At 46.5% G+C, this 113,084-nt stretch carries 124 protein-coding genes and 2 pseudogenes (2 of these 126 running past the window's edge); 94 read left to right on the top strand and 32 right to left on the bottom strand.

Translation table 11 applies throughout. The features are described from left to right. The 3 genes in view from ABDB98_RS17860 to ABDB98_RS17850 are tightly spaced (each overlapping or abutting the next) and all read left to right on the top strand, a layout consistent with a single transcriptional unit that may run on beyond the window. Positions 1-758: the 3' portion of a DUF6895 family protein gene (locus ABDB98_RS17860; RefSeq protein WP_438420859.1), read on the top strand. The gene continues 166 nt to the left of window position 1, outside the view; only the last 758 of its 924 coding nucleotides appear in the window; its start codon lies beyond the left edge, outside the window; its stop codon occupies positions 756-758. After that, positions 727-1,524 carry a hypothetical protein gene (locus tag ABDB98_RS17855; protein ID WP_438420858.1) on the top strand — a complete coding sequence of 266 codons (798 nt, stop codon included), beginning with the start codon at positions 727-729 and terminating at the stop codon, positions 1,522-1,524. The genes ABDB98_RS17860 and ABDB98_RS17855 overlap by 32 nt, the downstream gene beginning before the upstream one ends. Beyond that, entirely contained in the window at positions 1,515-2,351 is an 837-nt protein-coding gene (locus ABDB98_RS17850; protein ID WP_438420857.1) for a hypothetical protein, read from the top strand. Before ABDB98_RS17855 ends, ABDB98_RS17850 begins: the two co-directional genes overlap by 10 nt. Here the strand turns inward: ABDB98_RS17850 and ABDB98_RS17845 are convergent. From ABDB98_RS17845 to ABDB98_RS17825, 5 genes are all read right to left on the bottom strand, one after another. Beyond that, positions 2,341-3,294 carry an ABC transporter permease subunit gene (locus ABDB98_RS17845; RefSeq protein ID WP_438420856.1) on the bottom strand — a complete coding sequence of 318 codons (954 nt, stop codon included), beginning with the start codon at positions 3,292-3,294 and terminating at the stop codon, positions 2,341-2,343. The two genes, ABDB98_RS17850 and ABDB98_RS17845, sit on opposite strands and share 11 nt — an antisense overlap. Next, positions 3,291-4,211: an ATP-binding cassette domain-containing protein gene (locus ABDB98_RS17840; RefSeq protein WP_438420855.1), complete on the bottom strand. Its 921-nt coding sequence runs from the start codon at positions 4,209-4,211 to the stop codon at positions 3,291-3,293. The genes ABDB98_RS17845 and ABDB98_RS17840 overlap by 4 nt, the downstream gene beginning before the upstream one ends. A gap of 97 nt (positions 4,212-4,308) precedes the next feature. Then, on the bottom strand, positions 4,309-4,863 hold the full coding sequence (locus ABDB98_RS17835; protein ID WP_438420854.1) for an HAAS signaling domain-containing protein: 555 nt from the start codon (positions 4,861-4,863) through the stop codon (positions 4,309-4,311). After that, entirely contained in the window at positions 4,864-5,178 is a 315-nt protein-coding gene (locus ABDB98_RS17830) for a PadR family transcriptional regulator (protein WP_012118696.1), read from the bottom strand. 259 nt (positions 5,179-5,437) lie between these two features. Beyond that, positions 5,438-6,211 (bottom strand): RsfA family transcriptional regulator, encoded by a 774-nt coding sequence (locus tag ABDB98_RS17825; protein ID WP_438420852.1) that lies wholly within the window; start codon positions 6,209-6,211, stop codon positions 5,438-5,440. Positions 6,212-6,413: 202 nt separating this feature from the next. Here ABDB98_RS17825 and ABDB98_RS17820 point away from each other — a divergent pair, with 202 nt between their 5' ends. From ABDB98_RS17820 to ABDB98_RS17810, 3 genes are all read left to right on the top strand, one after another. Next, the gene (locus ABDB98_RS17820) at positions 6,414-6,638 is read left to right on the top strand and encodes a DUF1450 domain-containing protein (protein WP_003151034.1); all 225 of its coding nucleotides are present in this window, start codon (positions 6,414-6,416) and stop codon (positions 6,636-6,638) included. Between the two features lie 160 nt (positions 6,639-6,798). Continuing rightward, entirely contained in the window at positions 6,799-8,100 is a 1,302-nt protein-coding gene (locus ABDB98_RS17815; RefSeq protein WP_438420851.1) for an HD domain-containing protein, read from the top strand. 39 nt (positions 8,101-8,139) lie between these two features. Further along, complete coding sequence (locus ABDB98_RS17810) at positions 8,140-8,640, top strand: YwgA family protein (protein WP_007407653.1); 501 nt, start codon at positions 8,140-8,142, stop codon at positions 8,638-8,640. A gap of 63 nt (positions 8,641-8,703) precedes the next feature. Here ABDB98_RS17810 and ABDB98_RS17805 read toward each other — a convergent pair whose 3' ends face one another. Next, a complete protein-coding gene (locus ABDB98_RS17805; protein ID WP_049627592.1) occupies positions 8,704-10,083 on the bottom strand; it encodes an amino acid permease in 1,380 nt (459 codons plus the stop codon). A 371-nt stretch (positions 10,084-10,454) separates the two neighbouring features. Here ABDB98_RS17805 and ABDB98_RS17800 point away from each other — a divergent pair, with 371 nt between their 5' ends. Next, on the top strand, positions 10,455-10,874 hold the full coding sequence (locus ABDB98_RS17800) for a MarR family transcriptional regulator (protein WP_003151040.1): 420 nt from the start codon (positions 10,455-10,457) through the stop codon (positions 10,872-10,874). A gap of 38 nt (positions 10,875-10,912) precedes the next feature. Here the strand turns inward: ABDB98_RS17800 and ABDB98_RS17795 are convergent, their stop codons facing one another. Next, on the bottom strand, positions 10,913-11,101 hold the full coding sequence (locus ABDB98_RS17795) for a 2-hydroxymuconate tautomerase (RefSeq protein ID WP_003151042.1): 189 nt from the start codon (positions 11,099-11,101) through the stop codon (positions 10,913-10,915). A gap of 105 nt (positions 11,102-11,206) precedes the next feature. On the opposite strand from ABDB98_RS17795, the gene ABDB98_RS17790 reads away from it, so the two are divergent. From ABDB98_RS17790 to ABDB98_RS17780, 3 genes are all read left to right on the top strand, one after another. After that, entirely contained in the window at positions 11,207-11,866 is a 660-nt protein-coding gene (locus ABDB98_RS17790; RefSeq protein WP_438420850.1) for a site-2 protease family protein, read from the top strand. A gap of 12 nt (positions 11,867-11,878) precedes the next feature. Then, on the top strand, positions 11,879-12,397 hold the full coding sequence (locus tag ABDB98_RS17785; protein WP_438420849.1) for a YwhD family protein: 519 nt from the start codon (positions 11,879-11,881) through the stop codon (positions 12,395-12,397). Positions 12,398-12,539: 142 nt separating this feature from the next. Next, positions 12,540-12,971, top strand: a complete 432-nt coding sequence (locus tag ABDB98_RS17780; RefSeq protein ID WP_438420848.1) for a hypothetical protein — start codon at positions 12,540-12,542, stop codon at positions 12,969-12,971. 24 nt (positions 12,972-12,995) lie between these two features. Here the strand turns inward: ABDB98_RS17780 and ABDB98_RS17775 are convergent, their stop codons facing one another. After that, entirely contained in the window at positions 12,996-15,068 is a 2,073-nt protein-coding gene (locus ABDB98_RS17775; protein WP_438420847.1) for a transglycosylase domain-containing protein, read from the bottom strand. Between the two features lie 199 nt (positions 15,069-15,267). Between ABDB98_RS17775 and speE the strand changes: the two genes are divergently transcribed. Both speE and speB read left to right on the top strand, forming a co-directional pair. Further along, on the top strand, positions 15,268-16,098 hold the full coding sequence (speE, locus tag ABDB98_RS17770) for a spermidine synthase (protein WP_003151052.1): 831 nt from the start codon (positions 15,268-15,270) through the stop codon (positions 16,096-16,098). A gap of 58 nt (positions 16,099-16,156) precedes the next feature. Beyond that, positions 16,157-17,029: an agmatinase gene (gene speB / locus ABDB98_RS17765; protein ID WP_099743984.1), complete on the top strand. Its 873-nt coding sequence runs from the start codon at positions 16,157-16,159 to the stop codon at positions 17,027-17,029. Between the two features lie 186 nt (positions 17,030-17,215). Here speB and ABDB98_RS17760 read toward each other — a convergent pair whose 3' ends face one another. Both ABDB98_RS17760 and ABDB98_RS17755 read right to left on the bottom strand, forming a co-directional pair. Beyond that, positions 17,216-17,335 (bottom strand): PhrC/PhrF family phosphatase-inhibitory pheromone, encoded by a 120-nt coding sequence (locus ABDB98_RS17760; protein ID WP_076982772.1) that lies wholly within the window; start codon positions 17,333-17,335, stop codon positions 17,216-17,218. Next, positions 17,319-18,464 carry a tetratricopeptide repeat protein gene (locus ABDB98_RS17755; protein ID WP_438420846.1) on the bottom strand — a complete coding sequence of 382 codons (1,146 nt, stop codon included), beginning with the start codon at positions 18,462-18,464 and terminating at the stop codon, positions 17,319-17,321. Before ABDB98_RS17755 ends, ABDB98_RS17760 begins: the two co-directional genes overlap by 17 nt. 231 nt (positions 18,465-18,695) lie before the next feature. Here ABDB98_RS17755 and ABDB98_RS17750 point away from each other — a divergent pair, with 231 nt between their 5' ends. Beyond that, the gene (locus tag ABDB98_RS17750; RefSeq protein ID WP_438420845.1) at positions 18,696-20,090 is read left to right on the top strand and encodes a YncE family protein; all 1,395 of its coding nucleotides are present in this window, start codon (positions 18,696-18,698) and stop codon (positions 20,088-20,090) included. A gap of 9 nt (positions 20,091-20,099) precedes the next feature. On the opposite strand, the pseudogene ABDB98_RS17745 reads toward ABDB98_RS17750, so the two are convergent. After that, positions 20,100-20,485, bottom strand: a pseudogene (locus tag ABDB98_RS17745) (bacteriocin biosynthesis protein AlbG); the annotation flags it as partial. Positions 20,486-20,638: 153 nt separating this feature from the next. Between ABDB98_RS17745 and ABDB98_RS17740 the strand changes: the two are divergent. The 4 genes from ABDB98_RS17740 (at position 20,639) to fnr (ending at position 24,873) form a co-directional block, all read left to right on the top strand. Continuing rightward, on the top strand, positions 20,639-21,067 hold the full coding sequence (locus tag ABDB98_RS17740; protein WP_016937596.1) for a DUF1934 domain-containing protein: 429 nt from the start codon (positions 20,639-20,641) through the stop codon (positions 21,065-21,067). Beyond that, positions 21,064-22,734, top strand: a complete 1,671-nt coding sequence (gene argS / locus ABDB98_RS17735; RefSeq protein WP_438420844.1) for an arginine--tRNA ligase — start codon at positions 21,064-21,066, stop codon at positions 22,732-22,734. Before ABDB98_RS17740 ends, argS begins: the two co-directional genes overlap by 4 nt. Before the next feature lie 134 nt (positions 22,735-22,868). Continuing rightward, positions 22,869-24,059: a nitrate transporter NarK gene (gene narK, locus ABDB98_RS17730; RefSeq protein ID WP_438420843.1), complete on the top strand. Its 1,191-nt coding sequence runs from the start codon at positions 22,869-22,871 to the stop codon at positions 24,057-24,059. A 97-nt stretch (positions 24,060-24,156) separates the two neighbouring features. Beyond that, entirely contained in the window at positions 24,157-24,873 is a 717-nt protein-coding gene (gene fnr, locus ABDB98_RS17725; RefSeq protein ID WP_016937599.1) for a fumarate/nitrate reduction transcriptional regulator Fnr, read from the top strand. A 31-nt stretch (positions 24,874-24,904) separates the two neighbouring features. Here the strand turns inward: fnr and ABDB98_RS17720 are convergent, their stop codons facing one another. Next, positions 24,905-25,624 carry a YwiC-like family protein gene (locus ABDB98_RS17720; protein WP_438420842.1) on the bottom strand — a complete coding sequence of 240 codons (720 nt, stop codon included), beginning with the start codon at positions 25,622-25,624 and terminating at the stop codon, positions 24,905-24,907. 143 nt (positions 25,625-25,767) lie between these two features. On the opposite strand from ABDB98_RS17720, the gene ABDB98_RS17715 reads away from it, so the two are divergent. The 8 genes from ABDB98_RS17715 (at position 25,768) to ABDB98_RS17680 (ending at position 36,985) form a co-directional block, all read left to right on the top strand. Beyond that, positions 25,768-26,244 (top strand): Crp/Fnr family transcriptional regulator, encoded by a 477-nt coding sequence (locus tag ABDB98_RS17715; RefSeq protein ID WP_438420841.1) that lies wholly within the window; start codon positions 25,768-25,770, stop codon positions 26,242-26,244. A 179-nt stretch (positions 26,245-26,423) separates the two neighbouring features. After that, the gene (locus ABDB98_RS17710; RefSeq protein WP_438420839.1) at positions 26,424-30,110 is read left to right on the top strand and encodes a nitrate reductase subunit alpha; all 3,687 of its coding nucleotides are present in this window, start codon (positions 26,424-26,426) and stop codon (positions 30,108-30,110) included. After that, positions 30,100-31,563, top strand: a complete 1,464-nt coding sequence (narH, locus tag ABDB98_RS17705; RefSeq protein WP_438420838.1) for a nitrate reductase subunit beta — start codon at positions 30,100-30,102, stop codon at positions 31,561-31,563. Before ABDB98_RS17710 ends, narH begins: the two co-directional genes overlap by 11 nt. Positions 31,564-31,588: 25 nt before the next feature. Continuing rightward, positions 31,589-32,146 carry a nitrate reductase molybdenum cofactor assembly chaperone gene (gene narJ, locus ABDB98_RS17700; RefSeq protein WP_438420837.1) on the top strand — a complete coding sequence of 186 codons (558 nt, stop codon included), beginning with the start codon at positions 31,589-31,591 and terminating at the stop codon, positions 32,144-32,146. After that, positions 32,143-32,814: a respiratory nitrate reductase subunit gamma gene (narI, locus tag ABDB98_RS17695; protein WP_438420836.1), complete on the top strand. Its 672-nt coding sequence runs from the start codon at positions 32,143-32,145 to the stop codon at positions 32,812-32,814. The genes narJ and narI overlap by 4 nt, the downstream gene beginning before the upstream one ends. Before the next feature lie 138 nt (positions 32,815-32,952). Next, on the top strand, positions 32,953-33,582 hold the full coding sequence (locus ABDB98_RS17690; protein ID WP_438420835.1) for a YitT family protein: 630 nt from the start codon (positions 32,953-32,955) through the stop codon (positions 33,580-33,582). A 95-nt stretch (positions 33,583-33,677) separates the two neighbouring features. Then, positions 33,678-35,180, top strand: a complete 1,503-nt coding sequence (gene cls / locus ABDB98_RS17685; protein ID WP_438420834.1) for a cardiolipin synthase — start codon at positions 33,678-33,680, stop codon at positions 35,178-35,180. An 80-nt stretch (positions 35,181-35,260) separates the two neighbouring features. Continuing rightward, positions 35,261-36,985, top strand: a complete 1,725-nt coding sequence (locus tag ABDB98_RS17680; protein WP_438420833.1) for an ABC transporter ATP-binding protein — start codon at positions 35,261-35,263, stop codon at positions 36,983-36,985. A gap of 57 nt (positions 36,986-37,042) precedes the next feature. Here the strand turns inward: ABDB98_RS17680 and ABDB98_RS17675 are convergent, their stop codons facing one another. The 3 genes from ABDB98_RS17675 to cls (ABDB98_RS17665) form a co-directional block, all read right to left on the bottom strand. Then, positions 37,043-37,315, bottom strand: a complete 273-nt coding sequence (locus ABDB98_RS17675) for a hypothetical protein (protein ID WP_007407620.1) — start codon at positions 37,313-37,315, stop codon at positions 37,043-37,045. Between the two features lie 68 nt (positions 37,316-37,383). Next, positions 37,384-38,346 carry a UV DNA damage repair endonuclease UvsE gene (gene uvsE, locus ABDB98_RS17670; RefSeq protein WP_438420832.1) on the bottom strand — a complete coding sequence of 321 codons (963 nt, stop codon included), beginning with the start codon at positions 38,344-38,346 and terminating at the stop codon, positions 37,384-37,386. A gap of 12 nt (positions 38,347-38,358) precedes the next feature. Next, positions 38,359-39,558, bottom strand: a complete 1,200-nt coding sequence (gene cls, locus ABDB98_RS17665; RefSeq protein ID WP_438420831.1) for a cardiolipin synthase — start codon at positions 39,556-39,558, stop codon at positions 38,359-38,361. A 138-nt stretch (positions 39,559-39,696) separates the two neighbouring features. On the opposite strand from cls (ABDB98_RS17665), the gene ABDB98_RS17660 reads away from it, so the two are divergent. From ABDB98_RS17660 to pyrG, 3 genes are all read left to right on the top strand, one after another. Next, complete coding sequence (locus ABDB98_RS17660) at positions 39,697-41,805, top strand: heterodisulfide reductase-related iron-sulfur binding cluster (protein ID WP_438420830.1); 2,109 nt, start codon at positions 39,697-39,699, stop codon at positions 41,803-41,805. 227 nt (positions 41,806-42,032) lie between these two features. Continuing rightward, entirely contained in the window at positions 42,033-42,563 is a 531-nt protein-coding gene (gene rpoE / locus ABDB98_RS17655; RefSeq protein WP_438420829.1) for a DNA-directed RNA polymerase subunit delta, read from the top strand. Positions 42,564-42,803: 240 nt separating this feature from the next. After that, positions 42,804-44,411 (top strand): glutamine hydrolyzing CTP synthase, encoded by a 1,608-nt coding sequence (gene pyrG, locus ABDB98_RS17650; RefSeq protein WP_016937615.1) that lies wholly within the window; start codon positions 42,804-42,806, stop codon positions 44,409-44,411. A gap of 47 nt (positions 44,412-44,458) precedes the next feature. On the opposite strand, the gene ABDB98_RS17645 is transcribed toward pyrG, so the two are convergent. Then, positions 44,459-44,980, bottom strand: a complete 522-nt coding sequence (locus ABDB98_RS17645; protein ID WP_438420828.1) for a DUF2529 domain-containing protein — start codon at positions 44,978-44,980, stop codon at positions 44,459-44,461. Positions 44,981-45,144: 164 nt separating this feature from the next. On the opposite strand from ABDB98_RS17645, the gene spo0F reads away from it, so the two are divergent. The 11 genes and pseudogenes from spo0F to ABDB98_RS17590 all read left to right on the top strand — a co-directional run bounded on the left by spo0F (position 45,145) and on the right by ABDB98_RS17590 (position 55,597). Then, positions 45,145-45,519, top strand: a complete 375-nt coding sequence (gene spo0F / locus ABDB98_RS17640) for a sporulation initiation phosphotransferase Spo0F (RefSeq protein ID WP_101605357.1) — start codon at positions 45,145-45,147, stop codon at positions 45,517-45,519. Positions 45,520-45,693: 174 nt separating this feature from the next. Next, positions 45,694-46,551: a class II fructose-bisphosphate aldolase gene (locus ABDB98_RS17635; RefSeq protein WP_003151102.1), complete on the top strand. Its 858-nt coding sequence runs from the start codon at positions 45,694-45,696 to the stop codon at positions 46,549-46,551. Between the two features lie 118 nt (positions 46,552-46,669). Continuing rightward, positions 46,670-47,308 (top strand): fructose-6-phosphate aldolase, encoded by a 639-nt coding sequence (gene fsa / locus ABDB98_RS17630; RefSeq protein WP_016937619.1) that lies wholly within the window; start codon positions 46,670-46,672, stop codon positions 47,306-47,308. 292 nt (positions 47,309-47,600) lie between these two features. After that, entirely contained in the window at positions 47,601-48,890 is a 1,290-nt protein-coding gene (locus ABDB98_RS17625; RefSeq protein ID WP_438420827.1) for a UDP-N-acetylglucosamine 1-carboxyvinyltransferase, read from the top strand. 33 nt (positions 48,891-48,923) lie between these two features. Next, complete coding sequence (glpX, locus tag ABDB98_RS17620; protein ID WP_016937621.1) at positions 48,924-49,889, top strand: class II fructose-bisphosphatase; 966 nt, start codon at positions 48,924-48,926, stop codon at positions 49,887-49,889. A 203-nt stretch (positions 49,890-50,092) separates the two neighbouring features. Continuing rightward, positions 50,093-50,302, top strand: a pseudogene (locus ABDB98_RS17615) (hypothetical protein). Further along, complete coding sequence (gene rho, locus ABDB98_RS17610) at positions 50,299-51,585, top strand: transcription termination factor Rho (RefSeq protein WP_003151107.1); 1,287 nt, start codon at positions 50,299-50,301, stop codon at positions 51,583-51,585. The pseudogene ABDB98_RS17615 and the gene rho overlap by 4 nt, the downstream one beginning before the upstream one ends. A 122-nt stretch (positions 51,586-51,707) precedes the next feature. Next, a complete protein-coding gene (gene rpmE / locus ABDB98_RS17605; RefSeq protein ID WP_003151132.1) occupies positions 51,708-51,908 on the top strand; it encodes a 50S ribosomal protein L31 in 201 nt (66 codons plus the stop codon). Positions 51,909-51,991: 83 nt separating this feature from the next. After that, entirely contained in the window at positions 51,992-52,582 is a 591-nt protein-coding gene (locus tag ABDB98_RS17600) for a thymidine kinase (protein WP_047475873.1), read from the top strand. A 275-nt stretch (positions 52,583-52,857) separates the two neighbouring features. Next, entirely contained in the window at positions 52,858-54,555 is a 1,698-nt protein-coding gene (gene malS / locus ABDB98_RS17595; protein ID WP_438420826.1) for an oxaloacetate-decarboxylating malate dehydrogenase, read from the top strand. 85 nt (positions 54,556-54,640) lie between these two features. Further along, on the top strand, positions 54,641-55,597 hold the full coding sequence (locus tag ABDB98_RS17590) for an AEC family transporter (protein WP_016937625.1): 957 nt from the start codon (positions 54,641-54,643) through the stop codon (positions 55,595-55,597). A 33-nt stretch (positions 55,598-55,630) separates the two neighbouring features. On the opposite strand, the gene racA is transcribed toward ABDB98_RS17590, so the two are convergent. Beyond that, a complete protein-coding gene (racA, locus tag ABDB98_RS17585) occupies positions 55,631-56,194 on the bottom strand; it encodes a chromosome-anchoring protein RacA (protein ID WP_316099672.1) in 564 nt (187 codons plus the stop codon). 111 nt (positions 56,195-56,305) lie between these two features. Then, positions 56,306-56,689 carry an SMU1112c/YaeR family gloxylase I-like metalloprotein gene (gene gloA2 / locus ABDB98_RS17580; RefSeq protein ID WP_438420825.1) on the bottom strand — a complete coding sequence of 128 codons (384 nt, stop codon included), beginning with the start codon at positions 56,687-56,689 and terminating at the stop codon, positions 56,306-56,308. A gap of 111 nt (positions 56,690-56,800) precedes the next feature. On the opposite strand from gloA2, the gene prfA reads away from it, so the two are divergent. The 3 genes from prfA (at position 56,801) to ABDB98_RS17565 (ending at position 59,082) form a co-directional block, all read left to right on the top strand. Beyond that, positions 56,801-57,871 carry a peptide chain release factor 1 gene (gene prfA / locus ABDB98_RS17575; protein WP_003151139.1) on the top strand — a complete coding sequence of 357 codons (1,071 nt, stop codon included), beginning with the start codon at positions 56,801-56,803 and terminating at the stop codon, positions 57,869-57,871. A 1-nt stretch (position 57,872) separates the two neighbouring features. Next, a complete protein-coding gene (gene prmC / locus ABDB98_RS17570) occupies positions 57,873-58,733 on the top strand; it encodes a peptide chain release factor N(5)-glutamine methyltransferase (protein WP_198698184.1) in 861 nt (286 codons plus the stop codon). Positions 58,734-58,803: 70 nt separating this feature from the next. Then, positions 58,804-59,082 (top strand): DUF5316 family protein, encoded by a 279-nt coding sequence (locus ABDB98_RS17565; protein WP_029575295.1) that lies wholly within the window; start codon positions 58,804-58,806, stop codon positions 59,080-59,082. Here the strand turns inward: ABDB98_RS17565 and ABDB98_RS17560 are convergent. Beyond that, positions 59,069-59,443: a UPF0715 family protein gene (locus ABDB98_RS17560; protein ID WP_438420824.1), complete on the bottom strand. Its 375-nt coding sequence runs from the start codon at positions 59,441-59,443 to the stop codon at positions 59,069-59,071. The two genes, ABDB98_RS17565 and ABDB98_RS17560, sit on opposite strands and share 14 nt — an antisense overlap. Positions 59,444-59,603: 160 nt before the next feature. On the opposite strand from ABDB98_RS17560, the gene spoIIR reads away from it, so the two are divergent. The 18 genes from spoIIR (at position 59,604) to ABDB98_RS17470 (ending at position 73,782) form a co-directional block, all read left to right on the top strand. Further along, positions 59,604-60,284, top strand: coding sequence for a stage II sporulation protein R (spoIIR, locus tag ABDB98_RS17555; RefSeq protein ID WP_438420823.1), 681 nt, complete (start codon positions 59,604-59,606; stop codon positions 60,282-60,284). 72 nt (positions 60,285-60,356) lie between these two features. Next, complete coding sequence (locus tag ABDB98_RS17550; protein WP_060964052.1) at positions 60,357-60,800, top strand: hypothetical protein; 444 nt, start codon at positions 60,357-60,359, stop codon at positions 60,798-60,800. A 156-nt stretch (positions 60,801-60,956) separates the two neighbouring features. Then, positions 60,957-61,997, top strand: coding sequence for an L-threonylcarbamoyladenylate synthase (locus tag ABDB98_RS17545; RefSeq protein WP_438420821.1), 1,041 nt, complete (start codon positions 60,957-60,959; stop codon positions 61,995-61,997). Positions 61,998-62,066: 69 nt separating this feature from the next. Beyond that, positions 62,067-62,624, top strand: a complete 558-nt coding sequence (locus ABDB98_RS17540; RefSeq protein ID WP_016937635.1) for a manganese efflux pump MntP — start codon at positions 62,067-62,069, stop codon at positions 62,622-62,624. A gap of 73 nt (positions 62,625-62,697) precedes the next feature. Beyond that, positions 62,698-63,153 carry a low molecular weight protein arginine phosphatase gene (locus ABDB98_RS17535; protein WP_438420820.1) on the top strand — a complete coding sequence of 152 codons (456 nt, stop codon included), beginning with the start codon at positions 62,698-62,700 and terminating at the stop codon, positions 63,151-63,153. 131 nt (positions 63,154-63,284) lie between these two features. Next, the gene (rpiB, locus tag ABDB98_RS17530) at positions 63,285-63,734 is read left to right on the top strand and encodes a ribose 5-phosphate isomerase B (RefSeq protein ID WP_016937637.1); all 450 of its coding nucleotides are present in this window, start codon (positions 63,285-63,287) and stop codon (positions 63,732-63,734) included. A 13-nt stretch (positions 63,735-63,747) separates the two neighbouring features. Further along, complete coding sequence (locus tag ABDB98_RS17525) at positions 63,748-64,290, top strand: TIGR01440 family protein (RefSeq protein ID WP_438420819.1); 543 nt, start codon at positions 63,748-63,750, stop codon at positions 64,288-64,290. Positions 64,291-64,437: 147 nt separating this feature from the next. Then, positions 64,438-65,685, top strand: a complete 1,248-nt coding sequence (gene glyA, locus ABDB98_RS17520) for a serine hydroxymethyltransferase (protein ID WP_060964057.1) — start codon at positions 64,438-64,440, stop codon at positions 65,683-65,685. A 134-nt stretch (positions 65,686-65,819) separates the two neighbouring features. Next, positions 65,820-66,449: a uracil phosphoribosyltransferase gene (gene upp / locus ABDB98_RS17515; protein ID WP_060964058.1), complete on the top strand. Its 630-nt coding sequence runs from the start codon at positions 65,820-65,822 to the stop codon at positions 66,447-66,449. 419 nt (positions 66,450-66,868) lie between these two features. Continuing rightward, positions 66,869-67,252 carry an ATP synthase subunit I gene (gene atpI / locus ABDB98_RS17510; protein WP_013353910.1) on the top strand — a complete coding sequence of 128 codons (384 nt, stop codon included), beginning with the start codon at positions 66,869-66,871 and terminating at the stop codon, positions 67,250-67,252. A gap of 7 nt (positions 67,253-67,259) precedes the next feature. Next, on the top strand, positions 67,260-67,994 hold the full coding sequence (gene atpB / locus ABDB98_RS17505) for a F0F1 ATP synthase subunit A (RefSeq protein WP_016937643.1): 735 nt from the start codon (positions 67,260-67,262) through the stop codon (positions 67,992-67,994). Positions 67,995-68,040: 46 nt separating this feature from the next. After that, positions 68,041-68,253 (top strand): F0F1 ATP synthase subunit C, encoded by a 213-nt coding sequence (gene atpE, locus ABDB98_RS17500; RefSeq protein ID WP_003151167.1) that lies wholly within the window; start codon positions 68,041-68,043, stop codon positions 68,251-68,253. 141 nt (positions 68,254-68,394) lie between these two features. Further along, the gene (gene atpF / locus ABDB98_RS17495) at positions 68,395-68,907 is read left to right on the top strand and encodes a F0F1 ATP synthase subunit B (protein ID WP_016937644.1); all 513 of its coding nucleotides are present in this window, start codon (positions 68,395-68,397) and stop codon (positions 68,905-68,907) included. Next, positions 68,904-69,449: a F0F1 ATP synthase subunit delta gene (locus ABDB98_RS17490; RefSeq protein WP_438420818.1), complete on the top strand. Its 546-nt coding sequence runs from the start codon at positions 68,904-68,906 to the stop codon at positions 69,447-69,449. Before atpF ends, ABDB98_RS17490 begins: the two co-directional genes overlap by 4 nt. Positions 69,450-69,465: 16 nt before the next feature. Further along, positions 69,466-70,974, top strand: a complete 1,509-nt coding sequence (gene atpA, locus ABDB98_RS17485; protein ID WP_016937645.1) for a F0F1 ATP synthase subunit alpha — start codon at positions 69,466-69,468, stop codon at positions 70,972-70,974. Positions 70,975-71,049: 75 nt separating this feature from the next. Beyond that, the gene (gene atpG, locus ABDB98_RS17480; protein ID WP_003151172.1) at positions 71,050-71,913 is read left to right on the top strand and encodes an ATP synthase F1 subunit gamma; all 864 of its coding nucleotides are present in this window, start codon (positions 71,050-71,052) and stop codon (positions 71,911-71,913) included. 25 nt (positions 71,914-71,938) lie between these two features. Next, positions 71,939-73,360: a F0F1 ATP synthase subunit beta gene (atpD, locus tag ABDB98_RS17475; RefSeq protein WP_045927226.1), complete on the top strand. Its 1,422-nt coding sequence runs from the start codon at positions 71,939-71,941 to the stop codon at positions 73,358-73,360. A gap of 23 nt (positions 73,361-73,383) precedes the next feature. Next, positions 73,384-73,782 carry a F0F1 ATP synthase subunit epsilon gene (locus tag ABDB98_RS17470; RefSeq protein WP_013353907.1) on the top strand — a complete coding sequence of 133 codons (399 nt, stop codon included), beginning with the start codon at positions 73,384-73,386 and terminating at the stop codon, positions 73,780-73,782. A 44-nt stretch (positions 73,783-73,826) separates the two neighbouring features. Here the strand turns inward: ABDB98_RS17470 and ABDB98_RS17465 are convergent, their stop codons facing one another. Beyond that, positions 73,827-74,297 (bottom strand): hypothetical protein, encoded by a 471-nt coding sequence (locus ABDB98_RS17465; protein WP_438420817.1) that lies wholly within the window; start codon positions 74,295-74,297, stop codon positions 73,827-73,829. A gap of 172 nt (positions 74,298-74,469) precedes the next feature. On the opposite strand from ABDB98_RS17465, the gene ABDB98_RS17460 reads away from it, so the two are divergent. From ABDB98_RS17460 to ABDB98_RS17385, 16 genes are all read left to right on the top strand, one after another. Continuing rightward, positions 74,470-74,700: a DUF1146 family protein gene (locus tag ABDB98_RS17460; protein WP_007614366.1), complete on the top strand. Its 231-nt coding sequence runs from the start codon at positions 74,470-74,472 to the stop codon at positions 74,698-74,700. A gap of 141 nt (positions 74,701-74,841) precedes the next feature. Continuing rightward, the gene (locus tag ABDB98_RS17455; protein WP_016937649.1) at positions 74,842-75,582 is read left to right on the top strand and encodes a YwmB family TATA-box binding protein; all 741 of its coding nucleotides are present in this window, start codon (positions 74,842-74,844) and stop codon (positions 75,580-75,582) included. A 33-nt stretch (positions 75,583-75,615) separates the two neighbouring features. After that, complete coding sequence (gene murA, locus ABDB98_RS17450; RefSeq protein WP_016937650.1) at positions 75,616-76,926, top strand: UDP-N-acetylglucosamine 1-carboxyvinyltransferase; 1,311 nt, start codon at positions 75,616-75,618, stop codon at positions 76,924-76,926. 201 nt (positions 76,927-77,127) lie between these two features. Then, entirely contained in the window at positions 77,128-78,159 is a 1,032-nt protein-coding gene (gene spoIID / locus ABDB98_RS17445; RefSeq protein ID WP_438420816.1) for a stage II sporulation protein D, read from the top strand. Positions 78,160-78,423: 264 nt separating this feature from the next. Further along, positions 78,424-79,113, top strand: a complete 690-nt coding sequence (locus ABDB98_RS17440) for a VWA domain-containing protein (RefSeq protein WP_438420815.1) — start codon at positions 78,424-78,426, stop codon at positions 79,111-79,113. 309 nt (positions 79,114-79,422) lie between these two features. Continuing rightward, on the top strand, positions 79,423-80,103 hold the full coding sequence (locus ABDB98_RS17435) for a VWA domain-containing protein (protein ID WP_049627566.1): 681 nt from the start codon (positions 79,423-79,425) through the stop codon (positions 80,101-80,103). Between the two features lie 85 nt (positions 80,104-80,188). Beyond that, a complete protein-coding gene (locus ABDB98_RS17430) occupies positions 80,189-80,353 on the top strand; it encodes a hypothetical protein (RefSeq protein ID WP_438420814.1) in 165 nt (54 codons plus the stop codon). Positions 80,354-80,447: 94 nt separating this feature from the next. Then, a complete protein-coding gene (gene fdhD / locus ABDB98_RS17425; protein WP_438420813.1) occupies positions 80,448-81,236 on the top strand; it encodes a formate dehydrogenase accessory sulfurtransferase FdhD in 789 nt (262 codons plus the stop codon). A gap of 17 nt (positions 81,237-81,253) precedes the next feature. After that, complete coding sequence (gene moaA / locus ABDB98_RS17420; RefSeq protein ID WP_326351173.1) at positions 81,254-82,279, top strand: GTP 3',8-cyclase MoaA; 1,026 nt, start codon at positions 81,254-81,256, stop codon at positions 82,277-82,279. Between the two features lie 189 nt (positions 82,280-82,468). Next, positions 82,469-83,599, top strand: a complete 1,131-nt coding sequence (locus tag ABDB98_RS17415) for a Rap family tetratricopeptide repeat protein (protein WP_316099641.1) — start codon at positions 82,469-82,471, stop codon at positions 83,597-83,599. A 122-nt stretch (positions 83,600-83,721) separates the two neighbouring features. Next, positions 83,722-84,201: a hypothetical protein gene (locus ABDB98_RS17410; protein WP_438420812.1), complete on the top strand. Its 480-nt coding sequence runs from the start codon at positions 83,722-83,724 to the stop codon at positions 84,199-84,201. A gap of 73 nt (positions 84,202-84,274) precedes the next feature. Further along, positions 84,275-84,463, top strand: a complete 189-nt coding sequence (locus ABDB98_RS17405) for a CsbD family protein (RefSeq protein WP_438420811.1) — start codon at positions 84,275-84,277, stop codon at positions 84,461-84,463. A gap of 350 nt (positions 84,464-84,813) precedes the next feature. Then, a complete protein-coding gene (gene ureA / locus ABDB98_RS17400) occupies positions 84,814-85,131 on the top strand; it encodes an urease subunit gamma (protein WP_016937659.1) in 318 nt (105 codons plus the stop codon). Further along, positions 85,128-85,502, top strand: a complete 375-nt coding sequence (gene ureB / locus ABDB98_RS17395) for an urease subunit beta (RefSeq protein WP_438420810.1) — start codon at positions 85,128-85,130, stop codon at positions 85,500-85,502. The genes ureA and ureB overlap by 4 nt, the downstream gene beginning before the upstream one ends. Then, complete coding sequence (gene ureC, locus ABDB98_RS17390) at positions 85,499-87,208, top strand: urease subunit alpha (RefSeq protein WP_438420809.1); 1,710 nt, start codon at positions 85,499-85,501, stop codon at positions 87,206-87,208. The genes ureB and ureC overlap by 4 nt, the downstream gene beginning before the upstream one ends. A 140-nt stretch (positions 87,209-87,348) precedes the next feature. Then, positions 87,349-87,753 (top strand): Rrf2 family transcriptional regulator, encoded by a 405-nt coding sequence (locus ABDB98_RS17385; RefSeq protein ID WP_438420808.1) that lies wholly within the window; start codon positions 87,349-87,351, stop codon positions 87,751-87,753. Positions 87,754-88,042: 289 nt separating this feature from the next. On the opposite strand, the gene xynA is transcribed toward ABDB98_RS17385, so the two are convergent. The 3 genes from xynA to cls (ABDB98_RS17370) form a co-directional block, all read right to left on the bottom strand. Then, a complete protein-coding gene (gene xynA, locus ABDB98_RS17380; RefSeq protein ID WP_016937663.1) occupies positions 88,043-88,684 on the bottom strand; it encodes an endo-1,4-beta-xylanase XynA in 642 nt (213 codons plus the stop codon). Between the two features lie 464 nt (positions 88,685-89,148). Further along, on the bottom strand, positions 89,149-89,535 hold the full coding sequence (locus tag ABDB98_RS17375) for a DUF5362 family protein (RefSeq protein WP_060964070.1): 387 nt from the start codon (positions 89,533-89,535) through the stop codon (positions 89,149-89,151). 137 nt (positions 89,536-89,672) lie between these two features. Continuing rightward, positions 89,673-91,121: a cardiolipin synthase gene (gene cls, locus ABDB98_RS17370; protein WP_438420807.1), complete on the bottom strand. Its 1,449-nt coding sequence runs from the start codon at positions 91,119-91,121 to the stop codon at positions 89,673-89,675. Positions 91,122-91,341: 220 nt separating this feature from the next. Here cls (ABDB98_RS17370) and ABDB98_RS17365 point away from each other — a divergent pair, with 220 nt between their 5' ends. Beyond that, a complete protein-coding gene (locus ABDB98_RS17365) occupies positions 91,342-91,779 on the top strand; it encodes a DUF5392 family protein (RefSeq protein WP_438420806.1) in 438 nt (145 codons plus the stop codon). Positions 91,780-91,810: 31 nt separating this feature from the next. Here the strand turns inward: ABDB98_RS17365 and ABDB98_RS17360 are convergent, their stop codons facing one another. Both ABDB98_RS17360 and ABDB98_RS17355 read right to left on the bottom strand, forming a co-directional pair. Next, positions 91,811-92,263, bottom strand: coding sequence for a DUF5362 family protein (locus tag ABDB98_RS17360; protein WP_045926368.1), 453 nt, complete (start codon positions 92,261-92,263; stop codon positions 91,811-91,813). Further along, positions 92,260-92,751 carry a GNAT family N-acetyltransferase gene (locus ABDB98_RS17355; protein WP_438422168.1) on the bottom strand — a complete coding sequence of 164 codons (492 nt, stop codon included), beginning with the start codon at positions 92,749-92,751 and terminating at the stop codon, positions 92,260-92,262. Before ABDB98_RS17355 ends, ABDB98_RS17360 begins: the two co-directional genes overlap by 4 nt. A gap of 138 nt (positions 92,752-92,889) precedes the next feature. On the opposite strand from ABDB98_RS17355, the gene ABDB98_RS17350 reads away from it, so the two are divergent. Next, positions 92,890-93,759: a peptidoglycan DD-metalloendopeptidase family protein gene (locus ABDB98_RS17350; protein ID WP_438420805.1), complete on the top strand. Its 870-nt coding sequence runs from the start codon at positions 92,890-92,892 to the stop codon at positions 93,757-93,759. A gap of 91 nt (positions 93,760-93,850) precedes the next feature. Continuing rightward, a complete protein-coding gene (locus ABDB98_RS17345) occupies positions 93,851-94,273 on the top strand; it encodes a VanZ family protein (protein ID WP_438420804.1) in 423 nt (140 codons plus the stop codon). 16 nt (positions 94,274-94,289) lie between these two features. On the opposite strand, the gene ABDB98_RS17340 is transcribed toward ABDB98_RS17345, so the two are convergent. Then, positions 94,290-94,865: an undecaprenyl-diphosphatase gene (locus ABDB98_RS17340; protein WP_045926371.1), complete on the bottom strand. Its 576-nt coding sequence runs from the start codon at positions 94,863-94,865 to the stop codon at positions 94,290-94,292. A 164-nt stretch (positions 94,866-95,029) separates the two neighbouring features. Between ABDB98_RS17340 and ftsW the strand changes: the two genes are divergently transcribed. Next, positions 95,030-96,184, top strand: a complete 1,155-nt coding sequence (gene ftsW / locus ABDB98_RS17335) for a putative lipid II flippase FtsW (RefSeq protein WP_045926372.1) — start codon at positions 95,030-95,032, stop codon at positions 96,182-96,184. A 55-nt stretch (positions 96,185-96,239) separates the two neighbouring features. Here the strand turns inward: ftsW and ABDB98_RS17330 are convergent, their stop codons facing one another. Further along, a complete protein-coding gene (locus ABDB98_RS17330; protein WP_014419080.1) occupies positions 96,240-96,590 on the bottom strand; it encodes a P-II family nitrogen regulator in 351 nt (116 codons plus the stop codon). 17 nt (positions 96,591-96,607) lie between these two features. Beyond that, positions 96,608-97,819: an ammonium transporter gene (locus ABDB98_RS17325; protein ID WP_438420803.1), complete on the bottom strand. Its 1,212-nt coding sequence runs from the start codon at positions 97,817-97,819 to the stop codon at positions 96,608-96,610. 252 nt (positions 97,820-98,071) lie between these two features. On the opposite strand from ABDB98_RS17325, the gene ABDB98_RS17320 reads away from it, so the two are divergent. The 4 genes from ABDB98_RS17320 (at position 98,072) to ABDB98_RS17305 (ending at position 102,880) form a co-directional block, all read left to right on the top strand. Beyond that, positions 98,072-98,638, top strand: coding sequence for an isochorismatase family protein (locus ABDB98_RS17320; RefSeq protein ID WP_438420802.1), 567 nt, complete (start codon positions 98,072-98,074; stop codon positions 98,636-98,638). Beyond that, positions 98,635-99,999 (top strand): MFS transporter, encoded by a 1,365-nt coding sequence (locus ABDB98_RS17315; RefSeq protein ID WP_438420801.1) that lies wholly within the window; start codon positions 98,635-98,637, stop codon positions 99,997-99,999. The genes ABDB98_RS17320 and ABDB98_RS17315 overlap by 4 nt, the downstream gene beginning before the upstream one ends. Before the next feature lie 165 nt (positions 100,000-100,164). Further along, complete coding sequence (locus tag ABDB98_RS17310; protein WP_438420800.1) at positions 100,165-101,619, top strand: NCS1 family nucleobase:cation symporter-1; 1,455 nt, start codon at positions 100,165-100,167, stop codon at positions 101,617-101,619. A gap of 110 nt (positions 101,620-101,729) precedes the next feature. Further along, a protein-coding gene (locus ABDB98_RS17305; RefSeq protein ID WP_438420799.1) for an IS3 family transposase occupies positions 101,730-102,880 on the top strand; the annotation gives its coding sequence in 2 pieces (ribosomal slippage) (positions 101,730-102,003 and positions 102,003-102,880; 1,152 coding nt in all). A gap of 63 nt (positions 102,881-102,943) precedes the next feature. On the opposite strand, the gene ABDB98_RS17300 is transcribed toward ABDB98_RS17305, so the two are convergent. Beyond that, positions 102,944-104,140 carry an MFS transporter gene (locus ABDB98_RS17300; RefSeq protein ID WP_045926376.1) on the bottom strand — a complete coding sequence of 399 codons (1,197 nt, stop codon included), beginning with the start codon at positions 104,138-104,140 and terminating at the stop codon, positions 102,944-102,946. A 24-nt stretch (positions 104,141-104,164) separates the two neighbouring features. Further along, the gene (locus ABDB98_RS17295) at positions 104,165-104,578 is read right to left on the bottom strand and encodes a MarR family winged helix-turn-helix transcriptional regulator (protein WP_438420798.1); all 414 of its coding nucleotides are present in this window, start codon (positions 104,576-104,578) and stop codon (positions 104,165-104,167) included. 331 nt (positions 104,579-104,909) lie between these two features. Between ABDB98_RS17295 and spoIIID the strand changes: the two genes are divergently transcribed. From spoIIID to ABDB98_RS17275, 4 genes are all read left to right on the top strand, one after another. Next, positions 104,910-105,191 carry a sporulation transcriptional regulator SpoIIID gene (gene spoIIID, locus ABDB98_RS17290; protein WP_003151236.1) on the top strand — a complete coding sequence of 94 codons (282 nt, stop codon included), beginning with the start codon at positions 104,910-104,912 and terminating at the stop codon, positions 105,189-105,191. A 179-nt stretch (positions 105,192-105,370) separates the two neighbouring features. Next, positions 105,371-106,372, top strand: coding sequence for a cell shape-determining protein Mbl (gene mbl, locus ABDB98_RS17285; protein ID WP_016937680.1), 1,002 nt, complete (start codon positions 105,371-105,373; stop codon positions 106,370-106,372). A gap of 159 nt (positions 106,373-106,531) precedes the next feature. Continuing rightward, the gene (locus ABDB98_RS17280; protein WP_047475848.1) at positions 106,532-107,329 is read left to right on the top strand and encodes a flagellar hook-basal body protein; all 798 of its coding nucleotides are present in this window, start codon (positions 106,532-106,534) and stop codon (positions 107,327-107,329) included. 24 nt (positions 107,330-107,353) lie between these two features. Then, positions 107,354-108,175 (top strand): flagellar hook-basal body protein, encoded by an 822-nt coding sequence (locus ABDB98_RS17275; protein WP_438422167.1) that lies wholly within the window; start codon positions 107,354-107,356, stop codon positions 108,173-108,175. A 17-nt stretch (positions 108,176-108,192) separates the two neighbouring features. Here ABDB98_RS17275 and ABDB98_RS17270 read toward each other — a convergent pair whose 3' ends face one another. Continuing rightward, positions 108,193-109,257: a tetratricopeptide repeat protein gene (locus ABDB98_RS17270; RefSeq protein ID WP_438420797.1), complete on the bottom strand. Its 1,065-nt coding sequence runs from the start codon at positions 109,255-109,257 to the stop codon at positions 108,193-108,195. Between the two features lie 195 nt (positions 109,258-109,452). On the opposite strand from ABDB98_RS17270, the gene fabZ reads away from it, so the two are divergent. Then, the gene (gene fabZ, locus ABDB98_RS17265) at positions 109,453-109,878 is read left to right on the top strand and encodes a 3-hydroxyacyl-ACP dehydratase FabZ (RefSeq protein ID WP_003151242.1); all 426 of its coding nucleotides are present in this window, start codon (positions 109,453-109,455) and stop codon (positions 109,876-109,878) included. A 56-nt stretch (positions 109,879-109,934) separates the two neighbouring features. Next, complete coding sequence (gene mscL / locus ABDB98_RS17260) at positions 109,935-110,330, top strand: large conductance mechanosensitive channel protein MscL (protein ID WP_016937684.1); 396 nt, start codon at positions 109,935-109,937, stop codon at positions 110,328-110,330. A gap of 45 nt (positions 110,331-110,375) precedes the next feature. On the opposite strand, the gene ABDB98_RS17255 is transcribed toward mscL, so the two are convergent. Continuing rightward, on the bottom strand, positions 110,376-110,786 hold the full coding sequence (locus ABDB98_RS17255) for a YwpF-like family protein (protein ID WP_016937685.1): 411 nt from the start codon (positions 110,784-110,786) through the stop codon (positions 110,376-110,378). A gap of 171 nt (positions 110,787-110,957) precedes the next feature. Between ABDB98_RS17255 and ABDB98_RS17250 the strand changes: the two genes are divergently transcribed. From ABDB98_RS17250 to ABDB98_RS17235, 4 genes are all read left to right on the top strand, one after another. Then, positions 110,958-111,311, top strand: a complete 354-nt coding sequence (locus tag ABDB98_RS17250) for a hypothetical protein (protein ID WP_060964082.1) — start codon at positions 110,958-110,960, stop codon at positions 111,309-111,311. Between the two features lie 97 nt (positions 111,312-111,408). Continuing rightward, on the top strand, positions 111,409-111,750 hold the full coding sequence (gene ssb / locus ABDB98_RS17245) for a single-stranded DNA-binding protein (RefSeq protein ID WP_045926379.1): 342 nt from the start codon (positions 111,409-111,411) through the stop codon (positions 111,748-111,750). Between the two features lie 209 nt (positions 111,751-111,959). Next, complete coding sequence (locus tag ABDB98_RS17240; RefSeq protein WP_016937688.1) at positions 111,960-112,742, top strand: DeoR/GlpR family DNA-binding transcription regulator; 783 nt, start codon at positions 111,960-111,962, stop codon at positions 112,740-112,742. Then, positions 112,739-113,084: the start of a Cof-type HAD-IIB family hydrolase gene (locus ABDB98_RS17235; RefSeq protein ID WP_269774175.1), read on the top strand. 512 nt of this gene lie beyond the right edge of the window; only the first 346 of its 858 coding nucleotides appear in the window; it begins with the start codon at positions 112,739-112,741; its stop codon lies beyond the right edge, outside the window. The genes ABDB98_RS17240 and ABDB98_RS17235 overlap by 4 nt, the downstream gene beginning before the upstream one ends.

Genomic DNA, 113,084 nt, shown 5'->3' with positions numbered 1-113,084 from the left:
CAGATGATAAGGAAGTTGCTGTTTTAACGGAGTTTATTACAGAAAGGCTCCGTAATGATCAGCTTGAAGAATTTATTCATTTTGATCCGGACGGCCTTGCCGGATTGGCTATTGCAGGTGAATTTCTTGTCTTAACTGATCAACCGACACGGGCTTCAGTGATATGGGAGCTGGAAAAATTCACGGCGTCTCGTTTTGATGAAAGCCTTGCTAAAATTCCCTTTCGGAAAATGGATCTGAAGTACAGTCTGCACAGAGCAGGCGTAAATTTGAAAATGACGGATTTTTCTGATTTATACTGCTACACGGCAGCCGGTCAAAATATCCCAAATACATATATGACTGACCATGATGCGTACAGTATAACTCATACGATTTTTTATATAACAGATATGGGATGTTCTTCGCTTACAGATCAAGAGTATCATCTGCCCTCCTTAAAAGAAAAGGTCCTGAAATTTCTCGGGATTTATATATGTCTTGAGAATTTAGATATTACCAGTGAATTATTGATGTGCAGCTCTTTTTTACATATCGACATGGAAAAAGAAAATCATAAACCGCTCTATGAGGCAGCCTGGAATAAAATATTTCAGGGGCGAATGAAAGAAGGGAATATCCCGAGCATCACCTATCAACATAAACCCGGTTTGAAAGGTGAACAGCAAAGAGAAGATGTGTTTAAACACTGCTACCATACAACACTTGTCGCCGCGGGTGCCGCGCATGCCTGTCTTAGAGCAGAAAGGAACGATTAACTTGAACAGATTAGCTGAAGAGACAGACCAATTTTTATTATCTTTTGCTGAACAATCGCTTCCGGATATGAAGAGCATTCAGCTGTTTGCCGGCTTCTGCAAATACTACAGGAAGACGAGCCATTCTTCCGCTCTAAAAGAACATATTGAAAGGATTGCGGCAGCCTTCGTTGATAAGTCATGCTGGGAGGATCTGTTTCACTGTAATACGGCCATAGTCAATGAATTGATTCATATCTATTTAACGTCAAAAACGTATAAAGCGAAGCAGGGATTGCAAGCGGATGATCAGATCATACGTCATGGATTGCAAAACGGATATCTTACAAAAAAAGAATGGCCTTATTTTAAATACGCCGAATTAGTCGGTTTGCTGAACGAACTGGAAATGCCATTTGATCAGGAAAAAGTCCGTTTTTACAAAAATTCGATGTTTCAGCCTTTGGTCCGCGACGCATGGAAACGAACAGCTGAAAACGAGCTGGAGTTTATTGAGTACTGTCTTCTTCATTTGAATAAGGGGGAGCATCAGCTTCATCCCGGCTTGAAGGCTTCTATTCAAAAATGGCTTGTGTTTTGTCTCAGCAGCCGAAAAATGAAACAGCTTTGCACTATGTTATTGATCCAATCGTGTATCGATCCTTTTTTTTATGGCTGTCAAGCAGCCCTTCATTACATACATAACGAGAATCCATCCATTCAATGTGCTCCGGCTCTTCTGCCGGCGATTGAGATTCTGAATCTGGAGTGTGGAACATGCAGATAGTAAAGGGACATTTTAATATAAAAAAAACAGAAGAATGGCTGCTGGGTTTTTGGAAGAACCTTCAGCTGCAGCCGGAAGAAATGGAAGCTGATGACCTTATGCACCTGTTTTGCGGTTTAGCGGCATGTCATCATTTTGAAAGCAGAAAGGATACAGAAGAAGTCATTCTATTCCTAGACCGTTATTTCGGAGAAAAGACACACGAATGCCATCCGGTCCTGTTCGCGTATGCGTATCATGTTTACCGCAGGATGGATGCCGCAAAAAGCATTTTTTTTCATAACGGACTTGAACAAATGGTCCGCGGTTTACAAGAGGAACTGAAATCAGAGCCCGCCTCTATGATCCTCATGGTGTTAGCAGCTTATTTTGGGGCGGTGACCCCGGAAGAGCTGATCGTTTTCTTAGAAACCGCACTGAAACGGGAGGCCGATTTGCTCACGGCACCGGGCGGCATGCAGGAAGAACAGGCGGATGCCCTTTATGCCGTCTCTTATTTGCAAATGAAAGAATTACAGCCTTTTCTCACAAAATGGTACAAAACATCGGACTTTGCTTTCTCAGGTTTAATGTTAGCCGAGTGCAGAAAGTATCACATTGATGCCGTTGCGAAATACACAGCCATTATGAAATTTCTTCGATTCGATGACGCTCTTTTTATACGGGAAGGGCGGGAATTTCTATGCTTTCAGCAGAGGAGCAGCGGGAGCTTCGGTTATTTAAACCCTTTAGCGATGGATCAAGGGAAGGTCAGCGGCAAATTGCTGGACCGTCAATATTTTCTGCCGTCCGTTCATTATGCCGCCGCCTCTCTGTCTATGCTGTAATGTCTCTCCTTTGAAAGACGGAAAAAGAAATCAATAAACAAATAAGAAAATAGATCGCTATAACCGTCACGGAATAGGGAATGTTTAACGTTGAAATCGCATCACCCGCGCTTTTATTTACATAAGCAACGAGATTTAAATGCGGAAAGAGCGTAAATTTATACCACGTAAATTGAGCAAGCAAATCTGTTCCGCCCAATATACTGCCGGCAAACAGCAGTAAAACGGATAAGCAAAGGGAGAGAGCCTGGCTTTTGCACAATACTGACAAAGTGAACGCGATGGTGACAATGCTTATAATTGAAATGAAACGCAAAAGAAGAATGATCCCGGATGCTTTTAAGGAACTGATGGTATACAGACTATCATTTAAATGAGTATAGACGAGCGGATATGAAGCATTGGAAAAACCGAATAACACGCCGCCGATCAGCAAACAGCTCACACAGTAAAACAAATAAACCATACCGGTAAACAGAAGGGACGCGAGAAATTTTGATGCTAAGATCCGCCATCTTCTGTTCGGGCTTGTGGCGATAAACTTAATCGTCCCAAGGGCAAACTCTTTAGAAACAACCCCGCTGACGGTTAAAATCGCGGTTAAGCTTACGAAAATCTCAAGCCCGTTTGAAGTAACCGTGCCGAAAAACCTCCAGCCGTTCCATTCATAGGGGTTGATGTTATGCTCCAAATAATAGTCTTTATTCTTAACATCAGCAGAATAATAAACGCCTGTCGTTTCAGCCGGTTTATCAATTTCTTCCTGTTTTTTTTCGGCGAGAAGCCGTTCTTTCCAATTGTTATCCGAGGAAGCATCTAACTCATGATTCATAATAAGGCCGGCCAGCAAAACGATGAGAAACAGGAAAAAAAGAGATAAAAGCGTGCCTTTTTTTCGGGTTATTTTTATGAATTCGTTCTGCGCCAGATGAAATATGCTCATACCGCGTCCTCCTGATCTGTAATCATCATGTATTTTTCTTCCAACGACAAAGTTCTTGCAGAAACGCGGGAAATCAGAATCTCTTTCTCTGCCAAAGATTTAATGACGTACGGGATGGTATCTTCTTCCGCTTCCAATTCAATGATGTAGCTGTCTTTTTGCTGTACTTGAAGAATACCTTCCTGTTCCAAAATTTCTTTCGCCCTTTCAGGATGATTGACCGTGATGGTAAACAGCTTTTTCTGGGCAGGGTCATTTCTTTTCTTCATTTCTTCAATTCCTAAAATCAGGCCCTTTTTGATATAGGCAACCCTGTCGCAAATTTCCTCCATTTCAGATAATAAATGGCTTGATAATAAAATAGAAACCCCTTGCTTCGCTAAATCGGAAAGAATGGTGCGCAATTCTTTCATTCCTTTAGGATCAAGGCCGTTCATCGGTTCATCCAGAATTAATAACCCGGGATTGTGAAGAAGAGAATAAGCGAGCCCCAAGCGCTGTTTCATACCTAATGAGAAATGTTTCACTTTTTTACGGGCAGCCTGCTCTAATCCGACTTTTGCAAGGATATTCATGAGGTCATCCGTTTTCATCGAGGTGCTCCGCAGTCTGGTGAAATATTTCAGGTTTTGCAAAGCGGTCATATTCGGATACATGTCCGGGCCTTCGATGATAACCCCGATATGTTTCATAAAATATTCAAAGTCGCTGTCCGGTCTGCCCCTGAACGAAATGGTTCCTTCCGTTTTTTTAATAAGCTGTACGATCATTCTGAAAATAGTTGTTTTTCCCGAGCCGTTCGGTCCGAGAAGGCCGAAAATCTCACCTTTTCTTACATCGAAAGAAATTGACTGTACAATCGGAGTATGATTGATGGTTTTAGACACATTTTTCAATATCAGGGCCGGTTCAGTCATGATATTTGCACACCTTCCTTATGAATTAGGATAAAAGCCGTCAAAACCGAAGAACATGCTTCCGATCAGACCGGCGGCGATTAAAATGAGAGCAATGCTATACCACATTTTCCGATTCAATGGTTTCCCTCCTTACAACGCTGACATTCCATTTGAAATAGCGCAAAAAGATGCGGAATATCAGTTTCGAAAGATCAAATCCGGCCATAAACACCGCCATACCGGCTCCGAGGACAATACATCCGTTAAAGATGGCTGTTACAATCGGCACTTTTACGAGGAGAAAGAATGATCCGGTCATCAGCATAAGGCCGATCGCCATCAAACTTAACACCGTAACAGAGGCAAAAAGAAACGGCGTCAGCATAAACATGAAGTTGAACATGCCCATACCCAGCAGCAGGCCGAATGCCTTGAAAAAGGAGCGCCATGTCTTCTGCTCCTGGGCATTATTGATGAAAATATCCGCTTTTAGAGTGCGCGCAAGTGTTTTTGGATTACCTAAATTGCCGGCGATTTGTTCATCGCTTTTACCTTCAGCCCCGCCCATGTCAAATATTTCGCTGATATCCGCGAGTATCTCTTTTTGCTCAAATTCCGGCAGATCTTTGATTTCCCGCCGGAGATGTTTTAAATATTGGTCTTTACACATTCATTTTCCCTCCTTAATGATGCTGTTCACTTTTTCGGACAGGTCAAGCCATTCCGATTTTAATGTGTGATGATAAAAGGCGCCTTCTTCTGTTACTTTGTAATATTTGCGTGATGGGCCTTGATCTGAAGCCGCAGTATACGTTTTTAAATAGTTATTTTTTGTGAGTCTTCGTAATATGGGGTAGATGGTGCCCTCCGATACAGGGAACGTTTCACTGATGATCTTGATTAATTCATAACCATATAAATCTTCATAAAGAAGCAGGGATAACACACAAAGTTCCAACGCTCCTTTTCGTAATTGGCTACTCATTTACTATCATTCCCATCATATCTAATAATTGTATTCTCTATACAGTGTATTGCACAGTAGTTAATCAAGCAATAATTCCCAAGAACCATTTGGGGTGAGGAATTGAATCTTTATGCTTATGTGCGGGCGGGAACCGAGATATGCAGGCCTTGCGGGAAGAAGATCCTGAACAATGTTTACATTAATATAGATCAGGCTGTACGTCATTGACAAATGGCAAAAACCCCTTTTTCCATGACAAGGAAAGGGGGTTTTTCCGTTATTCGGCCATTTTTTCTAAATTGCCGTTCCGGTCCATTTTGAAGGACGGGGAGGCGTGTTCGTCTTCTTCAAATAAAACTAGTTTTCTGGCTCTGTTCATAATTTTAACCAAGGTTTCGTAGTCTTCCTGAATGGTTTTTTGGTCTTTTTCGAGCTTTTCGACGGCCGCTTCCAGCTGCTCGGTTTTAGACTGCAATTCTTGGTTTTCCCGTTTTAAACGGTCATTTTCCATTTGCAGGGCGGAAGTTTGCTTTCCGCTGCCTTCATAGTTCTGCAGAAATTGAATGACGTCTGCCATTGTGAGCTCCGCCTTTTGGCTCGGCTGCTGAGGCGCCAGCAAATGTGATAAACTAGCTAACTCTTCCTTGAAGCTTTCGTCGACATAAGGCATATGTTCGCCGGACATGACGGCTTGCCGGTCTTCTTTAGGCGCTTCTGCTTGAACCGTCTCTTCGGCTGCGGTTTCCTGCATGATATCCGCTTCCGGAGCAGGCGGCTGATATAATAGTTTCTTCTTGGCCGGCTGTCCGTTTCCGAGTGCGCGCATCCGCTGTTTCCGCTGTTTTTTGGCGAGCTGAAGCGCTTTTTCGTATTGATGGCGGACGACGGCATTCCATCTGAATCCGCACGCTGCCGACGTTCTGTTTAACTTATCGCCTACCTCTTCAAAGGCGTTCAGCTGCGTGCTTCCTTCCCGAACGTGACGGAGCACGGTTTCCGCAAGCAGCAGGTCGTTTTCCTCTGACCAGGCGTCCTGTCTTTGTTTTGTCAATGTTCTCAACCCCCAATATCTTTGATGGTATTAGAATGTCCAGATTGGAAAATATTTATACAAATTGGCTGAAAGAATGAGAGATACGCAGAGCCTTGCAGGATATGATGAATCCTTGTACAATGAGATGTGATGTGATTTTTTTCGTTTTTAAAATTAAGATTTAACATAGAGGAACATTGAATGAAGGGAAGCGTACATCATGGCTAATGAATTCCGAGTGTGTGATGATTGCCAAGCCACCAATATTAAGACATTGCTGCCGCGTTTAAAAGAAGCTGACCCGGATGCAAAAGTGGAGGTCGGCTGTCAGTCATATTGCGGGCCCGGACGCAAAAAATCGTTTGCTTTCGTAAACAACCGCCCGCTGTCGGCGCCGACTGAGGACGAGCTGATTGAGAAAGTGAAAAAGAAGATCAAAAAGTAAATGTGTGTTTTCGACAGCCTCGCCCGATGGGTCAGGCTTTTTTGCTTCAAAAAAATCAGTTTCGGAAAAAGTGGAACAAAACGCCGGACAAATTCAAGGATGTTTTCAAAAGACTGAGCCGATATAATAGAATCACGGCTAAAAAAAAGAGGGAATGACGATGGCGTATCCAAATGGAAAATTATCAGAAGAAAAAGTGTTTAAAGATCCCGTTCACCGCTATGTTCATGTGCGGGACAAGCTGATCTGGGATTTGATCGGCACCCGTGAATTTCAGCGGCTGCGCCGGATCAAACAGCTCGGTACAACGTATTTGACGTTTCACGGCGCGGAACACAGCCGTTTTAACCATTCTCTCGGCGTCTATGAGATTGTCAGAAGAATGGTTGACGATGTTTTTAAAGGGCGCCCTGAATGGGATGACAATGAACGCGAACTCTGTCTCAGCGCCGCGCTTTTGCACGATCTGGGACATGGGCCGTTTTCGCATTCCTTTGAAAAGGTTTTTCATCTGGATCATGAAGACTTTACGAGAGAAATCATTCTCGGCGATACCGAAGTGAATCAGGTTCTCAGAAAGGCGGGAACCCGATTTCCGCAGGATGTTGCAGAAGTCATTGCTAAAACATACAGAAACAAACAGGTGGTCAGCCTGATTTCGAGCCAGATTGACGCCGACCGGATGGATTATCTTCAGCGGGACGCGTACTATACGGGCGTCAGCTACGGACATTTTGATATGGAACGGATTTTAAGGGTGATGCGTCCGCGTGAGGACCAGATCGTCATTAAGCAAAGCGGCATGCACGCCGTCGAAGACTATATTATGAGCCGCTATCAAATGTATTGGCAGGTGTATTTTCATCCCGTGACGAGAAGCGCTGAAGTCATTTTGACGAAAATCCTCCACCGTGCGAAGCAGCTCCATGAAGAAGGGTATATCTTCACGCATGCTCCCGTTCATTTTTATTCCATCTTTGAAGGGAAGCTGACGCTTGAGGATTATCTGAAGCTTGATGAAGCCATCATTTTATATTATTTCCAGGCTTGGGAGGATGAAGAGGATCTGATTCTGTCCGACTTGTGCCGCCGCTTTATTAACCGCCAGCTGTTTCAGTATGCCGAATTTAACCCGAATGAGGAAATGTCGGCTTATTTTGAACTGACCGCTCTGTTTAAAGAGGCGGGAATTGATCCCAATTATTATTTGGTGGTCGATTCTTCATCGGATCTGCCGTATGATTTTTACCGTCCGGGTGAAGAGGAGGAGCGTCTGCCGATTCATCTGTTAACACAGAACGGCCAGATCAAAGAGCTGTCCAGGCAGTCCGCCATTGTCGAATCCATTTCGGGAAAACTGCGGACGGATCATAAGCTGTACTATCCGATGGACCTCATTTTTGACGATTCAGAAAACCCTGAAGCAAAATTAAAAATCCGGCAGCTGCTGGGACTGACATAAAAGGATTTTGGTAAAGAAGGAAAAGGAGATGTCGGGAATTTGTTGAAAGAACATGCAAAACTGATGAAGGTGTTCTCGGATTCTGGAGAAATCATCGGGCGGAAAAAGCTGCAGAAAATCATTTATATCGCGAAGAAAATGCAGTATCCTTTCTACGAAAAATATGATTTTCATTTTTACGGCCCATATTCCGAAGAACTGACGCTTCGAATTGAAGAACTGTGCAATCTTGGTTTTCTGGATGAGGTGAAGGAAAAAAAGGGCGGCTACTTTCAATACCGGTATTCGCTGACGGAGACGGGCGCTGAATTTTTACATCACGCGGAGCTGACGATGCCGGATATGAAGAAGTACATCGACAGCGTCAACAGCCGCTCATCCCGGTTTCTGGAGCTGGTGTCTACGATTTTGTATTTTGACGGCCTTGAAGCTGAGGAAAAGAAAGAGAAAGTGTTTACGATCAAGAGCAAGCAGAAATATACAGATGAAGAATATGATGAGGCGCTTCACTACATAGAAGAGCTGAAACACATTTGTTAAAGGCGATGGCTTTCGTCTTTTTTTATGTAAAAACCAGGCCGCAAAATGCGGGCCTGGTTTTGTTTATTGTCTCAATTTGCTGTGCTTGTACGAATATAAAAAGTAAACGATCACGCCGATGATCAGCCAGGCGGCAAAATAAAGCCACGTTTTCAGCGGCAGATTGACCATTAAAAACAAACAGCAGATAATGGCCAAAATCGGCAGTACGGGAACGAAAGGCACTTTAAATCCCCGAGGCAGATCTTTATGAGTGCGGCGCAGAATCAGCACGGACAGACTGACCATGGCGAATGTCAGCAATGCGCCGATGTTTGAGAGATCCGACAGCTCTTTCAGATCAACAAAACCCGCAATGCATGCACTGATCAGTCCGATCAGCCACGTATTAAAGATCGGCGCTCCCGATTTCTTTCCGACAATGGTAAAGACTTTCGGCAGCATTCCGTCTCTTGCCATCGCAAAAGATATACGGGTCGCCGCATACGTATGGGCGAGAACGACGGCCATCAGTCCGATCACCGCTCCGGCAGCGATCACGCCTGCCACCGCATTTTGTCCGACAGTCTGCAATACATAAGACATGGCTTCCGGCACATTAAGCTGTGTATACGGAACCATCCCCGTCATGACGAGACAGACAATGACGTATACTAATGTACAGATCACCAGTGAACCGATAATGCCGATCGGCAGGTTGCGCTGCGGTTTTTTGACCTCTTCAGCCGAAGCGGAAATCGCGTCAAACCCGAGAAACGCAAAAAAGACAGCAGAAGCCCCTGTGATGACGCCTTTCATTCCAAAAGGCATAAAAGGATGCCAATTGCCCGGCTTCACAAAAAAGCTGCCTGTGATGATAAACAGCAAAACAATTCCGATTTTTACGAGAACCATTATATTATTAAATGTTTTGCTCTCTTTGGAGCCGCGTGACAGAACGACCGCAATTAATAGAGTAATGATGATGGCAGGAAGGTTGACGATGCCCCCCTGGCTCGGCACGTGCAGCAGACTGTCCGGCAAAGGCATGCCGATTTCGGCTAACAGATTATTGAAATAACTTGACCAGCCGCTTGCGACCGCGGATGCCGTCACCATATAAACGGATAAGAGCGTCCAGCCCATTAAATGCCCGATAATTTCTCCCATCGTCGTATAAGAGTAAATATAAGCACTTCCGTAAACCGGGAGAACAGAAGCGATTTCGGCGTAACATAATGCTGCAAGGCTGCAGACAACGGCTGCAATGATAAAAGAAAAGATAACGGAAGGCCCGGCGTTTTTCGCGGCCGTAATGCCTGTAAGGACCATGACACCCGTCCCGATGACGGCGCCGATGCCCAGTAATGTTAAATCAAATCCACCCATCGTTTTGGCAGTCTGCCTGTTTCTGCTTTGTTCAAGCAGCTGGGTGATGTCTTTTTTTTGTAGGATATTCCGCAACACGCATCCCTCCATCCGAAAGCAAAAACCAAGAGGAGCTCTTTGGCTTTTACCCGTGTCACATCTTCTGTGTAATCAACAATCCTGTGTTCTGTTTCCCTGTCTGTTTCGATTCTTTTCTTTTCCAATCATATTGTCTGCCGCATCCGATCAGATCAGCCGCCTTTATGATTTTACCTGAATCGTCTCTATAAAACCAGCATTGCATAAAAGGATATGGTAAAAAAGAGGGAGACAAAAGTCTGTACAGGGCAGGATAAAAGTTGCGGGCATTCCGGCCGGAATTTTGACTTTCTCCGTAAGGTATCAGTAAAATGTAATAAAAAACTAACAAATGATGATGGATGCATCTTGAAATGGGGAGTTTCTGCATGAAGCACGATAACTTGCAAGCAAATGTACTGGATTACGCTCTTACAAAGTATTTAAAGAGCACGAAAAAGCTTGATGAGGCGACAATTCCGAAGAGTATCAACAATATCAGAGGATTTATTCTGAGGATTATTTACCGGCACGGCACGTGCACGATTAAAGATATATTGCAGGAGGTCACATTATCACCTTCTGCCACGACAACCGCTCTCAATCATTTAGAAAAAGAAGGGTTCGTGGAAAGGTCGAGAAACAACGAAGACCGCCGCACGGTATGGATGACGCTTTCCGAATCGGGAAAAATGGCTGCCATGCAAATGATTGAAAACCGGCAGCTGCTGATTGACGAACTGTTCGAAGCATTGACAGAGGAAGAAAAGAAAATCTTTTTCAGCCTGGTTGAAAAGGTTGTGAAATAAGCCGGCCTGCCTGCGGCAGCGCCGGCCTTTATCAAGGATTACTCCGTATCGCTGATCCGTTTGCCGGCGACGGCGTAATGATCCTTTCTCATTTCTTCAATCATGACAATGATCTTTTCTTCGGCTGCGCCTGTCGTTTCTTTGACGGCTTCTGTTACTTTTTCAACCAGATTCCGTTTTTGTTCATCTGTGCGGCCTTCAAGCATTTTAACGGTTACGAGCGGCATGGTGCTGATCCTCCTTTATCGTTTCCTCTCTTTGGAAGAGAGATCACTTATAGTATACTGAATGAAGGACAATCTTGCATTTTTAAAAAAAGGGGATTTTTACATTTGGACAGATTTTTATATTATCCGCTGGAGCTTATGCCCTATGTCGTAATTACGCTGATCGTGGCATTTACGATGCATGAACTGGCGCACGCGTATGTCGCGTATCGGTTCGGTGATGATACAGCGGCCAGACAGGGAAGATTAACGCTCAATCCGATTAAACATCTTGATGTTTTCGGAACCATTCTTATTTTGGTCGCGGGTTTCGGCTGGGCCCGTCCGGTGCCGGTGAACCGCCGCGCCTTTAAAAGACCGCGGCTGGCCGGGGTGCTGGTTTCCGTCGCGGGGCCTGTAAGCAACCTGCTTCTTGCCTTTATCGGTTTCTTTTTGCTAGTGTTGATGCATGCTTACGGAATGGAGCTGCTTTCGGCATTCAGCATGGGGCTTGACCGCTTTTTCTCTATTTGGATTCAGCTGAATCTCGCGCTTTGTTTATTCAACCTGCTGCCGCTTCCTCCGCTTGACGGCTACCGGATGATTGAGGATCTCGTGCCGCCGCGGGTGCGCGCGAAAATGACTCAATTTGAGAGCTACGGGATCATCGTGTTTCTCGTGCTGTTTGTGACACCGGTCGGCTCCTATGTCGTGTGGCCGCTGTTAAACGAGGGAAGAGACTGGATTCTCAAGGTTTTTGCCATTATATTTCAACCGCTTTTGTAGGAGGGTATTTTCATGGAAGAAAAAAAGAAAAAAACAATCGGATTTAATATCATTAAAAGTGATCCGACCGACGGACATGGCGGTTTCGGCGCCGGATCGCTGAGCCTTGACAATATTTCTCCGGTATTTGTCGATGTGGAAGAGAAGGAAGCCTTCGTCGATATCGGCGCCATGCACGCCCGCAGTGTCGTGGAAAAAGGGATCAAATTCCTGCCGAACAAGGATGAAGTGCCGAACGGAAAACCGTACTGGCTCGTGTGGGTCACCATTGACAGAAAAGAAGAAGGCCCTTATTACGCGGGTGTGACGGCTTGTGAAATGACAGTGGACAGAAGTATCCGCAGAGGCTATAAGTCATTGCCGGAGCATGTGAATTTAATGGATAAATCAATGAAGCGCCGCATTATCGTGGATAAAATGGATGACAGCTCAAAGCAGGTGCTTGCTGAATTTCTTCAGAAGCATGATCAAGGGCTCTGGGAACGATCATCTGATGAATTGAAGACGGGTCTGCTTCCGGAAGAAAAATAATTTGTGAACTTTTTGTGAACTTTATAAATATTTGCACTATTTTACATTTTTACTGAGTAAACTGTTGATACAGAATCAGGACATGGAAAGTCCCGAGCCGAACCAAGACTCGGGGTTTTTCATGTTTAGCGGAGGTTTCATCATGTTCACCGCATTTGCAATCGGGCCTTGGGTCATTGAAGCAGATGCGGCGGAAACGAGAAAACAATATGAAAAATCATGGGCTGACCCTTGCGATTGCGGGAGCTGCCGGAACTTTTCCGAGGCGATGAATCTCCTTCCCGCCGAGAAAACAAGGCTGTTTACGCAGTTTGGGATTCGTCCGGCTGTCTGTCACGACTTGGGGGAGCATGGAAAGGAAAACGGCCTGCATCATTATGCGGGCAGTTATCCGATTGTCGGCAGGCTTAGGGAAGGCTGGCCGAAGTTTCATATTGAGAGAGCGGGAGATATCCGCTTTTCATTTTCTTTGCCGAGTACAACATTTTTTATACCGAAGGATTTTCCCGATCCTATTATTCATCTCGACTTTTCACTTTTGCTCCCGTGGGTGCTTGAGGAAGAAGCGGAGTAAAGCCCGGCGCACGATGCACCGGGCTTAGTCTTTTTTGCCGAGCCACTTATCCCACCACTTTCTGCGCGGAGGTTCCTTGCGGGCGGGAGCGTGTTCCTTTTCTTTTTTAGACGGTTCCGGTCCGTAGCACACATCGGCTGGCTCTGTGCCTGCGATGAAATACGTATAATGCTTTGCGGCGCATCCGGGTCCGGAAGTGTAGCCGGATGCGGGATCGATATAGACGCCCGTGACGCCCTTCGGCGGTTTAAGCGCTATTTCCGGTTCTCCTTTAAGCGCCTTCTCCATAAAGTCCGCCCAAATCGTCTTCGCATAGCTTTTTTCCTCTACGGAATCAATCGTGCTGCTTTTGTCATAGCCTGTCCAAACACCGGCAGCAAGAGCGGGATTAAAGCCGATCATCCAGCTGTCCGCACTCGTGGTGCCTGATTTCCCGCCGTACGTCCGGGTCAGCCTGTCTGAAATGGTGCGTCCTGTGACGGAAGTATAGCCGTTTAAATCCTGATCAAACATGCCCGTCATCATGCTCGCCGTCACAAATGCGGCTTTTTTATCGAGCGCCTGCTGATGTCTGTGCGGCTGTTCATACAAGACATTGCCGGCAGTATCCGTCACTTTTGTGATAAAGGAGGGAGTGATTTGTTTCCCCCCGTTTGCGAGCATCGCGTAGGCATTGACCATTTCAATCGGGCGCACGGGTTCAGTTCCGAGCGCCAGAGACGGAAGGGGCTTTAAATGTTCGCTGATGCCGAATTCCTTTGCCGCCGACACGAGCTTATTCGTGCCGAGAAAGAGATGGGTCTTCACGGCATAGATGTTGTCTGATAACGCAAGCGCCTGAAGCAGCGTAATCGGTTTATTGGCGTAGTAGCCGTTGTAATTGCTTGGAGAATAAGTATCTCCGTTATCGTCAATCTGAAACTCTGTTTCTTCGCTTTTCATCAGCGTGACCGGAGTAAAGCCGCTTTGAATCGCTTTGTAGTATAAAAGCGGCTTGATCGTGGAAGCCGGCTGGCGTTTCGCCTGTGTCGCCCGGTCAAACGGGCTTTTTTCGTAATCACGTCCGCCGATCAGCGCAAGCACGCGCCCTGTTGCCGGATCAATCGCGGAAAAGCCGACCTGAATGTCAGAGCCGGTACGGATCGTATGTGCCACAGTGTTTTCTGCGATCCGCTGCATGCGCTTATCAAGCGTTGTATAAACACGCAGCCCGCTCGTTGTCAGCTGTTCGCGCGTCATCCCGAGCTTTTTCTCGAGTTCTTTCATCGCATCATCGTAAAAATAAGGCGCCGTTTTCGCCGCGGTTCTGTTTTTCAGCGGCTGATAGGCAAGCGGTGTTTTCTTGAGTTTTTCCGACTTTTCTTTTGAGATCATTTTCTGTTCGGTCATCAATCGGAGAATGGTTTCCTGGCGCTGCTTGGCCTTCTTTTCACTGACATAAGGCGAATAGCCGGACGGGCCTTTCGGTATGCCTGCCAGAAGCACGGCTTCCGCATCGTTCAGATCTTTGGCGTGTTTGCCGAAATACAGGCGGGAGGCGGCTTCAATTCCATATGCGCCGTGGCCGTAATATATCGTATTTACATAACCTTCTAAAATCTCGTTTTTAGAATAGTTCTGTTCAAGGCGGATCGTATAAAATGCTTCATTCCATTTTCGCTTCCATGTCTTATCGTGCTCAAGATAGAGGTTTCTTGCGTATTGCTGGGTGATGGTGCTGGCGCCCTGAACCTTGGCCATTGCTTTAATATCAGCAAGCGCGGCAGCGGCCATCCGCCGGTAATCAAATCCGTGGTGGGTGTAAAAGTTTTGATCCTCTACCGCAATGGCGGCCTGCACCGCCATCGGATTAATATCTTTTAACCGGACCCAGTAGCGTTTTTCACCGAAATCGGTCTCTCCCAGCTTTGAGCCGTCATTTGCATAAAGAATCGTAGACTGAGGGACCCGGACGGAGGGGGCGCCCTGCCATTTCGCTGCAAGAAGAACGGATGTGAAGCAGACGCCGGCCAGCATTCCGCCGATCAGCGTCAGAAAGATGCAGGCGCGGATGATTTTGAGCGTGATTCTAAGCTGTTTTCCAGATACTTTATCCACTTTTGGGAACCCCCTTTTTCATGATTCTATTATTATGTGAAAAAAGGGGGTTTTTTAAACATATCAAACCGGACACTTCTTTACTTTTTCCCCTCCATCCTCTATACTTTTTCCTTAGGTGAAAATGAGATTTTAACCGGAATAAAAGCGAAACAGACGCTTACAATAAATGAAATAAGCCTTGAAAGGGAGATGACAATTGAGCGAGCTTTGGTATACGGAGAAGCAGACGAAAAATTTCGGCATTACATTAAAGGTGAAACAAACATTACATACTGAACAGACTGAATTTCAGCATCTGGAAATGGTAGAGACAGAAGAATTCGGAAACATGCTGTTCTTAGACGGAATGGTCATGACTTCTGAAAAAGACGAATTCGTTTATCATGAAATGGTTGCGCACGTACCGTTATTTACGCACCCGAATCCGGAAAACGTCCTCGTTGTGGGCGGCGGAGACGGCGGTGTCATCAGAGAGATTCTGAAGCACCCAAGCGTAAAAAAAGCGACGCTTGTCGACATTGACGGCAAGGTCATTGAATACTCTAAAAAATTTCTTCCGTCCATTGCGGGCAAACTTGATGACCCGCGTGTCGACGTAAGAGTCGATGACGGCTTCATGCACATTGCAAAATCAGAAAATGAGTATGACGTCATCATGGTTGATTCAACAGAGCCAGTCGGACCGGCCGTCAATCTGTTCTCAAAAGGCTTCTATGCCGGAATTTCCAAGGCGTTAAAAGAAGACGGCATCTTCGTCGCGCAGACGGACAACCCGTGGTTTACGCCGGAACTGATTACAAACGTGCAGCGTGACGTGAAAGAAATCTTCCCGATCACCCGCCTGTATACGGCCAATATCCCGACGTACCCAAGCGGTCTGTGGACATTTACGATCGGTTCTAAAAAGTACGATCCGCTTGAGGTCGAGGACAGCCGTTTCTTCGATATCGACACGAAGTATTACACGAAAGAGCTTCACAAAGCGGCATTTGTTCTTCCGAAATTTGTGAGCGACTTAATCAAATAAAAATGTATGGCGCAGGAGCGAATCTTGCGCTTTTTTACAGGAAAGCGAGGGTTTTATCATGAGATTTGATGAAGCTTATTCAGGAAAAGTATTTATCGCAAGCCGTCCCGACTGGAAAGAGGCGGACGCCATCCTTTACGGCATGCCGATGGATTGGACGGTCAGCTACCGCCCGGGCTCACGCTTCGGCCCAAACAGAATTCGCGAGGTGTCTATCGGTCTTGAAGAATACAGTCCGTATCTCGACCGTGATCTGGCTGATTTGAATTTCTTTGACGCCGGCGACATTCCGCTTCCGTTCGGCAATCCGCAAAGAAGCCTTGATATGATTGAGGAATACGTGGACAGCATTTTAGAAAAAGGAAAGTTCCCGCTCGGCATGGGAGGGGAGCACCTTGTGTCATGGCCTGTCATGAAAGCCATGTATAAAAAGTTTCCGGACCTTGCCATCATTCATTTTGACGCGCACACCGACCTGCGCACGGATTATGAAGGCGAACCGCTTTCCCACTCTACTCCGATCCGCAAAGCGGCGGAGCTCATCGGGCCGCAGAACGTATTTTCATTCGGCATCCGTTCCGGAATGAAGGAAGAATTTGAATGGGCGAAAGAAAACGGCATGCACATTTCTAAGTTTGAAGTGCTTGAGCCGCTGAAAAAAGTGCTGCCGCAGCTCGCGGGACGTCCTGTTTACGTCACCATTGATATTGACGTTCTTGACCCCGCTCATGCGCCGGGAACGGGCACGGTTGACGCAGGAGGCATCACGTCTAAGGAATTGCTCGCCTCCATCCATGAAATCGCGCGCTCAGAAGTCAACGTAAAAGGCGCTGACCTCGTAGAAGTCGCACCGGTCTATGACCACTCAGAACAAACCGCAAACACGGCAAGCAAGATGATCCGTGAAATGCTGCTTGGGTTTGTGAAGTAGAAAGAATTTCCCCCGCTTGAAACATGGCGGGGGATTTTTTTCTATTGTATATAAACTACTCAGAAGCTAGTAAAGCAATGTATTATTTTCCCTTTAATAAAGGTGTATTTTTTGTTTTTTAAATTAGTTGTTTATACAAAAAAACGGCTTGCAGTTTAACGCTGCAAGCCTAAAAGTAATAATCATTTAAATCATAGCTCTTTGTGCTACTTCGAATTGGTGTGAAGGTGTATTCGTTATATCTGCTGTTATAAAAACTGAGGTTACAGCTAAGCAAGCGAGTAAGACCTTATACTTCAGCTTCATAAAAAGTTACCCCCCCTTGAATATGCTGTCTTGCTTCTTCAACTTTTAAAAAGTATGTTGAAGCTTTTTTGTAATCTTCAAGTTTGTGATAATATTTAGCTGCATCAAGAGCAAAATCTTCTATATCAGCATACATCATCTTACTTTCCAAAAAGTCAAAACTTTGTTTCATGGCATCCTCATCAGGTCCGTTTATATAAAGAGATTTTAAAAATTCAAACTCATGCAAATAAACAGAATCTCCTGACTCTTCAGAACAAATTACGCCTCTTTTATGATACTCGAGCGCTTTGTCGTATCTTTCCAATTTATAATGAATCTGTGTAATTAAAAAATATGCTTGGGGGAGAGAAGGGGTCATTTTAGCACTTTCAAAAACATCAATTGCTTTTTCAACATAAGTTATAGCTGCTTCATAGTCGTTCAGGCTTTGTTTGCAAAGTGCGATATTATACAGTGTCCGGCCCATTAATTGAGGCTGTTTTTCTGTTTCTGCTAAAGAAAAAGCCTTTTGAAAGTGAGTAATTGCCCGATCATATTGTTTTAAATCCAGGAAATTTGCTCCGAATAAGGATTGGCATTGAATGAGCCTGATATCGTATGAAGACTGAGCTTTATATATTTCATATGCCTGCCTTGCGTAATCGGTAGATACATACGTTTGTTTCAAATAGTAGTAAACTTCAGACATCTTGAAAAAGTACTCGGCTTTATCAATAGTATCCTTAATAAATGAGAGTTTCGTCTCAGCTTTTTTAAAAAACTTGATAGCTGACAGATATTCCCTCTGATCCAGCTCATACATCCCCCGGAAAAAATTAAAATAATAATCAAGGCGTCCGGTCAGCCGGGCCTGCTTTTTATCAATATCCGCGAGCAGATCCGATAGTCTCGGCTGTTCTTCTATCCGCTGCGATTCCAGCGGTTCGAGGTATTCGAGCATCAGATTGTGACGGAATTCCATGAGAGAATAGTACAGATGAAGATCCTGGTCATCTTCCAGGCTTGCAAGCTCTTCTTTGATTTCTCTCCGCAAGTACTCGGCGTCAGGGATGCTGAACCTTCGAATATACATATACCATTCGTTGATTTTTTCTCCAACCGCTGAAGACGATACAACACTCGCCACTATTCCGAATCCCTCCCTTCCACGTTATGTATATGACATATTTTATCATTTTCATTCGGAAGGATAACGCAAAAATACCGCAATGTTTTCTTTCGTTAAAACCGCATGTCTGCGGATATCATTTCAAAAATCCGCTATGATCCCCGACAATTTGTACAAGCAAACAAATACACCTTCCCATATTCTGTTGTATCTGCGCGAGCAGTGTATGTCTGAAAAGGAAGTGAAGATATGAGAAATAACAAGCTTTCCTTTAAAGAAAAAGCAGGAGCCGCACAAGAAGAATGTTTATGTTTTTGCGAGGAAGAAGCAAGCCGTGAAGTGATGTTTCAAGCGCCGATTGAATTGCCTGAGGGGTTTGTCGTTGATCCGGCTGAAGCTGTTGCAAACGTGACGTGGAACGCAGACAGCCTTTCTTGTGTCATTGAACGCTGTTTCATTGAGACGGGGCTTGAGCCTGATGAAATCGGTATTCAATTCGCAGTGCGCCTGCAGGGAACTGTTACGCTTCTCGTCAGTGTCTCACCAGTGCGAAATCAATATGGACAAGGGGACGGGTCTGTTTCTGTCATCCGCAATACAGAGATTGACCAAGTTGTCTATTATTCTGATGAACCCGATGATTGCCCGGATGTCAGTGACATTACGATCGAGAACCTTGTTGTCGTTCCGCCATTCTATGGCAGTCCTTTATCGGTGACGGGCACGATTGTGCTTGTGCCGGAACCGGATCAGCGATCTTACGTGTTTACTGTAAACACTGGAGACAGCACGGTTTCTGTCATTGATGCTGACGTGAATACTCTTGTAAGTACCATTTCTTTATCTGATATCCCGACTGATTTGGGTGTTACCTTGGATAAAGCGTATACGTATGTTCTCCATAGGAATGCGAATCTTGTATCGATCATTAACAACGAAACACTAACGGTTACACAAACCATCCCTCTTGCAGGAGCCCCAAGAAAAATCCAGTTTGAAACTGGGGGAGAATTTGCTTATATTCTCGCAGGGGACAGCTCCGTTTATGAAATTAATATTTCCTCGCAAACCATTACCAATACGTTCACGGTGTCACCCGCTGCGGACGATTTTGCCCTAGACCCTAACGGACAGTTTTTCTATACGACCAACTCTGTAATTTGGGTCGTTAATAAATATGACTTAAACACCGGACAGCTGATCGAAAGTTTAAGTAACTTTGAAACACCAAATTTAATTGTCACCCCGATAATAGGGGATTTTGCTTATTTGGAAAATGGTGAGCTAGGGCCGAATGCCGTTTCTGTGATAGATTTGACAACATTTAGCGAATCTTCACGAATTAACAGACTGTTTGACGGTTTAATTACAATTGTTTTTTCTGCTGACGGGACTCGTGCGTTTTTCCTTGAGCCCTATTTTGAGGCATTCCCGGAGAATCTCACTGTCGTAGATACAGCGCAGCATACTTTTATAACAACTGCCTCTCTCCCCGGCGTCTCTGATCTCGTCGTAACACCTGATAATCAGTACATTTATGGAGCACAGCCCGACGACAATACCGTGACCGTGTACCGCACGAGCGATTATACAGCTGTGACGGTGATCCCGGTTGGCACGGGTCCGTCTGCGATTGCAATGTAGCTTATTTCTCAGGTTGAGAGAAGCAGAGCTGCGATAAGACAATCGTTTATAAATAAATGAGCCGATCTGCTGGATGGCAGCCAGAATGATCAAAAACAGCAGTTCACTTATGGTGAATCTGAGCATCCGCTAGACCCCGGCTCCTGTCAGCGCTCCCGCAAGTACGTCGGCATAAAATACAAAATCAGTAACACCGCGAGTCCCATTAATACGGCAAGGGGCGTGTGAAAGCGGAAAGGAACGGCCTTGACGATTTCAAACACGCAGCGCTTTGACATCGTTGGCATAGCTGCTGCACAATCTATTTTGCCGGAAGTCGCAGCAGCTTTGATGAGACTGTGTGAGTTTCTGAAAAGCTGCTGTCATGTTTTTCACGCGGATTGGGTGACATAGTGATATGATTTTCTCTTCTTATAAGGAACCGCTTTTTATGAGGTTTATCTTCAAATCTAATGAGCAATGATGGTAAGATAGAAGCAGTTGAAGTTTACAAGCTGAATGATTATACTATTCAAGTCAAAGTGGAATGATGAAAAGGACGTGTCAAAATGAAGCAAGAGACACCGATAACACTCCATGTGAAGTCTGTGATCGAGGATGACGGAAATGAGGAAGTCATCGAATTCCGTACTACCGGATTTTACTATGTAAAACAACAAAAAGTGTATCTATCTTATTATGAAGAACACGACCTAGGCAAAGTAAAAACGATTGTGAAGGTGAGCGAAGGCGAAGTCCTGATCATGAGGTCAGGCGCTGTTAAAATGAATCAGCGTTTCATAACGGGAGCTTCCACAATTGCGAAATATAAAATGTCATTTGGTGAGCTTGAGCTGGAAACAAGCACAAAATCGATTCAATCTGATCTCGGTGAAGAAAAAGGCCGAATCAGCATCGCATATGACATGCATGTCGGAGACGAGCAGCAGCATTTACATAATATGACGATCACGTATGAGGGAGGAACTCACGCATGAACATTGCGGAACAAATGAAGGACGTGCTGAAGGAAGAAATCAAAGCGGCCGTTCTGAAAGCGGGCCTGGCGGAAGAAAGCCAGATTCCGAGCGTACTGTTAGAAACACCGAAAGACAAAACACATGGTGACTATTCGACAAACATGGCGATGCAGCTGGCGAGAATCGCAAAAAAAGCGCCGCGCCAAATCGCCGAGGAGATCGTGGCGTCATTTGATAAAGGCAAGGCTTCCATTGAAAAGATGGATATTGCGGGACCGGGCTTTATCAACTTTTACATGAACAACAGCTACTTAACAAAACTGATTCCGTCCGTGCTTGAAGCGGGTGAACATTACGGTGAGACAAACGTCGGACAGGGCGAAAAGATTCAGGTTGAATTCGTGTCCGCCAACCCGACGGGAGATCTTCACTTAGGCCATGCACGCGGCGCGGCGGTAGGTGACGCGCTGTGCAGCGTGCTTTCTAAAGCGGGCTATGATGTGAGCCGCGAATACTATATAAATGATGCGGGCAACCAGATTAACAATCTGGCGCTTTCCGTTGAAGTCCGTTATTTTGAAGCGCTCGGTCTCGAAAAACCGATGCCGGAAGACGGCTACCGCGGTGAAGATATTATCGCTATCGGGAAAAAGCTTGCCGAAGATTTCGGCGACCGCTTCGTACATGAAGAGGAGAGCGAACGCCGGGCATTTTTCCGTGAATACGGCTTAAAGTACGAGCTTGATAAACTCCGCTCCGACCTGGAGAATTTCCGCGTGCCGTTTGACGTATGGTATTCTGAAACGTCACTATATGAAAACGGAAAAATTGATCAGGCGCTCGAGGCGCTTCGCGAAAAGGGCCATGTATACGAAGAGGACGGCGCGACATGGTTCCGTTCCACAACGTTCGGCGACGACAAAGACCGCGTGCTGATCAAAAAAGACGGCTCATACACTTATCTGCTGCCGGATATCGCATACCATAAAGACAAACTTGACCGCGGATTCGACAAGCTCATCAATGTATGGGGCGCGGATCACCACGGCTATATTCCGCGTATGAAAGCGGCAATTGAAGCGCTCGGTTACAAAAAAGGCACATTGGAAGTTGAAATCATTCAGCTCGTTCATTTATATAAAGACGGCGAAAAAATGAAGATGAGCAAACGTACGGGGAAAGCCGTCACGATGCGTGATCTGATTGAAGAGGTCGGTCTTGACGCGGTCCGTTATTTCTTTGCGATGCGCAGCGCTGATACGCATATGGATTTTGACTTGGACCTTGCCGTATCGACATCTAACGAAAACCCTGTGTATTACGCGCAATATGCACATGCCCGTATTTGCAGCATGCTTCGCCAAGGGGAGGAGCAAGGACTTAAACCAGCGGCGGATCTTGATTTCAGCCATATTCAATCAGAAAAAGAATATGACTTGCTGAAAACAATCGGCGGCTTCCCTGAGGCAGTGGCAGAAGCGGCGGAAAAACGAATCCCGCACCGTGTCACAAACTATATTTATGATCTGGCTTCCGCTCTGCACAGTTTCTACAATGCGGAGAAAGTCATCGATCCGGAAAATGAAGAGAAGAGCCGCGCGCGCCTCGCTTTAATGAAAGCGACGCAAATTACGCTGAACAACGCGCTTCAGCTGATCGGGGTATCGGCTCCGGAAAAAATGTAACCATTCATGAAAGGACAAAGTCTTCGGGCTTTGTCCTTTTTTTGTATATAAAACGTGTGATGTACTTCACAATCCCGCACACCGAGTTTTTGTATGATAAGACTGATATTGAATCAGTGAAAGGGGCAAGCCGAATGATCAATCGTCAACATATTCAATTATCGTTGCAGTCATTAAGCTTAGTGGCAGGGTTTATGGTGTGGGTGCTGATTTCATCGCTCATTTCCCAAATGACATCAGATATTCATTTAACCAAAGGCGAGATTTCATTGGTGACGGCGATTCCCGTTATTCTCGGATCGCTTCTCCGCATTCCTTTAGGGTATTTAACGAACAGGTACGGGGCGCGGCTGATGTTTATGATCAGCTTCATCCTGCTTTTGTTTCCCGTGTTTTGGATCAGTATCGCGGATTCTTTGTTTGATTTAATCGCGGGCGGCTTTTTCTTAGGGATCGGAGGAGCGGTATTCTCAATCGGAGTGACGTCGCTTCCGAAATATTATCCGAAAGAAAAGCACGGTGCCGTCAATGGGATTTACGGTGCCGGAAACATTGGAACCGCCATTACCACTTTTGCGGCGCCGGTTATCGCTCAGGCCGCGGGATGGAAAGCAACCGTGCAGATGTATCTCGTTTTGCTGGCTGTTTTCGCATTACTGCATGTTTTGTTCGGCGACCGGCATGAGAAGAAGGTCAAAGTTTCCGTAAAAACCCAAATCAAAGCCGTTTACCGAAATCATGTACTGTGGTTTTTGAGCATGTTTTATTTTATTACGTTTGGCGCCTTTGTCGCCTTTACCATCTATCTGCCGAACTTTTTGGTTGAGCACTTCAGGCTGAGCCCCGCGGATGCAGGTCTGCGGACGGCCGGCTTTATTGCGGTCTCTACACTGCTCAGGCCCGCGGGAGGATTTCTTGCCGATAAAATGAACCCGCTCCGCATTTTGATGTTCGTTTTCGCAGGGCTTACGCTGTCAGGCGTTATGCTGTCTTTCTCGCCGGCGATCGGCCTCTATGCGTTCGGATCACTGACGGTGGCAGTCTGCTCAGGGATTGGAAACGGGACTGTTTTTAAACTGGTGCCTTTCTATTTTTCGAAGCAGGCGGGTATTGCAAATGGTATTGTGTCTGCTATGGGCGGGCTGGGCGGTTTTTTCCCTCCGCTGATTCTGGCAAGTGTATTTCAGGCAACGGGCCAATACGCGATCGGGTTTATGGCGCTTTCAGAGGTTGCGTTAGCCAGCTTTGTCCTTGTGATCTGGCTGTATTGGCAGGAAAGAATGAAAACACATACGGAGAGAAACAGTCAGAGCCTCAATTCATAATGATCCATTCACAAGATTGTTAGTTTTTTCTGGGTGAGTGCAAATCAAGTCACGTTACAATATACATACGCAACGTGACTTTCTTCGAGGTGAGCTCATGAATATTCTCTCTGTCCGAAAATCTGATAAAGAACTTCTTTCCCGTGAACTGCATGAATTGCTGGAATCAATCAGCACGAAAAAGAAAATGAAAAAACACACCTATTTGTTTCAAGAAGGAATGGATGCAGAAGAGCTTTATCTGATTCAATCAGGGCTCATTGAAATCGGCAAGCTGACGTCTGACGGAAAAGACCTGACACTTAGAATCTGCCAGAAACACGATATTGTCGGGGAACTGACACTGTTCACAGAAGAGCCGAGGTATATGCTCAGTGCAAAAGTGTTAGAGGACGGGGAGGTGCTCGTCATTAATAAAAACAAGCTGGAAAAGGAATTGATTCAAAACGGTAATTTGACGTTTGAATTTATGAAATGGATGAGCACCCATCTGCGAAAAATCCAGTCTAAGATCAGGGATCTGCTTCTTCACGGCAAAAAAGGGGCGCTCTATTCCACCCTTATCCGTCTGTCAAACAGCTACGGGGTGGAACGAAGCGACGGGATTCTGATTAACATTGTGCTGACAAATCAGGATTTGGCAAAGTTTTGCGCGGCGGCACGGGAAAGTGTCAACCGCATGCTGGGAGATCTGCGCAAACAAGGGGTTATTTCGATAGACGAAACCGGAAAAATTATTTTGCACAAGCGGGACTATTTACGATGTGAAATCGAGTGTGAAAACTGTCCGCTGGAGATTTGCAATATTGACTGAAAAAACAAGGACAGCCGGTGTCCTTGTTTTTTCAATTTGTGATACATATACACATGACGGCGAAAAAGAAGCCGGCATTCACGATTTCCAAAATACCGATCGTTTTCGCGGGCCAATTTCTCCCGTGAAAAAACCACGCCCGCAAACTGCTGGGGATAAAAGCGAGAAATGCCCAGCCTGCTCCGAGAAGAGCGGATAAAAAGGGGAGCAACAGGTGATAACCCCATGACCAGTATGCAAATCCTCTGTTTTTTTTCTCCCGGATGACCGACTTCACATAAAAGGAACTTCCAATAAAAAATAGAGCAGATTGAGAGAGAATGAACCAAGCCCAGCCGTCAAGAGCCCCCGTTCCCAGCCAGCAGCTCGCAAGCCCGCCTGAACAAAAGAACAAAACTCCCGCCATATCATTCACGAGTGCCCGTTCGTTTTTTCGGCGGGCATAATGCATATGGATAAGAAACAGCGGCAATAAAGCAAGGCCGACCCAGACGAGCTGCGGTTTATGATAGATAGAAATGATCAAAAAGCAGCATGCCGGAAAACCGTAAATATATATCCACTTTTGATAGGGTTTGAGCCGTTTCTTTTTTAAGGCAAGCGAAACGGGATAAACCGTTAAGTAAAGGAAAAGCCAGCCCAGAAAGAGCGGAATATGCCAGAAAACCGGGCCTCCCTTGACTGTGCCGAGTAAAAACGGAATCAGCAGCATCGCCCATGCGCCGTGCTGATTCGGAATCATCACCTTCATCGAAATCCTCCTTTTGTATGTCATTATAAATGCAGGCATCCTCCTGAGAAGTGATATTCATCATACAAGCTGTGAAATACATCACTGACGCACAGGCTCAATCGGGCTACACTAAAGCTATCATCAGCACAGGAGGCTTTCCTATGAATCAGTGTGACTACTTATTATTTCTGAAACAACTTCCTATGTTTAACGAAGTGCCCCTGTCCATTGTCGAAACTTTGCTGAAAAACGGGACGTTTATCAGCGGCTCATCTGATCAGTCTCCATCCTTTCTTCATTCACAATCCGTTTATGTTGTATTAAAAGGCAGTATCCGTTTTAAGGACAGCAGGCTGCCTGAAGGATCGCAAACCGTTGCGCTGTGGGAAAAAGGCGATGTGTTACCGATTGATGAAAAAGGCGGGCATTCTTTATCGCCTTTTATCTCAGTCAATGCCTCACCGGACATTCTGGCACTGCATATTCCATATTCCGTTTTTAAGCAGATGATGTCTTACCATCCGCGGCTGCAAATGAATTTTTTGGTGATGCTTCAGCAAAATGTCTTTTGTTCCTATCAGTTGTTTTTGAGGTATCTGCATACATCACGCGATGAAAACGCCGAGCCCGGTTCTTAAATAGAGCCGGTTTTTTTCTTTGAAAGAAAACGTCCTGCTATGAACGCCGCCGTCTTTCCTGCTCCTTTGTGTGAACGTTTTGTGAAAAAAGCGGAGTGTGTGACATAGTTCACAAGGAAATACGCTCTCTCTGTTTATAGTGTACGTAGCATCACCTGACTCGGAAGGAGTGAATGATCATGAAGAAAAAGAAAATGAGTCCGCTGTTCAGGAGATTAAACTATTTTTCTCCTATTGAACATCATTCAAATAAACATAGCCAAACCACTAGCGAAGATCGTGATTGGGAGAATGTATACAGAAACAGATGGCAGTACGACAAAGTCGTTCGCTCCACCCACGGCGTCAACTGTACGGGTTCTTGCAGCTGGAATATTTACGTGAAAAACGGAATTGTCACGTGGGAAGGACAAAACTTGAATTATCCATCAACAGGCCCGGATATGCCTGATTTCGAACCGAGAGGCTGTCCGCGGGGCGCCAGTTTTTCGTGGTACATCTACAGCCCGCTCCGTGTGAAATATCCGTACGTGCGCGGTGTGCTGATCAATTTGTGGCGGGAAGCACTGCAGGCGCATCAAAATCCGATTGATGCCTGGAAATCAATCGTTGAAAATCCTGAAAAAGCGAAGTCTTATAAACAGGCAAGAGGAAAAGGCGGGTTTGTGCGCGCTGAATGGCCGGAGGTGCTGAAGCTGATTTCAGCCTCTCTGCTGTATACAGTCATGAAATACGGGCCTGACCGGAATGTCGGCTTTTCACCGATTCCGGCGATGTCCATGATCAGCCACGCATCAGGTTCGCGATTCATGTCGTTAATCGGCGGCCCTATGCTCAGTTTCTATGACTGGTATGCGGATCTTCCGCCGGCGTCCCCGCAAATTTGGGGCGACCAGACGGACGTTCCGGAAAGCAGTGATTGGTACAATTCCGGCTATATCATCACATGGGGTTCAAACGTTCCGTTAACGAGAACGCCTGACGCACATTTTTTGGCGGAAGCCCGCTATAAAGGCGCTAAGGTCATTTCGATCAGTCCGGATTTTGCGGAATCCTCAAAGTTCGCCGATGACTGGCTCAGTATCCGCCAAGGTACTGACGGGGCGCTTGCGATGGCTATGGGGCATGTCATTTTGCAGGAATTTTACGTGAATCAAGAGACGGAGCGGTTTATCAAGTATGCGAAGCAATACACGGATTTTCCATTCCTCGTCACCCTGTCAAAAGAAAACGGCGTATACACAGCGGGGCGGTTTCTGCATGCGAAGGACATCGGGCGGCAGACAAAGCATGATCAATGGAAGCCTGCAGTCTGGAATGAACAGACAGGCGCTCTTGCCATACCGCAAGGAACAATGGGCTCCCGCTGGGACGGTTTGCAGAAATGGAACCTGCACATGATCGATGAAAACACCGGGGAACAGATCGAGCCCCGTCTCTCTGTGCTTGGAATGGAGGACGAAATCGGCTCGGTGCGCATTCCGTATTTTTCAAATGACGGAAACGAAGTGCTCAAGCGGGATCTTCCTATTAAAAAACTGGACCTGAACGGCGAAGAGGTATGTGTCACGACCGTGTTTGACTTGATATTGGCCAATTACGGCGTGAACCGGGGCATCGGTCAGCAATCAGCCGTATCCTATGATGATCCTCGTCCGTTTACACCTGCCTGGCAGGAACAGATCACAGGAATTAAAAGAGAAGCCGTCATTCAGATTGCGAGAGAGTTTGCTCAAAATGCGATTGATACTGACGGCAGATCCATGATTATCGTCGGAGCGGGGATTAACCACTGGTTCAATTCCGACACAATCTACCGCGCGGTGTTAAATCTTGTTTTACTCGTAGGCGCTCAAGGCGTAAACGGCGGAGGCTGGGCTCATTATGTCGGTCAGGAAAAGCTCCGTCCTGCTGAAGGGTGGCAGACGATCGCAAATGCAAAGGACTGGGAAGGCGTGCCTAAGCTGCAAAACGGCACCTCATTTTTTTACTTTGCGACAGACCAGTGGCGTTATGAAGACCAGCCGATCAGTGACTTGGCTTCACCGATCGCTTCGTCATCCCGCTACAAGCATCACGCCGATTACAATGTGCTAGCGGCACGATTAGGGTGGCTGCCGTCCTACCCGACTTTCGATAAAAACGGCATTGACCTGTACAAAAAAGCTGAAAAAGCGGGGGCGGCGACACCTGAAGACGTTAGTGCGTACGTAGCCTCACAGCTTCAGGACAAAAAGCTGAAATTCGCGATTGAAGATCCAGACAATGAAGCCAATTTCCCAAGGAATCTCTTCGTATGGCGGGCCAATCTGATCTCAAGCTCAGGAAAAGGGCATGAATATTTTCTCAAGCATTTGCTGGGAACGACGAACGGTTTGATGAATGATGACAGCGACAGCATCCGCCCTGAAGAAATCAAATGGCGGGAGCAGGCGCCGGAAGGCAAGCTCGACTTGTTAATCAACCTTGATTTTCGAATGGCGGGTACGGCGCTGTATTCCGATATCGTGCTGCCGGCGGCGACATGGTATGAAAAACACGATCTCAGCAGCACGGATATGCACCCGTTCATCCATCCTTTTGCTCCGGCCATCTCAGCTCCGTGGGAATCGAGATCAGACTGGGATATTTTCAAAGCACTTTCAAAAAGCGTTTCCGATCTTGCGGAAGAAATCGAGCTGGGGCCGGTGAAAGAAGTGGTTGCGACGCCGCTCCTCCACGACACGATGCAGGAGCTGGCCCAGCCGTTCGGCAAAATCAATGACTGGAGCAGGGGCGAATGTGAAGCCATTCCGGGAAAAACGATGCCGAACATCCAAGTCGTTGAACGGGATTACAAGCACATCTTTCATAAAATGACCGCGCTCGGACCTTACACCGGTTTAAAACCGAGCGGCACAAAAGGGATGAGCTGGTCGATAGCCGATGAATATGAATCACTCAAAAAGAGACTGGGAGAAATCACCTCGGACAGCGTCGCAAAGGGATGTCCGAATATAAGTGAAGCGAAGCAGGCGGCGGAAGCGATTTTAACCCTGTCGTCCACCTCCAATGGAAAAGTCGCCGTGAAAGCATGGGAATCACTTGAAAACATCACCAATCTGGAGCTGAAAGATCTGGCGGAAGAACGGGAGGAAGAATGCTTTACGTTCGAACAAATTACAGCCCAGCCGAAAACGGTCATCACCTCTCCGGCCTTTACCGGCTCAGAAAAAGGGGGACGCAGGTACTCGCCGTTTACGACAAACGTAGAAAAATTAATTCCGTGGCGGACACTGACCGGCAGACAATCTTATTATGTCGATCATGAACTGATGATGGAATTCGGTGAAACGATGGCGACATTTAAACCGATCCTCCAGCATCGCCCGTTTCTAAGCAAACGGCCTGACCAAGAGGGCAAAGAAATCGTCCTTAATTATTTGACGCCGCATAATAAATGGTCCGTCCACAGCATGTATTTTGATTCCCTGCCGATGCTGACGCTGTTCCGCGGCGGGCCGACCGTGTGGATGAATAAAGATGACGCAGCGGATACGGATATCAAAGACAACGATTGGATTGAATGCTTTAACCGAAACGGCGTTGTCGTGGCGAGAGCGGTTTTGTCTCACCGGATTCCTAAAGGAATGGCGTTTATGCACCATGCCCAGGACCGTCACATCAACGTGCCCGGCACAAAACTGACAAATAACCGCGGCGGCACCCATAACAGCCCGACAAGGATTCACGTTAAGCCGACACAGATGATCGGGGGCTATGCCCAGCTCAGCTACGGCTTTAATTATTACGGCCCGACGGGGAACCAGCGCGACCTGAATGTCGTCATCCGCAAGCTGAAGGAGGTCGATTGGCTTGAAGATTAAAGCGCAAATCGGGATGGTCATGAACTTGGATAAATGCATCGGCTGCCACACGTGCAGCGTCACCTGCAAAAACACGTGGACAAACCGTTCCGGTGCGGAATATATGTACTTCAATAACGTAGAAACAAAGCCGGGTATCGGCTACCCGAAGCAATGGGAGGACCAGGACAAATATAAAGGCGGCTGGACATTGAAAAAAGGGAAGCTTGAACTGAAATCCGGACCGAAAACAAGCCGGCTTGCAGGCCTTTTCTATAATCCGAATCAGCCGTCAATTGATGATTACTATGAACCTTGGAACTATGATTATGAAACATTAACAAACAGTCCGCAGAAAAAACACCAGCCTGTGGCACGGCCGAAATCGTCCCTGACGGGGGATTTCATGAATATTGAGTGGGGCCCGAACTGGGAGGATGATCTCGCGGGCAGCCATATTACAGGGCTTGAAGATCCAAACGTTCAAAAAATGGAGGAATCGATCAAAACGGAATTCGATGAGGTCTTTATGATGTACCTGCCGCGTATTTGCGAACACTGCATCAATCCGGCGTGCGTGTCATCCTGCCCGTCCGGCGCCATGTACAAACGCGAAGAAGACGGCATTGTGCTTGTGGATCAAAACGCGTGCCGTTCATGGAGATATTGCGTGTCATCCTGCCCTTATAAAAAAGTCTATTTTAACTGGCAGACGAACAAAGCGGAAAAGTGCACACTCTGCTTTCCGCGCTTGGAGGCGGGGCTGCCGACCATCTGCTCGGAGACGTGTGTCGGCAGAATCCGCTATCTCGGTGTCATGCTGTATGACGCCGACAAAGTCGAGGAAGCGGCATCTGTTGAAAATGAAAAGGATCTCTATCATTCCCAATTAGACGTTTTTCTCGATCCGAATGATCCCGAGATTGCCAAACAGGCAAAAGAACAAGGCATCCCGGCTGAATGGATAGAGGCGGCGCAGCAATCGCCGATCTACAAAATGATCATCGACTGGAAGATTGCGCTGCCGCTTCACCCTGAGTACCGCACACTGCCGATGGTTTGGTACATTCCGCCGCTGAGCCCGATTATGAATCTCTTTGAAGGAAAAGGCAGCGGGCAATCCGCGGAAGCTATTTTCCCGGCTATCGACCAAATGAGAATTCCGATTGACTATTTGGCGCAGCTGTTAACGGCTGGTGATACGGATCATATTCGGTCCACGTTAAAGAAAATGTCTGTCATGCGCCAATATATGAGAGCGGTCCAGACGAATAAATCCATCGACCCGGCATTGGTCTCCAGTGTCGGCCTAACAGAAAAGCAAATTAAAGACATGTATCGGCTGCTGGCGATCGCCAAATATGATGACCGCTTTGTGATTCCAAGCAGCCATCGGGAAGAAGTGTCTGATTTATACGCTGAACAAGGGAGCTGCGGCTTATCATTTTCAGGCGGCCCAGGCTCTTGTTTCTAACTTTTGATAAATGAGGTGGAACAAGATGAACACCATGGACCGGCAAATTGCGTTTTCTGCTCTTTCCTGTCTTCTCTCTTATCCTGATGAAGAATGGAGAGCTGAGCTTCCTGATTGGAAGTCTCTTATCCATGACATCACCAATCAGCAAATCCGTGAGAAATTGCTTCACTTTTTAGAGGCGGCAGCCGGATTTTCTCCGGAAGCGCTGATTGAACACTATGTCTATACGTTCGATTTCGGGAAAAAAACGAATATGTACGTCACCTACTTTAACTCAGGCGAACAAAGGGAACGCGGCATTGAATTGCTGCATTTAAAAAACACCTACCAGCAATCCGGTTTCCTGCCGACAGAGAAAGAACTGCCTGATTACCTGCCGCTGATGCTGGAATTTGCGGCGGCTGCGGAGACTGAAGCGGCGAGAAGCGTGTTTGAGAAATATCTGTCCAATGTGAGAGAGCTGGCATCCCGACTCGAAAAAAATGACAGCATATACGCCGGGCTCTTGCATGCCCTGCTGGCCGCGCTGGACATTCTCGGCGTGCGGGAAAGCATTGAAGAAAGGACTGTTCAGGCATGAGCGAGCGGGTCCTGTGGGGGATTATGCCGTACATTGTATTGACAATTTTTATCGGCGGGCATATTTACCGCTATCAGCATGACCAGTTTGGTTGGACGGCGAAATCAAGCGAGCTGTTAGAAAAGAAAAAACTCGCGGCTGGCAGCACACTTTTTCATTGGGGACTGCTGTGCGTTGTCGGCGGACATGTCATGGGAATTTTGATCCCGGAAGCCGTGTACACTTCCATCGGCATTTCAGAGCATATGTATCACAAAATAGCGATTGGCGCGGGACTGCCGGCGGGGATCGCGGCGTGTACCGGACTAGTGATCCTGACGTACAGAAGGCTGTTTGACAAAAGAATCCGCAAAACCAGCTCGCCATCGGATATCCTTACGCTCATCCTGCTTCTGTTCATGATGCTGTCAGGTGTTGCGGCCACGTTTCTCAACATTGATTCGAAAGGCTTTGATTACAGGGCGACAGTCGGGCCGTGGTTCAGGGAAATCGTTTTGTTCCGGCCTGATGCTTCTTTGATGGAGAGTGTTCCGCTATGGTTTAAGTTTCATATCATCATTGGGTATGTTGTTTTTATCCTCTGGCCGTTTACAAGATTGGTTCATGTGTTCAGCCTGCCGCTCAAGTATTTGACCCGCAGCTATGTTGTTTATCGGAAACGCTCATGAAAATCCCCCTTGCAAGAGGGGGATTTTCATGGTGAAAAAAATAAAAACATAAGATATTTTCTGCCAATGTAATGGCTGGGCGGCCGGGATTCCTGTTATGTTTGATGTGAAATAACATGAACAAAAGGAGAGTGAAGAATGAAGCGGGTTTTCTTCATTGTAGCTGCTTGTCTCATGACAAGCGCCGGCGTCCTGACACTCAGACATTCTCATATATTAACCGGCGGCACGGCCGGACTGTCACTAAGCCTGTCATATTTGTTTCAATCCTCGTTTTCCGTTATCTTCTTTCTGATTAATATCCCGTTTTATGTATTTTCCCTCATCAGAATGGGCATCAAATTCACTCTATCTACCGTTTTGGCAGTCACGGTGCTGACTATGTTTACAGGCGCAGATCACTGGCTCCCGCCGTTCTCTGTTTCACCGCTAGCCGGGGCGATTTGCGGAGGATCGCTGATCGGGTTCGGCCTGTCGCTCATGTTTTACCATCAGGCATCGCTCGGCGGCGCCAATATCCTCGCTTTATTTCTGCAAAAACGCTGCGGATGGAATCCGGGTGCGGTTAATTTCCTCTTCGATTTTGGCGTAGTGCTGGCCGGCATTTTCTCTGTCGGATTGCTGAGAGGAATCTTCTCCTTAGTGTCGATTGCGGTCACGGGCCTGATCATCGGCATGTTTAAAAATAAAATCAAAAACAGCAGCTCCCTCAGGCCGGCTTTGCTTCAACACCTCACGCCGGGTCAATCACAGGAAGCCTCATCGTAAGCCTTTCCGCTCGTTCGGAAAGGCTTTTTCATATGTTTACAGGCCGGAAAACAGAGGGTATAAAGAGATATCGGATCAGATGGGGGAGAGTCGGGATGCTGAAAAGGAGACTGGAATTTTGCTTTTTATATATGATGCTTGTCGGAGCATATGTCATATGGTTTTTTCCGGTTTCCAGGCTTGAGTTTTACGGCGGATTGCTTTGCTATGCAAGCATTATTTTGTTCAGCATTTATTCGTTAATCCTAGAAAACCGCACCTCGCAGCACACGCTGTTATGGATTCACATTCTTGTGTTTTTTCCGATCGCCGGGTACTTATTTTACCTTTTTTCCGGCCAGCTTTATGAAAAAGGCAAGCTGTTCAGGTCGAAACGGACATATAACCGGGAAAAGCTGAGGACGATATTTGATATGGAGCAAACTCCTGACTTGTCCGGATTGAAAGGAAATCAAAAACGTTTCTTTCAGTATTCAATCAAAGCGGCCCATATGAATATCAATACAAAAAGCAGGCTGACGGTGCTCAAAAACGGGGATGAAACATTCCCTGAGCTGTTTGAGGCGCTTCGGGCGGCAACGTCATTTATACATATTGAGTATTACATGTTCAAATCAGACATGCTCGGGCACAAGATGATGGAGATTATGATGGAAAAAGCCCGTGAAGGCGTGGAAGTGCGGTTTTTGTTCGACGCGGCCGGCAGCTTGAAGCTGGCCGGAAAAGACATTAAAAAACTGAAACAAGCGGGCGTGAATATCGTCCCGTTTCTGCCGCTGAAATACGGCTTTTTCAACCAGAAATTCAACTTCAGAAATCACCGCAAGATCGTGATCGTTGACGGGAAAACCGGTTTTGTCGGCGGGCTGAATGTCGGCAAGGAATATATCAGCAAAGACCGTAATGTCGGTTTTTGGCGTGACACCCATATGAAAGTCGAAGGAGAGATTGTTCAGACGCTCCACAGCATTTTTATGCTTGATTGGGAATACGTTTCGGATGAGGTGCTTATTGATCAGAAAGCATACAGCCGCCCGGTCCCTGCGGAAAGCGGCGGCATCTATCAAGTCGTTCCGACAGGCCCTGATATGAAGGAGAGGATGAGCGATCTGTATTATGCCATGATTGCGGCAGCCGAATCGTCTGTATGGATTGCGACGCCTTATTTCGTGCCGAATGAGCCGATCCGCACAGCGTTAAAGGAGGCAGCAGCCAGAGGCGTCCAGGTGCGTGTTATGGTGCCGGAAACCAATGACGGGTTTTTAACCCAGTACGCGACGAGATCGTATTTCCCCGAGCTTCTTCGCGAAGGAATCGAAGTCTATTCCTATCAAAAAGGCTTTATGCATCAAAAGGTGCTCATCACTGACGGAAACCTCGCTTCTGTCGGGACGGCGAATATGGACATGAGAAGTTTTCAGCTGAACTTTGAAGTCAATGTCTTTTTTACAGATCAGGCTGCGATCAAAGATCTTGAAGCGCATTATCTGGAAGATATGAAGGAGTCTGAGAAAATCAGCCCCGTCCGTTTCTATAAGCGCACATTATGGGAAAGAACGAAGGAATCCTTTGCGCGGTTATTTTCAGGCGTTTTATAAAAAGCGCTTTAAAAACGCCTTGTGTATAGTATAATTGAGAAATATTATCATTAAGAACGAGGCACAAGGAGGACGGAATCGTGCTGCGACAATTTTTTTCTTACTATAAACCGTACAAAAAGCTGTTTTTTCTCGACTTCTTTTCTGCCATTGCCGGCGGATTGATGGAGCTGAGTTTTCCTCTGATTGTCAATTACTTTATCGATACATTGCTCCCGGGCCGGGATTGGAGTCTGATTATTTTGACTTCCGCTGCTTTATTCGGGGTCTACGCCCTCAGCTCGGCACTTCAGTATGTTGTGACGTATTGGGGCCATATGCTCGGCATTAACATTGAAACCGATATGCGGAAAAAGCTTTTTGACCATCTGCAAAAGCTTTCCTTCAAATTTTACGATAACAACAAAACGGGCAGTTTAATGTCCAAGCTCACCAATGATTTGATGTATATCGGAGAAACCGCCCACCACGGGCCCGAAGATCTTTTTATCGCCATCATGACGATTTTGGGCGCGTTCGGCGTCATGCTGTTCATTAACTGGCAGCTCGCGCTGTTGACGTTTATCATCATGCCGGTCGTCATTTGGCTCGCTCTGTATTTCAATAAAAAAATGACCTCTGCATTTACAAAACTGAACAAAGACGTCGGGGATTTCAGCGCGAGGGTCGAAAACAATATCGGCGGCATCCGCCTTGTCCAGGCTTTCAGTAATGAAGCGTTTGAACAGCAGCGGTTTGACGTGAACAATCAGCGGTTCCGCAAAACAAAACTGACGTCATATAAAATCATGGCGAAAAACGGCTCAATCAGTTACATGCTGACAAGGTTTGTCACGCTGTTCGTCCTGTTGTGCGGCACATGGTTTGTCATCCGCGGATCATTATCCTACGGGGAATTCGTCGCTTTCGTGCTGCTGACGAACGTTCTCTTCCGTCCGATTGATAAAATCAACGCGATTATTGAGATGTACCCGCGGGGCATTGCCGGTTTTAAAAGCTTTATGGAAATCCTTGAAACGGAGCCTGACATCAAGGATGCCCCGAATGCGAAACATGTGTCCGGTTTAAAAGGGAATATCCGCTATGATCATGTGTCATTCGGCTATGAAGAAAACAATCAGGTGCTGTCCGGCATTAATTTGTCCATTCAAGCGGGGGAGACGGTCGCATTTGTCGGGCCTTCGGGAGCGGGGAAATCAACGCTGACAAGTCTGCTGCCGCGTTTTTATGAACCGTCTGAAGGTGCGATTTCCATCGACGGAATCGATATTAAAGACATGACGCTGTCATCTCTGCGCGGACAAATCGGCGTCGTCCAGCAGGATGTCTTTCTGTTTTCCGGCACATTGCGGGAAAACATTGCTTACGGCCGGCTGGACGCGTCCGAGGAAGAAATCTGGCAGGCCGTCCGCCAGGCGCATTTAGAGGATTTGGTAAACGGGTATCCTGCCGGTTTAGACACGGTGATCGGCGAACGCGGAGTGAAGCTGTCAGGCGGACAGAAGCAGCGGCTTTCCATCGCCAGAATGTTTTTGAAAAACCCGCCGATCTTAATTTTGGATGAGGCTACATCGGCCCTCGATACAGAGACAGAAGCCGCCATTCAAAAATCGCTGCAAGAGCTGTCAGAAGGACGCACGACACTTGTGATCGCCCATCGGCTGGCTACGGTTAAGGATGCGGACCGGATCGTCGTCGTCACGAAAGAAGGCATCGCCGAACAAGGACACCACAAGGAACTGCTGGCATCCGGCGGCATGTACCAAAGACTCCATCAGGCGCAATTCGGCGAACTGATTCATTAATATAGACGAACGGGGGCCGAGGCGCCTCCTGTCTATCCTTTTTTATGTAGTCCGTATTTAATGGGCTTCTTTTTGCGCAGGTTCGATGATATGTTTGAAACGGTCAATGAGCTGCACCGCTTTCTTTCCTTCCACTACAATTAAATATTCTTGTTCTTTATGCGCCATTCTGAACGTTTCCAGTTCGATGATGTCTTTGATTTTGCACATCGTTTTTTTAGAGTAGATATACAGCTCGTGGCCTCCCGTGTGGCAAAGCTGATAAAGCTGAAGCATGTTTCGTAAAGTGAACTTCTTAGCGGCTATTTTCAAAGATGTTATATTTTTCATATGTATTCTCCTCCGTCTGATGATCTGTTATTTCGGAAATTCCCCATATAAACCGGTGATAAACCTGGTTATGCTTTCCACCTCAGCACGCCTCCCGCCAGGCGTTTGACTCCGCGGATAGCGCTTAACTCTTCGACGAGCCGAAGCAGCGCCCGGTCTTTCTCTTTCGCTTCAATCATAAAGTCGATGTCCGTCTCCCATTGTCTGAACCGCTCCAGCACCGGCAGAATAAAATTCGCATCCACATAGTCCGCATGACTGCGTATGGCTGATTCTGATTTTGGCGAGGAGAGGTGGACCTTCGGCTTTAAGCCGATCCGCTGCCATGTTTTCATCATCCGCGGGAGAATGTCATCTAAATCAGCGTCATCGGTCGGATTGGTGTAAAAATGATGATAATCAAACACAAACGGAATGCCCTCTTGTTCACATACACTGAGTGTTTCTTCAGATGTATACGTTTTATCATCGTTTTCCAAAGTCATCCGCTGTTTGATGACATCGGGGAGTTCTTTCAGATTCATGCCGAAACGGTCAAGCGCGCTTTGTTTGTCGCCATAAGCGCCTCCGATATGAATGTTAATGACGGAGCGGTCCGCGATGCCCATGGCGTCCAGCATGTCATAATGATAGGCCATATCCTTGACCGCATTAGCGGTAATTTCCCGTTTCGGGCTTGTGAAAAGGGTGAATTGGTTCGGGTGAAAGCTCGTTCTGAGATCATATTTTCTGACCAGCCCGCCGATCTCACGGAACTCCTGGCGAAACGGCGTGACAAAATCCCACAGTACATCCGGGTGCGTGGCGAGCGGCACAATCGAGCTTGAGAACCTGTACAAAGGGATGCCGTGTCCGACCGCATAGTGGAGGGTGCGCAGCGTATTGGTCAGATTTGCTTTCGTCACAGAAAGCAGCGCCTCTTTCCGCTCGCCGGGTGAAAGTTTTGTATAGCGCGCATAGGTTAAGGTTTTGGCGGGGGATGCGTCCCAAAGGCACATGGCGTTTGAAACGAAACCGAATCTGAACAGCATATGTTTTCTCCTTTATAAAAAATAAGATATGGCTTTTCCCAGCCATTCTGCAGGAAGCTGTCTGACGGAGCGCTGTTTCACTTTTTCTAATGTGAGAAGCTCGGATTTTTCGATGTCCTGCTTTATGGTTGAGAGCACTTCTTCTGTAAAGGCCTCATCATTAATGATGACATTCACTTCTTCATTCAAGAACAGGCTCCGTTTATCAAAATTCGGCGTACCGATAATGCTGATGCGGTCGTCTATAATGAAGGCTTTGACGTGATAAAAGCCTTGATAATACCGGTAGATGAGACAGCCTGCTTTCAAAAGCTCGGGATAATAGGTAAAAGCCGTTTCCCGAACGAGCGGATGGTCTGACTTCATCGGCACGATCAAGGTGACTTTGACGCCTTTTCGGCAGGCTGCAATAAGCGCTGCCTGAAGTCTTTTGCTCGGTACATAATAAGGCGTGCCGATAATGATTTTTTTCTCCGCCTTAAGGATGCAGTTTTCATAATGCGATTCAAGCGAAAAACCGTCCGACGCATATGTCCTATGAGAGATATTCCCTTCCGGCAACGGCGGATAAACCTCGGGTGACTTGGGTGTTTTACCGGTGTTTCGTTTCAGGTCGCTTAAAAAAAGAGTCTGGAGATCCGCCGTGCCTTCGCCGGTCATCCGCAGATGATAATCCTCCCAGTTTCCGAACTTCGCTTTTTTGCCGAGATACTCTTCCGCGATGTTGAATCCGCCTACATAGCCGATTTTGCCGTCAATGACGGTTACTTTCCGGTGATTCCGTTTTTGCAGCTTGAAAAAAAGAAACGGAAATCCGGGTTTGTTCAGAAAATGAACATGAACGCCGGCTTTTTTCATCGTTTGAATAGAAGGCTTTTTCACTTGGCGGCTGCCCGCCCAGTCAAGCAGCAGATATACGGAGACGCCGGCCTGCGCCTTTTCTTTCAATAAATGAAACATATCATGGCAGACTTGGTCGTTCTTCATGATAAAAAACATCATATGAATAGAAGAGGCGGCTTGGCGGATATCGGCCGTCATTTGCTGCACCAGCTCGCCGCCGCAGTGAATGAGTCTGATATCACTCTTTTTCGGGTCAAAAACGGGCTCATACGCCTGTTTTTTGTACGCCGCCCTGCCAAGCAGCATATCAAGCAGCATAAGTGCGATTAAAATGATAAAAATGATAAGCAACACAACAAAGACCTTCATACCGACGCTCCTTTCCGAAGTATCCGTAGTGTGCCCTGAGAATGCGAATTTAATTATTGACTGAACACTCATTCATTATTTATGATAAAGTAAAGATATGACAATGCAGAGGGGAATCAGAACAAAGGGGGAGACAAGATGAACGCTTTTCTCATGGTAAACGCGCTGCTGTTCTTAGCTGTAACCGCTTACGCCGTTTATTTATTCGTTTACCTGATCAGAACGAGGATCGCTTATATTAAGCTCGGTCAAAGGGAAGAATTTGATAAACGCCTGAAAGAACGTCTGCAAATGATATGGGTGAATGTGTTCGGACAGAAAAAATTGCTGAAAGATAAAAAAAGCGGAATCATCCACGTTCTGTTTTTTTACGGATTTATACTCGTTCAGTTCGGCGCAATTGATTTTATTCTGAAAGGGCTGCTTCCCGACCGGCATTTGCCGTTCGGCCCGCTTTATCCGGCGTTTACCTTTTTTCAGGAAATCGTCACGTTTCTTATTTTAATCGCCGTGGTTTGGGCGTTTTACCGGCGCTACATTGAAAAACTCGTCAGACTGAAACGCGGGTTTAAAGCGGGGCTTGTCCTGCTATTCATCGGCGGACTGATGGTGACCGTGCTTCTCGGGAACGCCATGAACCTTTTATGGCACGATCATTCTTTGTCCTGGACGGAGCCGATCGCTTCCTCCATTGCGTTTGTGCTCGGCGGTCTTTCAGCACCGGCCGCAGCCGCCGTGTTTTATGTTTCATGGTGGCTTCACCTGTTGTTTTTGCTCAGCTTTTTAGTGTACGTGCCGCAATCAAAGCATGCACACTTAATTGCGGGTCCGGCCAATGTGTTCCTCAGCAGGCTGGATTCAAAAGGAAAACTGGTAAAAATTGATTTCACCGATGAAACGAAAGAAAGTTACGGTGTCGGAAAGATTGAAGACTTCCGCCGCTCCCAGCTTGTCGATCTTTACGCCTGCGTCGAATGCGGCCGCTGTACAAATATGTGTCCTGCTTCCGGTACGGGCAAAATGCTTTCACCGATGGATCTCATCTTAAAGCTGAGAGACCACCTGACGGAAAAGGGCGCTGCCGTGACATCAAAATCTCCGTGGGTGCCCGCGCCCGTTTTTCAGCACACGAAGGCGAATCAGCTCGCCGCGGCTTCCTCAGGGGGAGGATCACGTGAAGCGGCGGCAGCCATTGACTACAACCCGAGCTTAATCGGCGAGGTCATTACGGAAGAGGAAATCTGGGCGTGCACCACATGCCGCAACTGTGAAGATCAATGTCCGGTCATGAATGAACACGTTGATAAAATTATCGACCTGCGCCGCTATCTTGTGCTTACGGAAGGGAAGATGGACAGCGACGCGCAGCGGGCCATGACAAGCATTGAAAGACAGGGAAACCCGTGGGGCTTAAACCGGAAAGAGCGGGAAAACTGGCGGGAGCAGACGGATACAGAGATTCCGACAGTGAAAGAAATGAAAAAACAAGAGAAAGAGTTTGATTATTTGTTTTGGGTCGGTTCAATGGGTTCTTATGACAACAGAAGCCAAAAGATCGCCGTCTCATTTGCAAAACTGCTCAATGAAGCGGGCGTATCCTTTGCGATACTCGGCAATAAAGAAAAAAACTCAGGCGATACGCCGCGCCGTTTAGGCAATGAGTTTCTTTTCCAAGAGCTGGCGGAACACAACATCGGCGAATTTGAAAAACACGGGATCAAAAAAATCGTCACGATTGATCCGCACGCCTATAATATGTTCAAAAATGAATATCCGGATTTCGGATTCCAGGCTGAAGTCTATCATCATACTGAATTATTAGCCGAGCTGGTGTCGCAGGGGAAACTAAAACCGCTTCATCCGGTGAATGAAACGATTACCTTCCATGACTCATGCTATTTAGGCAGATACAATGAAGTATATGAGCCGCCGAGAGCGATCTTAAAAGCCATCCCGGGCGTTCAATTGAAGGAAATGGAGCGCAGCCGCGAAAACGGAATGTGCTGCGGCGCCGGGGGAGGCCTCATGTGGATGGAAGAAGAAACGGGAGTGAGAATCAACACGGCCCGGACTGAACAGGCGCTTTCTGTCAGCCCGACGGTCATCAGCTCCGGCTGCCCTTACTGTCTGACCATGCTCGGTGACGGTACGAAAGCGAAAGAAGCCGAAGACGCGATCGCCACTTATGATGTCAGTGAATTGCTCGCCATGTCTGTATTCGGTACGGAAAAACAAGAGTCATTATAGATAGAAGCAGGCCGCCCGCACATATGCCGGCGGCTTTGTTTTCGCACATCGGCCGAATTATGAAGGGACGCCTCTAAAATTTCTTAAATTACACTGTTAAGGGTAGCATATTCTGTTTTAATTTGTTTATAATGAGAGGTATGGTTTATGAACAAAACAATACAAAATCGTTCTTATTATAGGATAGAAACAGATACATATAAGTAATAGAAAGGGAGTGTCCGACCTTGAGTATCAAACAATATTCTCAGGAACAGCTGAAGCAGATGGCTTTAGTTGAAATCGCTCACGAAATTTTCTCAGAACATAAAAAACCGGTTCCGTTCCAGGAGCTACTGAATGAAATTACTTCCTTGCTCGGTGCTACGAAAGAGGAACTGGGTGACCGCATCGCCCAATTTTATACCGACCTCAACATTGACGGCCGCTTTATTGCTCTGTCAGATCAGACTTGGGGGCTTCGCAGCTGGTATCCGTACGATCAGCTGGACGAAGAAACACAGCCGACTGTAAAAGCGAAAAAGAAAAAAGCGAAAAAAGCCGTTGAAGAAGATCTTGATCTTGACGAATTCGAGGAAGTTGATGAAGATGACATCGATCTCGATGAATTGGAAGAAGATATCGATCTTGAAGCAGACAGCTTTGACGACGAAGATATCGACGATGAAGAAGATGACGACGATCTTGAGATCGAAGAAGATATGATTGAAGAAGATGAGGAAGAAGATGACGATGAAGACGAGGATCAAAAACGCTGATTTCATATCAGCAAAACGATCTTGACTTTCATTGTCGAACTATGTAGTATGTATTTTGGGCTCTTCAAAAAGAAGAGAATTCATAAGAGTGCTACGCTCCCTTTCAAGAAATTGAAAGGGAGCTTTCTTATTTTCATCTCCCAAATTCTTTTATACATCATTTGTTTTTAGTGAAATGATTTTCTATAAAACGGCACATTTTAAAGAATGTAGCGCAGACCGAAGAGAGGAGCAAACGAAATGACGAAATATATTTTTGTAACCGGGGGAGTTGTATCTTCACTCGGAAAAGGAATTGTGGCAGCATCACTGGGCCGCCTGTTGAAAAACAGAGGCATGAGCGTCACCATCCAAAAATTTGACCCTTATATCAACGTTGACCCGGGAACGATGAGCCCGTACCAGCACGGTGAGGTGTTCGTAACCGATGACGGCGCCGAGACTGACCTTGACTTAGGGCACTACGAGCGTTTCATTGACATTAATCTGAACAGATTCAGCAACGTGACGACCGGTAAAATCTACTCTGCTGTATTGAAGAAAGAACGCCGCGGCGACTACCTCGGGGGAACGGTTCAGGTCATTCCGCATATCACAAATGAACTGAAAGACCGCGTTTACCGCGCCGGCAAAGAAACAAATGCAGATGTAGTCATTACTGAGATCGGCGGAACCGTGGGAGATATCGAATCCCTTCCGTTCCTTGAAGCCATCCGTCAAATGAAAAGCGACATCGGCCATGAAAACGTGATGTACATTCACTGTACGCTTGTTCCGTACATCAAAGCGGCGGGCGAGCTGAAAACAAAACCGACGCAGCACAGCGTAAAAGAGCTGAGAAGCCTCGGCATTCAGCCTAATATCATCGTCGTGCGCACAGAAATGCCGATTTCTCAAGATATGAAAGATAAAATCGCGCTCTTCTGCGACATTGACACGAAAGCGGTTATTGAATGTGAAGATGCGGACAACCTTTACTCCATCCCGCTAAACCTTCAGGAGCAGGGACTCGATAAGCTTGTCTGCGATCATATGAAATTAGAGTGCAAAGATCCGGATATGACGGAATGGAAAGACCTTGTCACAAGAGTGAAAAACTTGTCTAAAACCATTACAATCAGCCTCGTCGGAAAATACGTCGAGCTTCAGGACGCTTACATTTCAGTCGTTGAATCACTGCGCCACGCGGGCTATGCGTTTGACGCTGATGTGAAGATCAAATGGATTAACGCCGAAGAAGTGACGGAAAGCAATATTCAAGAGCTGACTGACGGCACAGACGGAATCATCGTGCCCGGCGGTTTCGGAGACCGCGGTGTGGAAGGGAAAATCATCGCCGCCAAGTACGCGCGTGAAAATAAAATTCCGTTCTTCGGCATCTGCCTCGGTATGCAGATTGCATCCATTGAATATGCGCGAAACGTATTAGGTCTGGAAGGGGCTCACTCTGCGGAGATCGATCCGTCCACACCTTACCCGATTATCGACCTTCTTCCTGAACAAAAAGATGTCGAGGATCTCGGAGGAACGCTTCGTCTCGGACTGTACCCTTGTAAGCTTCAGGAAGACACGAAAGCTTTCGAAGCGTATGCGGATGAAGTGGTATACGAACGCCACCGCCACCGTTATGAATTCAACAATGAATACAGACAGCAAATGGAAGAGAACGGTTTTGTGTTCTCAGGCACAAGCCCTGACGGCCGCCTTGTGGAAATTATCGAGCTGAAAGACCATCCTTGGTATGTCGCTTGCCAATTCCACCCTGAGTTTAAATCAAGACCGACAAGACCTCAGCCTTTATTCAAAGACTTTATCGGCGCTTCCGTACAAGCTGCCGAACAGAAGTAATAAAAAAAGACTTGCCTCCGTTAAAAGCGGCAAGTCTTTTTTCTTCATCAGTCATATTCCTGCATCATTTCCTTTAATGTAAAGGACAGTGCGTGATAGACATACAGGCCTGTCATTAATGAAGGAAAGCCGTATCTTGTTCCGTCTTCATCGGGCAGAAGCGGCATTTTTAATTTGCTGTCAATATGAACATCACAAAATGCCTCAATCCCGGTTTGATCCTTAATGACGGGGGACACGCACACAAGGCCGATCCCTTTTTCATAAAGCTTTTTTGCCAGCGCCTGTTCTTCAGCCGTACCCGGGCCTGAACAGAACATCAGCACCCTGTCGCTTACTGTAATCGAATCAGCTGTATCCGGAAACGCCTTGACGGAAGGCATCGGTTCAGAGCCGAGTTCCGCCTCGCACAAAATGCCCTGCATCTCATTTGCGCCGTATAAATAGATGGAATGGCCGCTGACGGCAGCCTGAGCCAGCAGCCGCGCGCCGTCTTCTATTGCTTCGGATTCCTTATCCTGAATGCGGGAAAAAATGCCTGCAAGCTGCGTCGTAAAGATCTTTAACATGAGTGAAACCTCCTTTACACTTACAAGAACAGTATACAACAAAAGAGAAAATGCTCAGAAAATGTCGGAAAGTAGACTATTATAATTAAAGGAAATGTGAAAATCAAACAGAATACATAAACAACTGCTTCCTTTTGACGAAAATGATAATATTGGGGTGTAAAATGATGAATGAAAAGATTTTAATCGTAGATGACCAATACGGTATACGTATATTGCTCAATGAAGTGTTTCATAAAGAAGGGTACCAGACGTTTCAGGCCGCCAACGGCATACAGGCGCTGGACATCGTAACGAAAGAACGGCCCGATCTTGTGCTTTTAGATATGAAAATCCCCGGCATGGACGGAATCGAAATTCTCAAACGCATGAAAATGATCGACGACTCCATCCGCGTCATTATTATGACCGCTTACGGAGAACTCGATATGATTAAGGAATCAAAAGAGCTCGGAGCGCTGACTCATTTTGCCAAACCTTTCGACATTGACGAGATCAGAGACGCGGTGAAAAAATATTTACCTCTAAAATCGAATTAATAAAATTAGAAACAATTATGTCATTGTGTTGCCGATTTGTCGAAAAGTTGGTATCCTAGAGATGGAGAAAAAGCGATCTGTTGTTTTACATATGACAGGTTTTTATGGTCATGCTATAGGGTGGAAAGCTTTTTTCGAGAAAGCAAATCAGGCTACATAAGGAGGACTTTCGACATGCCTTTAGTTTCAATGACGGAAATGTTGAATACAGCTAAAGAAAAAGGATATGCTGTTGGACAATTTAACCTAAATAACCTTGAGTTCACTCAAGCTATTTTACAAGCAGCAGAAGAGGAAAAATCCCCGGTTATTCTTGGTGTTTCAGAAGGCGCGGGACGCTACATGGGCGGCTTCAAAACAGTCGTTGCCATGGTTAAAGCTCTTATGGAAGAATACAAAGTGACAGTTCCTGTTGCCATTCACTTAGACCACGGTTCAAGCTTTGAATCTTGTGCGAAAGCGATTCATGCAGGCTTCACTTCTGTAATGATCGACGCATCTCACCATCCGTTTGAGGAAAACGTAGCAACTACAGCTAAAGTGGTTGAGCTTGCTCATTTCCACGGCGTTTCAGTTGAAGCTGAGCTCGGAACTGTCGGCGGACAGGAAGATGACGTTATCGCTGAAGGCGTAATCTATGCTGACCCTAAAGAGTGTCAAGAACTTGTAGAGCGCACTGGCATCGACTGCCTTGCACCTGCATTAGGTTCTGTTCACGGCCCTTACAAAGGCGAACCGAACCTCGGTTTCAAAGAAATGGAAGACATCGGCAAATCAACCGGCCTTCCGTTAGTACTTCACGGCGGTACAGGAATTCCGACTGCCGACATTAAAAAATCAATCTCACTTGGTACGGCTAAAATCAACGTAAACACTGAAAACCAAATTTCTTCTGCAAAAGCTGTCCGCGAAACATTGGCAGCTAAGCCGAACGAATATGATCCTCGTAAATATCTTGGACCTGCTCGTGAAGCGATCAAAGAAACGGTTATCGGCAAAATGCGTGAGTTCGGTTCTTCAAACCAAGCTTAATCCGGTGTAACATCCATAAACCGCCTGACAGCATTGACAGGCGGTTTTATGTCTTACCTTTAGAAAGCGCAATCATGTTTTACAGTTCTGAAAATTGATTACTGGGGAGGCTTTCCTTATGTTATTTTTCATTGATACAGCAAACATTGACGAGATTAAAGAAGCTTATGAACTTGGCGTTCTCGCCGGAGTGACGACAAACCCTAGTTTAGTAGCAAAAGAAGCTGACGTGACTTTCCATGACAGACTTCGTGAAATTACGGAAGTCGTGAGCGGATCAGTAAGCGCAGAAGTCATTTCCCTGAATGCTGAAGAAATGATTGAAGAAGGTAAAGAACTTGCGAAAATTGCGCCGAATATCACGGTGAAAATCCCGATGACGTCTGAAGGGTTAAAAGCCGTAAAAGCGCTGAGCGACCTGAACATAAAAACAAACGTAACGCTCATCTTCAGCGCCAACCAGGCGCTTTTAGCCGCAAGAGCCGGAGCGACTTATGTATCTCCGTTCTTAGGCCGCCTGGATGATATCGGCCATAACGGCCTTGACCTGATTTCAGAAGTAAGACAGATTTTTGACCTTCATGACATTGATACACAAATCATCGCAGCTTCCATCCGTCATGCGCAGCACGTGACTGAAGCGGCTTTGCGCGGTGCACATATCGGTACGATGCCGCTGAAAGTCATTCACCAGCTGACAAAACATCCGTTAACGGATAAAGGCATTGAGCAATTTTTGGCAGACTGGAATAAATAAGGGTGTAATGGGCGGCAAACCGGCTGCATCCGTTTGCCGCACCCTATTTCCTGTTTGACGGCGGGCCTTCATATCAAAGTTCCCCGGAATGTGAACCCGGCGGGTCTCTGTGCATCCTGTGTTAAAAATGCCCCGTAAAGCTTCGCTATTTTCTTCCTGTTATTTTATAATGTCCTTGTATTCTTTCTCTTCGAATTGGCTACATTTTGGACAAGAGCTTTATTTGCAGAGACAGAATAAAATGCCATTTTATTTATGCTCCGCAGCTATCTTCTTATGGAAGGAGACTATCATGGAAAAGTTGAATATTGCCGGCGGCGATCTGTTAAATGGAACCGTACATATCAGCGGTGCGAAAAACAGCGCCGTCGCATTGATACCCGCAACCATTCTGGCAAATTCCGAAGTAACGATCGAAGGGCTTCCGGAGATCTCAGATATTGAAACGCTGCGTGACCTGCTGAAAGAAATCGGCGGAAACGTCCATTTTGAAAAAGGAGAAATGGTCGTGGACCCTTCACCGATGATCAGCATGCCGCTTCCCAACGGCAAAGTGAAAAAACTTCGCGCTTCTTATTATTTAATGGGCGCGATGCTCGGCCGCTTCAAACAGGCGGTCATCGGACTGCCGGGCGGGTGCCATCTCGGGCCTCGGCCGATTGACCAGCACATAAAAGGGTTTGAGGCGCTTGGGGCTGAAGTCACCAATGAACAAGGCGCGATTTATCTGCGCGCCGAAAGGCTGAGAGGCGCACGGATTTATTTAGACGTCGTCAGCGTCGGGGCGACGATCAATATCATGCTTGCCGCTGTGCTCGCTGAAGGAAAAACCGTGATAGAAAACGCCGCCAAGGAACCTGAGATTATTGATGTTGCCACACTGCTCACCAGCATGGGCGCAAAGATAAAAGGCGCGGGAACCAATGTGATCAGAATCGACGGCGTGAAAGAGCTGCACGGATGCAGACATACCATCATCCCGGACAGAATTGAGGCGGGCACCTTTATGATTGCCGGCGCGGCGATGGGGAAAGAAGTCATTATTGATAATGTCATACCGACCCACCTGGAGTCTTTGACGGCAAAGCTCAGGGAAATGGGTTTTCACATCGAGACGAGTGACGACCAGCTTCTTATGCTCGGCGGGCAGAAGCAGATCAAACCGGTCGACGTAAAAACGCTTGTTTACCCGGGATTCCCGACTGACCTTCAGCAGCCGATGACATCTCTGTTAACGAGAGCGGGCGGCACGAGTGTCGTGACTGACACCATCTACTCGGCCAGATTTAAACATATTGATGAGCTGAGACGGATGGGAGCTAACATGAAAGTGGAAGGCAGGTCGGCGATTATCACCGGTCCGGCCGAGCTGCAGGGCGCAAAAGTAAAGGCGAGCGATCTGCGTGCAGGCGCTTGTCTGGTCGTAGCAGGGCTGATGGCCGACGGCGTAACCGAAATTACCGGTCTTGAGCATTTGGACCGCGGCTACAGCAATCTTGAGAAAAAACTCGAAGGTCTGGGCGCCACAATCTGGCGGCAGAGGCTGACGGACGAAGAGATAGAACAGCTCCAAAATTCATAGAAATGCGGACTTTTGAGAGGAGATCGTGTTGAAATGGAAAGAAGCTTATCAATGGAATTGGTTCGGGTTACTGAAGCGGCGGCTTTAGCATCTGCCAGATGGATGGGCCGCGGGAAAAAGGATGAAGCCGATGATGCGGCGACAAGTGCCATGCGTGACGTGTTTGACACGGTGCCGATGAAAGGCACGGTCGTTATCGGGGAAGGCGAGATGGACGAAGCGCCGATGCTTTACATCGGCGAAAAGCTCGGAAACGGCTACGGCCCCCGCGTCGATGTCGCCGTCGATCCTCTTGAAGGCACAAACATCGTAGCCAGCGGCGGCTGGAATGCGCTGACGGTGATCGCGGTCGCTGACCATGGAACACTGCTGAACGCTCCTGATATGTATATGGAAAAAATCGCGGTCGGACCTGAAGCGGTAGGCTGCATCGATATCGAAGCTCCTGTCATTGATAACTTGAAAGCTGTTGCGAAAGCGAAAAACAAAGACATTGAAGATGTCGTGGCAACCATTTTATATCGCGACAGACATGAAAGAATCATCTCTGAATTGCGTGAGGCCGGCGCCAGAATCAAACTGATCAACGACGGTGATGTCGCGGGCGCCATCAATACGGCCTTTGACCATACGGGCGTAGACATTCTCTTCGGCTCAGGCGGGGCACCTGAAGGCGTGCTGTCTGCCGTTGCGTTAAAAGCGCTCGGCGGTGAAATCATCGGCAGGCTTCTGCCGCAAAGTGCGGAAGAGCAAGCCCGCTGTGAGCGGATGGGCCTCGATGTCTCCAAAGTGCTCCGGATGGAGGACCTTGTGAGGGGGGACGACGCCATTTTTGCGGCAACGGGCGTAACGGACGGAGAGCTTTTGAAAGGCGTTCAGTTCAAAGGCACAGTCGGCACGACCGAAAGTCTGGTTATCCGGGCGAAATCAGGAACGGTCCGATTCGTTGACGGAAGACACAGCCTGAAGAAAAAACCAAATCTTGTGATCCGGCCATAAATAGAGAGAAAAGCGGGACTTTCCGTCCCGCTTTTCTTTTGCAAAAAAGAGTCAACCCTATCATTTATATGTCAAAGCATTATTTAAGTTGAATAATTTTTTAAAATGAGGTAAAAATAAAGAGTGCTGCGATTTTTCTGTGTCATTCCTTCTTTTGAGTACTGGGAAATTTTCAAATTCTACCGCATACAGACGATATAAATATTGATCTTCTCAAGTTTTTGTCCTCGCTTCCTTCAAAACTCATTAAGACAATCCTTTTTAAAAAAAAGCGCCGATCATGGGTGGAAGTGTTACCGATAGAAGTTCCTGAATGTTTTATAAAAGAATGTGCTTTGGCGGAATCATGCAAAGCAGCCGATTTGAATGAAAACAGCAATACATTGACTATGAAAAGCGTGGTGTTTTTATGAAAGACGTATCTATTTCCTCTTTGGAAAATATGAAATTAAAAGAACTGTACGAACTGGCAAGACATTATAAAATCTCCTATTACAGCAAACTGACCAAAAAAGAATTAATCTTTGCCATACTGAAAGCCAACGCCGAGCAGGAGGATCTTCTGTTTATGGAAGGCGTGCTCGAAATCATCCAATCGGAAGGGTTCGGCTTCCTCAGACCGATTAATTACTCGCCAAGCTCAGAAGACATCTACATTTCTGCTTCCCAGATCCGCCGCTTTGATTTAAGAAACGGTGACAAAGTTTCCGGCAAGGTGCGCCCGCCAAAAGAGAACGAACGCTATTACGGACTTTTGCACGTTGAAGCGGTAAATGGCGATGATCCGGAATCCGCGAAGGAGCGCGTTCATTTTCCTGCGCTGACTCCGCTTTATCCCGACCGCCAAATGGTGCTTGAGACGAAACCGAATTATCTCTCTACACGAATTCTCGATATGATGGCTCCCGTCGGTTTCGGCCAGCGCGGTCTGATCGTGGCGCCGCCGAAAGCCGGTAAAACCATGCTGCTAAAAGAAATCGCTAACAGCATTACGACAAATCAGCCTGACGCTGAATTGATCGTGCTCTTAATTGATGAAAGACCGGAAGAAGTAACGGATATTGAACGTTCCGTAGCGGGCGATGTCGTCAGCTCCACGTTTGATGAAGTGCCGGAAAATCACATTAAGGTAGCGGAGCTTGTGCTTGAACGGGCGATGCGTCTCGTTGAACACAAAAAAGACGTTATCATCCTGATGGACAGCATTACCCGCCTGGCACGCGCTTACAACCTCGTTATCCCGCCAAGCGGACGTACGCTTTCCGGCGGTATTGACCCGGCTGCATTCCATCGTCCGAAGCGCTTTTTCGGTGCTGCCAGAAACATTGAAGAGGGCGGCAGCCTGACCATTTTAGCGACGGCACTCGTAGACACGGGCTCCCGGATGGATGACGTCATCTATGAAGAATTTAAAGGAACGGGCAACATGGAGCTTCACCTTGACCGTTCTCTTGCGGAAAGACGGATTTTCCCGGCGATCGATATCCGCCGCTCCGGCACACGGAAGGAAGAGCTGCTCGTGCCGAAAGAGCATCTTGACCGTTTATGGGCGATCCGCAAGTCGATGTCTGATTCTCCGGATTTCGCAGAGAAGTTTATGAGAAAAATGAAAAAAACGAAAACGAATCAGGAATTCTTCGATCTGATCAACCAAGAATGGAAACAGGCGAACCTGTCATCATCAGCCCGCCGCTGATAAAAAATGTATTTGCAAATGCAGTAAATGACTGATATAATTCTCTCATATGCGTTCCGGATTCGCTCCGGAATAATAACTCTGTTTCCACATGGGATTCAGGGCGGAAGGAGATGGATACAATGAAAGCAGGAATTCATCCTAATTTCAAAAAAGCAACAGTTAAATGCGCTTGCGGAAATGAATTTGAAACAGGCTCAGTAAAAGAAGAGGTACGCGTTGAGATTTGCTCTGAATGCCACCCATTCTACACTGGACGTCAAAAATTCGCTTCTGCTGATGGTCGTGTTGATCGCTTTAACAAAAAATACGGTCTTAAGTAATAATAGATTTTACAGGCAGGCAAGAATTGCTTCTTGCCTGTTTTTTATGTCTATAAACAGGAAAAAAGGGGAGCGGATAGCCTATGTACATCATGAAGCAAAGCGGATGGCTTGAGCTGATATGCGGCAGCATGTTCTCTGGGAAATCAGAAGAGCTGATCCGCAGAGTGAAAAGAGCGACATATGCGAAGCAGGAGGTTAAGGTATTCAAACCTGCCATTGATAATCGCTACAGTGAGGAAGCCGTCGTTTCTCACAACGGTACATCCATGACAAGCCACGTCATCTCGTCTTCGGCTGAAATATGGGATCATATCAGTGAAAGCACGGACGTCATCGCGGTAGATGAAGTGCAGTTTTTCGGCGAATCGATCATTGACGACTTATCCCGGCTTGCCGATAAAGGCTATCGTGTTATCGCGGCCGGACTTGATATGGATTTCCGCGGAGAGCCGTTCGGCGTTGTGCCGAATCTGATGGCGGTTGCCGAATCGGTAACGAAGCTGCAGGCGGTATGCTCCGTCTGCGGGTCGCCGGCAAGCCGTACGCAGCGTTTAATTGACGGGAAGCCCGCTTCCTATGATGACCCGATCATTTTAGTCGGCGCATCAGAGTCATACGAAGCGAGATGCAGACACCATCACGAAGTGCCGAATAAACAGACTGATAAATAACCCTTTTCATGAAAACATCGGTAAAAGATCCGGTGTTTTTTTGACGTTTTTTCAAAAATTGTAGTTAAATAACTTAAAAAAGAGTATGAAAAAATTAAGTAATTTTCATCTCTTGAATTTTCATTTTTACAGGCATAAAATGACTAAGTAATGTAAATAGTTATGAGACATTGTTCGAATAATTGTCAAAAAAGATATAGCAGATCGCGATCGCATTAGCCGAATTGGGTAATTACTTAACTTTGTTAACTATTTGAAGAAAGAAGGAGATTTTCTTGAATAATATTAAAGTAACGAAGGAAGGCAACTTAGAAACTACTTTAAGAGGAAAAGAAGTTCTATCTATCCCTACTTTAAATAAAGGTGTTGCGTTTTCAGCAGAGGAAAGAAAAAGCCTTGGATTAGACGGGCTGCTTCCTCCGACAATTCTGTCTCTTGATGAGCAGGCTAAACGCGCATACGAGCAGTTTCAGGCTCAGCCGGACCGCCTTCGCCAAAACGTGTATTTGAATGATTTGCAAAACCGTAACGAAGTTCTTTTCTTTAAATTGCTTCAAAACCATCTTCGCGAAATGCTGCCGGTTGTTTACACACCGACTGTTGGTGAAGCGATTCAAGAATACAGCCATGAGTACAGAAGACCTCAAGGGATTTACCTTTCTATCGACAATGTGGAAGGCATTGAAGAAGCATTTGAAAACCTTCATGCCACTGCCGGCGATATTGATCTGATCGTTGCGACAGACTCAGAAAGCATCCTCGGAATCGGTGACTGGGGTGTAGGCGGAATCAACATCGCCATCGGTAAATTAGCCGTATACACAGCCGCTGCCGGTATTGATCCAAGCCGTGTTATTCCTGTCGTTCTTGACGTCGGTACGAACAATGAAAAACTTCTGAACGATCCTTTATACATCGGTAACCGCCATGAACGTATCCAAGGCGAACGTTATGAAGCTTTCATTGACGCTTATGTAAAAGCTGCGCTTAAATATTTCCCTAAAGCTCTTCTTCACTGGGAAGACCTTGGAAACAAAAACGCGCGCAATATCATGAAGAAATACAATCATGAAATTCTTACTTTCAACGATGATATTCAAGGTACTGGTGCGATTACGCTTGCAGGTGTGCTTGCAGCTATGAAGAAAACAGGCGCTTCTATTAAAGATCAGCGTGTGGTTGTCTTCGGTGCGGGATCTGCCGGAATCGGAATCGCTGACCAAATCCGCGACACTATGGTGCTTGCAGGTCTTTCTGAAGAAGAGGCTAACAAAGCATTCTACACAATGGACTACAGAGGCCTGTTAGTTGAAGGTATGGAAAACATTCTTGATTTCCAAGAGCCGTACCTGCGCACAGCTGAAGAAATTAAAGATTGGAAACGCGATGAAAATGGACAAATTCCTTTCATTGAAGTAATCCGTCAAGCAAAACCGACTATCTTAATCGGTACTTCAGGCCAAAGCGGCGCATTCAGTGAAGAAATCGTAAAAGAAATGGCTAAACACGTTGAGCGTCCGGTCATCATGCCGATGTCTAATCCGACACCGCTTGCTGAAGCCGTTCCTAGCGATCTTTTCAAATGGACTGACGGTAAAGTTCTTGTGGCAACAGGAAGCCCGTTTGAAAATGTTGAGTACAATGGCGTTTCTCATGAAATCGGACAATCTAACAACGCATTCGCGTTCCCTGGACTTGGCCTTGGTTCAATCGTTGTAGAAGCGAAAGTGATTACTCCTGCAATGTTTGCGGCAACTGCTGACGCAATCGCAGAAAGCGTTGATTTTGAAACACCGGGTGCAGGCCTTCTGCCGAGCATGAGTGACTTACAAGAAGTTTCAATTAAAGTTGCGATCGCCGTAGCAGAAACTGCAATTAAAGAAGGCGTGGCAAACCGCGTTCCTGAAAATGTAGAACAAGCCGTTCTTGATGCAATGTGGAAACCGCAATACAAACAAGTTGTCGCTAAATAATTTTACGATTAATTTTACAGTCCGAGGGAAAGCTTTTATATAAAGGCTAAAGTATACGGACATTAAGGATTTGGAGGAGAATATTTTGAGCTTCTTAGATATTTTAATCCTCCTGGCACCGATCTTTTTCGTGATCGTGCTGGGTTGGTTCGCAGGTCGCTTCGGAAGTTATGACGCGAAGTCAGCAAAAGGGGTAAGCACCTTAGTTACGAAGTACGCGCTTCCGGCGCATTTTATCGCCAGTATTTTAACCACTTCAAGAAGTGCGTTTTTAACACAGGTTCCTTTAATGATCGCTTTGATCATCGGGATCGTCGGATTCTATATCGTCATTCTGCTGGTTTGTAAATTCATCTTTAAGTATGATTTAACGAACTCATCTGTATTTTCTTTAAACTCAGCACAGCCGACATTTGCATTTATGGGTATTCCTGTACTCGGAAGCTTATTCGGCGCAAACGAAGTAGCGATTCCTATTGCCGTAACAGGTATCGTGGTTAACGCCATGCTTGATCCGATTGCGATCATTATCGCTACTGTCGGTGAGTCATCTAAGAAGCAAGACAGTGAAAACGAGAATTTCTGGAAAATGACTGGTAAGTCTATTCTTCACGGTCTTTCCGAACCGCTTGCGGCTGCACCGCTTATCAGTATCATCCTTGTGCTGTTCGGTGTAAGTCTTCCTGAGCTCGGCGATAAAATGCTTGAGCAGCTCGGAAGCACAACATCAGGTGTTGCGCTCTTCGCCGTCGGTGTAACTGTCGGTATCCGCAACATCAAGCTCAGTGTGCCGGCTTTCGGTATCGCTTTGTTAAAAGTTGCCGTTCAGCCTGCATTGATGTACTTGATCGCTCTTGCAGTCGGACTTCCGGCTGACCAGATCACAAAAGCGGTATTGCTTGTTGCATTCCCTGGATCTGCGGTAGCGGCGATGATTGCCACACGTTTCGAAAAACAAGAGGAAGAAACTGCGTCTGCGTTCGTGATCAGTGCGATTTTATCTCTAATCTCACTGCCGATCATCATTGCGCTGACTGCATAATGAAAAGCTCCCTGTTTCAGGGAGCTTTTTTCATTAGAATTGAAATTTAAAAGGCGAAAATCTCGTTTTTTTTCTGGGTTTCTTATGTTCTGAAGAAGCGGCTGTTTCTGAGAGGGGAGCTGTCTGGGCAAGTTCCTGGATGCGGGAGGCCAATGTCTGTAATTCGGCATTGAGGTCGTCGATTTCCCGTCTGTGCTGAAGAAGCTGATAAGACACCCCTTCATCCGCCTTTTGTTTCAGCTGGCGTTCCAGCTCATCTATTCTTGATAGCAGTTGGTCCCCGTCCTGTTTCTCTTTCGTGAGAATATCCAGTTTGCGTTCCAGCTCTGCTAACCTTTGTTCGGCGCCGCCGCTGGTTTTCGGCCGCTGCAAAATAAAGCCCGTCCTTTTTTTCGGCTGCCGGGGCACTTGTACGTCCAGCAGAGCGGTGCCTTCAGAAATTTGCCGTTTGACCGATTTCAGTACATCAAGGTCCTCAGGCGTAAAGGAATAATGCCCGAGCTCATTCCGTTCAGCCGGAAGATTCAGCTGCTTGACCCACCTTTGCACCGTTTTTGCGGAGACACCGAGTTCTTTCGCGGCCATGTTTGTATTCATGATCACATACCTCCTTTTCAGCTAGGTATTCGACCATGAGGCGGCGTTCCCTTCATGTTAGACAAAACAAGAAGGAATTCGCCAAAGAAAGCAACATTTCTTCAAAAAACGTTACGCTTCATACAATTCTAGCGGAAGCTTGTCGGGATCGAAGAAAAAGGTAAAGCGTTTCCCCGTCAACGGATCGGTTCTGACCGGTTCTGTGGCGATGCCCTTTTCCTTTAACTCCCTGACGGCCGCTTCAAGATCGTTTACAGTGAAGGCGAGGTGCCGGAGACCTGCTGCTTCAGGACGGGTCGGCCGCTCGGGCGGATCGGGAAAGGAAAACAATTCAATCGCATATGTGCCGTCCAGCGCCAGATCGAGTTTATAAGACCCGCGCTCCTTTCGGTATGTTTCTTTTATAATGCCAAAACCGAGCGTTTCGGTGTAAAAAGCTTTCGACTTTTCATAATCAGAGCATATGATTGCTATATGGTGGATGGATTTCAGCATATCCGCTCCTCCTTTTTTGTTTCAGTATAGCAGAGGCCGATTGCTTTTGACTGGCGATAAGCCCTATACTATAATGAGAATGTTACGCACAGGAAAACAGAGGTGAAGACCGTGTTAGACCGTTTACAGTCAATTGAACAACGATACGAAAAATTAAATGAGCTTTTAAGTGATCCGGAAGTGGTCAACGATCCGAAAAAGCTTAGAGAATATTCGAAAGAGCAATCTGATATACAGGAAACTGTTGAAGTCTATAGACAATACAGAGACGCATCAGAACAGCTTGCCGATGCGAAAGCAATGCTTGAGGAAAAGCTTGATGCCGATATGAGAGAAATGGTGAAGGAAGAAATCTCCGAGCTGCAGGGAGAGACCGAAACCTTATCAGAGCGTTTAAAAGTGCTCCTCATCCCGAAAGACCCGAACGATGACAAAAACGTAATCATGGAGATCCGCGGCGCAGCGGGCGGAGAAGAAGCCGCGCTGTTTGCGGGAAATCTCTACAGAATGTACTCCCGTTATGCCGAAATCCAAGGCTGGAAGACCGAAGTCATGGAAGCAAACGTGACCGGAACGGGCGGTTACAAGGAAATCATCTTTATGATTACGGGAAAAGGCGCGTACTCCAAGCTGAAGTATGAGAATGGGGCGCACCGCGTGCAGCGTGTGCCGGAAACGGAATCAGGCGGCCGCATTCATACGTCTACGGCGACGGTGGCGTGTCTTCCGGAAGCGGAAGAAGTAGAAGTGGACATCCATGAAAAGGATATCCGCGTCGATACATTCGCATCAAGCGGACCGGGCGGACAGAGCGTAAACACGACAATGTCGGCCGTACGTCTGACGCATTTGCCGACGGGTGTCGTCGTATCCTGCCAGGACGAAAAATCTCAGATTAAAAACAAAGAAAAAGCGATGAAGGTGCTCCGCGCCAGAATCTATGACAAATTCCAGCAGGAAGCCCAGGCTGAATATGATCAGACACGCAAATCAGCCGTCGGTTCAGGCGACCGTTCTGAACGTATCCGCACATACAATTTCCCGCAAAACCGTGTGACGGATCACCGCATCGGACTGACGATTCAAAAGCTGGACCAAATCCTTGAAGGAAAGCTTGATGAAGTGGTTGAAGCGTTAATCGTAGAAGACCAGTCAAGCAAGCTCCAGCAGGCGGAAAATTAAGATGAAGACCGTTTTTGAAGCCCTAAGCTGGGCTTCTTCTTATTTAACCGAAGCGGGAAGAGAAAAAAACGCGGCCGAGCTGCTGCTGTTAAATGATACCGGAATGGATCGGAGCAAGCTTCTCGCAAGTCTGCAGGAGCCTGTCGGCGAGGATGAGCTATACCGTTTCAGACGGCATGTGGAAATGCATAAAGAAGGCATTCCGATTCAATATATTATCGGGAAAGAACAGTTTTACGGCCGGGAATTCTTTGTGAATGACGATGTTCTCATTCCGCGTCCGGAAACGGAAGAAGTCGTCTTTCATCTGCTGGACAGACAGAAGCGGGTGTTTTCTGAGGGAGAACGCCTGAATGTCATTGATATCGGAACGGGGAGCGGAGCCATTGCGGTGACGCTTGCGCTTGAATGCGGACATTTTTCAGTATCGGCTTCGGACATTTCAAAAGAAGCGCTTCAGGTGGCGGAAAGAAATGCGCAAAACCTCGGAGCGGACGTCCGCTTTTTGCAGGGAGATCTGTTGACTCCTTTTATTTCATCAGGAATAAAAGCGGATATTATTGTGTCCAACCCGCCGTATATTTCTGAAGAAGAGATGGCGGAGTTATCCGATATCGTCCGTTTTCATGAGCCGCTTCATGCTCTTACAGACGGCGGTGACGGCTTGAAATTCTACAAGCGGTTTATGGAGGAGCTGCCTCTTGTCATGAAAGATAAAGCGCTTGTCGTCTTTGAAATCGGATATAATCAGGGAAAAGCCGTGAAAGACCTGTTCCGTCATTCCTTTCCGAATGCGGAAGTGGAAGTCATAAAGGACATCAATGGAAAAGACAGAACCGTATCTGCGGTCATCACATCATGAAAAAAGCCTGCCTGTGACGCACACGGCAGGCTTTTGTTACAATGGAAAGAAAATGAAAGGGGTAATCGCCTTGAAAAAAGCGTTCGCCTTCGGATGTATACTCGCCGCCGCAGCTTATGCGGCGGGGTTTGTTCTGCCGTTTGGCTTTGACGGCATTTTCGGTGCCGTTACGGCCGTTCTTATCATCACAGCGATCATTGTTTCCGGGTTGGCCGTAAGCGGAGCAGAACAGCGGGCCAATTATCATTCTGAAACAAAAGAAGGCCGGCACGCCCGTTTAAAGATGGCAGCCGTTTTCTTTTGCGCCGCTCTGCCTTCAGCCGTCTGTCTGCTGATTACGCTTCTGTAGCCGGACTTTGTCTTTGCAGCAATACGGAATCCCACACCCAATAGACGGCGGCTGTTAAAACCGCAAAAATATAAAAGGCCGAATTAGAAAACAGAGATTGGCCTGACGGCTGCAAAAGACCGAAGATGATCCCGTTTGCGACAAAAGACGTTCCTAAATAATAAATGAAATAAAGCGGATGAAATCTCTTCGGCTTTTTATTCAAAAAGTATTGAAGCGGCAGCGCAAAAATCAAATAGGGAAACAAAAAATAAAATGCCATCGAAATGAAAGCCGCGATAATAAATTGATGAACATACAAAATAGAATAAATGACAGACATACATGCCGCCGACAGCAGCACGGTGTAATTATATTTCATCTGAAAACCCTCCTATCAAAATAATATCGTACCATATTCTGAGTCTGTCAATGCAGATTATCAGCTTGCTAGATTTTTTTCTTCCCGCCGGTTTAAACCTTTTCGGTCATGTCCATAATAAGACTAGATAAAAAAGCACGGAGAGGAACGGTGGGGACCGATGAAACAGACAATGATGATCTGCATATATATTTTTCTTTTATTATCAGGAGCGCTTGCGGGCTTGACGAAAGAAGAAACGGCGCGGGCGTCAGCCAATGATCCCGTTGTCATACCGGATGAAGCGATACGGCTTCGGATCTTAGCCAACAGTGATAACGATGAGGATCAAACGCTCAAGCGCCAGATCAGAGATGCTGTAAACAAGGAAATCACGGGCTGGGTGAAAGATATCACTTCTATTGAAGAAGCGCGGCGGCTCATCCGTTCAAAGCTTCCTGAAATTAAAGACATCGCCAAACAAACAATGAAAGAAAAAGGTGCGCATCAATCCGTTTCAGTTGAATTCAATAAAATTTCGTTTCCGACAAAGCTTTACGGCAATATGGTCTATCCGGCCGGAAAATATGAAGCGATTTTAATTACCCTCGGCAATGGTGAGGGCGCCAACTGGTGGTGCGTCTTGTTTCCGCCGCTGTGCTTCCTTGATTTCTCAAACGGTGAAGCGGTGAAAGATCAGGAAGACGGCGGACAGAAGCAGGAAGAAACGAAAAAACAGACAGAAAAAGTGATGGATGACGTCAAAGCGAAAGCTGATAAAGCGAAGAAAGAAAATAAAGATGACGATGATACCGAAGTGAAGTTTTTCCTCGTCGATTGGATTTCAGATCTGTTTTCCTGAAGCAAAAAGGCATAAATCCGGATTCGATTCATAGATTGGAAGAAAGAGTTGATCGAAACGGAGGGGAAATATATGTTTTATCAGCTGAGAGTGGCAAGAGATCAAGATACGGAGGCGCTGGAGGCCTTTTTGAAAAAGGCTGATACGGCACATGCGGAAATCGATCAGCAGATCAGCCGGTTTATCATGCTGGAGGACAGTGAGAAAGAGATTGCCGCCTGTCTCGGGATCGAAAAATTCAGCGGCGGAAAAGGGCTTCTCCGTTCACTCGTTATGTCGGACAGGCTGAACCAAAGCCATATCGTTACGCTGTTTCAAAGTATGGATGTGCTGTGCAAAAAACATGAAATTCAAGATGTCTACTTAGTCGCCAATCAGCCCTCATCTGCTGAATTTCTGAATGTGATGGGATTTGAAGAATGCGCAGATGTGCCTGATGAACTGTATACGTCCGAGCATTTCCGCAATTCGTTATGCACAGAGGGTTCGTTTTTGATGGTGAAAACCTCTGCATAACCTCACTTATGCACAAAGTTATCCACTTATCGAAAAGTGTTGTCCACAGTTTGTGGATAACACTTGTTTTATTAAAGGACATCTTTTATACTTTCAAAAGGAATACACGAGAGAAAATAAAGTTTTACCGCTTTAAAATAAGGAGTTTGGTTATACATGAAAACAAGAAGATGGTTTGTGGATTCTTCCGCAGAATTATCCACAACCGATCCCCAGATTACACAAGCCGCGGAATTGCTCCGGCAGAATGAAGTTGTGGCTTTTCCGACAGAAACCGTTTACGGACTGGGCGCTAACGCTGAAAATACGGAAGCCGTAACGAAAATTTATGAGGCGAAAGGAAGGCCGAGCGATAATCCGCTGATTGTGCACATATCTGACATCAGCCAGCTTGATCGTTTTATCAGCCATATTCCTGAAACGGCGAAAAAGCTCATGACGCTTTTTTGGCCGGGCGCGCTGACTCTGGTCTTGCCGTGTAAGCCCGGCGTGCTGTCCCCCCGTGTCACCGCGGGACTTGAGACGGTAGCGGTCAGAATGCCTGATCATCCGGTGGCGTTAGCCCTCATCAGCTCAGCCGGACTGCCGATCGCAGCGCCGAGCGCCAATTTATCAGGAAAACCGAGCCCGACGAAGGCCGAGCATGTGGCTCATGATTTAAACGGCCGCATTGCCGGCATTGTGGACGGCGGAGCGACCGGGATCGGAGTGGAATCAACCGTTCTGTCCTGTACGGGGAAACAGCCCGTGCTGCTTCGTCCGGGCGGCGTGACAAAAGAACAGATTGAATCCGCAGCCGGTCCGGTTCTTGTGGATAAAGGGCTGACCGAAGAAGATCAGGTTCCTATTTCTCCCGGTATGAAATATACACACTATGCGCCTTCTGCGCCGATGGCTATTGCCGACGGCGGCGCCCTGAGAATTCAAGAGCTGGCTGACGAATATAAAAGCCGGGGAAAACGGATCGGCATTCTGACAACAGAGGAGAATGCCGATAGCTACCAGGCTGATTTTATTAAAGCATGCGGCCGGCGCGCCGACCTTGAAACAGTGGCGTCCGCCTTGTACGATGCGCTCCGCAGCTTTGATGATGCGAAAGTGGATATGATTATTTCTGAATCCTTTCCGGACACCGGAGTGGGACTCGCCATTATGAACAGGCTGATGAAGGCTGCGGGCGGCACCGTTATCCATTAACTTGTTCTACCCCTTATCGGACATGCATAAGCTAAACAAGCGGGCACGTCCAAGGGGGTTTTTTATTTCATGTCGAATCTATTCATCGGGGAGCTTGTCTCCTTAAGCATCATGGCATTTGCTTTGGGGACGGATGCTTTTTCCGTCGGGCTCGGAATGGGAATGATTCAGCTGAAGAAAAAACAAATCTTTCATATAGGAATTGTCATCGGGCTGTTTCATGTCATCATGCCGCTGGCAGGAATGGCGGCCGGGCATCTGCTGTCCGGCTTTCTGGGGATGCTTGCCGTTTACATCGGCGGGTCTCTTCTTTTCATTTTAGGAGTGCAAATGATCATCGCCTCGTTTAAACAATCGGACGGGCCGCTCATATCTCCGGCAGGCTCGGGACTGTTTTTATTCGCGGTCGGTGTCAGTCTTGACAGTTTTTCTGTCGGGCTCAGCCTCGGGATGAACGGCTCCAACCCGATGCTGGCCGTTGCGCTGTTCGGAATCTTCAGCACCGTTTTAACATGGGCGGGTCTCTTGGCGGGAAGAAAGGTGCAATCATGGCTCGGCTCCTACAGCGAAGCGCTCGGCGGAGCCATTTTGATCGGATTCGGGCTGAAATTGCTTTTACCGATATAGGGCTGAGTAAAAAAGAAACGAAGATGCCGTTTCTTTTTTCTTCATTTATAATAGGCAGTAAGAGGTGACGGATATGAAAATAATCTTTGTTTGTACAGGCAATACGTGCCGCAGTCCCATGGCTGAGGCTCTTTTTAAATCCATTGCAGTAACGAAAGGGCTGAACGTCAGCGCAAGCTCTGCCGGAGTATTTGCGTCCCCGAACGGAAAAGCGTCGGCTCATGCCGTGGAAGCGCTGTTTGAAAAACGGATCGCTCTCAATCACAGTTCATCTCCCTTAACGGAAGAACATATTGAGACGGCCGATCTGGTGCTGACGATGACCCAACAGCACAAACAGCTGATCGAAAGCCGATATCGAAACAGTCATGGTAAAGTATTTACCATTAAAGAATACGTAACGGGAAAAAGCGGCGATATTTCTGACCCATTCGGCGGTCCGCTTGATGTTTATAAAAGGACGCGGGACGAACTGGAGGAACTGCTGACCCTTTTGGCTGACCAATTGCTTGACGGAAAAAGCAAGTAATCTGTCAGAAAATCTGCAAACAGGTCATTTGCAAAACGAATATGAAAGAGTAGAATAAAATCAACGGATTTCGTAAAAAAGGACAAGCACACTGGGCTGTCTTCGCCCAGCCACACCTAGGAGGTAAATGAATGAAAGTAGCTATTGCGTCAGATCACGGCGGCGTCCATATCCGCGAAGAAATCAAAAGTCTGTTGGATGAATTGCAGATTGAATACATTGATATGGGCTGTGAATGCGGCAGCGGTTCTGTTGATTATTCTGACTACGCTTTTCCGGTAGCGGAAAAAGTGGTGAACGGTGAAGTTGACAGGGGAATTTTAATTTGCGGCACAGGCATCGGCATGAGCATTTCCGCAAACAAGGTAAAAGGAATACGCTGTGCGCTTGCGCATGACACCTTCAGCGCAAAAGCGACGCGGGAACACAATGATACGAATGTTCTTGCGATGGGGGAACGCGTCATCGGCCCGGGTCTGGCGCGCGAAATCGCAAAAATCTGGCTGACGACTGAATTTACGGGCGGCCGCCACGAACGGCGGATCGGCAAAATCGCAGATTACGAAGAAAAAAATCTGTAAGAGGTGCTGGACAATGGAAGAGATGAAGCAAAAATGGACGGACATGCTGACTGAATTTCAAGAGCAGGCCGGACTTAAGGACGGCAGTCTGCTGGTCATCGGGTGCAGTACGAGTGAAGCCGTCGGAAGCCGGATCGGCACCGCGGGGAGCGGCGATTGGGCTGAATTGATTTACGGCGGACTTGCCCGGTTCAAAGAAAAAACGGGTGTTCACCTTGCTTTTCAATGCTGCGAGCATTTAAACAGGGCGCTTGTCATTGAGGCGGAAACGGCCGAGCGGTTCAGGCTCCCCATCGTTTCAGCCGTCCCCGTCCCGAAAGCGGGCGGAGCGATGGCTTCATATGCATACCGGCAGATGCAGTCTCCCGTGCTCGCTGAATCGATTCAGGCTGACGCCGGAATTGACATCGGTGATACGTTCATCGGCATGCATTTAAAACCTGTTGCCGTCCCTGTCCGGATATCAAGCCGTGAGCTCGGAGAAGCGCATGTGACGATGGCCCGGACAAGGCCGAAGCTGATCGGCGGAATTCGCGCCGTTTATGAATGCGAATGATGAAAATACTTTTCCTGTATAATGTTCGTGTTTTCCAATTAAATATTGTGATTTTTTTAAATAAGCTGTTACATTCACCTGAAAAACCATGTACAATAAGGGTGGTAAAAATAAAGAACAGGAAACGGATAGGAGAGGATTTCGCTGATGAAACATTTACCTGCACAAGATCAACAAGTGTTTAACGCCATTAAAAATGAGCGTAAGCGTCAACAGACTAATATCGAATTAATTGCTTCTGAAAACTTCGTGACGGAAGCGGTAATGGAAGCGCAAGGCTCTGTTTTAACAAACAAATATGCTGAAGGCTACCCCGGCAAACGCTACTACGGCGGCTGTGAGCACGTTGATGTCGTTGAGGACATCGCCCGCGACCGCGCGAAAGAGATTTTCGGAGCCGAGCATGTAAACGTTCAGCCGCACTCAGGCGCTCAGGCGAACATGGCTGTTTACTTCACGATTTTAGAGCACGGCGACACGGTGCTCGGGATGAACCTCTCCCACGGCGGCCACTTAACACACGGAAGCCCGGTTAATTTCAGCGGCGTTCAATACAACTTTGTTGAATACGGTGTCGATAAAGACACGCAATATATAGATTATGAAGATGTGCGTGAAAAAGCGCTGGCGCATAAGCCGAAACTGATCGTTGCCGGGGCGAGCGCGTATCCCCGCACGATCGACTTTAAAAAATTCCGCGAAATCGCTGATGAAGTCGGCGCTTACTTCATGGTCGACATGGCGCATATCGCGGGTCTTGTCGCGGCCGGCCTTCATCCGAATCCGGTTCCTTACGCTGACTTTGTAACGACAACGACTCACAAAACACTTCGCGGACCGCGCGGAGGAATGATCCTTTGCCGTGAAGAGTTCGGCAAAAAGATTGATAAATCCATTTTCCCAGGCATCCAAGGCGGACCGCTTATGCATGTCATCGCGGCCAAAGCCGTTTCTTTCGGGGAAGTGCTTGAAGATGATTTCAAAACATATGCGCAAAACGTCATCTCGAACGCGAAGCGTCTTGCTGAATCTCTGACCAAAGAGGGCATTCAGCTCGTATCAGGCGGAACGGATAACCACCTCGTGCTTGTCGACCTCCGTTCTCTCGGTCTGACCGGAAAAGTCGCTGAACATGTTCTTGATGAAATCGGTATTACATCTAATAAAAACGCGATCCCTTATGATCCGGAAAAACCGTTTGTCACAAGCGGAATCCGTCTCGGTACGGCAGCTGTGACAAGCCGCGGATTTGACGGTGACGCACTTGAAGAAGTCGGCGCCATCATCGGCCTTGCGCTGAAAAATCATGAAGACGAAGCAAAGCTTGAAGAAGCAAGACAGCGCGTATCTGCCTTGACTGAAAAGTTTCCTTTATATAAAGAACTGGACTATTAATAAGGAAGAAATCCGCCGGAAGCCTAATCCGGCGGGTTTTTTTACGATTTTCTTGAAACTGTTTGTCTTTTTCTGTAGAATCAATAGAAGTGTGAAAAAGTTACTCGGATAACAAAAAAGGAGCTGAACACAGTATGGGAAAGGTTTACGTATTTGATCATCCTTTAATCCAGCATAAGCTGACATATATTCGGAATGAAAATACAGGCACAAAGGATTTCAGAGACCTTGTGGACGAAGTTGCATCACTGATGGCGTTTGAAATTACACGTGATCTTCCTCTTAAAGATGTGGAAGTGAAAACACCTGTTCAAACAGCGACATCCAAAGTGATTTCAGGGAAGAAACTCGGTATCGTGCCGATCCTGAGAGCGGGTCTCGGAATGGTTGACGGCATGCTGAAATTAATCCCTGCCGCCAAAGTGGGACATGTCGGATTATACCGTGATCCGGAAACCTTAAAACCGGTGGAATACTATGTGAAGCTTCCTTCTGATGTGGAAGAACGTGAATTTATTGTCGTGGACCCGATGCTTGCAACGGGAGGCTCTGCGGTTGAAGCGATAAACAGCCTGAAAAAACGCGGGGCGAGAAACATTCGTTTCATGTGTCTTGTAGCGGCTCCCGAAGGCGTGGAAGAGCTGCAGAAACACCATTCAGACGTTGATATTTACATCGCAGCCCTGGATGAAAAGCTGAATGAAAAAGGCTATATCGTTCCGGGGCTCGGTGACGCGGGTGACAGACTGTACGGAACAAAATAAATCGGAAAACCTCATTCAGAGGTTTTCTTTTTTTATCCAAATTTTTGCTGAAAGGGGAGAGTTCATACATTTATAGGTGAATTTGTGAACATTCTGTGTATGCTTCCGGTATAAAAAGTTTTTTAACTTTAAACAGATTGACACATGTTAGGGGCTATTGTATGCTAAACGAGGGTATTATGAGAAGGTTTTCATTCCTTTCATTTCTAGTATCCATCCTCATTTTAAATCCTCCAAAAAAACCCGTTATATGAGGATTTATCTAAGCGAATGAAACAGCATCCCGCATCAGGAGGATGAGTGGTTTTTTCGAACAGGCCGTTTTTTTGCGGGACAAAAAAGGCCTTCTGCAAAGGGTTAACCGCATGTATGCCGTATCCAGGAATTATATTACTTTTTCATCAGGAGACAGATAGTTGATGGACGATCCCAATCTTACATTCAGCAGACAACGGAGATATGTATTTGTGATCTTGGCAATCTATTTGCTGGGATATGGTCTTACGGCGTATAAAACTGTTTTTTTAGGCCTCTTTTTGGGAACTGTTTTCAGTTTGTTTAATCTGTGGCTCTTGACCAGAAGAATGAATGCTTTTGACAAGGCCGTAGCGAAAGGAAAGTCCATACGATCACTCGGGAGCGCAGCGCGTTGGTGCAATGCGATACTTGCGATGGCTATCGCCTTTAAATATCCCGACAAAGTCAGTGTGGCAAGTGTGATTATTGGATTAATGACAATTTATCCCGTCATTATGATAGATTCCATTATTCAGCTCAAACGTTCATCAATGGAAGAGAGGTGAAAACCCATTGAATCACGATTACAGAACTATTGATTTGTATGGTCTTACTTTTAATCTGACAAACATTCTGATGATTACTGTGGCAAGTGTGATTGTGCTGCTGATTGCGATTCTTACTACAAGAACGCTGTCCATCCGTCCGGGAAAAGCCCAGAACTTCATGGAATGGATTGTTGATTTTGTCCGCAATATTATAGGCAGTACAATGGATTTAAAGACAGGGGCTAACTTCTTGGCGCTTGGTGTAACCTTGCTGATGTACATATTTGTATCAAATATGCTGGGGCTGCCGTTTTCTGTAACGGTCGGACACGAGCTTTGGTGGAAATCACCGACGGCTGATCCGGCTATTACTCTGACTCTAGCCGTTATGGTCGTGTCATTAACACACTACTACGGCGTGAAAATGAAAGGTTTGAAGGAATATTCTAAGGATTACCTCAGACCGGTTCCGCTTATGTTCCCGATGAAGATCATTGAGGAGTTTGCGAATACGCTGACACTCGGACTTCGTCTTTACGGTAACATTTTCGCCGGGGAAATTCTTCTTGGCCTTCTTGCAAATCTGGCGACGAATTTCTACTCAAACAGTTTCTTTCTCGGTTTGGTCGGTACAGTCGGAGCCATTATTCCGATGCTTGCATGGCAGGCGTTCAGCTTGTTCATCGGTACCATCCAGGCATTTATCTTTACGATGCTGACGATGGTGTACATGTCACACAAAATCAGTCATGATCATTAAAATCATATATCCAATTCGGATAACATTTTAAAGGAGGAACTTTTTCATGAATTTAATAGCAGCTGCGATTGCAATCGGTTTAGGTGCACTTGGTGCAGGTATTGGTAACGGTTTGATTGTTTCACGTACGGTAGAGGGAATTGCCCGTCAGCCGGAAGCAGGAAAAGAACTTAGAACTCTTATGTTCATGGGTATCGCATTGGTTGAGGCCCTTCCAATTATCGCTGTCGTTATCGCGTTCTTAGCGTTCTTTGGCTAAGCATAAAAGCCTTATATGAACTAAAAATGGCGAAGATCACTCTAAGAGAACCTTCGCCATTGCTTTATGTCTGATAAGCAGGCCGTCTTGAAACGGCTTTTATCAGCAGAGAAAACCTGCAGAAGGGAGTTGCCGTAGTAGATGTCTCAATTACCTCTTGAATTAGGACTGTCGTTTAACGGCGGAGATATCCTATTCCAATTGTTAGCTATGTTAGTTTTATTAGCGCTTCTCAAGAAATTCGCTCTTGGACCGCTATTAAATATAATGAAACAGCGTGAAGATCATATCACCGGCGAAATTACGTCCGCTGAAGAAAGAAATAAAGAAGCGCAGAAGCTGATTGAAGAGCAGCGCGTTCTTCTAAAAGAAGCGAAACAGGAATCACAATCACTCATTGAAAATGCGAAAAAACTGGGTGAAAAGCAGAAGGAAGACATTATCCAGGCTGCGCGCGCCGAGTCTGAAAGATTAAAAGAAGCGGCGAGAACCGAAATTGTCAAAGAAAAAGAACAAGCGGTTTCCGCACTTCGCGAGCAAGTCGCATCACTTTCTGTCTTAATCGCATCGAAAGTGATCGAAAAAGAGCTTGATGAACAAGCCCAGGAAAAACTGATTCAGGATTATCTTAAAGAGGTAGGAGAGAGCCGATGAGTGAATCTGCTGTCTCTAAACGATACGCGTCAGCGCTTTTCGACATTGCCGTTGAGACTTCTCAAATCAATGAAATCGAAGAAGAGCTTACCGTACTAAAAGAAGTTTTCCGAAACGAAGCCGGATTACAGGAAGTGTTAAGCCATCCGAAGGTATCGGCTGCTAAGAAAAAAGAGCTGATTCAGCAATCGTTCGGCGCACTGTCTGAGTCTGTGCTGCATACGATTTTTCTTCTGATTGACCGCCGCCGGTCTTCGATTGTGCCTGATCTCACAGACGAGTTTATCAAACTCGCCAATCAGGCACGTCAGACAGAGGATGCGGTTGTTTATTCAGTAAAACCGCTGTCAGAAGCGGAAATGTTATCATTATCTCAAGTGTTTGCAAAAAAAGCCGGAATCGCTTCGCTCAGAATCAGAAATGAAGTGCAGACGGATTTAATAGGCGGCATTAAAGTCCGCATTGGAAACCGGATTTATGACGGAAGCGTGAGCGGAAAGCTTGAGCGCATGGAACGTCAACTTGCCGGAGGAAATCGATAGAAGGGGTGAAACCTAAGTGAGCATCAAAGCTGAAGAGATTAGCACGCTGATAAAGCAGCAAATTCAAAATTACCAATCTGAAATTGAAGTTCATGACGTAGGTACAGTCATCCAAGTCGGAGACGGTATTGCGCGTGTGCACGGCCTTGACAATTGTATGGCCGGTGAACTTGTTGAGTTTTCAAACGGCGTTTTGGGTATGGCTCAAAACCTTGAAGAATCCAACGTAGGTATCGTTATCTTAGGACCTTACAGAGATATCCGTGAAGGTGATGAGGTCAAAAGAACGGGCCGCATCATGGAAGTTCCTGTAGGTGAAGAATTAATCGGACGTATCGTCAACCCGCTCGGACAGCCGGTAGACGGAATGGGTCCGATTCTGACAAGCAAAACCCGCCCGATCGAAAGCCAGGCACCAGGCGTAATGGACCGTAAATCGGTACATGAGCCGCTGCAAACGGGTATCAAAGCGATCGACGCGTTAATTCCGATCGGCCGCGGACAGCGTGAGCTGATTATCGGGGACCGTCAGACAGGTAAAACATCTGTTGCGATTGATACAATCTTAAACCAAAAAGACCAAGACATGATCTGTGTGTATGTAGCGATCGGTCAAAAAGAATCTACAGTACGCGGCGTGGTGGAAACACTTCGTAAGCATGGCGCGCTTGATTACACGATTGTCGTGACGGCGTCTGCTTCACAGCCGGCTCCGCTTCTTTACCTTGCACCGTATGCAGGGGTGACAATGGGTGAAGAATTCATGTACAACGGCAAGCACGTTCTCGTCGTATATGATGATTTATCCAAACAAGCGGCCGCTTACCGTGAGCTGTCATTGCTTCTTCGTCGTCCGCCGGGCCGTGAAGCATTCCCTGGGGATGTATTCTATCTTCACTCCCGTCTGCTTGAGCGCGCAGCCAAGCTGAGTGACGCTAAAGGCGCAGGATCAATTACGGCGCTGCCGTTCGTCGAAACACAAGCAGGAGATATCTCCGCTTATATCCCGACAAACGTCATTTCCATTACTGACGGACAGATTTTCCTTCAATCCGACTTATTCTTCTCAGGCGTGCGTCCTGCGATCAATGCCGGATTATCCGTATCCCGTGTCGGCGGATCAGCCCAAATCAAAGCGATGAAGAAGGTAGCGGGAACATTGCGTCTTGACCTTGCTTCATACCGTGAACTTGAAGCATTCGCCCAATTCGGATCTGATCTTGACCAGGCGACTCAGGCGAAACTGAACCGCGGTGCGCGTACAGTTGAAGTGCTGAAACAAGACTTGAATAAACCGCTTCCGGTTGAAAAACAGGTAGCCATACTTTATGCGCTGACAAAAGGATATCTTGATGATATTCCGGTTGCGGATATCAGACGTTTTGAAGAAGAGTACTACATGTACCTTGATCAAAACCATAAAGATCTGCTTGACGGCATTGCGAAAACAGGAAACCTTCCTGCTGATGAAGACTTCAAAGCTGCAATCGAAGGCTTCAAACGCACATTTGCACCAAGCAACTAACCCTTAGAAGATGAGAGAAAAAGGTTCTCTTTTTCTCTCTTTTTACGCAAATGAAGAATAAAGGTGGTGAAATCTTTGGCCTCATTACGCGATATTAAGTCAAGGATCACGTCAACGAAAAAAACAAGCCAGATTACAAAAGCCATGCAGATGGTATCCGCTGCGAAGCTGAACCGTGCGGAAACCAACGCGAAGTCATTTGCTCCGTATATGGATAAGATCCAGGAGGTTGTGTTTAACGTCGGAAAAGGCGCGAAAAACGCGAAACACCCGATGCTTGTCTCAAGAGAAGTGAAAAAGACGGCGTATCTCGTCATTACATCTGACCGCGGGCTTGCGGGTGCGTTTAACAGTTCGGTTTTGCGAAACGCTTACCGCACCATTCAAGAACGCCATCAGTCTAAAGATGAATACACGGTGATTGCAATCGGCAGAGTCGGCCGCGATTTCTTCAAAAAACGGGAAATGCCGATTTTGTCTGAGTTAGTGGGGCTTGGCGACGAGGTCACTTTTGCTCAGATTAAGGATTTGACCCGTCAGACGGTTCAAATGTTTATCGACGGCGCTTTTGATGAACTGCATTTGGTGTATAACCATTTCGTCAGTGCGATTTCACAGGAAGTGACGGAGAAAAAAGTGCTGCCTTTAACGGATTTCGGAACGAGCGGCGGGAAGCGCACGGCTTCTTACGAGTTCGAACCGGATGAAGAAGAGGTGCTCGAAGTGCTGCTTCCTCAATATGCGGAAAGCTTAATTTACGGCGCGCTTCTTGACAGTAAAGCAAGTGAACACGCTGCGAGAATGACAGCAATGAAAAATGCGACTGATAATGCGAAAGAACTCATTGATTCACTTTCGCTTTCATATAACCGCGCGCGTCAAGCGGCGATTACACAAGAAATTACCGAAATTGTCGGCGGTGCAGCCGCTTTAGAATAGAAAGATTTTGTCAGGAGGGATAGCGATGAAGAAAGGACGCGTAAGTCAGGTGCTTGGACCGGTTGTCGACGTACGTTTCGAGGACGGCCACTTGCCTGCGATTTATAATGCGATTAAAGTTTCACAGCCAGCTACAGGCGAAAATGAAGTAAGCATCGATCTAACGCTAGAGGTTGCTCTTCATTTAGGCGATGATACAGTCCGTACAATTGCCATGGCATCTACGGACGGAATTCAGCGCGGAATGGAAGCAGTTGATACAGGTGCTCCGATTTCCGTTCCTGTCGGTGATGTGACTCTCGGACGCGTATTTAACGTACTGGGAGATAAAATTGATTTAAATGAACCGCTGCCTGCGGATGCTCAAAAGGACCCGATCCACAGATCTGCTCCTTCATTCGATCAGCTTTCAACTGAGGTTGAAATTCTTGAAACGGGAATTAAGGTAGTTGACCTGCTCGCTCCTTACATCAAGGGCGGTAAAATCGGATTGTTCGGCGGTGCTGGTGTAGGTAAAACCGTATTAATCCAGGAATTAATCAACAACATCGCGCAAGAGCACGGCGGTATTTCCGTATTCGCCGGTGTAGGAGAGCGTACTCGTGAAGGGAACGACCTTTTCTACGAAATGAGCGATTCAGGCGTTATCAAGAAAACAGCCATGGTCTTCGGACAAATGAACGAGCCGCCGGGCGCACGTATGCGTGTAGCACTGACTGGTCTTACAATGGCTGAGCATTTCCGTGATAAACAAGGACAGGACGTACTGTTCTTTATCGATAACATTTTCCGTTTCACACAAGCGGGTTCAGAGGTTTCCGCGCTTCTCGGCCGTATGCCTTCTGCGGTTGGTTATCAGCCGACGCTTGCGACAGAAATGGGTCAGCTTCAAGAGCGTATTACGTCAACAAACGTTGGTTCAGTTACATCTATCCAGGCGATCTACGTGCCTGCCGATGACTACACTGACCCGGCTCCGGCGACGACGTTCGCTCACTTGGATGCAACGACTAACCTTGAGCGTAAATTAACTGAAATGGGTATCTACCCTGCGGTTGATCCGCTGGCTTCCACTTCCCGCGCGCTTGCTCCGGAAATTGTCGGAGAAGAGCATTATGCGGTGGCGCGTGAAGTTCAGTCAACGCTTCAGCGTTACAAAGAACTGCAGGATATTATCGCAATTCTCGGTATGGATGAATTGGGTGAAGAAGACAAGCTTGTCGTTCACCGCGCACGCCGTATCCAGTTCTTCCTTTCTCAAAACTTCCACGTAGCTGAGCAGTTTACGGGACAAAAGGGTTCTTACGTGCCTGTTAAAGAAACAGTTAAAGGCTTTAAAGAAATCCTTTCCGGTAAATATGACCATCTTCCGGAAGATGCATTCCGTCTTGTGGGACGCATTGAAGAAGTCATTGAGAATGCAAAAGAGATGGGTGTAGAAGTTTAATCTGGTCCTAGGAGGGTAAAAGCATGAAGACCGTTAAAGTCAATATCGTTACTCCCGACGGCCCAGTATATGATGCTGATATTGAAATGGTAAGCGTAAGAGCCGAGAGCGGTGATCTCGGTATCTTGCCGGGCCATATTCCGACCGTGGCTCCGCTTAAAATCGGCGCTGTCCGCCTTAAAAAAGACGGACAGACCGACTTGGCGGCTGTCAGCGGCGGATTTTTGGAAGTCCGTCCTGATCAGGTCACTATCCTTGCACAAGCCGCTGAAACTGCGGACAGCATTGATAAAGAGCGCGCCCTTGCTGCGAAAAAGCGGGCGGAAGACCGTTTGAACAAACGATCAGATGATACTGACATTCGTCGGGCTGAGCTTGCGTTACAGCGGGCTGTAAACAGATTGGATGTTGCAGGAAACTAAAAAAGAATCCTTCTCGGCTGTCTGAGAAGGATTCTTTTTCTATATTAACGCATAAGAGATTCATAGACGCCGATAAGCGGATGATCCTCTTCTTTTTGCAGATATAAATGTTCACAGCAGTTGTCGGTGTGCCACGTTTTGTTTCCTCTTCGCACGCCCGTCGTATAGGCGCCGTCCGTATACGGATAAGGTTTAACAATCCATTCGGCATCGTCATGGTGTCTGATGGCGCAATCTATGACATACACACTGAGCATTTTCTCAAATTCGTCAATCGGCAGATTCCAGTCCGCCAATAGCAGCTCTTTTATGCTGCGGAAGTAAAGAGTTTCCAATTTCGTCAGGCTTCCGTGTGAATAATCAAGAGAAATGTTGAAAAACTGACATAATTCTTTCAGTTCCTCTGTTAGAGACTGTCTATAATCATAGTAGAATGCTATCGCTTCCCACTCGTGGTCAAATACGGGCAGTGATTCTCCATACTGCTTTTCCGGATGAAAAAAGGAATGATTCATATTCCCATCTCCTTTCCAAAAAAGTATACCATGCAGGAGAACGGACATTTAAGCGGGGATTGCCCCTAATTTTGGATAAAAATTCTGCTGTGAAAATGATCATCTTTCTCTTTTCTTCTTATATAATAAGAGAGGATATGAGGGGCGGAAAAAATGAAAGGAGATGGAATGTGTGAATGTATTGGGGCAGCAGGCCGCAATCAGCATTCTGGTTCATCTGGTATGCATTGCGGTGACTTGGTGGGCGCTACAGGCCGTCAACTTTGATCCGCTGATCCGAAAAGGAAAAATAGTGCAGGCAAGGCTGCTGATTATTCTTCTTACCATTGCGATCGGAACGGCAGTCGCTGACTTCTTTTTAGATTATCTTACGTATTCAAAGCAGCTTCCATACTTGTTTTAAGGTGTTTCGTCAGTTGAAATGAAGGGAATCGCTGGGGGAGAAACCAATTTTTCTTCACCCGTTTGGCGAGTTTTGACGAAGTTTTCCATGTATCGCTTTCCCCGGCTCCGGCAAAAATGGGAGTAAGGGGGAGAGACCGATATGAAGAAAAAAAGAGCAGGCCGTATCATCTTGTTTTTTGTTTTTTTAAGCGCCTTAATTGCGGTATTTCATTCCATTCATGCAAGTGAGCTGTCTCCGCTTGCCCAGATTGCCGAAGGAATGGAGCGGCAGCATGTCACTGTAGATGAGTGGACGCTTCATGCGAAAGAAAATCTGAACCTGTCACTGAGTGAATTTGATGACAAGGTGAAAGAACTGAAGACACAGAATCCGCAATATCAGTGGGAAACCGCTCAAGAAGATAAAATTGTAAAGGCCGTCGGCACGTATTCTGACAAAAAAAATCATACAACTTTTAAACTGCAGCTCGTCACTACCCTCAAAAACCAGAACCCAACTTCGTATTTATTATATGAGCAAATGAGCCCGGAGCAACCGGAAAACTGGAATGATACATATGAACAGTTTGAACGGCAGGCACATGACATATTTCAAAATAAAGTATTTATTTTTACTTGTCTTAAGGGTCATTTAAATGATAATATGAGTATTGTTTTGCAAAAAAAAGCAGAACAGCTCATGAAAGAATTTGAAGCAAGTCCAGTTGAACATGTAGTTGAGCCTCATTTCGTTTCTGTTTCTGCATTTACATATAAGTGGACAGATTACATCATGACATCTAAACATAAGATGAATGTGCAAATTGCGCTTAGAAGTGCGGGAATGGGCGAAAAACATACCGTTACGGTTGGCACACCAATCGTGACAACTGAATATTAATATAGAGAATATAGGGACGCGGAGGGGAATACCTTGGAAAAAATCATCGTCCGCGGCGGTCAGAAGTTAAACGGCACAGTGAAAGTTGAAGGAGCAAAAAATGCCGTTTTACCTGTTATCGCTGCATCTTTATTAGCAAGTGAAGAAAAAAGCGTAATCTGTGATGTACCTACGCTCTCCGATGTATATACAATTAATGAAGTGTTGCGTCATTTAGGAGCAGATGTGCATTTTGAGAATAATGAAGTTACCGTAAACGCTTCTTACGCTTTAGAAACAGAAGCACCTTTTGAATATGTGCGTAAAATGCGCGCGTCAGTGCTTGTAATGGGCCCTCTGTTAGCCCGTACGGGTCATTCAAGAGTAGCGCTTCCGGGCGGCTGCGCTATCGGCTCAAGACCGATTGACCAGCATTTAAAAGGCTTTGAAGCAATGGGTGCAAAAATCAAAGTAGGCAACGGCTTTATTGAAGCGGAAGTGGAAGGCCGTCTGCAAGGCGCAAAAATCTATTTAGATTTCCCAAGTGTGGGTGCGACAGAAAACTTGATTATGGCAGCTGCATTAGCTGAAGGAACAACAACGCTTGAAAACGTGGCAAAAGAGCCTGAAATCGTTGACTTAGCGAACTATATCAATGCGATGGGCGGAAAAATCCGCGGAGCCGGCACAGGCACCATTAAAATTGAAGGTGTCGAGAAGCTTCGCGGCGTAAGACACAATATCATTCCTGACCGTATTGAAGCGGGAACTTTCATGGTGGCTGCGGCTATCACGGAAGGAAATGTATTAGTAAAAGGTGCGGTTCCTGAGCATCTTACGTCTTTAATTGCGAAGATGGAAGAAATGGGAGTCAAAATTACGGATGAAGGAGAAGGCCTTCGTGTCATCGGTCCTGCCCAGCTGAAGCCGATCGACATCAAAACGATGCCTCACCCCGGATTCCCGACTGACATGCAGTCGCAAATGATGGCGCTGCTTCTCCGTGCGAGCGGAACAAGCATGATTACTGAAACTGTGTTTGAAAACCGTTTTATGCATGCTGAAGAATTCCGCCGGATGAATGGCGACATTAAAATTGAAGGACGTTCTGTGATCATTAACGGTCCTGTACAGCTGCAAGGCGCAGAAGTTGCCGCTACGGACCTGCGTGCGGGCGCGGCGCTGATTCTTGCGGGATTAGTGGCTGAAGGTCATACACGCGTCACGGAACTGAAGCACTTGGATCGCGGTTATGTGGATTTCCATAAAAAACTTGCGGCTCTCGGCGCTGACATCGAGCGTGTCGTTGATGAAACGGCCGCTGAACAGGAAAGCAAAGAAGCCGTTACTGACTTAAACGCATAAAGATTATAAAAACAGTATGTCAATCTGGCATACTGTTTTTTTATAGGGTTTATCATCATTATTATGCTCTGATTTTCAAAAAAGAATACGTTTTTGGCGTGAATAATCGAATAAAGATTCTGTCCAAAAGGAAGTCATATTAGCTTGTCCCTGCCCATAAGATGAAGTAGAGTCGAATCCCAAGCAGGAGGCAGCTGATATATGAAACCCATCGTATTTCTACTATCCGGGCTATGTGTACTTATTCTTCTTGTTCCCACCATTCTCGTTCTTCCGTTTCAGGCAGAAAAAGGAGCGGCCGCGAACAAAGAGCCCGGACACAAAACAGCACACACCATACGAGAGACAAAAGGAGCAGAAACATTGAAAGAATCACCTGTATCCATTCCGGTTTATCGGACATCGAAACATTCTGTAGAGAACATTCCGCTTGAAGAGTACGTGACCGGAGTCGTAGCTTCCGAAATGCCCGTTGACTTTAAACCGGAGGCCTTAAAAGCTCAGGCGCTCGCTGCCCGGACATTCATCGTCAGACTGATGGTCGCTGACTCAGCCGTTCAGGCGCCTAAAGGATCGCTGGTGGATGACACGCAGATGTTCCAAGTCTATCAAAGCAAGAGCCAGCTGAAAAAAGAATGGGGTTCTGAATACACACAAAACCTTAAGAAAATCACAAACGCGGTGGCCGGCACCCAAGGAAAGATTTTAACGTATGACAACAAACCGATTGAGGCATCTTTTTTCTCTACAAGCAACGGCTATACAGAAAATGCGGAAGCCTATTGGACAAGCGCCATTCCTTATTTAAAGAGTGTGAAAAGCCCCTGGGATAAGAAATCGCCTAAATATCTCGCCACCCAGACCTTCAGTGTGTCTGAGTTTCAGCAGAAGCTCGGCGTGCAGCTTTCAGGACAAAGCACGGTGGGGCAGATTACGGCCAGAACACCGGGGCATCAAGTGGCGACGGCCGTCATAAACGGCAAGAAGCTGAAGGGCAGAGACATCCGGGAAAAACTCGGACTCCGCTCTGCTGACTTTGAATGGAAACGAAACGGGAGCAGCATCACCATTACGACAAAGGGTTTCGGCCATGGCGTGGGTATGAGCCAGTACGGAGCCAATTACATGGCGGAGCAGGGAAAATCCGTGACGGACATCGTCAAGCATTACTATCAGGGAGTGAACATTTCCGAGGCCGCTTCATTTTTAAACAAATATATGGCGAAAAAGTAGACGCTGTCATCAGCGTCTTTTTTTCGGAAAACTATTCCATAAACGGTAAAACAACCAACGGACTCATATAACGAAAGGCTAAAGGCTGACAATTGCGGATAGATGGCTGCGCACCGGGTGAAAATCACTGATAAAAATGCCGCTTCTATGTGAATGTACGCAAAAATAATGAGGAAGCCCGTCCTATTTATTTCCCTGTTCATCTCATTTACGATTAATATTGTTCAGCGTTGAACGTAAATCTATTGAAAAGGGGAAAAAGCAATGAAAAAAACATTTTCACTCATACTTATGCTCGGATTGATGCTGACTGCTGCATCTCCTGCTGCTTTTGCTGCTGAGAAAGCAGACGAGAACACTCTTTTATTCAGAAACAATACCGCCATTTTACTTGATGCGAGCGGCAGTATGGCGAAACGGATAGACGGCGTATCTAAATACAATATGGCAAAAGATGAAATCATCCGTTTTGCGGATCAAATTAAGTCTACATCACAAGTCAGAATGACGGTTTTCGGTTCGGAAGGCAATAATAAAAATTCCGGAAAAGTTCAATCATGTGAAGCCATTCGCGGTGTGTACGGATTCCAAAAGTTTGACAGACAAAGCTTTCTGAACTCTCTGAACGGAATCGGGCCTACAGGCTGGACACCGATTGCAAAAGCATTAGAAGATGCGAAGGCTTCTTTTAACGGTATTCATAAATTCGGCTTTAAATCCGTTTACCTGTTGACGGACGGTGAGGAGACATGCGGCGGAGATCCTATTAAGACGGCGAAAGAACTACGCAAACATCATATTAAAGTCAACGTGATCGGTTTTGACTTTAAGGAAGGCTTCAACGGCCAGCTGCATGCGATTGCCGGAGCGGGCGGAGGAAAATATTACGAAGCTCACAGCCAAAAGGATATGAACCGTATCTTTACAATGGAAGCAAAATCATTAGCGGAATAAGAAAAAGGTGCCGTTTATCGGCCCTTTTTTTATGTTTGATGTAACAAAGTTTTCATGAAGAGATGAAGAGAAAACTGTAAAAAGAATCAGATCCCGGACTTATATTACAAAAAGGGCGAAAAAGGCATTAAAACTGTCATCATTTAGCCAATCTTTTTAGGATGATGCGCATAATTCTGTTCATTTTTGGTAATATATCGCCGTTCTCACAAAAGGCATCACGCCCTATATCTTTTTCCAAATAGCTAAACTAGCATAGAGAAGAGCCGGGGCCCATCGGCAAAAAACAAATGGAGAGGAATGAAGGTAATGAAAAAAATGTTTACTGCGGGGATTGTCGGACTTTTGACGCTCTCACTCGGATCACCTGTTTTTGCGGCTGAGAAAAAGCAAGAGGAAACCAACGTCGCTGTGCTGTTTGATGCAAGCGGAAGCATGATCCAAAAAACGGGGGGAGAACGTAAAATAGATGTTGCGAAAGATTCTGTCACCTCTTTTGCAAAAGTTCTTCCTGAAGACACGAATCTGATGCTTCGGGTATTCGGCCATAAGGGCAATAATAAAAACTCCGGCAAAGCCGTATCATGTAACGCGACAGAAACGTTATACGGACTTCAGCCGTACGCCGTGACTCCGTTTGAGCAATCACTCAGCAAAATTAAACCGACCGGCTGGACACCGATAGCGAAAGCGCTTTCTGATACGCGCGAAGAATTTGAGCGGGCCGGCGCTAAAGGGAAAAACGTCGTATATCTGATTACAGACGGTGAAGAAACATGCGGCGGTAATCCTCAGGCTGAAATTCAAAAGCTCCGTAAAGCGAACGTCAACACAATCGTCAATATCATCGGCTTCAACTTCGGCATGAAAGGAAGCGAAAGCCTTGAAAAAGCGGCGGAAGCAGGAGGCGGGACGTATGTCTCAGCAGACAGCGCGGACGAGTTCAAACAGGCTTGGGAAGACGCTGCGAAGGATTTAGCAAAAGAATAGGCTGAAAAAGGACGCCCGCGCGGCGTCTTTTTTGTTTAGAAAACGGAGCCGCGGGAATGATACGACTAAAAGGAGATGAACGCTGTTGTTAAAAGGAGCAGGCATTATATTAGTGCTGGCGGCAGTCGTTTTTGTACTGATGGGAGTTTTTCTGAAGCTTGCCGCCTTCATATTTGTCAGTATATTGGCCATTATCGCCGCAGTTATTTTATTCACCATTTTGAGCAGACATCATCGCAACGAAACATAGAGTCCGAAGAGGGCTCTTTTTTTAAACCGCAAATTCGACAAAATACAGGGATTATGGAAGAATAAAAGAGAAGGATACTGCGGAGGGGAAAACAGTGGATGAAAAAACAACGGCGGTAAGAGAAATATACCGCTATGAAAAAGGGGTATTAACAAAAACGGCAGATCGGATGGTATCAGAGTATCCATTGACTGTCATGGTGAACGGGCAGGAATTTGTTACGCTCGTCTGCACGCCCGACCACTTAGAGGAACTCGTTATCGGATTTCTCGCGTCAGAAGGCGTCATTCGTTTTGAAAAAGAGATCAAACGTTTTACGATAGATGAAAGTCTCGGATTTGCATATGTGGAGCTGACGAATCCGGAAGTGCTTGAGCAAAAAGACTATACGAAGAGAGTGATCGGTTCATGCTGCGGGAAAGGCCGCCATTTTTACTTTCAGCAGGATGTGAAAACGGCCAAAACCGCTGTCAGCCGCATCACTATAACTCCTGAAACGTGTCTTCGCCTCATGAAGGAGATGCAAAGCGAAAGCGGCACATTCCAGGAAACGGGCGGCGTCCATAATGCGGCGCTGTGCGATACGGAAAAGATGCTCTTCATGAGGACGGACATCGGGCGCCACAATGCGCTGGATAAGCTGTACGGCAACTGCCTGAAAAACGGAATGCCGGTCCGTGACAAGCTGATTGTCTTCAGCGGCCGGATTTCCTCAGAGGTTTTATTGAAAGCCGCAAAAATCGGCGTGTCGATTGTCATTTCAAAATCGGCGCCGACGGAGCTTGCGCTGCAAATGGCGGAAGAGCTGAACATGACGGCGATAGGCTTTGTGAGAAACGGATCGTTTAACGTATACACACATCCTGAACGGGTTGAACAATAGAAAGGGGTCTTGGGCTTATGAATACAGAAACGCGCCGCGTGTCAGACAAAAGGGAAAGGCCGCTCAGGGATCTCCGTATCTCTGTAACCGACCGCTGCAATTTCAGATGCACGTACTGTATGCCAGCCGAACTGTTCGGACCGGATTATCCATTTCTGCAAAAGACGGAACTGCTCTCATTTGAGGAGCTTGAACGGCTTGCCAAACTGTTTGTCGGCCGATTCGGCGTTGAAAAAATCAGGCTGACGGGCGGGGAGCCGCTGATGAGAAAAGATATGCCTGAATTGATCAAAAAGCTTGCGCGCATCCCGGGGCTTAATGATATTGCGATGACGACGAACGGCTCTCTGCTTCCCGTGTATGCTGAAAAGCTGAAGCAGGCGGGGCTGCATCGCGTGACCGTCAGCCTTGATTCTTTAGAGGATGAGCGGTTTAAGGCTATTAACGGCCGCGGCGTCTCGGTGAACAAGGTGCTCGAGGGCATTGAAGCGGCAAAAGCGGCCGGACTCGGTGTGAAAATCAATATGGTTGTTCAAAAGGGCGTCAATGAAAAAGACATTTTGCCGATGGCCCGCTATTTTAAAGAAAAGGGCCATATTCTTCGGTTTATTGAATTTATGGATGTCGGCAATACAAATCAATGGAATAAAAAAGACGTCATCACGAAGGCTGAAATCATTGATCTGATCAATCAGCACATGCCGACGGAGCCGATAGAAGCGAATTATAGAGGAGAGGTCGCTTCCAGATTCCGCTATCTCGACGGTTCCGGCGAAATCGGCGTGATTTCCTCCGTCTCGGATGCATTCTGCGCCTCCTGCAACAGAGCGCGTCTGTCGGCAAGGGGCGAGCTTTTTACGTGCCTGTTCGCTTCAAGCGGCTTCGATGTGCGGAAGCTTGTGCGCGGCGGCCTGACTGATGACGAATTGACGGAATCCATCGCCTCTGTCTGGAGAAATCGTACGGATCAGTATTCAATTGACCGCGCGCTTTCTAAAACAGATGGGAAAAAGAAAGTGGAAATGTCGTATATAGGCGGATGAATAAAGGCTTGCCCGAACAAGGGCAGGCTTTTTTATTCAAATGAAGCTCCGGCCTGTTCAAAAAAAACCGATGCCTGCCGAAATATATGATAGGAATTTTGATGCAGGACGATCAAGTTATTCAATTCCAAAGCCATACAATATGTTAAAATATAACCAATAGAAATTAGAAAAGGTTGTGAAAGGGGCATGACCGCATACGAGATTCCGTCATCTCAAGTTGGAGTCAAGATCAACAAATGGTACAAGCACATTTTAGCGTTTCAAGCGGCTGATGCCATAAAGCTGAAAGAGGAAATTGATGAGGATATACAACGTATGGAGGAAGACCAGCTGCTGCTGTTATATTACCAGCTGATCAGCTACCGCCATCATATTATGCTTGATTACGTCAAGCCGGATTTCACCGAACAATCTCAAATTCAGTACAGCGAGCTGCAAAAGACGATCGAAAGCACGGACAGCATATCGGGACTGTCCGAGTATTATTTCCATTTGTTCAGAGGAATGTATGAATTCGATCAGAATAACTATGTTGCGGCTATTTCTTTTTACCGGAAAGCGGAAAAACTCCTTTCATTTGTCGAGGATGATATAGAGAGGGCGGAATTCCATTTCAAGATGTCTGAAGTGTTTTACGTCATGAAGCAGACTCATTTCTCCATGAATCACGGGATTCAGGCGCTGGATACATATATGAAACACGATTTTTACAGAGTGCGGAGAATACAGTGCCATTTCGTCATCTCAGGAAACTATATCGACTGCAAAAACTACGACAAAGCGCTTGAGCATTTAGACGAAGCGCTCCGCCTTTCTTTGCTTGAAGGACAGCCCCGCCTGATCGGGTCTTCGCTTTACAATCTGGGGAATTGTTATTCTGAAAAGCGCGATCTGGCTGAAGCGGCCCGTTACTTTAGAAAAGCGGTGCCCGTTTTTGAAGAACATCAGCTTGAACAGCTTCCGAAGGCGCTGTTCAGCTTAACACACACCCTTTTCAGGCTGCGTGATGACGAAGCGGCCCTTACTTATTATGAAAGAGGGGTCACGATCGCGAAAGAACGCGGCGACCGATTCAGTTTAGAGAAATATAAGTTTTTACAAGCGCTTTACCTGGAATCCCTCAATATGGACTTAATCCATGAAGTGTTTGACTATATGAATGAAAAATCGCTGTATGTGTATATTGAAGATTTCGCCTTGGAGGCTGCCATATACACAAGCGCCCATGAGCAATATAAAGAAGCGGCGTATTTTTATGAAAAAGTGATTCACATGAGAGAAAACATTCAAAAAGAACAATGTTTATACGATATATAAATTTTCTAACCATCTGATCGGCAGATGGTTATTTTTTTTATGCACATTATGACGTTTGATCGTTGAAGAAAACGGAAAAATCGCAGTAGAGGGAAAAACGGATGATTGAAAGGAGGGATTTGTTGTTCGGATTTAATGATATGATAAAGTTTTTCGTATCCTTTCTCATCATTCTGCCGATGGTGTCTGTCATCCATGTGTCAGGCCACAGCTTTATGGCGATGCTGTTCGGAGGCAAGGCGTCATTGGATATCGGTATGGGGAAACGTTTTTTAAAAGTGGGGCCGATTCAGGTGCGGCGTATCTACTTTATAGATTCTTTTTGCCAATTCGGCGAATTGCGGATAGATAACCGTCTGACGAGCGCGCTCGTCTATTCCGGAGGCTGTCTGTTTAATCTCGCTTCTATCTTTATAATAAATCTGCTGATCATGAAAGATGTTCTCGAGCCAAACTTATTTTTTTACCAATTTGTCTATTTTTCAACGTATTATGTATTCTTTGCCCTTCTGCCGGTCAAATACGGGGATAATAAGCTGTCAGACGGATTGGCCGTTTACAAAGTGCTCCGCTACGGGGAGCGCTGTGAAATCAATAATTGAGAGTTTACATGTTTGCGATAATGCTGAAAGGGAAGAAAACAAGTACACAAAACAAAAAAGGAGCTGAAGAGATATGAGTCAAGATAACGGGTTAAAAGACAAAGTAAAAGGCGGCATGAACAAAGTGAAAGGGGAAGCGAAGGACAAAGCGGGTGACATGGCAAACAAGTCCGACCTAAAAGCGGAAGGGAAGAAGGACAAAGCGAAAGGCAGCCTGCAAAAGGGTGTCGGCGAAACGAAAGATAAACTCAGTGACGATTAATTTGATATTGAAACAAAGCAAAAGCCCAAAATATTTTGGGCTTTTTGTTATGAGAAATGACAAAAATTCCAGTTCGATTGGTTAATATTCACTAAATTTTTAAATATTCTATAAATTATGCGGTAATTTCTTTATAATATTCACAAAGAATGTGATCTTTTTTCACATTTGATTAAACGTTTGTTTTAAAAAATAAGAAATCTGGAATTCCTGCAAAAGGAATCAGGCTGTTCACCGTCGAATATTTTTTATCACTTAACATTTCATGAGGTGAAGGGGGTGGTAACCGCCTGCATCGTTTCGGTATGACCATGTGGATTGCGTTTGACTATCACTAAGGGGGAATACAGATGAAACTGACACCGGTTGAACAAGAAAAATTGCTTATTTTCACAGCGGGAGAGCTCGCAAAACAGCGGAAAGAGCGCGGCGTTCTGCTGAATTATCCGGAAGCTGCCGCATATTTGACCTGTTACCTGATGGAAGGCGCCAGAGACGGAAAAAGCGTTGCTGAGCTGATGGAATCAGGCCGCAGCGTATTGACGGAAAAAGACGTTATGGAAGGCGTTCCGGAAATGCTGGACAGCATTCAGGTGGAAGCGACGTTTCCGGACGGGGTCAAGCTTGTCACCGTTCATCAGCCGATCAAAGCGGAGGTGAAGTCATGAAGCCGGGAGCCATTCAAGTCGCAAAGGGGACCATCACCATTAACGAAGGCCGAAAGACGCTGGAGGTATCAGTCATCAATCATGGGACGCGGTCAGTACAGGTAGGGTCGCATTTTCATTTTGCGGAAGCCAATGGCGCCCTGTCCTTCAATCGGGAGAAAGCAATCGGCATGCGTCTTGACATCCCGTCAGGCACCTCAGTCCGTTTTGAACCGGGAGAAGAGAAAACCGTCACACTCGTGGAAATCGGAGGACGAAAAACGGTCAGAGGCCTGAACGGCATGGCTGATACGTATATGGATGAGCGGGGAAAAGAAAAGACGCTGTCGAATCTTAAAAAAGCCGGATGGATGGAGGAAGCGATCCGATGAAAATGTCACGTGAGCAATACGCAGAACTGTTCGGACCGACAACGGGAGACAAAGTCAGACTCGGAGATACGGATTTATGGATTGAAGTCGAAAAAGATTTCACGAATTACGGAGAAGAAATGATTTTCGGCGGAGGAAAAACAATCCGGGACGGCATGGGGCAAAACGGCCGTATCACCGGGAAAGACGGGGCGCTTGACCTGGTCATTACAAATGCCGTCGTTCTGGATTACACAGGGATCGTCAAGGCGGATATCGGGGTGAAGGACGGCCGGATTGTCGGCGTCGGGAAAAGCGGCAACCCGGATATTATGGATGGGGTGGACCCGCACATGGTCATCGGCGCCGGAACAGAAGTCATTTCCGGCGAAGGAAAAATCGTAACGGCCGGCGGTGTTGATACGCACATCCACTTCATCTGCCCGCAGCAGATGGAAGTCGCGCTTTCTTCAGGCGTGACCACGCTTCTGGGCGGCGGAACGGGCCCTGCGACGGGAAGTAAAGCGACGACCTGTACATCCGGAGCATGGTACATGGCGAGAATGCTGGAGGCGGCTGAGCAGTTTCCGATCAATGTCGGCTTTTTAGGGAAAGGGAATGCCTCTGATACAGCGCCTCTCATTGAACAGATAGAAGCCGGCGCGATCGGCCTGAAGCTGCATGAAGATTGGGGATCAACGCCAAGCGCCATTAAAGCGTGCATGGAAGTCGCGGATGAGACGGATATTCAGGTGGCAATCCACACAGACACGATTAATGAAGCGGGCTTTTTAGAAAATACGCTTGATGCGATCGGCGACCGGGTTATCCATACATATCACATAGAGGGAGCCGGCGGAGGCCACGCACCGGATATTATGAAACTCGCTTCTTACGCCAATATTCTGCCGTCCTCTACGACGCCGACGATTCCGTATACGGTCAACACGATGGACGAGCATCTTGATATGATGATGGTCTGCCATCATTTAGATTCAAAAGTCCCTGAAGACGTGGCGTTCAGTCATTCACGCATAAGAGCGGCCACCATCGCGGCGGAGGATATTCTGCACGATATCGGCGCGATCAGCATGACATCATCTGACTCGCAGGCGATGGGCAGGGTGGGAGAAGTGATTATCCGGACATGGCAGGTTGCCGATAAAATGAAGAAGCAGCGCGGCGCTCTTTCAGGAGAAAGCGGCAATGATAATGTGCGCGCCAAACGCTATGTCGCCAAATACACGATTAATCCTGCCGTCACTCACGGCCTGAGCCATGAAGTCGGTTCCGTCGAAAAAGGAAAGCTCGCCGACCTCGTACTATGGGACCCGGTTTTCTTCGGCGTCAAACCTGAACTTGTGCTCAAAGGGGGCATGATCGCCCGCGCCCAGATGGGAGACCCGAATGCTTCCATTCCGACGCCTGAGCCTGTGTTTATGCGTCAGATGTACGCATCCTACGGGAAAGCGAACCGCATTACGTCTATTACATTTATGTCCCAGGCCGGTATCGCAAACGGCGTACCGGAAAAGCTTGGGCTTGAAAAAATGATTTCCCCCGTACGGAATATCCGCAAGCTGAGTAAGCTCGACATGAAGCTGAATGACGCGATGCCGAATATACAAGTCGATCCGAAAACCTATCAGGTGTTCGCCGACGGAGAAGAACTGGCATGCCAGCCTGTCAGCTATGTTCCGCTCGGTCAGCGTTATTTCTTATTTTAATCCCTCACCGGCCGGTTTCCGCCGGCCTTTTTACACCTCTATTGTCAACTTGATTTCATCCTGCCGCGTATTTTAGTGTATATTAATAATTGAAAAACAAATGAAATGTAACCATTGTGGTTACACCGGTGGTGAAAAACATGATTAACAGCCGTCTTGCTGTGGCCATTCACATTCTTTCGCTGATCTCAACGGATGAACGGGCATCGTCAGATATGATTGCGGCCAGCGTAAACACCAATCCCGTCGTAGTGCGGAGAACGATCAGCCAGCTGAAAAAAGCAGGTCTTCTGACATCCCGGGCAGGTGTTGCGGGAGCCAGCCTGAAAAAAGATCCGTCGGAGATTACCCTCTTAGAGGTTTACAGGGCGGTACAAAATAAGGAAGAGCTTTTTGCGGTTCACGACAATCCGAATCCGGACTGTCCGGTCGGCAAAAATATTCAGCACGCGCTTGATGAGACGTTCGGAAGCGTACAGCGGGCAATGGAGAATGAACTGGAGAACAAATCTCTTTATGATGTAATGAATCATCTCTTTTGTTAAAAAGAGATGGCTTCATGTCGTTTGAGTTGTAATGAAAATGGTTACAGGAATAAGGAGGAAAAGAACAGCGGAAAAGCCGTTATGATAGAATCGAAGGAACGCAGGCATGAAATGACAGCCATCGGAGACATGCTTCAAACGTAAAAGATCAAGAGGCTGCGGTTTTGGCTCCATATTGGGAGTCCAACTAAAAGACCGTCGCCTCTTAGTACTCACAATCATAATGATTTTAAAATTTCTCAAGGAACGATCAGCAGCCCGTTAGCTGCCCCTGATTAAAGATAATGTGTTACCACACTGTTACGTTAGAACTCCCGCTGCTTTGGTATCCCTCTGTCGCTAAGACTTGGTAAGACCAATTACTGCCCAGATTCATTCCATGACTCTTCCATGCGTTAACATGATTGCTGAAAGTGATTGTAGCGTTGCTTCCAGTTGGTCTCTTTGTCTGACGGACACTCCAGTACTGCGTAAAAGTAGTGTTATCGCCATCAATGGAAGGTGCATTATAACGTGTCGTTGTATAGATGTCATATGTACCTCCATCACTTTTTACAGTACCTTTATACGCTCCGGTAGGTCTGTAAGTACCCCATGAATCCACTACATAATATTCGATGAGAGGTGATCTCGTCCAGCCATATAAAGTCAAATATCCATTGCCATTCGGCGCCCAAACTCCGGCATTATAGTTTATGGTCCTGAATGGGGAACCTGTCGTCCAGCCTTTACCAACAACGAAATTTCCGGTATTGGACCAATTAACACTGTAATTCCCGCCAGACCCATTGACAGCGTTTACGATTCCGCCTCCATCAGTCCAATTTTGCCAGTAGTCTGTACCGGCAGCAGACGCGGTTGATGAAAACAAGCTAATACCCATTAAAGCTGTCGTTAATCCAACTAAGAACTTCTTTTTAAATTTAAACATATGTGACCTCCTATACTATTTTTTCTGACTTTGACGTGAGGCAGCACCCGTATATATTTAAAACATTCTTAATGACTAACGCCAAAGCTTTTGATCGCTCCCTTCAATATCATATCACGAATGCATAAGTGAAGATTAAGAGTATTTGTAATTTAATTACAAAGGCCCAAAAAATACATTATGGGCGGTCCTGTTCCGCCATAGCCTTATTCTTTTTTCGCAGAATCACAATTCTTGTTTCTGATTCTGACTGAGTCATCTGTCATGTTTTACTTTGTATTTGATGTAAGAGGGGATTTAATCGCCGATAAGCCGCTCACTGAACAGGGAAATCTGCTTATGATATTGCGGCGGACAATGGCATTTTGAGGACCTGCAGAGGAATGGTCAGCCTCGAAAAAAGGCAGAAAAGGCAAGGCTGCAAGCCGAATAAGAAAAAAACCCGGGCTCACGCGCCGGGTTTTTTAATATGTATTTGCATCAATGTTATCAAACATACCGTCAACAATGCCGAACGTCATGAGGACAATGAAGAGAATGATGCCGAGAACGGACAGGCCGATCGTTACAATGAGGTAGATCCCCTGCATTTTCACGAATTTTGCGTAATTCTCCAGCATATGTTCCTCTGTCAGTTCATTGAACTGTTCCGCCATCTGTCCCGCTTCTTTTGCCGAGCGCATCAGAAAAATGCCGGCAATAATCTGCAAAACGCCGGGAATGGCTCCGATTAAGAAGAAAAACGCACCCGACAGCGCCGCAAATGCGCCCATAATAATGAATAAAATACCTGTCGCTTTTCCCCATTTCGAAATAGAAATAAGCGAACGATTTACTGATTCAGGTTTCAACACATGGCACTCCTTTACAAAAAAATACTCACTTTTCATTTATACACTATTCGGTCATTCTTTTGAATATAAAATGTGTTTTTTTCCTGCCGTGCATCCGTTTTGATATGATAAAATTCCCGGGATGCACCCGGGAATTACAAAATCGGCGACAGAAGCCTTGAAACCGATTCTTTAATGCGAATCCACAGCGAACGCTCCTGATATTCTTCATACGTATATTTTCTGGAGACGAGCAGATCTTCTTTAAATGAGGAGATGAGCTTTTTCGCGATGGTGACGTCATAAATAAAGGCGTTGACTTCAAAATTAAGCCTGAAGCTTCTGACGTCGATATTCGCCGTACCGACAGAAGCCGTCTCATCATCGACGACAATCGTTTTCGCATGAATAAAGCCGTTATCGTAAATGTAGACCGAGGCCCCGGCTTTCAAAAGATCGCCGATGTAAGATAAAGTCGCCCAGTAAACGAAAGCGTGATCCGGTTTGTTCGGGATCATGATTTTGACGTCGATGCCTGACAGACAGGCGATCCTGAGGGCGTCTAAAAGACTGGAGTCAGGAATAAAGTAAGGCGTCTGAATCAGGATCGACCGTTTCGCCGTTGAGATCATCTTGATATAGCCGTTTTTAATTTGTTCCCATTCTGAATCCGGTCCGCTTGTGACAATCTGCATCCCGACATTGCCCTTCGGCTCGCATTCCGGAAAATGATTCGGAACGTAAGTGAGCGTATGGTGATGGGAGGCTTGGTTCCAATCGAGGATAAACCGTGTCTGAATGGCATGGACCGCCGTGCCTTGAAGCCTGAGGTGCGTATCCCGCCAATAGCCGAATTTCGGATTCAGGCCGAGATATTCATCTCCGACATTAAAGCCGCCGACATAGCCGGTTTCTCCGTCAATAATCACGAGCTTGCGGTGATTCCGATAATTGAGCCGCAAATTAATCGGCCGAAGCCTGGAAGGAAAGAAGACTTCCACATAGCCGCCGGCGTCCCGCAGCGGTTTGAAGAATTTTTTTCTGAGTGATCGTGAACCGAGTTCATCATATAACACTCTGACCTTTACGCCTTCCCGTGCTTTTTTCACTAAGGCGTCACGCAATTTTTTTCCCAGCTCATCACCTTTATAAATATAGTATTGAAGGTGAATGTGATCTTTTGCGTTGGAAATGTCCTTCATTAAACGTTTGAACTTATCGCGCCCGTCCGTTAAAATCTCAACCGAATTATCCTCTGTAAAAACCGCGTGGTTGTTCATGACAAGCATATAGATGAGGTCCTTATTATCCACGGTCGCCCTGTTGTTAAATTGGAATTGCCTCGACTTCAGATCTTTCAGCTGAGACTTCAGTAGCTTTTCAATCCCGATCTTTTTACGGTCTTCCCATTGAAACAGGTGCTTGCGTCTCAGGTTATGGCCGAATAACAGGTATAAAATAAACCCTAAAATGGGAATAAAAAAAAGAACCAAGAGCCAGGCCCATGAAGCGCTGGCGTCGCGTCTTTCTTTGAAAATCATGATGACGGCCAAAAGTATATTTAAAACGAAAAAAAATCCGAATAAAATAAATGAAATGCTCACTTTGCAACCCCGCTATATCATATTTATCAAGACTGTGCCCATTAGTATTCCGACAAGTGCAGCAATCTGATTCCCACTTCAAATTATAACATTGACATTTTAAAAGAATAAAGAGCCGGAATCAAAGATGGATGCAGTTTTCTTTCAAAGAAAGTTCCGGGTGCGGTAGAATAAGCATATATGAAAAAGAAGACAAAAATGACAGCAAAGGGGAGAGGGTATGAAGCTGGAACATGCGGAACAATTGCCGGGATTCATAAAAAAAGAAATTCAGAAAATACAAATCGCCATCGCACCGCTGATGAAAAAAAGCATCATTTACCGTTTTCTCGCTTTCCCGCTCGCCGCTTTTAGTCTGTTTCATCTGGCATCGCTTTTGATTCAGGCCCCTGCCGGGAGAGGAGCCCTCGTGTCGGCCGGCATTTTTGCACTCCTTGCGGCTCTAGGTCTTGCGTTTTTTAAAGAAGCCGGCTACCAGCGGAAACAGGTGCAAAAAACGATCCGCCTGTATATGCTGAACAGAATCAGAAAAAGCAATATTCTGTCCGAGGAACGGAAAAGCGCCTATACCCGATTGGTAGCGGAGGAGCCGTCTGCGATGAAAAGCTTTATTGAATTTTTAACAGAAGAAGACCGGAAAAAAGAGATGCTGTATTAAAAAAGAGCTGACGCGCGATCAGCTCTTTTTGTCATTCAAACACAGGGTCGTTCTCATAGTAATATGAATCAGGCGCGTCATACGTATCAGTGCTGTGGTAAGCCACAATTCCGATGACAGCGAAAATGACGAATAAAATAAAAGCGATAATGCCCAATGCCACACTCGATACTGCGTAAAAAAACTGCATTTTGATAAAGGATGCGTAATGTTCGAGCATATTTTCTTCCGCGTTTTCTTCTGATTCTTCCTGAAGGGCGGCTGCGGCTTTTGCCGAGCGCATCAGCATGACGCCGGAAATGATGAGCAAAACACCCGGTATGGCTCCGAGCAGCGTCACAATGGCTGACAGGGCGGAAAGAGAGCCCGTAATGATAAGAAACACGGCGGTGATTTTTCCCCACTTGGCGATGTCGGCAAGGGAACGGGCTTTTTTATTGAGCGGCTGGTTACCGTCTTTTTCTTCTTTATCGATGCTGATCATGACAGTTCTCTCCCTAAAATGTTCAAGTCATATCGTTTTCCGTCCATTTCGGCGATACCCGGGAATACGCCCCATTCGGTAAAACCGAATTTTTCAAACAGCTTAATGCTCGGCACATTATGGCCGAAGATAAAAGCCATCAGATTACGGATGCCGATCTTCGGGGCTATCTCAAGGGCTTCTTTCAGCAGAAAGCTTCCCGCTCCCTTGCCCCGGCAATCCTGATGCAGATAAATACTGATCTCCGCCGTTTTGTCATAGGCCGGACGGCCGTAAAACGTTTCAAAGCTGATCCAGGCCGCCACTTTTCCGTTTTCATCTTCCGCAACCATCAGCGGGCGCCTGTCCGTGTGCCGCAAAAACCAATCCATCCGGTCTTCGGGCGTCACTTCTTCCGTATCAGCCGTGACCATCCGTGAGGCGATCGTCGAGTTGTATATAGCCACAACCGCATCTAAATCTTCCAATACGGCTTTACGCAGGGTCAAATTCATATTCCGGGATCTCCCTTCACATTTCATTACATAATTAAGAGCAATCTGCACATACTACTTCCAAAAAAGTTTTTTTAAGATGTGTATATATTTTCAGAAAAGTGTTCAGAATGTTGCTGAGGTGATGAACAAATGAGAGAGGAAGAAAAGAAAACTTCTCAAGTCAAAAAACTTCAGCGGTTCTTTCGCAAACGCTGGATATTCCCTGCCATTTACTTAGTCAGTGCGGCCGTCATTTTAACAGCTGTCCTTTGGTATCAATCCGTTTCAAATGATGTGAAGGACAATCTGACGAATAACGGCGGAAACTCCGCGTATGACAGCGGCAAGGACGATGCCGTCGAAGTAGGAAAGTCAATGGAAAACGTCGCAATGCCGGCTGCTCATTCTGAAAATGTTTCTGTTGTGAAAAAGTTTTATGAAACGAATGCCGCAAAAAAAGAGAAAGAAGCAGCACTTGTTAACTATAATAACACGTACAGCCTAAGTAAAGGAATTGACTTAGCTGAGAAAGACGGAAAATCATTTGACGTTTCCGCTTCTCTGAGCGGTACGGTTGTGAAGGCTGCTAAAGATCCGGTACTGGGATATGTGGTTGAAATTGAACACTCAGACGGCCTGTCTACTGTCTATCAGTCTCTATCTGAAGTCAGCGTCGATCAGGGCGACAAAGTGAAGCAGAACCAGGTTATCGGAAAATCAGGAAAAAACCTTTACAGTGAAGAAAGCGGAAACCACGTGCACTTTGAAATCCGCAAAGACGGCGTAGCGATGAATCCGCTGAACTTTATGGACAAACCGGTAACATCTATTGAAAAAGCGGCAGCTGAAGAGAAAAACGCTGTAACAGAAGAAACGGAAGGGTCCATTCAGCAGTCTTCCGAGAAAAAAGATGTGACGCCTAAACAAGAAACCGAGGAAAAACCCGGCGGTAAAGAAGACGGCACAAAAGACAAGACAGATGGTAAAGATGACGGTTCAATGAAAGAATCAGGCAAGTAACTGTGATCCCTAAGCGCCTATCAGCTCTGATAGGCGCTTTTCATTTTGCCTTATGTGCCTTTATACTAATAGAAAACGAGGGAGATGCTGAATGAATAAATGTCTGGCGGCGGGATGGCTCGTCTTTATTTTCATTTCTGCTTTGACTGAAAGCTTTCACGATATGATTGTGACGCAGACGATGGCCTTCCGTTTCACGCCCCATCCGGATGCATCCGGTTTCTTTGTGTTCGATATGGCGGAGCTCACCGTACCTGAAGCGGCGATTCAAAAGCTCGGGCACGCGTTTTCCTTTTTTGTGCTGACCTGTTTGTTTTTCAGGGAGCACAGACGCATGAAGAGGGCGGTGCTGTATGCATTGGCCGCCGCCTTCCTGTCAGAAATCGTCCAACTCTTTTTCGGCAGAAACGGCTGCCTCCGCGATGTGCTGATTGACAGTCTCGGTATTGCCGCATTCTGTGTTTTACAAAGGAAAAAACATACCGCCAAACATACAAAAACCGGCAGTCTGTGAAAGACGCCGGCTTTTTTTATATGTTATGGTTTGTCGATTTGTTTTTATGAACGATACTTTCGTAGATTCGCACGATCAGGTCGACAATCGGACGAAGCACATTTGAAAATCTGAACAGCAGGAATCCGACAACGAGGGAAACGATAATGCTTCCGAGTACATCAATCGGATAATGGTGGCCGACCCAAATTCTTGAGAAGCCGGTCAAAAGGCCGAAAATCACCAGCGGCCAGCCGAGTTTTTTGTTGCGGAACAGAATCGCAATTGAAATGGCCAAAGCGCCTGTGGTATGGTCACTCGGAAAAGAAGCATCCGCGGCATGAGGAATCAGCGTATGAACCGTATGATCGACAAAGGGGCGCGGCTCGATATAGATTTTTGTGATGATGTAGTTGACGATAAGCGCCGCAATACCGGTAAAGCCGGCGTACAGGGCGTTTTGTCTGCCTTTTGTGTTTCCAAACAGCCACATGGCAAGCAGGAAAAGGGCGTAGGCGTAAAGGGCGTATTCCGTTATAAATACCATGATAGAGTCGAGAATGGCACTATGGTGCGACAAACCATTGATCGCTTTAAACAGTTCGTAATTCACAAATATCACCTTTTATCTTTATTTTATATGAACAGTGTAATGCTTTTTTCTATGAGACACAATTGGTATTAAAAATAATTATAAAAAAGTAAACAGAATGAAACGTGACTGTATTACTGTGCGTCAAGTATGAGGGAAAAGAATAGCCGAAGGAGTTTTGTCCGTTGCTGAAACGTTTGAAAAACGCCGATCTGCCGCTTGTGTTTGTCATCATGCTGCTTTGCGGATTCGGTTTGTTAATGGTGTACAGCGCCAGTGATGTGATGGGGTCTCAGCGATACGGAGATCCATCCTATTTCTTCCATAAACAGAGAACCTCTTTGCTGATCGGAATATGCTTATTTTTATTTGCAGCCTGTCTGCCGTATAAGCGGTATGCCCGGCTTGTACCGCTGTTTGTGGTCGGATCGCTGGTGTTGCTGCTGCTCGTATTGATACCGGGAATCGGGCTGGAGCGGAATTTTTCCCGCAGATGGCTGGGAGCGGGGCCGCTTGTCATACAGCCGTCTGAATTGGCGAAGATCGCGATGATTTTATATTTCGCTGCGATTTACACGAAAAAGCAGCCGTACATTCATCAATTTGTGAAGGGGGTACTGCCGCCTTTAGTCATTTTGGGAACCGCTTTTCTGCTGACATTGGCAGAGCCTGATTTAGGAACGGCTTCCTTAATTCTGGCGGCGTGCGGGTCAATTTTATTATGTGCCGGCTTGAAAAAGCGCCATTTGCTCGTGCTCGGCGCGACGGCGGTGTCGGGAGTCGTTTATCTCGCATTTTCCGCTTCCTATCGTGTGAAGCGGCTTGTTTCCTTTACCAATCCGTTTGGTGACGCGAACGGGGATGGCTATCAGCTGATTCAATCTTATTTCGCCATTTCCGGAGGCGGATTTTTCGGAAGAGGACTTGGGAACAGTGTTGAAAAAATGAATTACCTGCCTGAGGCGCATACTGACTTCATTATGGCCGTGATCAGCGAAGAACTGGGGATATTCGGTGTTCTGATCGTTTTGGGCTTATATTTCGCGTTAATGCTTCTCGGCGTAAAAACAGCCATGCGTGCTGATGACCCGTTCGGAAAGCTTCTCGCCATCGGAATTACGTTTCAATTGATGTTTCAGGTTGTATTGAATTTGGGAGCGATGAGCGGACTCCTCCCGGTTACGGGTGTGCCGCTGCCGTTTATCAGCTACGGCGGTTCTTCATTGATTATGACGCTGTTTTTGTGCGGCATACTGGTCAATATCAGTACATATTCAAAAAAACAAACCGTACGGCATAAGCGGCCTGTCCCGCATGAAAAAAAGGCTTCTTCTTTTTAATGAAGTCCGAAAAAAAAAACGCCCGGGACATGCTGTCTCCGGGCGTTCTGTATGTTTATAAAGCTTCTGGTCCTTCTTCTCCGGTGCGGATATTAATCGTGTTTCCGATTTCATAGACAAATATTTTGCCGTCGCCGGGCTCTCCCGTTTTCAGCACTTTTTTCGCCGTTTCCACCACTTGATCAACGGGGACCTTGCTGACAACGATTTCCACTTTCAGCCGTTCATACACATTGCTTTCAATTTTGACTCCGCGGTACAGTTCGGTGTGGGCTTTTTGAAGGCCGCAGCCGTGTACGTTGGAGAAAGTCAGCGATGTGACTCCGATTTTACCGAGTTCCTGCTTCAATGTTTCAAACTTAGCCGGACGCGTAACGATTTCTACCTTGAACATTTGACCGCTCATCTAAGTCACTCCTCACTTTATAAGTCCTGATATGCCTTTTCCCCGTGCATCGTTAAATCAAGCCCGAGTGATTCTTCTTCTTCACTGGCGCGGAGGGGCATGAAGAGACCTACAATTTTAATGATAACGAAAGTGACAATAAATACAAATACATAGGTTGCCGCAATGGCCGCAATCTGTTTCCAAAGCAGTCCCGGATCGCCGTAAAACAGCCCGTTTGCCCCGCCGTCATTGACGGAAGTGGTCGCGAATAAACCGGTCGCGATGCCGCCCCATGTCCCGCCGATTCCATGCAGGCCGAAAGCGTCAAGTGCATCATCGTATCCGAAAGTCTTTTTGAGCCAATACACACCCCAAAAGCAGACAAGCCCGCCGATAAAACCGATCACGATGGAAGAAAACGGCGTAACGAACCCGGCAGCCGGTGTAATGGCGACAAGTCCGGCGATAGCGCCCGATACAGCGCCCAGCATAGTCGGTTTCTTGTTCAGCATCCATTCGATTAAAATCCAGCCGATAATTCCGGCCGCAGCTGCGGTGTTTGTATTAATGAAAGCAAACATCGCGATACTGTCAAGCGTCAGGGCGCTGCCGACATTGAAGCCGAACCATCCGAACCAAATGAGCGCCCCGCCCAAGAACGTGTAAATTAAGTTGTGAGGAGAAGCCGCCGTGCCGTCCTTGCGTTTCCCGAGGACAATCGCTAGAACGAGTCCGGCAACTCCGGAAGAGATGTGAACAACATTTCCGCCTGCGAAATCAAGGGCGCCCATTTGGCCGATCCAGCCGCCGCCCCATACCCAGTGCGCAACGGGTGTATATACGAGGGAAACCCACAAAAAGGAAAATAAAAGAAAAGCACTGAATCTCATGCGTTCAGCGAATGCTCCGGAAATAATCGCCGTCGTCAGGACTGCAAATGTCATTTGGAACATCATGAACAATGAATGCGGGATCGTATCACTGTAGCTCCCGGGGTCAAAACCGATTCCCTTCAGCCCCGCCCATTCAATGCCGCCAAGCCATGTATTGCCGGGAGCAAAAGCAAGTGAATATCCGTACAAAACCCAAACGACGGATACAATGGCGATGGAAGAAAAACTGTGCATCGCCGTGCTGAGCACATTTTTGCTTTTTACCATTCCGCCGTAAAATAAAGCCAGCCCGGGGGTCATCAGCCACACGAGTAAAGCGCAAAAGAACATAAATACTGTATCGCCCATCTGCATGTTGTATTCCTCCGTCTCATTCAGAATGTAATTGTGATTAATTCATTATTATAGAGAAAAAAGAATGATAAAACATTTTCGTGTAAGGTTATCTGACATGGTTTTTTGCGTTCATCATGTCGCTTTTCAAATGAACGTCATGTGTCTTTATATCCATAAAAAGAGCATCGGAGCACGGAAGAAGAAATCCTGTCCGGGAAAGAGTAAAATAATCGGGGTGAGAAACACTAACTGCATCAGGAGGAATTGAATATGACAACATCATTGAATCTGCAATTTGAAAAAACGGCTTTGGTCCTTATTGATTTACAAAAAGGCATTGTGCCGATGGATAAAAGCGGGGCGGTTGTGCCGAACGCGAAAAAATTAATTGATGTGTTCCGGGAAAAAGGCGGTTTTATCAGCTTTGTGAACGTTGATTTTCATGATTGGGCTGATGCGCTGAAGCCGCTGACGGATGAAGGGGCGGCGGGCCATTCGGCTCCGGCGGCGGATTGGGCTGAATTTGTGCCTGAAATCGGAGTGAAAGAAGATGATTATACGGTGACAAAGCGGCAGTGGGGCGCGTTTTTCGGCACTGATCTGGATCTTCAGCTCAGAAGACGGGGAATCGACACGATTGTATTATGCGGGATTGCGACAAACATCGGTGTGGAAAGCACGGCGCGGGAAGCTTTTCAGCTCGGGTATCAGCAAGTTTTCATAACTGACGCGATGGCGACGTTCAGCGATGAACAGCATGAAGCGACACTCAAGTTTATCTTCCCGAAAATCGGCAGAAGCCGGACGACGGAAGAGTTCATCGAAGAGACCAAATGACAATCTCCAAAAAAAGCCGCGTTCTGTTTTTAACAGCCGTGGCTTCGGGGACGATGCTGAACCCATTGAACTCGTCGATGATTTCTCTTGCGCTTCACAGTATTCAGCATGAATTTCACCTGTCGTTTACAACGGTGTCCTGGCTGATATCGTCCTTTTATCTGGCCAGTGCGGTGGCGCAGCCTGTTACCGGAAAGCTCGGTGATATGCTCGGCAGGAAGAAGCTGTTTTTGATCGGGCTTCTGCTTGTTGCCGTTTCAGCCGTCGGCGCGCCGTTTGCGCCGACTTTCATGACGTTGTTAATGATGAGATTGTTTCAATCGATCGGAAGCAGCGCGATATATCCGTCCGGTGTCGGATTGATCCGTTCGAATATACAGGAGAAGCAGGCATCGGCGCTTGCCGTCCTGTCGATCTTTGCCTCAGCTATGACGGCGCTCGGTCCGACACTCGGCGGTTTTTTGATCGTTTGGGGAGGGTGGCCGGCAATATTTTTCGTCAATCTGCCGTTTATCATTCTCAGCTTTTTTCTCGGGATGTATATGTTTCCGAAAGATGAAAAACGCGAGATCGGCGGCTTGAAAGCCGTGCTCCGCCAGCTTGATACGATCGGGATACTCCTGTTTGCCGGGGCGATTATACTTCTCTTATCGTTTTTATTGTCCTTCAGTACGAAGCCCCATTATACAGAAGGCGTATTCGGGCTTTTGTTTGTCGGGCTGTTTATCTGGCGCGAGCTGAAAACAGAGAAGCCGTTTATTGATGTCAGGCTGTTTAAAACGCATCGGAAACTATCGTCGGTGTATATTCAATTTATTCTGCTGAATATATTCTTTTACTGCATCTTTTTCGGGCTTCCGAGCTATTTTCAGGATGAAATGCATTTGTCCGTTCAGACAAGCGGAATGATTATGCTGTTTATGTCGGGCATGAGCATACTGGTGTCGCCTTTGACCGGCAAATGGATAGATAAGAAAGGGGTTCTTCAGCCGATTGTTGCCGGAACCTGCCTGACTGCGATCGGGGCGGTGCTGTTAACGTTCTTCTTCCTTCAGGTGCCTATGATAGGAAAAGGGCTGATTCTGTCTGTGCTGGGTGTCGGTTACGGCTTCGGCAATGTGACGTTTCAGGCGGCCATGCTGAAAACAAGTCCAGCCGACATGGTCGGAACAACGTCCGGCCTGTTTCAGACCTGCCGGTATCTCGGTTCGATCTTATCCTCCGTCATTTTGGGCATTCTTTTCGGAAAAGAAATAACCGCAGGCCATTTTCATATGCTCGGCACGATTCTTATCATTGTCGGCGCCGTAAGCCTTTTGATGGCGTTCCGGTTTTCAGTTCTTCTCAAAAAGGCCTCTTAACAGCCGCATCAAAAAGAGACGGGTACTCCCCGTCTCTTTTTTTATGTGCAATGTGCTCAAAAATCAAAACGAAAATTGTCGATAGCGCCCAATGTTATTTACGGAATTTTCAGTTATATTCTTTAACATGATATGTGAGGAAACCGTACATACAGGAGGGTGAAGATGAAAAAACCAACGAATGATCGGCTCAGCAACAAAGATTTACTGCCTTTAGAAGAAGGAGAACGGACATGGAAAGCGGTGAATTTTGCATCTATCTGGATGGGCTGCATTCATAACATCCCGACCTATGCGACGGTAGGCGGGCTCATTGCGATCGGCCTTTCTCCGTGGCAGGTGCTCGCCATTATCGTGACAGCATCACTCATTTTATTCGCCGCTCTCGCCTTAAACGGGCATGCCGGAACGAAATACGGGCTTCCCTTTCCGGTCATCATCAGGGCTTCTTACGGAATATACGGCGCAAACATTCCGGCGCTTCTCAGGGCGTTTACGGCCATTATGTGGCTCGGAATTCAAACATTTGCCGGGAGCACGGCTTTAAACATTCTGCTGCTGAACATATGGCCGGGCTGGGGAAGCCTCGGCGGAGATTGGAATATACTCGGACTTCATCTGCCGGGCTTTCTGTCGTTTATTTTCTTTTGGGGCATTCATCTGCTTGTGCTGCGGCACGGCATGGAATCAATCAAAAAATTTGAAGTATGGGCGGGCCCGCTTGTTTATCTCGTCTTCGGCGGCATGGTCTGGTGGGCGATAGATATTGCCGGCGGGCTCGGCCCGATTTACTCACAGCCTGGAAAATTTCATACCTTTTCTGAAACGTTTTGGCCGTTTGCAGCCGGGGTGACGGGCATTATCGGAATATGGGCGACATTGATTCTGAATATTCCTGACTTCACCCGGTTCGCCGCGTCGCAAAAAGAACAGATTCGCGGCCAGTTTTACGGCCTGCCGGGAACGTTTGCCCTGTTTGCGTTTGCGAGCATTACAGTGACATCCGGATCACAGGCGGCATTCGGGAAACCGATTTGGGATGTAGTTGAGATTTTGGCCCGGTTTGATAATCCTTTCGTTATCGCTCTTTCAGTCATCACCCTCTGCATCGCCGCCGTCTCGGTTAACGTGGCGGCAAACATCGTGTCACCGGCCTATGACTTGGCGAATGCCCTGCCGAAATATATTACGTTCAGAAGGGGAGGGTATTTGACCGCCGTTCTGGCCCTGTTCACAATACCGTGGAAGCTGATGGAGAGCGCCACGAATGTATATGCGTTTCTCGGACTCATCGGCGGGATGCTCGGACCGGTAGCCGGGGTCATGATGGCTGATTATTTTCTCATCAGAAAAAGACAGCTTTCAGTTGAAGACCTTTATTCGGAAAACGGACAGTACACTTATTACAAAGGCTATAATTACCGGGCCTTTGCCGCGACCTTTCTCGGCGCGTTTATTTCCTTAATCGGGATGTACGTCCCGGCGTTCGCCGGCATCTACGATATTTCCTGGTTCGCGGGTGTGATTGTGTCATGTCTCGGTTATACGGCGCTTATGTATTTCCATCCGCCTTATGCGAAAGCGGCGGGACAAATGGTGCGGGAAAGAGCGGCAGAATAAAAAAAGCCGGGGGCTGGGGACTGACCCCATAATATGAGACAAACAAAAAACACCTTCAAGTTTGAAAACGGATCGTTGTTATCCGAAATTAGACTTGGAGGTGTTTTTCTATGAGGACAAGAGTGAGTTATCCGGTTGAAGTCAAACAGAAGACTGTAGAAATGAGATTGGCGGGCGTGCCTGTGAAGGAGATCATGCAGGAATTGAATATAAAGAATAAGACGCAGATTCAGACATGGGTCAGGTGGTATAAAGCTGGGGATACACATCGATTCGAACAACCCGTCGGAAAGCAATATTCTTATGGAAAAGGTCCAGAGTATTCTTCCGAATTAGAGAAACTGCAGGCAGAAAATTGTTATCTGAGACAACAGAATGAAGTGTTAAAAAAGTACAACGAATTGGAAAGGAAGCTGATAGCGAAACGCCAGTCGAGCTTGTAGAAGCATTGCGCGGCACAATGACCATAAAGGATATCTGTATTCATTTAGGTATCTCACGAGCATCTTATTATCGTTGGAAGAAGAATCTGATGAAAGATAACCCTAAATACCATTTAGAAAAACAAATCGGCACGTTGTGCCGAGAACACAAGTATCGATATGGCTATCGGAAAATCACAGCCATATTAAAAAAGGAAATGCGTATGAATCATAAAACGGTTCAGCGCATTATGCAGAAGAATCAGTGGCAATGCCGGGTTAAGGTGAAAAAGCGCAAGAAGAATGGGCAGCCATATGCCGTGGCCGAGAATATATTGGATCGAAACTTTCAGTCTGATCGCCCTCTGGAAAAGCTAGTAACGGATATCACATATTTGCCTTATGGGCAGAAACAATTGTATCTTTCCAGTATATTGGATTTATACAATGGAGAAGTGATTGCTTTTACGATTGGCGATAGACAGGACACAGACTTTGTCTTACACACACTTGATCAGCTGCCTGCACTGCCAGAGAACTGCGTGTTACATAGTGACCAAGGTTCTGTTTATACATCTTATGAGTATCAGAAAGCTGTTAAAACAAAAGGCATTACCATGAGCATGTCCCGCAAAGGGACGCCCGCTGATAATGCCTCCATCGAATCGTTTCATTCCTCACTAAAGTCTGAAACGTTCTACCTCGACAGGTTGGAAAGCACTACGACGACCATCGTAGAACAAACTGTCGAAACCTATATACACTATTATAACAACATTCGTATTCAAACGAAACTAAACAACCAGCCGCCGGTCACATACCGACAGCTGGCTGCTTAAAGGTGTTTTGATCCCTGTCTCAAAAACGGGGGTCAGTCCCCTGCCCCCCGGCTTTTTGTCATATCAATCTGCGATTGAAACGTTTCCGTCCGCTTCAAGCGGCGTTCTTTTTTTCTGGCTCCAGCCATACAGAAGTAAAGCAATCAGGACAAACAGCCCCGCTGCCAGATAAATCGAATGGAATCCGGCCGAAGCGACGAAGAGGCCGAATACATAGGACCCGCCGGCAATCCCGCTGTCAAAGAAAGTGAAGAAGGTAGCCGTTGCGAAGCCTGAACGGTGTCCGGGCGAGTTTTGAATCGCCAAAGTCTGCATACACGGTACGATAGAGCCGTAGCCGAGACCGATGACGGCGCCGGATAAGAGAAGCATGAGGGCGCTGTTTGTCATCGCCAGCATGCAAAGCCCTGCGGAAAACACGATAATCGACGGGTAGATGACGATTCCCGGCCCGATTTTATCAAACAGCTTTCCTGTGAAAGGACGGGCGGCCATCATCGTCACGGCGAAACAGACGAAGAAATAGCCGCTGACATCCAACAGATGGATCGTCTTTGCATAAACGGATAAATATGAAGTCACACTTGAATAACAGAAAGAAATGGACAACCCGACAATCGCGATTTTAAGCGCGCCTTTTTCAAACATGTCGGAGAAAGAAAAACGGAAGACAGTCGTTCCGCTGTTGTTTTGATCCGGCACGCGAATCATGAAAGCAATTAACAAGCCTAAAGAAACAAACACGGCAAAAATCGTAAAGAAAACCGGGAATGAAATGACTTTCACAAGGCTCAGCCCGAGAAACGGACCGATCGCCATGGCAAGGTTCATAGACATCGCGAAATAACCGAGTCCCTCGCCGCGCCGCTTGGCGGGAATAAGGTCAGCGGCAATTGCGCCCGTGACCGTCGTTAAAATGCTGAACCAGATGCCTTGGAAAAAACGCAGTCCGAGCAGCAGATAGAAATTGTGTATCGGCAAATACAGATAAGAAGACAGGGCGAACAGCGCCAGAGATACAATCGTCATTCTTTTCTTGCCGAACCGTTCAATAATCGACCCTGAAAAAGGACGGGTAATAATAGCAGATAACAGGAACAGGCTGATCAAAAGCCCTCCTTGCGATTCACTGCCGCCAAGCTCCTGAATCATATAAATAGGCAGCACGGCCAAAAATGTATAAAAGAACACAAAGACAAATAAATTCACGAGTACGACCATAATAAAATCTTTGGTCCAGATCGAGTCAGATTTACTCAAAAGTACAGCACTTCCCTTTCTTTTTTATTTCGTTAAAAACACATTCAGAAACTCAGAAAAAGCTTCCTTATCTCCATCCTGGAAATCCGCAAGCATGTCTTCCTCGAACTTCAGCATCTCTTGATTGATGCAGTCATATTTCAATTCAGCTTCCTTCGTCAAGACGACGAGCTTTTCCCGCTTGTCTTCTCCCTGTTCCCGCTGAATCCAGCCGTTTTCTTCAAGGCGTTTGATCGTTCTGGTAACGGTCGGCGCCTCCACATTCATATAGGACCAGATTTCTTTTTGGGTCATCGGTCCGATCGTTTTCAAGCAATATAGGATTGACCATTGAGAGGAGTACAGGCCGAATGGTTCCAGCCGCTCATTGGCTTTCTTCGTAATCAGGCGGGCGCATTGATTGATTTGATGAATGAGGCGTCTGTTGACGGGGATCATTTCCTTTCTCCTTTTCAAAAAACTTACCTAAGTAACTAATTGCGCTGTTTCATTCTACAGCAGGATCGCGCGGATGTAAAGCCCCCGTTCAAAAAGCAGAAAATTGCGATCCGTCCCTTGTCCTTATTGAGTTTTTAGCATATTCCCAATTCATTGCTAATACACTGTTACAAACCTATCAAAGAGAGTGTTTGAGGTGAGGGATCGTGGGCATATTTCAAAAACCTTCTTATATAATCGGACAACAAAGAAGCTGCATCATCAGTGAATCTGTTACAGAATACGGATCTCATTTCACACTTCTCACATCCAACTGGGGAGGTCGAGTGGTGTGCACGATTACATCAAAGAGCGAACAATCAAGATTGGCAAGTATATCGTGGAGACGAAAAAAACCGTTCGTGTCATTGCGAAAGAGTTTGGTGTTTCCAAAAGTACCGTACACAAAGATCTGACAGAGCGCCTGCCTGAAATCAATCCTGACTTGGCGAATGAAGTAAAAGAAATACTCGATTATCATAAATCCATCAGACATTTAAGAGGAGGAGAGGCGACAAAATTAAAGTACAAAAAAGATGAAATCCTAGAAGGGGAGCCCGTTCAGCAGCCGTAGCGTCTGACGTCTGCCGGCTCCCTTTTTTTCCTCCGGGCGGTTTCGCGAATATCCGCAAAATTTTGTCAAGAACTTATCTCGTTCAGCAGCTTTTTTTTGATAAATTATGATAATATATATAATTAGGGCACAATGTGGATATTTTACTGTGAAACAGATATCAAGGAGGATATAAATAGATGTTTGCAAGGGATATTGGAATTGACCTCGGTACTGCAAATGTACTGATCCATGTAAAAGGAAAAGGAATTGTTCTGAATGAGCCGTCCGTTGTGGCGCTTGATAAAAACAGCGGCAAAGTGCTGGCGGTCGGCGAAGAAGCCAGACGAATGGTTGGACGTACACCTGGGAACATTGTTGCGATCCGTCCGCTGAAAGACGGCGTAATCGCAGACTTCGAAGTAACAGAAGCCATGCTGAAACACTTCATTAATAAACTGAATGTAAAAGGACTTTTCTCAAAACCGCGTATGCTGATCTGCTGCCCGACGAATATTACGTCCGTTGAGCAAAAAGCGATTAAAGAAGCCGCTGAAAAAAGCGGCGGAAAGCATGTGTACCTTGAAGAAGAACCGAAAGTTGCCGCTATCGGCGCAGGTATGGAAATCTTCCAGCCGAGCGGTAACATGGTTGTTGACATCGGAGGCGGTACGACGGATATCGCAGTTATTTCTATGGGCGATATTGTCACCTCCTCTTCTATTAAGATGGCTGGGGACAAGTTTGACATGGAAATCTTAAATTATATCAAACGCGAGTACAAGCTGCTGATCGGTGAGCGTACCGCTGAAGATATTAAGGTGAAGGTCGCAACGGTTTTCCCAGACGCACGTCATGAAGAAATCACCATTCGCGGCCGTGACATGGTTTCCGGTCTGCCGAGAACGATTACAGTAAACAGCAAAGAAGTGGAAGAAGCCCTTCGTGAATCAGTTGCCGTCATTGTGCAGGCCGCCAAGCAGGTTCTTGAAAGAACACCGCCTGAATTGTCCGCTGATATCATCGACCGCGGCGTCATCATTACCGGCGGGGGAGCGCTTTTAAACGGACTTGACCAGCTTCTTGCCGAAGAACTGAAGGTGCCTGTTCTTGTCGCTGAGAATCCGATGGATTGTGTGGCGGTCGGAACCGGCGTCATGCTTGATAACATGGACAAGCTTCCAAAACGCAAACTGAGCTGATCATAAAACCTCATTCTTGAAAAAGAATGAGGTTTTTTCTGTAAAACCCTTCACGAAAGGGAATGTAAATCCGATAATAAGAAAAAATGCTGATCTTCATTATAGAACAAATGTTCCGGTTAGGCAACTGGAAATCATGCTATTTCAGAGGTGGAAGACTTGTTAAAAGGATTATATACCGCAACGTCCGCAATGATTACACAGCAGAGAAGAACGGAAATGCTGTCAAATAATATCGCAAACGCGAATACATCAGGGTACAAAGAGGATCAAGGTTCAATCCGCGCCTTTCCCGAAATGCTTTTGAGCCGAATAGAAGGCGACAAAAAAACGAAAATCGGTTCCGTCAACACAGGCGTGTACATGCAGGAGCTGAAACCATTGTTCACGCAGGGAAGCCTGAAAACGACCGATCAGCCGACGGATATCGCGCTTATGGAGAATCAAGTTCCCAAGAATGCCGAAACGAATGAAAACGCTGAGCTGTTTTATCCGGTTCAGACTGCGGGCGGCGTCCGCTACTCAAAAAGCAGCACTTTCTCATTAAATGAAAACAATCAGCTTACGATAAACGGAAATCTTGTTTTATCAACAAACGGACAGCCGATTACAGTCGACAATGAAAAATTCACCGTATCAGAAAACGGCACGGTCACAACAAACGGCCGGCCGGCGGGACAGATTGACATCAGAATGGAAGAAGACGTGCGCAATCTGAAACGGGACGGCAATGACCTATACAGCACGGCCGACGGCTCTGAACTGCCGAGTGCGGCGGCGAATCCCCAAGTCTCGTATACCTTAAAACAAGGCGTCTCGGAGCTTTCAAACGTGGACGTGACAAGCACGTATACAGAAATGACGGAAGCATACAGATCATTTGAAGCCAATCAGAAAGTCATTCAGGCTTACGATAAAAGCATGGATAAAGCCGCAAATGAAATCGGCAAAGTGTAATAAAATGGGGGACGTTCAATTATGATGCTCAGATCAATGCTGACGGCTTCAACAGCCTTAAACCAGCTTCAGCAGCAGATGGATACAGTCAGCAGCAACCTTTCAAACAGTGATACGACAGGCTATAAAGCGAGGGACTCCCGCTTTTCCGAGCTGATCAGGCAGCAGTATGATCAAATAGATGATAAAAAGGAAAATTCGCCGAACATGCGGAAAACACCGCCCGGCCTGCGTCTCGGCGCCGGAGCGATGATGACGCCGCAGCTGGATTCAGGGCAGGGAAGCATCAAAAAAACCGACCGTGACCTTGATATCGCGTTCACATCACCATATCAATATCTCCAGGCAGAAGCGGACGGACGGCGGGTGTATACAAGGGACGGCTCACTCACCCTCAAGCCGGCCGGCGGAAATAACCGGGTTCTGCAGCTGATGACGGCGGGAGGCAATCCCATCCTCGATGAGAACGGTCAGCCCATCCAAATTGACAGCTCGCTGACTAAGCTGAAAATCAGCAAAACCGGAACCCTGACAGCTTCAGACCAGACAGGGACCCGTTCTCAGACGTTTAATCTCGGCATCGTCAATGTCAATAACCCTCAGGCGCTTCATGCGGAAGGGGATAATCTGTTTTCCGTAAACGGTGCGGGAGCTTCAGCGATTGAAGAGCTGACCGGCGCAAACCGGCAGGAGATCGGTATGGAGCAGGGGGCGCTTGAAAATTCAAATGTCGATATGTCTAAGGAAATGACCGACTTAATCGTGTCGCAGCGTTCTTACCAGCTGAACAGCCGCACGATTACATTGGGAGACCAAATGCTGGGCTTAATCAACTCAGTCAGATAAAAGAAGGGGCGTTTTGATCAGCCGCGCATGATGAAAAATGCGGCTTTCTCAAAATCGCCCTTTTTTTTGTAGTAATCCGTAATATCCTGAAGCAGCACTTCCAAATCCACCCACGCTTCAATTTTCTGCAGCTCCAGCACGAGCTTCTGCAATCGGTCGTACGGATCTTCCTGAGAGGTATACAGTGTTTTGAGCGCGGCCAGCTTCAGTTTCATGATGTTGTTCTGCACTTTGTCAGCTATGTATAATCCTTTCTGCAGCACGGTTTGTCCTTCGGCGGAGCATCCGGTTTTAAAAAGTGCTCTGACCGCTTCGTATACACAATGAAGGTAGGAAACGGGAGACTCCTTTTCAAAGCGCTGATTGCCCAATACCTTTTTGTAAAAAGGAAGCGCCTCTTTATCTTTTTTCTGAGCGGTCTTTAAAAAACCAAAATTGTAATAAGCATGGCACAGCAGGTTATTGTCATTGATGCGGTCTGTTATTTTTATGGATTCATTGAAGAGCTGTTCAGCGTCTTCATAGCGTGCCTCGTCTATGTAATTTACGGCGAGAAGCAGCTGGCAGCTGAGCGTTTTTTTGATGTAGCCGAATTCATTCTGATAGATCTTCAGCGCTTTGTTGACATATTGAATGGAAAGCGGAGGCGACTTCATCATGTAATAAGCACCCGCTGTTTTATAATAAAATTCAGCGGCTTCAATACGGTTCTGGATGGCCGGCAGGTACTGTTCGGCTTCTTTAAAGCGGCAGACAGCCCGGTTTGGAGTGCCGTTCACCATATGGAATAACCCTTTGAAAAAATAGAAATAATAAGTTAATTCTTGATCCATCTCATCTTTGCGCCGCTTCAGCTCACAGAACAGTTTATTCAAGCCGTCTTTTTTCTCAAACAGCAGCTGAAACCGTGCAAAAAACAGCTGATATCTGAGATTGAGCTTTGCATTCTTTTGTAATTTGGGGAGATGCTGATTGATTTGTTCGTGAAGGGAACGGGCTAGATCGAATTGGCGTTTTCCCATGGCGTCATACCACTCATTCAGCATCCCCAGCGTACGTTTTTCAGTAAACTTAGCAATCATCTTCCAACCTCTTTGCATAGGGTAAAAATCTTTATTTATCATAACACATTAATGGACGAGGCTCATTGCCAGCTGGTTACAGTTTATAGCGCGGTTGAAAAAGAAATTGATTCATAATATACTTCCAAATGTACAGATTGGTTACCACTTATACCTTCTATACATACTATTGTCGATGAAGGAGATGTCAAGAGAATGCTTGATACTCAGCAAATTAAAGAAATTATTCCCCATCGCTATCCGTTTCTTCTGGTAGACAGAATTACGGAAGTCGAAGAAGGAAAACGGGCGGCGGGATATAAAAATGTGACGGCGAATGAAGATTTTTTTAACGGCCATTTTCCTGAATACCCTGTTATGCCGGGCGTATTAATCGTAGAGGCTTTGGCGCAGGTCGGAGCTGTGGCGATGCTGATTAAAGAAGAAAACAGGGGCAGACTCGCGTTTTTTGCTGGGATTGATAACTGCCGTTTCAAAAAGCAGGTAAAACCGGGTGACAAGCTGGAGCTTGAAGTGGACATTACACGTGCACGCGGTACGATCGGACGCGGAAAAGGCGTTGCCAAAGTTGACGGCGAGCTCGTGTGTGAAGCCGAATTAACCTTTGCACTCGGAGAATAAAAATAAACAAATGGGCTTATAAAAAAGCCCATTTCGTGTAGAAAGGGGTGAATGTAATGTGGTCAGAATTTAAAAGCTTTGCGATGAAGGGCAATATCATGGATCTGGCAATCGGTGTTGTCATCGGCGGCGCTTTCGGGAAAATCGTGACGTCACTCGTTGAAGATATCATTATGCCGCTTGTCGGTCTTCTGCTTGGCGGCCTTGATTTTTCAGGACTGGCGGTGACATTCGGCGACGCCCATATCAAGTACGGAAGCTTTATACAAACGATTGTGAACTTCTTCATTATTTCATTTTCTATTTTTATCGTGATTCGCACAATAGGCAAGCTGAGACGTAAAAAAGAAGCTGAAGAAGAAGCGGAAGAAGCCGAAGAAACAGATCAGCAGACAGAACTGCTGACTGAAATCAGAGATCTGCTGAAACAGCGGGCGCATCACAATGACTAGGGCATAAAAAAAGGCTGGATGATTAACGTCCGGCCTTTTTCATGATTATAATTTTTGTTTGAACGCTTCAATCAGCCGGCTGCCTGAGTATCCTTCTTTCACGAGCGACTCCAGAATGCTTTCTGATCCGGGGTGATTTCTTGACACCATTTGACCGTAAATTAAAACTTGTATACTCTTTTCCAGCTCGACGATATTTTTGATGCTTCCCGTCAGCTGGGCGGGACGGTTGCTTTTTTTCGTAATCGTTACAAACACCTTCGCTTCTTTCTGGCTTTTCATCAGCATATCAAAAAAAGAAAAGTGTTCGGCCGGCACCAGAGCTTCAATTAACCAATGGTTTTCACCGTCTTCTTTATTGATAATCAATCCGTCTAAAAGGGGAAACTGTTCAATCGGCCGATCGTCTTTATCTAAACGTTCCACATTCAGATCAACCAGTTTAAAGGTTTTCATCTCTATTTTCACCCCTGTTGTCCATGTTTTTCGTTCATTTATTATAACACATATCACTTTTTCCGGGAAAATGCTGTAAGACATGCTTCATCATTTTTGTAGGCGATCAACATTTAATCATTTCTATTTTTTCATTATAATGTAAAAGAATATAGTCATGGAGAGATGCTTATGAATCAATTGCGCCTGAAGGAAATTTATATAGAAGACGGCTTAAGGCGGGAAGACGATCATTCCTACTTAGTATCCAAAAAGGAAGAGTGCGAGGTGCATCTTAACAGAAGAGGGAATGTCGTCTTTTTGTATGAAACAAAAGACCGCATGGAACAGTATAAAATTCAGCTTTCGCTGACTGATAAAAAGCTGAGTTTTTACTGGTTCGCATGGGACGGCGGAAAGTTCGTCAGGATGTTTGAGAAAAACTGGCTTAAAACGAAACTTTTCTCGCGGCTGCTCAAAAATACATATTACATAAGCGGTCAAAAGAAAAAGTTTTTTTTATCTGAAAGAAAAGCGAAATCATAAGAGAGGCATAAACGGATAACGGTTTTTTCCGCTTTTTGCTTTCTGGAGCTCTTGTACTACAATGAAGCCACCCTCGAAAAAGAGAGGAGGATACGGCTTGTTTAACCACGTGATGCTTGTCGGCCGGCTGACGAAAGACCCGGAGCTCCGTTTTACATCAGCGGGCATTGCCGTGGCTCATATTACCTTGGCTGTCAGCCGCAATTTTAAAAGCGCGTCAGGTGAAACCGGGACTGACTTTGTCAACTGCACCATTTGGAGAAAAAGCGCTGAAAACACGGCATTGTACTGCCAAAAAGGGTCATTGGTCGGTGTGAGCGGCAGAATCCAGACGAGAAGCTATGAAAAGACAGACGGCGTAAAAGTTTATGTGACCGAGGTCATGGCTGATACCGTTCGGTTTATGGATCAAAAACGGAAAGAGCCGCTGGCTGAATAACATGCTTTTTTTCCTCTTTTTCCCGCCTTTTGGCGGGCCCCGCAATACCCCCTTCCTATACGCCAGTCGAAAGACTGGTTTTTTGGTTCGGGATCTAAAAAATGGTTAAAAAGAAGTGATTTTGCTTATAAACACTTAAAATAATTGAATGTTTTAAGATAAAAACTTATAATTACTTACAGATAAGTGACGAAAAAAGGAATGAGGACGTGTATCAAGAAGAAAGACTGATTGCGATAATGGAATATTTGAAACAGCATCGGCGGATCACCGCTGAACAGATATGTTCGCTGCTTCATATTTCAAGAGACACCGCAAGACGGGACCTTGTCAAGCTGAAAGAGCGCGGAGCCATTATCAGAACACGGGGCGGCGCGATTCTGCCGTCTGTGCATCAGGAAGTGCCTGGCTATTCCGGCCGGCTGAAAACCGTTTCTGAAGAGAAAAACAAAATCGGCAGACTGGCCGCCTCCCTGATCCATAAAGGAGACCGGATCATCCTGGATACCTCCACAACCGTGCAGGCCTGCGCCGAACATTTAAATGTCACCGGCTGCACTGTTATTACAAATTCGATCAATCAGGCCGATATCCTCTCTGCAAAAGAGGGAATTGACATTCATCTGCTCGGCGGAAAGCTGCAAAAGGAACACCGGTTTTTATACGGCGCTTCTGTGGTGGAAAAACTGGGGGATTATCACGCCGATAAGGTGCTGATCGGCGTTGTCGGCATCTCGGAAAACGGTCTGACGATACCGCATGAAGAAGACGGCATGGTCAAGCGTAAAATGATCCGACAGGCTGAACAGGTGATTGCGCTGAGCGATCATTCCAAGCTTGGCCGTACGAGTTTTTATCAATATGCAGACCTGCACGAGGTTGACCTGCTGATCACCGATCGGCTGCCTGATCAGGATTTTTGTGATCTGCTCGACCGGCACGGCGTAGAATTGCTTGTAACTGATTCTGAAGAAGAGGATGAGGACATGTGAAACTGATTGCCATAGATCTGGACGGCACACTGCTGAACAGCAGTCATCAAGTAAGCGATGAAAACGAGCGGGCTTTAAGGGAAGCCCGGCAAGCGGGAATTGAAATCGTGGTGTCCACGGGACGCGCGCATTTTGACGTGCACTCCATATTCGAACCGCTCGGCATAAAAACTTGGATTATCAGTGCAAACGGAGCCGCCATTCATGCTCCTGACGGCAGCCTGTACCATTGTGATGCGATTGAAGAAACAAGGGCCCGGGGGATTTTGTCCTGGCTTGAAGAGAATCAATATTACTATGAGGTGTTTACAAACAAAGCCATCTATACGCCTGAAACCGGCA

The organism is Bacillus siamensis (genome assembly GCF_051628075.1).
GTDB lineage: Bacteria > Bacillota > Bacilli > Bacillales > Bacillaceae > Bacillus > Bacillus siamensis.
Note: the sequence above shows the minus strand (reverse complement) of the source record. Positions and strands in the feature narration are given on the sequence as shown.

What these genes read in the sequence shown, in the direction of transcription:
- moaA (WP_326351173.1), top strand. Translation starts at nt 81,254, where the DNA reads ATGAATACAGAAACGCGCCGCGTGTCAGACAAAAGGGAAAGGCCGCTC.
- argS (WP_438420844.1), top strand. Translation starts at nt 21,064, where the DNA reads ATGAACATTGCGGAACAAATGAAGGACGTGCTGAAGGAAGAAATCAAA.
- uvsE (WP_438420832.1), bottom strand. Translation starts at nt 38,346, where the DNA reads ATGCTGTTCAGATTCGGTTTCGTTTCAAACGCCATGTGCCTTTGGGAC.
- mscL (WP_016937684.1), top strand. Translation starts at nt 109,935, where the DNA reads ATGTGGTCAGAATTTAAAAGCTTTGCGATGAAGGGCAATATCATGGAT.
- ABDB98_RS17405 (WP_438420811.1), top strand. Translation starts at nt 84,275, where the DNA reads ATGAGTCAAGATAACGGGTTAAAAGACAAAGTAAAAGGCGGCATGAAC.
- spoIIR (WP_438420823.1), top strand. Translation starts at nt 59,604, where the DNA reads ATGAAACAGACAATGATGATCTGCATATATATTTTTCTTTTATTATCA.
- atpD (WP_045927226.1), top strand. Translation starts at nt 71,939, where the DNA reads ATGAAGAAAGGACGCGTAAGTCAGGTGCTTGGACCGGTTGTCGACGTA.
- narK (WP_438420843.1), top strand. Translation starts at nt 22,869, where the DNA reads ATGATCAATCGTCAACATATTCAATTATCGTTGCAGTCATTAAGCTTA.
- ABDB98_RS17540 (WP_016937635.1), top strand. Translation starts at nt 62,067, where the DNA reads ATGTCGAATCTATTCATCGGGGAGCTTGTCTCCTTAAGCATCATGGCA.
- ABDB98_RS17645 (WP_438420828.1), bottom strand. Translation starts at nt 44,980, where the DNA reads ATGTTAAAGATCTTTACGACGCAGCTTGCAGGCATTTTTTCCCGCATT.
- ABDB98_RS17785 (WP_438420849.1), top strand. Translation starts at nt 11,879, where the DNA reads ATGGAAGAAAAAAAGAAAAAAACAATCGGATTTAATATCATTAAAAGT.
- ABDB98_RS17255 (WP_016937685.1), bottom strand. Translation starts at nt 110,786, where the DNA reads ATGAAAACCTTTAAACTGGTTGATCTGAATGTGGAACGTTTAGATAAA.
- atpE (WP_003151167.1), top strand. Translation starts at nt 68,041, where the DNA reads ATGAATTTAATAGCAGCTGCGATTGCAATCGGTTTAGGTGCACTTGGT.
- ABDB98_RS17455 (WP_016937649.1), top strand. Translation starts at nt 74,842, where the DNA reads ATGAAGAAAAAAAGAGCAGGCCGTATCATCTTGTTTTTTGTTTTTTTA.
- ABDB98_RS17780 (WP_438420848.1), top strand. Translation starts at nt 12,540, where the DNA reads ATGTTCACCGCATTTGCAATCGGGCCTTGGGTCATTGAAGCAGATGCG.
- xynA (WP_016937663.1), bottom strand. Translation starts at nt 88,684, where the DNA reads ATGTTTAAATTTAAAAAGAAGTTCTTAGTTGGATTAACGACAGCTTTA.
- ABDB98_RS17550 (WP_060964052.1), top strand. Translation starts at nt 60,357, where the DNA reads ATGTTTTATCAGCTGAGAGTGGCAAGAGATCAAGATACGGAGGCGCTG.
- rho (WP_003151107.1), top strand. Translation starts at nt 50,299, where the DNA reads ATGAAAGACGTATCTATTTCCTCTTTGGAAAATATGAAATTAAAAGAA.
- fsa (WP_016937619.1), top strand. Translation starts at nt 46,670, where the DNA reads ATGTTATTTTTCATTGATACAGCAAACATTGACGAGATTAAAGAAGCT.
- ABDB98_RS17250 (WP_060964082.1), top strand. Translation starts at nt 110,958, where the DNA reads ATGAATCAATTGCGCCTGAAGGAAATTTATATAGAAGACGGCTTAAGG.
- ABDB98_RS17820 (WP_003151034.1), top strand. Translation starts at nt 6,414, where the DNA reads ATGGCTAATGAATTCCGAGTGTGTGATGATTGCCAAGCCACCAATATT.
- ABDB98_RS17830 (WP_012118696.1), bottom strand. Translation starts at nt 5,178, where the DNA reads ATGAGTAGCCAATTACGAAAAGGAGCGTTGGAACTTTGTGTGTTATCC.
- ABDB98_RS17750 (WP_438420845.1), top strand. Translation starts at nt 18,696, where the DNA reads ATGAGAAATAACAAGCTTTCCTTTAAAGAAAAAGCAGGAGCCGCACAA.
- ABDB98_RS17625 (WP_438420827.1), top strand. Translation starts at nt 47,601, where the DNA reads ATGGAAAAGTTGAATATTGCCGGCGGCGATCTGTTAAATGGAACCGTA.
- ABDB98_RS17710 (WP_438420839.1), top strand. Translation starts at nt 26,424, where the DNA reads ATGAAGAAAAAGAAAATGAGTCCGCTGTTCAGGAGATTAAACTATTTT.
- ABDB98_RS17330 (WP_014419080.1), bottom strand. Translation starts at nt 96,590, where the DNA reads ATGAGCGGTCAAATGTTCAAGGTAGAAATCGTTACGCGTCCGGCTAAG.
- ureC (WP_438420809.1), top strand. Translation starts at nt 85,499, where the DNA reads ATGAAAATGTCACGTGAGCAATACGCAGAACTGTTCGGACCGACAACG.
- ABDB98_RS17560 (WP_438420824.1), bottom strand. Translation starts at nt 59,443, where the DNA reads ATGAAATATAATTACACCGTGCTGCTGTCGGCGGCATGTATGTCTGTC.
- ABDB98_RS17295 (WP_438420798.1), bottom strand. Translation starts at nt 104,578, where the DNA reads ATGATCCCCGTCAACAGACGCCTCATTCATCAAATCAATCAATGCGCC.
- speB (WP_099743984.1), top strand. Translation starts at nt 16,157, where the DNA reads ATGAGATTTGATGAAGCTTATTCAGGAAAAGTATTTATCGCAAGCCGT.
- ABDB98_RS17635 (WP_003151102.1), top strand. Translation starts at nt 45,694, where the DNA reads ATGCCTTTAGTTTCAATGACGGAAATGTTGAATACAGCTAAAGAAAAA.
- ABDB98_RS17385 (WP_438420808.1), top strand. Translation starts at nt 87,349, where the DNA reads ATGATTAACAGCCGTCTTGCTGTGGCCATTCACATTCTTTCGCTGATC.
- ABDB98_RS17795 (WP_003151042.1), bottom strand. Translation starts at nt 11,101, where the DNA reads ATGCCGCTCGTAACCGTTAAAATGCTTGAAGGCCGCACAGATGAACAA.
- ABDB98_RS17535 (WP_438420820.1), top strand. Translation starts at nt 62,698, where the DNA reads ATGAAAATAATCTTTGTTTGTACAGGCAATACGTGCCGCAGTCCCATG.
- ABDB98_RS17855 (WP_438420858.1), top strand. Translation starts at nt 727, where the DNA reads ATGCCTGTCTTAGAGCAGAAAGGAACGATTAACTTGAACAGATTAGCT.
- ABDB98_RS17465 (WP_438420817.1), bottom strand. Translation starts at nt 74,297, where the DNA reads ATGAATCATTCCTTTTTTCATCCGGAAAAGCAGTATGGAGAATCACTG.
- ureB (WP_438420810.1), top strand. Translation starts at nt 85,128, where the DNA reads ATGAAGCCGGGAGCCATTCAAGTCGCAAAGGGGACCATCACCATTAAC.
- atpF (WP_016937644.1), top strand. Translation starts at nt 68,395, where the DNA reads ATGTCTCAATTACCTCTTGAATTAGGACTGTCGTTTAACGGCGGAGAT.
- ABDB98_RS17350 (WP_438420805.1), top strand. Translation starts at nt 92,890, where the DNA reads ATGAGAGAGGAAGAAAAGAAAACTTCTCAAGTCAAAAAACTTCAGCGG.
- upp (WP_060964058.1), top strand. Translation starts at nt 65,820, where the DNA reads ATGGGAAAGGTTTACGTATTTGATCATCCTTTAATCCAGCATAAGCTG.
- ABDB98_RS17270 (WP_438420797.1), bottom strand. Translation starts at nt 109,257, where the DNA reads ATGATTGCTAAGTTTACTGAAAAACGTACGCTGGGGATGCTGAATGAG.
- narJ (WP_438420837.1), top strand. Translation starts at nt 31,589, where the DNA reads ATGAACACCATGGACCGGCAAATTGCGTTTTCTGCTCTTTCCTGTCTT.
- ABDB98_RS17715 (WP_438420841.1), top strand. Translation starts at nt 25,768, where the DNA reads ATGAATCAGTGTGACTACTTATTATTTCTGAAACAACTTCCTATGTTT.
- fnr (WP_016937599.1), top strand. Translation starts at nt 24,157, where the DNA reads ATGAATATTCTCTCTGTCCGAAAATCTGATAAAGAACTTCTTTCCCGT.
- ABDB98_RS17360 (WP_045926368.1), bottom strand. Translation starts at nt 92,263, where the DNA reads ATGATCAGCATCGATAAAGAAGAAAAAGACGGTAACCAGCCGCTCAAT.
- ABDB98_RS17675 (WP_007407620.1), bottom strand. Translation starts at nt 37,315, where the DNA reads ATGAAAAATATAACATCTTTGAAAATAGCCGCTAAGAAGTTCACTTTA.
- ABDB98_RS17470 (WP_013353907.1), top strand. Translation starts at nt 73,384, where the DNA reads ATGAAGACCGTTAAAGTCAATATCGTTACTCCCGACGGCCCAGTATAT.
- ABDB98_RS17600 (WP_047475873.1), top strand. Translation starts at nt 51,992, where the DNA reads ATGTACATCATGAAGCAAAGCGGATGGCTTGAGCTGATATGCGGCAGC.
- fabZ (WP_003151242.1), top strand. Translation starts at nt 109,453, where the DNA reads ATGCTTGATACTCAGCAAATTAAAGAAATTATTCCCCATCGCTATCCG.
- ABDB98_RS17310 (WP_438420800.1), top strand. Translation starts at nt 100,165, where the DNA reads ATGAAAAAACCAACGAATGATCGGCTCAGCAACAAAGATTTACTGCCT.
- ABDB98_RS17435 (WP_049627566.1), top strand. Translation starts at nt 79,423, where the DNA reads ATGAAAAAAATGTTTACTGCGGGGATTGTCGGACTTTTGACGCTCTCA.
- ABDB98_RS17800 (WP_003151040.1), top strand. Translation starts at nt 10,455, where the DNA reads ATGAAGCACGATAACTTGCAAGCAAATGTACTGGATTACGCTCTTACA.
- mbl (WP_016937680.1), top strand. Translation starts at nt 105,371, where the DNA reads ATGTTTGCAAGGGATATTGGAATTGACCTCGGTACTGCAAATGTACTG.
- ABDB98_RS17840 (WP_438420855.1), bottom strand. Translation starts at nt 4,211, where the DNA reads ATGACTGAACCGGCCCTGATATTGAAAAATGTGTCTAAAACCATCAAT.
- ABDB98_RS17325 (WP_438420803.1), bottom strand. Translation starts at nt 97,819, where the DNA reads ATGCAGATGGGCGATACAGTATTTATGTTCTTTTGCGCTTTACTCGTG.
- ABDB98_RS17345 (WP_438420804.1), top strand. Translation starts at nt 93,851, where the DNA reads ATGAATAAATGTCTGGCGGCGGGATGGCTCGTCTTTATTTTCATTTCT.
- glpX (WP_016937621.1), top strand. Translation starts at nt 48,924, where the DNA reads ATGGAAAGAAGCTTATCAATGGAATTGGTTCGGGTTACTGAAGCGGCG.
- glyA (WP_060964057.1), top strand. Translation starts at nt 64,438, where the DNA reads ATGAAACATTTACCTGCACAAGATCAACAAGTGTTTAACGCCATTAAA.
- rpiB (WP_016937637.1), top strand. Translation starts at nt 63,285, where the DNA reads ATGAAAGTAGCTATTGCGTCAGATCACGGCGGCGTCCATATCCGCGAA.
- pyrG (WP_016937615.1), top strand. Translation starts at nt 42,804, where the DNA reads ATGACGAAATATATTTTTGTAACCGGGGGAGTTGTATCTTCACTCGGA.
- narI (WP_438420836.1), top strand. Translation starts at nt 32,143, where the DNA reads ATGAGCGAGCGGGTCCTGTGGGGGATTATGCCGTACATTGTATTGACA.
- ABDB98_RS17415 (WP_316099641.1), top strand. Translation starts at nt 82,469, where the DNA reads ATGACCGCATACGAGATTCCGTCATCTCAAGTTGGAGTCAAGATCAAC.
- ABDB98_RS17490 (WP_438420818.1), top strand. Translation starts at nt 68,904, where the DNA reads ATGAGTGAATCTGCTGTCTCTAAACGATACGCGTCAGCGCTTTTCGAC.
- ABDB98_RS17320 (WP_438420802.1), top strand. Translation starts at nt 98,072, where the DNA reads ATGACAACATCATTGAATCTGCAATTTGAAAAAACGGCTTTGGTCCTT.
- ABDB98_RS17365 (WP_438420806.1), top strand. Translation starts at nt 91,342, where the DNA reads ATGAAGCTGGAACATGCGGAACAATTGCCGGGATTCATAAAAAAAGAA.
- atpI (WP_013353910.1), top strand. Translation starts at nt 66,869, where the DNA reads ATGGACGATCCCAATCTTACATTCAGCAGACAACGGAGATATGTATTT.
- ABDB98_RS17740 (WP_016937596.1), top strand. Translation starts at nt 20,639, where the DNA reads ATGAAGCAAGAGACACCGATAACACTCCATGTGAAGTCTGTGATCGAG.
- ABDB98_RS17525 (WP_438420819.1), top strand. Translation starts at nt 63,748, where the DNA reads ATGGAAGAGATGAAGCAAAAATGGACGGACATGCTGACTGAATTTCAA.
- racA (WP_316099672.1), bottom strand. Translation starts at nt 56,194, where the DNA reads ATGAATACAAACATGGCCGCGAAAGAACTCGGTGTCTCCGCAAAAACG.
- ABDB98_RS17850 (WP_438420857.1), top strand. Translation starts at nt 1,515, where the DNA reads ATGCAGATAGTAAAGGGACATTTTAATATAAAAAAAACAGAAGAATGG.
- ABDB98_RS17660 (WP_438420830.1), top strand. Translation starts at nt 39,697, where the DNA reads ATGAACGCTTTTCTCATGGTAAACGCGCTGCTGTTCTTAGCTGTAACC.
- ABDB98_RS17835 (WP_438420854.1), bottom strand. Translation starts at nt 4,863, where the DNA reads ATGTGTAAAGACCAATATTTAAAACATCTCCGGCGGGAAATCAAAGAT.
- ABDB98_RS17315 (WP_438420801.1), top strand. Translation starts at nt 98,635, where the DNA reads ATGACAATCTCCAAAAAAAGCCGCGTTCTGTTTTTAACAGCCGTGGCT.
- spo0F (WP_101605357.1), top strand. Translation starts at nt 45,145, where the DNA reads ATGATGAATGAAAAGATTTTAATCGTAGATGACCAATACGGTATACGT.
- ABDB98_RS17690 (WP_438420835.1), top strand. Translation starts at nt 32,953, where the DNA reads ATGAAGCGGGTTTTCTTCATTGTAGCTGCTTGTCTCATGACAAGCGCC.
- ABDB98_RS17275 (WP_438422167.1), top strand. Translation starts at nt 107,354, where the DNA reads ATGCTCAGATCAATGCTGACGGCTTCAACAGCCTTAAACCAGCTTCAG.
- gloA2 (WP_438420825.1), bottom strand. Translation starts at nt 56,689, where the DNA reads ATGCTGAAATCCATCCACCATATAGCAATCATATGCTCTGATTATGAA.
- ABDB98_RS17545 (WP_438420821.1), top strand. Translation starts at nt 60,957, where the DNA reads ATGAAAACAAGAAGATGGTTTGTGGATTCTTCCGCAGAATTATCCACA.
- ABDB98_RS17760 (WP_076982772.1), bottom strand. Translation starts at nt 17,335, where the DNA reads ATGAAGCTGAAGTATAAGGTCTTACTCGCTTGCTTAGCTGTAACCTCA.
- rpmE (WP_003151132.1), top strand. Translation starts at nt 51,708, where the DNA reads ATGAAAGCAGGAATTCATCCTAATTTCAAAAAAGCAACAGTTAAATGC.
- spoIID (WP_438420816.1), top strand. Translation starts at nt 77,128, where the DNA reads ATGAAACCCATCGTATTTCTACTATCCGGGCTATGTGTACTTATTCTT.
- ureA (WP_016937659.1), top strand. Translation starts at nt 84,814, where the DNA reads ATGAAACTGACACCGGTTGAACAAGAAAAATTGCTTATTTTCACAGCG.
- ABDB98_RS17845 (WP_438420856.1), bottom strand. Translation starts at nt 3,294, where the DNA reads ATGAGCATATTTCATCTGGCGCAGAACGAATTCATAAAAATAACCCGA.
- cls (WP_438420831.1), bottom strand. Translation starts at nt 39,558, where the DNA reads ATGAAGGTCTTTGTTGTGTTGCTTATCATTTTTATCATTTTAATCGCA.
- cls (WP_438420834.1), top strand. Translation starts at nt 33,678, where the DNA reads ATGCTGAAAAGGAGACTGGAATTTTGCTTTTTATATATGATGCTTGTC.
- ABDB98_RS17720 (WP_438420842.1), bottom strand. Translation starts at nt 25,624, where the DNA reads ATGAAGGTGATGATTCCGAATCAGCACGGCGCATGGGCGATGCTGCTG.
- ABDB98_RS17440 (WP_438420815.1), top strand. Translation starts at nt 78,424, where the DNA reads ATGAAAAAAACATTTTCACTCATACTTATGCTCGGATTGATGCTGACT.
- prmC (WP_198698184.1), top strand. Translation starts at nt 57,873, where the DNA reads ATGAAGACCGTTTTTGAAGCCCTAAGCTGGGCTTCTTCTTATTTAACC.
- ABDB98_RS17815 (WP_438420851.1), top strand. Translation starts at nt 6,799, where the DNA reads ATGGCGTATCCAAATGGAAAATTATCAGAAGAAAAAGTGTTTAAAGAT.